The sequence below is a fragment of the Streptomyces sp. NPDC008086 genome, from assembly GCF_042957325.1.
Lineage (GTDB): Bacteria > Actinomycetota > Actinomycetes > Streptomycetales > Streptomycetaceae > Streptomyces.
In genome coordinates, this window is sequence record NZ_JBIBIA010000008.1 from 455,467 (window position 1) to 552,379 (window position 96,913).

The 96,913-nt window shown below is 71.6% G+C and carries 96 protein-coding genes, 2 pseudogenes and 1 riboswitch (1 of these 99 cut by a window edge); of the genes and pseudogenes, 49 read left to right on the forward strand and 49 right to left on the reverse strand.

Going from position 1 to position 96,913, the window contains the following annotated elements; translation table 11 throughout:
* The 5 genes from ACFZBP_RS29490 to ACFZBP_RS29510 form a co-directional block, all read right to left on the reverse strand.
* Window positions 1-167, reverse strand: the start of a protein-coding gene (locus ACFZBP_RS29490) for a response regulator (RefSeq protein ID WP_391417469.1). The gene continues 499 nt to the left of window position 1, outside the view; 167 of the gene's 666 nt are visible here — the first part of the coding sequence; it begins with the start codon at window positions 165-167; its stop codon lies off the left edge, out of view.
* On the reverse strand, window positions 164-1,474 hold the full coding sequence (locus tag ACFZBP_RS29495; RefSeq protein WP_391417471.1) for a histidine kinase: 1,311 nt from the start codon (window positions 1,472-1,474) through the stop codon (window positions 164-166). Before ACFZBP_RS29495 ends, ACFZBP_RS29490 begins: the two co-directional genes overlap by 4 nt.
* A complete protein-coding gene (locus tag ACFZBP_RS29500; RefSeq protein WP_391417473.1) occupies window positions 1,471-2,463 on the reverse strand; it encodes a hypothetical protein in 993 nt (330 codons plus the stop codon). Before ACFZBP_RS29500 ends, ACFZBP_RS29495 begins: the two co-directional genes overlap by 4 nt.
* Window positions 2,464-2,544: 81 nt before the next feature.
* Window positions 2,545-3,015 carry a GNAT family N-acetyltransferase gene (locus ACFZBP_RS29505; RefSeq protein ID WP_391417475.1) on the reverse strand — a complete coding sequence of 157 codons (471 nt, stop codon included), beginning with the start codon at window positions 3,013-3,015 and terminating at the stop codon, window positions 2,545-2,547.
* 19 nt (window positions 3,016-3,034) lie between these two features.
* Window positions 3,035-3,808 carry an IclR family transcriptional regulator gene (locus ACFZBP_RS29510; protein WP_383445403.1) on the reverse strand — a complete coding sequence of 258 codons (774 nt, stop codon included), beginning with the start codon at window positions 3,806-3,808 and terminating at the stop codon, window positions 3,035-3,037.
* Window positions 3,809-3,938: 130 nt separating this feature from the next.
* On the opposite strand from ACFZBP_RS29510, the gene ACFZBP_RS29515 reads away from it, so the two are divergent.
* Together ACFZBP_RS29515 and ACFZBP_RS29520 are read left to right on the forward strand one after the other, a co-directional pair.
* Complete coding sequence (locus ACFZBP_RS29515) at window positions 3,939-5,468, forward strand: aldehyde dehydrogenase family protein (protein WP_391417477.1); 1,530 nt, start codon at window positions 3,939-3,941, stop codon at window positions 5,466-5,468.
* Between the two features lie 47 nt (window positions 5,469-5,515).
* Entirely contained in the window at window positions 5,516-6,124 is a 609-nt protein-coding gene (locus tag ACFZBP_RS29520; RefSeq protein WP_383445411.1) for a DUF1349 domain-containing protein, read from the forward strand.
* Here ACFZBP_RS29520 and ACFZBP_RS29525 read toward each other — a convergent pair.
* Window positions 6,084-7,472, reverse strand: coding sequence for an MFS transporter (locus ACFZBP_RS29525; protein ID WP_391417480.1), 1,389 nt, complete (start codon window positions 7,470-7,472; stop codon window positions 6,084-6,086). The genes ACFZBP_RS29520 and ACFZBP_RS29525 overlap by 41 nt on opposite strands.
* A gap of 71 nt (window positions 7,473-7,543) precedes the next feature.
* On the opposite strand from ACFZBP_RS29525, the gene ACFZBP_RS29530 reads away from it, so the two are divergent.
* The 4 genes from ACFZBP_RS29530 to ACFZBP_RS29545 all read left to right on the forward strand — a co-directional run bounded on the left by ACFZBP_RS29530 (window position 7,544) and on the right by ACFZBP_RS29545 (window position 10,992).
* Complete coding sequence (locus ACFZBP_RS29530) at window positions 7,544-8,539, forward strand: helix-turn-helix domain-containing protein (protein WP_391417482.1); 996 nt, start codon at window positions 7,544-7,546, stop codon at window positions 8,537-8,539.
* Between the two features lie 11 nt (window positions 8,540-8,550).
* Entirely contained in the window at window positions 8,551-9,042 is a 492-nt protein-coding gene (locus ACFZBP_RS29535; protein WP_383445734.1) for a GNAT family N-acetyltransferase, read from the forward strand.
* 73 nt (window positions 9,043-9,115) lie between these two features.
* Window positions 9,116-9,832, forward strand: coding sequence for a DsbA family protein (locus ACFZBP_RS29540; protein WP_391417484.1), 717 nt, complete (start codon window positions 9,116-9,118; stop codon window positions 9,830-9,832).
* A 107-nt stretch (window positions 9,833-9,939) separates the two neighbouring features.
* Window positions 9,940-10,992 carry an aminotransferase class V-fold PLP-dependent enzyme gene (locus ACFZBP_RS29545; protein ID WP_391417486.1) on the forward strand — a complete coding sequence of 351 codons (1,053 nt, stop codon included), beginning with the start codon at window positions 9,940-9,942 and terminating at the stop codon, window positions 10,990-10,992.
* Window positions 10,993-11,222: 230 nt separating this feature from the next.
* Here the strand turns inward: ACFZBP_RS29545 and thpD are convergent, their stop codons facing one another.
* The 6 genes and pseudogenes from thpD to ACFZBP_RS29575 form a co-directional block, all read right to left on the reverse strand.
* Window positions 11,223-12,101, reverse strand: a complete 879-nt coding sequence (gene thpD, locus ACFZBP_RS29550; RefSeq protein WP_383445429.1) for an ectoine hydroxylase — start codon at window positions 12,099-12,101, stop codon at window positions 11,223-11,225.
* A 15-nt stretch (window positions 12,102-12,116) separates the two neighbouring features.
* On the reverse strand, window positions 12,117-12,521 hold the full coding sequence (locus ACFZBP_RS29555) for an ectoine synthase (protein WP_383445432.1): 405 nt from the start codon (window positions 12,519-12,521) through the stop codon (window positions 12,117-12,119).
* Window positions 12,522-12,549: 28 nt separating this feature from the next.
* Window positions 12,550-13,821: a diaminobutyrate--2-oxoglutarate transaminase gene (gene ectB / locus ACFZBP_RS29560; protein ID WP_383445435.1), complete on the reverse strand. Its 1,272-nt coding sequence runs from the start codon at window positions 13,819-13,821 to the stop codon at window positions 12,550-12,552.
* 52 nt (window positions 13,822-13,873) lie between these two features.
* The gene (gene ectA, locus ACFZBP_RS29565) at window positions 13,874-14,380 is read right to left on the reverse strand and encodes a diaminobutyrate acetyltransferase (RefSeq protein ID WP_383445438.1); all 507 of its coding nucleotides are present in this window, start codon (window positions 14,378-14,380) and stop codon (window positions 13,874-13,876) included.
* A gap of 306 nt (window positions 14,381-14,686) precedes the next feature.
* Window positions 14,687-15,214: a DUF664 domain-containing protein gene (locus ACFZBP_RS29570; RefSeq protein ID WP_391417489.1), complete on the reverse strand. Its 528-nt coding sequence runs from the start codon at window positions 15,212-15,214 to the stop codon at window positions 14,687-14,689.
* 239 nt (window positions 15,215-15,453) lie between these two features.
* A pseudogene (locus ACFZBP_RS29575) lies at window positions 15,454-16,568 on the reverse strand (pyridoxal-phosphate-dependent aminotransferase family protein).
* A 182-nt stretch (window positions 16,569-16,750) separates the two neighbouring features.
* On the opposite strand from ACFZBP_RS29575, the gene ACFZBP_RS29580 reads away from it, so the two are divergent.
* From ACFZBP_RS29580 to ACFZBP_RS29625, 10 genes are all read left to right on the forward strand, one after another.
* A complete protein-coding gene (locus ACFZBP_RS29580; protein ID WP_391417491.1) occupies window positions 16,751-17,602 on the forward strand; it encodes a transporter substrate-binding domain-containing protein in 852 nt (283 codons plus the stop codon).
* On the forward strand, window positions 17,599-18,432 hold the full coding sequence (locus ACFZBP_RS29585; protein ID WP_383445450.1) for an amino acid ABC transporter permease: 834 nt from the start codon (window positions 17,599-17,601) through the stop codon (window positions 18,430-18,432). Before ACFZBP_RS29580 ends, ACFZBP_RS29585 begins: the two co-directional genes overlap by 4 nt.
* Window positions 18,429-19,223 (forward strand): amino acid ABC transporter ATP-binding protein, encoded by a 795-nt coding sequence (locus tag ACFZBP_RS29590; protein ID WP_383445453.1) that lies wholly within the window; start codon window positions 18,429-18,431, stop codon window positions 19,221-19,223. Before ACFZBP_RS29585 ends, ACFZBP_RS29590 begins: the two co-directional genes overlap by 4 nt.
* A 63-nt stretch (window positions 19,224-19,286) precedes the next feature.
* Window positions 19,287-20,378 carry an amidohydrolase family protein gene (locus ACFZBP_RS29595; protein ID WP_391417494.1) on the forward strand — a complete coding sequence of 364 codons (1,092 nt, stop codon included), beginning with the start codon at window positions 19,287-19,289 and terminating at the stop codon, window positions 20,376-20,378.
* Between the two features lie 267 nt (window positions 20,379-20,645).
* A complete protein-coding gene (locus ACFZBP_RS29600; RefSeq protein ID WP_391417496.1) occupies window positions 20,646-21,578 on the forward strand; it encodes an SCO1860 family LAETG-anchored protein in 933 nt (310 codons plus the stop codon).
* Between the two features lie 162 nt (window positions 21,579-21,740).
* On the forward strand, window positions 21,741-22,595 hold the full coding sequence (locus tag ACFZBP_RS29605; protein WP_383445462.1) for an ABC transporter permease: 855 nt from the start codon (window positions 21,741-21,743) through the stop codon (window positions 22,593-22,595).
* A gap of 35 nt (window positions 22,596-22,630) precedes the next feature.
* Complete coding sequence (locus tag ACFZBP_RS29610) at window positions 22,631-23,491, forward strand: ABC transporter permease subunit (RefSeq protein ID WP_391417618.1); 861 nt, start codon at window positions 22,631-22,633, stop codon at window positions 23,489-23,491.
* A 39-nt stretch (window positions 23,492-23,530) separates the two neighbouring features.
* A complete protein-coding gene (locus tag ACFZBP_RS29615; RefSeq protein ID WP_391417498.1) occupies window positions 23,531-25,180 on the forward strand; it encodes a sugar ABC transporter substrate-binding protein in 1,650 nt (549 codons plus the stop codon).
* 32 nt (window positions 25,181-25,212) lie between these two features.
* Window positions 25,213-26,280, forward strand: coding sequence for a substrate-binding domain-containing protein (locus ACFZBP_RS29620; protein ID WP_391417500.1), 1,068 nt, complete (start codon window positions 25,213-25,215; stop codon window positions 26,278-26,280).
* A gap of 118 nt (window positions 26,281-26,398) precedes the next feature.
* The gene (locus tag ACFZBP_RS29625) at window positions 26,399-28,324 is read left to right on the forward strand and encodes a DUF2264 domain-containing protein (protein ID WP_391417502.1); all 1,926 of its coding nucleotides are present in this window, start codon (window positions 26,399-26,401) and stop codon (window positions 28,322-28,324) included.
* Here the strand turns inward: ACFZBP_RS29625 and cobC are convergent.
* The 11 genes from cobC to ACFZBP_RS29680 all read right to left on the reverse strand — a co-directional run bounded on the left by cobC (window position 28,272) and on the right by ACFZBP_RS29680 (window position 40,085).
* Window positions 28,272-29,333: an Rv2231c family pyridoxal phosphate-dependent protein CobC gene (gene cobC / locus ACFZBP_RS29630; RefSeq protein WP_391417504.1), complete on the reverse strand. Its 1,062-nt coding sequence runs from the start codon at window positions 29,331-29,333 to the stop codon at window positions 28,272-28,274. The two genes, ACFZBP_RS29625 and cobC, sit on opposite strands and share 53 nt — an antisense overlap.
* Entirely contained in the window at window positions 29,323-30,195 is an 873-nt protein-coding gene (locus ACFZBP_RS29635) for a CbiX/SirB N-terminal domain-containing protein (RefSeq protein ID WP_391417506.1), read from the reverse strand. Before ACFZBP_RS29635 ends, cobC begins: the two co-directional genes overlap by 11 nt.
* Complete coding sequence (locus ACFZBP_RS29640; protein WP_391417508.1) at window positions 30,192-30,653, reverse strand: cobalamin biosynthesis protein; 462 nt, start codon at window positions 30,651-30,653, stop codon at window positions 30,192-30,194. The genes ACFZBP_RS29635 and ACFZBP_RS29640 overlap by 4 nt, the downstream gene beginning before the upstream one ends.
* Window positions 30,650-32,167, reverse strand: coding sequence for a cobyrinate a,c-diamide synthase (locus tag ACFZBP_RS29645; protein ID WP_391417510.1), 1,518 nt, complete (start codon window positions 32,165-32,167; stop codon window positions 30,650-30,652). Before ACFZBP_RS29645 ends, ACFZBP_RS29640 begins: the two co-directional genes overlap by 4 nt.
* Window positions 32,167-32,766: a cob(I)yrinic acid a,c-diamide adenosyltransferase gene (gene cobO, locus ACFZBP_RS29650; RefSeq protein WP_383445483.1), complete on the reverse strand. Its 600-nt coding sequence runs from the start codon at window positions 32,764-32,766 to the stop codon at window positions 32,167-32,169. Before cobO ends, ACFZBP_RS29645 begins: the two co-directional genes overlap by 1 nt.
* Entirely contained in the window at window positions 32,766-34,832 is a 2,067-nt protein-coding gene (locus ACFZBP_RS29655; protein WP_391417512.1) for a putative cobaltochelatase, read from the reverse strand. The genes cobO and ACFZBP_RS29655 overlap by 1 nt, the downstream gene beginning before the upstream one ends.
* Window positions 34,829-36,364: a cobyric acid synthase gene (locus ACFZBP_RS29660; protein ID WP_383445489.1), complete on the reverse strand. Its 1,536-nt coding sequence runs from the start codon at window positions 36,362-36,364 to the stop codon at window positions 34,829-34,831. The genes ACFZBP_RS29655 and ACFZBP_RS29660 overlap by 4 nt, the downstream gene beginning before the upstream one ends.
* Window positions 36,361-37,302 (reverse strand): cobalamin biosynthesis protein, encoded by a 942-nt coding sequence (locus tag ACFZBP_RS29665; protein WP_391417515.1) that lies wholly within the window; start codon window positions 37,300-37,302, stop codon window positions 36,361-36,363. Before ACFZBP_RS29665 ends, ACFZBP_RS29660 begins: the two co-directional genes overlap by 4 nt.
* A gap of 100 nt (window positions 37,303-37,402) precedes the next feature.
* Window positions 37,403-37,545, reverse strand: a riboswitch (cobalamin riboswitch).
* Between the two features lie 109 nt (window positions 37,546-37,654).
* A complete protein-coding gene (locus ACFZBP_RS29670; protein ID WP_030051597.1) occupies window positions 37,655-37,876 on the reverse strand; it encodes a hypothetical protein in 222 nt (73 codons plus the stop codon).
* A gap of 43 nt (window positions 37,877-37,919) precedes the next feature.
* Window positions 37,920-39,158, reverse strand: a complete 1,239-nt coding sequence (locus ACFZBP_RS29675) for an anion permease (RefSeq protein WP_383445495.1) — start codon at window positions 39,156-39,158, stop codon at window positions 37,920-37,922.
* Window positions 39,159-39,335: 177 nt separating this feature from the next.
* Entirely contained in the window at window positions 39,336-40,085 is a 750-nt protein-coding gene (locus ACFZBP_RS29680; RefSeq protein ID WP_391417518.1) for a GH25 family lysozyme, read from the reverse strand.
* Window positions 40,086-40,292: 207 nt separating this feature from the next.
* Between ACFZBP_RS29680 and ACFZBP_RS29685 the strand changes: the two genes are divergently transcribed.
* From ACFZBP_RS29685 to ACFZBP_RS29695, 3 genes are all read left to right on the forward strand, one after another.
* Window positions 40,293-41,003, forward strand: a complete 711-nt coding sequence (locus tag ACFZBP_RS29685; RefSeq protein WP_391417520.1) for a class II aldolase/adducin family protein — start codon at window positions 40,293-40,295, stop codon at window positions 41,001-41,003.
* A 289-nt stretch (window positions 41,004-41,292) separates the two neighbouring features.
* Window positions 41,293-42,420: an alpha/beta hydrolase gene (locus tag ACFZBP_RS29690; RefSeq protein ID WP_383445504.1), complete on the forward strand. Its 1,128-nt coding sequence runs from the start codon at window positions 41,293-41,295 to the stop codon at window positions 42,418-42,420.
* A gap of 193 nt (window positions 42,421-42,613) precedes the next feature.
* Window positions 42,614-44,026 (forward strand): hypothetical protein, encoded by a 1,413-nt coding sequence (locus ACFZBP_RS29695; protein ID WP_391417522.1) that lies wholly within the window; start codon window positions 42,614-42,616, stop codon window positions 44,024-44,026.
* 33 nt (window positions 44,027-44,059) lie between these two features.
* On the opposite strand, the gene ACFZBP_RS29700 is transcribed toward ACFZBP_RS29695, so the two are convergent.
* The gene (locus tag ACFZBP_RS29700) at window positions 44,060-44,476 is read right to left on the reverse strand and encodes a VOC family protein (protein ID WP_383445510.1); all 417 of its coding nucleotides are present in this window, start codon (window positions 44,474-44,476) and stop codon (window positions 44,060-44,062) included.
* A 198-nt stretch (window positions 44,477-44,674) separates the two neighbouring features.
* On the opposite strand from ACFZBP_RS29700, the gene ACFZBP_RS29705 reads away from it, so the two are divergent.
* The 4 genes from ACFZBP_RS29705 (at window position 44,675) to ACFZBP_RS29720 (ending at window position 48,579) form a co-directional block, all read left to right on the forward strand.
* Complete coding sequence (locus ACFZBP_RS29705; protein ID WP_391417525.1) at window positions 44,675-45,400, forward strand: hypothetical protein; 726 nt, start codon at window positions 44,675-44,677, stop codon at window positions 45,398-45,400.
* A gap of 91 nt (window positions 45,401-45,491) precedes the next feature.
* Window positions 45,492-47,090, forward strand: coding sequence for an ATP-binding cassette domain-containing protein (locus ACFZBP_RS29710; RefSeq protein WP_391417527.1), 1,599 nt, complete (start codon window positions 45,492-45,494; stop codon window positions 47,088-47,090).
* A 335-nt stretch (window positions 47,091-47,425) separates the two neighbouring features.
* Window positions 47,426-47,644: a helix-turn-helix domain-containing protein gene (locus ACFZBP_RS29715; protein WP_019758351.1), complete on the forward strand. Its 219-nt coding sequence runs from the start codon at window positions 47,426-47,428 to the stop codon at window positions 47,642-47,644.
* A 131-nt stretch (window positions 47,645-47,775) separates the two neighbouring features.
* Window positions 47,776-48,579 carry an enoyl-CoA hydratase-related protein gene (locus tag ACFZBP_RS29720; RefSeq protein ID WP_391417529.1) on the forward strand — a complete coding sequence of 268 codons (804 nt, stop codon included), beginning with the start codon at window positions 47,776-47,778 and terminating at the stop codon, window positions 48,577-48,579.
* Between the two features lie 11 nt (window positions 48,580-48,590).
* Here the strand turns inward: ACFZBP_RS29720 and ACFZBP_RS29725 are convergent, their stop codons facing one another.
* Window positions 48,591-49,313, reverse strand: a complete 723-nt coding sequence (locus ACFZBP_RS29725; RefSeq protein WP_391417531.1) for a nucleopolyhedrovirus P10 family protein — start codon at window positions 49,311-49,313, stop codon at window positions 48,591-48,593.
* 87 nt (window positions 49,314-49,400) lie between these two features.
* Here ACFZBP_RS29725 and ACFZBP_RS29730 point away from each other — a divergent pair, with 87 nt between their 5' ends.
* The 5 genes from ACFZBP_RS29730 to amaP all read left to right on the forward strand — a co-directional run bounded on the left by ACFZBP_RS29730 (window position 49,401) and on the right by amaP (window position 51,794).
* Entirely contained in the window at window positions 49,401-49,880 is a 480-nt protein-coding gene (locus ACFZBP_RS29730) for an Asp23/Gls24 family envelope stress response protein (RefSeq protein WP_383445524.1), read from the forward strand.
* 66 nt (window positions 49,881-49,946) lie between these two features.
* On the forward strand, window positions 49,947-50,132 hold the full coding sequence (locus ACFZBP_RS29735; protein ID WP_062719301.1) for a hypothetical protein: 186 nt from the start codon (window positions 49,947-49,949) through the stop codon (window positions 50,130-50,132).
* A complete protein-coding gene (locus ACFZBP_RS29740) occupies window positions 50,129-50,533 on the forward strand; it encodes an Asp23/Gls24 family envelope stress response protein (RefSeq protein ID WP_383445527.1) in 405 nt (134 codons plus the stop codon). The genes ACFZBP_RS29735 and ACFZBP_RS29740 overlap by 4 nt, the downstream gene beginning before the upstream one ends.
* The gene (locus ACFZBP_RS29745; RefSeq protein WP_383445530.1) at window positions 50,530-51,210 is read left to right on the forward strand and encodes a DUF6286 domain-containing protein; all 681 of its coding nucleotides are present in this window, start codon (window positions 50,530-50,532) and stop codon (window positions 51,208-51,210) included. The genes ACFZBP_RS29740 and ACFZBP_RS29745 overlap by 4 nt, the downstream gene beginning before the upstream one ends.
* Entirely contained in the window at window positions 51,207-51,794 is a 588-nt protein-coding gene (gene amaP / locus ACFZBP_RS29750) for an alkaline shock response membrane anchor protein AmaP (RefSeq protein ID WP_391417535.1), read from the forward strand. The genes ACFZBP_RS29745 and amaP overlap by 4 nt, the downstream gene beginning before the upstream one ends.
* Before the next feature lie 8 nt (window positions 51,795-51,802).
* On the opposite strand, the gene ACFZBP_RS29755 is transcribed toward amaP, so the two are convergent.
* From ACFZBP_RS29755 to ACFZBP_RS29775, 5 genes are all read right to left on the reverse strand, one after another.
* Window positions 51,803-52,558 (reverse strand): SDR family oxidoreductase, encoded by a 756-nt coding sequence (locus ACFZBP_RS29755; RefSeq protein WP_391417537.1) that lies wholly within the window; start codon window positions 52,556-52,558, stop codon window positions 51,803-51,805.
* Window positions 52,559-52,563: 5 nt separating this feature from the next.
* Window positions 52,564-54,351, reverse strand: coding sequence for a glycoside hydrolase family 15 protein (locus ACFZBP_RS29760; RefSeq protein ID WP_391417539.1), 1,788 nt, complete (start codon window positions 54,349-54,351; stop codon window positions 52,564-52,566).
* A 69-nt stretch (window positions 54,352-54,420) separates the two neighbouring features.
* On the reverse strand, window positions 54,421-55,215 hold the full coding sequence (locus tag ACFZBP_RS29765; RefSeq protein ID WP_391417541.1) for an SURF1 family cytochrome oxidase biogenesis protein: 795 nt from the start codon (window positions 55,213-55,215) through the stop codon (window positions 54,421-54,423).
* A 58-nt stretch (window positions 55,216-55,273) separates the two neighbouring features.
* The gene (locus ACFZBP_RS29770) at window positions 55,274-55,507 is read right to left on the reverse strand and encodes a hypothetical protein (RefSeq protein ID WP_062719308.1); all 234 of its coding nucleotides are present in this window, start codon (window positions 55,505-55,507) and stop codon (window positions 55,274-55,276) included.
* 79 nt (window positions 55,508-55,586) lie between these two features.
* Window positions 55,587-56,612 carry a DEDDh family exonuclease gene (locus ACFZBP_RS29775; RefSeq protein ID WP_391417543.1) on the reverse strand — a complete coding sequence of 342 codons (1,026 nt, stop codon included), beginning with the start codon at window positions 56,610-56,612 and terminating at the stop codon, window positions 55,587-55,589.
* A 195-nt stretch (window positions 56,613-56,807) separates the two neighbouring features.
* Between ACFZBP_RS29775 and ACFZBP_RS29780 the strand changes: the two genes are divergently transcribed.
* Both ACFZBP_RS29780 and ACFZBP_RS29785 read left to right on the forward strand, forming a co-directional pair.
* Window positions 56,808-57,518 (forward strand): VIT1/CCC1 transporter family protein, encoded by a 711-nt coding sequence (locus ACFZBP_RS29780; protein WP_391417545.1) that lies wholly within the window; start codon window positions 56,808-56,810, stop codon window positions 57,516-57,518.
* 144 nt (window positions 57,519-57,662) lie between these two features.
* The gene (locus ACFZBP_RS29785) at window positions 57,663-58,706 is read left to right on the forward strand and encodes a zinc-binding dehydrogenase (protein WP_391417547.1); all 1,044 of its coding nucleotides are present in this window, start codon (window positions 57,663-57,665) and stop codon (window positions 58,704-58,706) included.
* A gap of 58 nt (window positions 58,707-58,764) precedes the next feature.
* On the opposite strand, the gene ACFZBP_RS29790 is transcribed toward ACFZBP_RS29785, so the two are convergent.
* The 3 genes from ACFZBP_RS29790 to ACFZBP_RS29800 form a co-directional block, all read right to left on the reverse strand.
* A complete protein-coding gene (locus ACFZBP_RS29790; RefSeq protein ID WP_391417549.1) occupies window positions 58,765-59,772 on the reverse strand; it encodes a CopD family protein in 1,008 nt (335 codons plus the stop codon).
* Between the two features lie 100 nt (window positions 59,773-59,872).
* On the reverse strand, window positions 59,873-61,303 hold the full coding sequence (locus ACFZBP_RS29795; RefSeq protein WP_391417551.1) for a CoA transferase: 1,431 nt from the start codon (window positions 61,301-61,303) through the stop codon (window positions 59,873-59,875).
* Between the two features lie 35 nt (window positions 61,304-61,338).
* Entirely contained in the window at window positions 61,339-62,874 is a 1,536-nt protein-coding gene (locus tag ACFZBP_RS29800; RefSeq protein WP_391417553.1) for a S8 family serine peptidase, read from the reverse strand.
* 373 nt (window positions 62,875-63,247) lie between these two features.
* Between ACFZBP_RS29800 and ACFZBP_RS29805 the strand changes: the two genes are divergently transcribed.
* The 3 genes from ACFZBP_RS29805 to moaA all read left to right on the forward strand — a co-directional run bounded on the left by ACFZBP_RS29805 (window position 63,248) and on the right by moaA (window position 66,366).
* On the forward strand, window positions 63,248-63,604 hold the full coding sequence (locus ACFZBP_RS29805; protein WP_383445564.1) for a DUF485 domain-containing protein: 357 nt from the start codon (window positions 63,248-63,250) through the stop codon (window positions 63,602-63,604).
* Entirely contained in the window at window positions 63,601-65,229 is a 1,629-nt protein-coding gene (locus ACFZBP_RS29810; RefSeq protein WP_383445567.1) for a cation acetate symporter, read from the forward strand. Before ACFZBP_RS29805 ends, ACFZBP_RS29810 begins: the two co-directional genes overlap by 4 nt.
* Before the next feature lie 147 nt (window positions 65,230-65,376).
* Window positions 65,377-66,366, forward strand: a complete 990-nt coding sequence (gene moaA / locus ACFZBP_RS29815) for a GTP 3',8-cyclase MoaA (protein ID WP_391417555.1) — start codon at window positions 65,377-65,379, stop codon at window positions 66,364-66,366.
* On the opposite strand, the gene ACFZBP_RS29820 is transcribed toward moaA, so the two are convergent.
* Window positions 66,349-66,588, reverse strand: a complete 240-nt coding sequence (locus ACFZBP_RS29820) for a hypothetical protein (RefSeq protein WP_391417557.1) — start codon at window positions 66,586-66,588, stop codon at window positions 66,349-66,351. The two genes, moaA and ACFZBP_RS29820, sit on opposite strands and share 18 nt — an antisense overlap.
* Before the next feature lie 214 nt (window positions 66,589-66,802).
* Window positions 66,803-67,201: a DUF3099 domain-containing protein gene (locus tag ACFZBP_RS29825; RefSeq protein WP_391417559.1), complete on the reverse strand. Its 399-nt coding sequence runs from the start codon at window positions 67,199-67,201 to the stop codon at window positions 66,803-66,805.
* Between the two features lie 245 nt (window positions 67,202-67,446).
* Between ACFZBP_RS29825 and ACFZBP_RS29830 the strand changes: the two genes are divergently transcribed.
* A complete protein-coding gene (locus tag ACFZBP_RS29830; RefSeq protein ID WP_383445579.1) occupies window positions 67,447-67,728 on the forward strand; it encodes a GlsB/YeaQ/YmgE family stress response membrane protein in 282 nt (93 codons plus the stop codon).
* Between the two features lie 142 nt (window positions 67,729-67,870).
* Here the strand turns inward: ACFZBP_RS29830 and tyrS are convergent, their stop codons facing one another.
* From tyrS to ACFZBP_RS29845, 3 genes are all read right to left on the reverse strand, one after another.
* Window positions 67,871-69,139: a tyrosine--tRNA ligase gene (gene tyrS / locus ACFZBP_RS29835; RefSeq protein ID WP_383445582.1), complete on the reverse strand. Its 1,269-nt coding sequence runs from the start codon at window positions 69,137-69,139 to the stop codon at window positions 67,871-67,873.
* A 66-nt stretch (window positions 69,140-69,205) separates the two neighbouring features.
* Entirely contained in the window at window positions 69,206-70,600 is a 1,395-nt protein-coding gene (locus ACFZBP_RS29840) for a metallopeptidase TldD-related protein (protein WP_391417562.1), read from the reverse strand.
* The gene (locus ACFZBP_RS29845) at window positions 70,597-72,120 is read right to left on the reverse strand and encodes a TldD/PmbA family protein (RefSeq protein WP_383445588.1); all 1,524 of its coding nucleotides are present in this window, start codon (window positions 72,118-72,120) and stop codon (window positions 70,597-70,599) included. Before ACFZBP_RS29845 ends, ACFZBP_RS29840 begins: the two co-directional genes overlap by 4 nt.
* Window positions 72,121-72,360: 240 nt before the next feature.
* Between ACFZBP_RS29845 and fabG the strand changes: the two genes are divergently transcribed.
* The 3 genes from fabG to ACFZBP_RS29860 all read left to right on the forward strand — a co-directional run bounded on the left by fabG (window position 72,361) and on the right by ACFZBP_RS29860 (window position 74,355).
* Window positions 72,361-73,065, forward strand: coding sequence for a 3-oxoacyl-[acyl-carrier-protein] reductase (gene fabG, locus ACFZBP_RS29850; RefSeq protein WP_062725711.1), 705 nt, complete (start codon window positions 72,361-72,363; stop codon window positions 73,063-73,065).
* Between the two features lie 5 nt (window positions 73,066-73,070).
* Window positions 73,071-73,841, forward strand: coding sequence for an enoyl-ACP reductase FabI (gene fabI / locus ACFZBP_RS29855; protein ID WP_391417565.1), 771 nt, complete (start codon window positions 73,071-73,073; stop codon window positions 73,839-73,841).
* A gap of 163 nt (window positions 73,842-74,004) precedes the next feature.
* Entirely contained in the window at window positions 74,005-74,355 is a 351-nt protein-coding gene (locus ACFZBP_RS29860) for a hypothetical protein (protein ID WP_391417567.1), read from the forward strand.
* On the opposite strand, the gene ACFZBP_RS29865 is transcribed toward ACFZBP_RS29860, so the two are convergent.
* Window positions 74,333-75,025: an FCD domain-containing protein gene (locus ACFZBP_RS29865; RefSeq protein ID WP_391417569.1), complete on the reverse strand. Its 693-nt coding sequence runs from the start codon at window positions 75,023-75,025 to the stop codon at window positions 74,333-74,335. The genes ACFZBP_RS29860 and ACFZBP_RS29865 overlap by 23 nt on opposite strands.
* Before the next feature lie 70 nt (window positions 75,026-75,095).
* Between ACFZBP_RS29865 and ACFZBP_RS29870 the strand changes: the two genes are divergently transcribed.
* The 4 genes from ACFZBP_RS29870 (at window position 75,096) to ACFZBP_RS29885 (ending at window position 77,623) form a co-directional block, all read left to right on the forward strand.
* Complete coding sequence (locus tag ACFZBP_RS29870) at window positions 75,096-76,451, forward strand: CynX/NimT family MFS transporter (RefSeq protein WP_391417571.1); 1,356 nt, start codon at window positions 75,096-75,098, stop codon at window positions 76,449-76,451.
* Window positions 76,452-76,500: 49 nt separating this feature from the next.
* Window positions 76,501-76,617: an SGM_5486 family transporter-associated protein gene (locus tag ACFZBP_RS29875; RefSeq protein WP_107083970.1), complete on the forward strand. Its 117-nt coding sequence runs from the start codon at window positions 76,501-76,503 to the stop codon at window positions 76,615-76,617.
* A 215-nt stretch (window positions 76,618-76,832) separates the two neighbouring features.
* Complete coding sequence (locus ACFZBP_RS29880; protein ID WP_383445603.1) at window positions 76,833-77,039, forward strand: hypothetical protein; 207 nt, start codon at window positions 76,833-76,835, stop codon at window positions 77,037-77,039.
* Window positions 77,040-77,104: 65 nt separating this feature from the next.
* On the forward strand, window positions 77,105-77,623 hold the full coding sequence (locus tag ACFZBP_RS29885; protein ID WP_383445606.1) for a SixA phosphatase family protein: 519 nt from the start codon (window positions 77,105-77,107) through the stop codon (window positions 77,621-77,623).
* Between the two features lie 121 nt (window positions 77,624-77,744).
* Here the strand turns inward: ACFZBP_RS29885 and serB are convergent, their stop codons facing one another.
* Together serB and ACFZBP_RS29895 are read right to left on the reverse strand one after the other, a co-directional pair.
* Window positions 77,745-78,953, reverse strand: coding sequence for a phosphoserine phosphatase SerB (gene serB, locus ACFZBP_RS29890; protein ID WP_391417575.1), 1,209 nt, complete (start codon window positions 78,951-78,953; stop codon window positions 77,745-77,747).
* A 250-nt stretch (window positions 78,954-79,203) separates the two neighbouring features.
* Window positions 79,204-81,153: a streptophobe family protein gene (locus ACFZBP_RS29895; protein WP_391417577.1), complete on the reverse strand. Its 1,950-nt coding sequence runs from the start codon at window positions 81,151-81,153 to the stop codon at window positions 79,204-79,206.
* 242 nt (window positions 81,154-81,395) lie between these two features.
* Here ACFZBP_RS29895 and ACFZBP_RS29900 point away from each other — a divergent pair, with 242 nt between their 5' ends.
* A complete protein-coding gene (locus ACFZBP_RS29900) occupies window positions 81,396-83,963 on the forward strand; it encodes an FHA domain-containing protein (protein WP_391417578.1) in 2,568 nt (855 codons plus the stop codon).
* Window positions 83,964-84,052: 89 nt separating this feature from the next.
* Here the strand turns inward: ACFZBP_RS29900 and ACFZBP_RS29905 are convergent, their stop codons facing one another.
* The 4 genes and pseudogenes from ACFZBP_RS29905 to ACFZBP_RS29920 all read right to left on the reverse strand — a co-directional run bounded on the left by ACFZBP_RS29905 (window position 84,053) and on the right by ACFZBP_RS29920 (window position 87,438).
* On the reverse strand, window positions 84,053-84,829 hold the full coding sequence (locus ACFZBP_RS29905) for a transglycosylase SLT domain-containing protein (RefSeq protein ID WP_391417580.1): 777 nt from the start codon (window positions 84,827-84,829) through the stop codon (window positions 84,053-84,055).
* Window positions 84,830-85,129: 300 nt separating this feature from the next.
* Complete coding sequence (locus ACFZBP_RS29910) at window positions 85,130-86,185, reverse strand: S-adenosylmethionine:tRNA ribosyltransferase-isomerase (protein WP_391417620.1); 1,056 nt, start codon at window positions 86,183-86,185, stop codon at window positions 85,130-85,132.
* Window positions 86,186-86,515: 330 nt separating this feature from the next.
* Window positions 86,516-86,743 (reverse strand): annotated as a pseudogene (locus tag ACFZBP_RS29915) (S-adenosylmethionine:tRNA ribosyltransferase-isomerase); the annotation flags it as partial.
* The gene (locus ACFZBP_RS29920; RefSeq protein WP_391417583.1) at window positions 86,740-87,438 is read right to left on the reverse strand and encodes an SDR family NAD(P)-dependent oxidoreductase; all 699 of its coding nucleotides are present in this window, start codon (window positions 87,436-87,438) and stop codon (window positions 86,740-86,742) included. The pseudogene ACFZBP_RS29915 and the gene ACFZBP_RS29920, both read right to left, overlap by 4 nt.
* A 240-nt stretch (window positions 87,439-87,678) precedes the next feature.
* On the opposite strand from ACFZBP_RS29920, the gene ACFZBP_RS29925 reads away from it, so the two are divergent.
* The 3 genes from ACFZBP_RS29925 to chpE all read left to right on the forward strand — a co-directional run bounded on the left by ACFZBP_RS29925 (window position 87,679) and on the right by chpE (window position 89,872).
* The gene (locus ACFZBP_RS29925; RefSeq protein WP_383445623.1) at window positions 87,679-88,824 is read left to right on the forward strand and encodes a GAF domain-containing sensor histidine kinase; all 1,146 of its coding nucleotides are present in this window, start codon (window positions 87,679-87,681) and stop codon (window positions 88,822-88,824) included.
* A complete protein-coding gene (locus tag ACFZBP_RS29930) occupies window positions 88,817-89,458 on the forward strand; it encodes a response regulator transcription factor (protein ID WP_030053710.1) in 642 nt (213 codons plus the stop codon). Before ACFZBP_RS29925 ends, ACFZBP_RS29930 begins: the two co-directional genes overlap by 8 nt.
* A 168-nt stretch (window positions 89,459-89,626) precedes the next feature.
* Complete coding sequence (gene chpE, locus ACFZBP_RS29935; protein WP_062725682.1) at window positions 89,627-89,872, forward strand: chaplin ChpE; 246 nt, start codon at window positions 89,627-89,629, stop codon at window positions 89,870-89,872.
* A gap of 400 nt (window positions 89,873-90,272) precedes the next feature.
* On the opposite strand, the gene ACFZBP_RS29940 is transcribed toward chpE, so the two are convergent.
* Window positions 90,273-91,115: a hypothetical protein gene (locus tag ACFZBP_RS29940; RefSeq protein WP_383445628.1), complete on the reverse strand. Its 843-nt coding sequence runs from the start codon at window positions 91,113-91,115 to the stop codon at window positions 90,273-90,275.
* A 146-nt stretch (window positions 91,116-91,261) separates the two neighbouring features.
* On the opposite strand from ACFZBP_RS29940, the gene ACFZBP_RS29945 reads away from it, so the two are divergent.
* From ACFZBP_RS29945 to ACFZBP_RS29955, 3 genes are all read left to right on the forward strand, one after another.
* The gene (locus ACFZBP_RS29945) at window positions 91,262-92,059 is read left to right on the forward strand and encodes an ABC transporter ATP-binding protein (protein ID WP_030053712.1); all 798 of its coding nucleotides are present in this window, start codon (window positions 91,262-91,264) and stop codon (window positions 92,057-92,059) included.
* A 60-nt stretch (window positions 92,060-92,119) separates the two neighbouring features.
* Window positions 92,120-92,551, forward strand: coding sequence for an NfeD family protein (locus ACFZBP_RS29950; protein ID WP_383445631.1), 432 nt, complete (start codon window positions 92,120-92,122; stop codon window positions 92,549-92,551).
* Between the two features lie 133 nt (window positions 92,552-92,684).
* Window positions 92,685-93,626, forward strand: coding sequence for an SPFH domain-containing protein (locus ACFZBP_RS29955; RefSeq protein WP_383445634.1), 942 nt, complete (start codon window positions 92,685-92,687; stop codon window positions 93,624-93,626).
* A 138-nt stretch (window positions 93,627-93,764) separates the two neighbouring features.
* On the opposite strand, the gene ACFZBP_RS29960 is transcribed toward ACFZBP_RS29955, so the two are convergent.
* The 3 genes from ACFZBP_RS29960 to ACFZBP_RS29970 all read right to left on the reverse strand — a co-directional run bounded on the left by ACFZBP_RS29960 (window position 93,765) and on the right by ACFZBP_RS29970 (window position 95,782).
* Window positions 93,765-94,271 (reverse strand): HNH endonuclease, encoded by a 507-nt coding sequence (locus tag ACFZBP_RS29960; protein WP_234768147.1) that lies wholly within the window; start codon window positions 94,269-94,271, stop codon window positions 93,765-93,767.
* A 145-nt stretch (window positions 94,272-94,416) separates the two neighbouring features.
* A complete protein-coding gene (locus tag ACFZBP_RS29965) occupies window positions 94,417-94,956 on the reverse strand; it encodes a YbhB/YbcL family Raf kinase inhibitor-like protein (RefSeq protein WP_383445638.1) in 540 nt (179 codons plus the stop codon).
* Window positions 94,957-94,999: 43 nt separating this feature from the next.
* A complete protein-coding gene (locus tag ACFZBP_RS29970) occupies window positions 95,000-95,782 on the reverse strand; it encodes a sporulation protein (RefSeq protein ID WP_383445641.1) in 783 nt (260 codons plus the stop codon).
* Window positions 95,783-95,921: 139 nt separating this feature from the next.
* Here ACFZBP_RS29970 and ACFZBP_RS29975 point away from each other — a divergent pair, with 139 nt between their 5' ends.
* Window positions 95,922-96,572 carry a DNA-3-methyladenine glycosylase gene (locus ACFZBP_RS29975; RefSeq protein WP_383445644.1) on the forward strand — a complete coding sequence of 217 codons (651 nt, stop codon included), beginning with the start codon at window positions 95,922-95,924 and terminating at the stop codon, window positions 96,570-96,572.
* Window positions 96,573-96,913 lie beyond the last annotated feature (341 nt).

Genomic DNA, 96,913 nt, shown 5'->3' on the forward strand with positions numbered 1-96,913 from the left:
ACCACGTCGGGCCGCAGCTCCCGCACCACGGACACCGCCTCGGCCCCGGAGGCCGCCTCGCCGACCACCTCCAGGTCGGGCTCGACGGAGAGGATGGCGCGCAGGGCGGTGCGCACCATGCGCTCGTCGTCGGCGAGGACGACGCGGACGGGCGGACGGGCGGTCATGCGGGTCCCTTCATGGGCAGTCGTACCTTCAGCCGCCACGTCCCCTCGGCGGCACCGGCCTGCGCGGTCCCGCCCAGCAGCCGCGCCCGGTCGGCGATGCCACGCAGACCGTGCCCGCCGCCGGGGCGGCAGGCGGAGGCGTCGGCCAGGGCGGCGGTCAGCGGGTTCTCGACGCTGATCTCCAGGTGTTCGTCGGCGACCCGGATCCGCAGGGCCACGCCCGTCCGCTCACCGGCGTGCTTGAGGACGTTGCTCAGCCCCTCCTGCACGATCCGGTAGGCCTCGCGGGACAGCACGGGCGGCAGCGCCCCGGGGTCGGCGTCGAGGCTCGCGGTGACCCGCAGCCCGGCCGCGCGGGTGCGGCGCAGCAGGCCGGTGAGGTCGGCGGCGAGGGTGGGCGCGGGCGCCGTACCGGGAGAGTCGCCGTCCCGCAACACGCCCAGAACGGCGTCGAGTTCACCGACGGTGCGCCGGGTCGTGTCCTCGATCGCGGCGAGGGCCTCGCGGACGAACTCCGGGTCGCTGTCGAGGACCCGGCGGGCCGCGCTCGCCTGGAGCGTCACCGCGCTCAGGGCATGGCCCACGGAGTCGTGCAGCTCGCGCGCGAGCCGGTTGCGTACCGCGAGGTCGGCGGCGCGCGCCTCGGCCGCCGCCAGCCGGTCCTCGGGCGTGGGGCCGAGCAGGGCGGGCGCCCAGCGGGCGAGCAGCTCCCCGGCGACGGCCGCGCAGCCGGCCAGCGCGAGCAGCGTCGCCACACCCGCGACCGGCGCACACGCCAACACCCAGGGCCGGTCCAGGAATGCGGGCAGCTCGACGGCCTCGGCGCCGCCCGCCCAGACGATCAGCGGCAGCGCGGTGAGGAAGCCCGCGAACGGCGGCACCGCCAGCGACATCCCCGAGATGACCCCGCCGAACCCCAGATGCAGCGTGAACCAGGCCGCCGCCCGCCCCTTCGCCGCCCGCGTCCGGGCCGGGCCGTACGCCAGCAGCCCCGCCTCCACCCCGCACAGCGACCGCGCCGCACCCGCCTCCAGGGACCGGGTCAGCGGGAACAGCGCGGCGGTGAGCGCGGCGAGCGGCAACCCCACGGCGAACGACAGCAGTTGCAGGGGCAGGTCGTTGAAGACGTACCGGGAGTCGGTGGCGGGGCCCACGACGAGCTGGCCGACGAAGACGTACGGCATGGCGAGCGCGCCGCCCAGGATCAGATGGATCCAGCGCCGACGCGCCCGCCGTCCGAACAGGAACCGGCCGAACCCGCTGAGCCGGCTGAATCCGCCGGCGCTGAATCCGCTGAACTCGCTCACGCCGTACGACGATTCCGGCTCGCGTCGCGCTCCGCGAGGAAGTGCACGCCGAGACAGGCGACGAGGATGCCGACGATCATCTGGCCAGCGTAGGTGAGGTTCAGCAGCGGTGCCGGGCCGTCGGCGACGTCGGTGAGCGGGGCCAGCGACAGCCAGGCCGCCCAGCACACCGTGGCGGCCGAGCCGACCCAGACGAGACCGAGCGGCACCAGGACGGGCAGCGGGCGGCCGCGCCGGAACGCCAGGAGGACGCCGCCGGCGACGGCCATGGCGAGGAACACGACGGACAGCGCCTCCATGACGTAGAAGCCGCTGTTACGGCCGGTGACATGACGCTCGTCGAGTCCCACCGTGCCGCCGCACGCCCACAGGAGGTGGGTCAGCAGCGGCGGAAGCGCGCAGCCCGCCGCCGCGACGGCGACGGCACGCTGGGCCGCCCCGATCAGGCCGACCGGGAGTTCCCAGACCCGCCCCGCCCACAACCGGCCCCAGCGGTCCCGGGCGTACAGCACGAACAGGGCGCCCAGGGTGAGCCCCTGCACGATGAACCCGGTGTAGACGACCCCGAACACCCAGGCGTCGAGGAAGGGTTCGGCGCCGGCGGACGCCGGGGTTCCGCCGAGCAGGTCGACGAGGAGCTGGAGCGGGAACCCGGCCATGATCGGCGCGAGCAGCCCGGTGGCCACCCATGCGGGGAGGCCGAGCAGCCACGCGGGCGCCCGCAACCCCCACGGCCGGGTCAGCACCAGCGCGAGCACGATCACCGCGCCGTCCAGGAGGACGGTGACACCATTGGCGACGGCCATGCTCGCGCGGTGCTCCAGCAGCCGGCTGCCCCGCGGGATCCCGAGCTGACTCCCGGCGATCCACGCGATCTTGAGGGCGAGGTACGGCACACAGGAGACGATCGCGACGGCGCGCAGCAGCCGACGGGGCCGGTCGGCGCCGACGGTCAGGGTCTCCTGCGGGGGAGCGAGTGTGTGCGTCATGCCTCCACGCTCCCGCGCGACGGCCTCGGGGCACCTCCTGCCCGACGGTGATCCGACTCCGCCGTACGGGGGAGAAGGGGCTCAGCCCCGCAACGCCAGGACCAGCTCGTCGATCTCCTCGCCCCGCGCGTTGGCGAACCCCGTCGCCTGCGCGGTCACCCGGATCCCGCACTTGTGCAGCACCCGCAGCGAGCCCTCGTTGTCCGCCGCCGCACGCGCGTACAGCGGGCGTTCGGGCACCTCGGTGAGCAGCCCGCGCAGGGCGGCCGTCGCGATGCCGCGTCCCCAGTACGCGCGGTCGACCCAGTACGTCACCTCGCGCTCGCCCGGCTCCCCGTACACCGCCGCACTGCCCACCACGTCACCGTCGACCAGGATCGTGCGCAGGACGTCCGCCGAGGACCGGATCCGTTTCCAGTGCTCGTCGAAGGCGTCCCGGTCGGCCGGGTCCTTGGGGGTGAAGGCCGCCATGCGCAGGGCCTCCGGGTCGTTCATCTGCCGGTAGAAGACCGGCAGATCGCTGTCGTGCACCTCACGGAGTTCCACATCCATGAGGACAGAGCCTAGGCAGTCAGAGCCTGCGCGTGGCCAGCGTCAGTCGGTCGCGTGCGTCGAACAGGGCGTCCTTCACCATCTGCTCGTGCGCGGGCGTCAGCCGGGCCACCGGCACCGAGCAGCTGATCGCGTCGCGGGCCGGGGTGCGGTACGGGATCGCGACGCCGAAGCAGCGCAGGCCGAGGGTGTTCTCCTCGCGGTCCACGGCGAAGCCCTGGTCGCGGATCTGGTGGAGCTCCTCGATGAGCTTCTCGCGGTCGGTGATCGTGTTCTCGGTCAGCGCGGGCAGCGTCTCCGGGAGCAGCTTGCGGACCTGTTCGTCCGAGTAGGTGCTCAGCAGCGCCTTGCCGAGGGAGGTGGAGTGCGCCGGGAGGCGGCGGCCGACCCGGGTGAAGGGGCGCAGGTAGTGCTGGGACTGGCGGGTGGCCAGGTAGACGACGTTGGTGCCGTCGAGACGGGCCAGGTGGATCGTCTCGGTGGTGTCGTCCGAGAGGCGGTCCAGGGTCGGGCGGGCCGCGGCGACCACCTCGTCGCCGTCGATGTAGGACGTGCCGACCAGCAGCGCCCGGACGCCGATGCCGTACCGCGTGCCCGTCGCGTCCGTCTCCACCCAGCCCAGCTCCACGAGCGTGCGGAGCAGCATGTAGAGACTGGACTTCGGGTATCCGACGGCCTCCTGGACCGACGCGAGGGAGTGCATGCCGGGGCGTCCGGCGAAGTATTCCAGCAGTTCAACCGTCCGTACCGCGGACTTGACCTGCGCCCCGCCGCCCGTCTCGCCAGCCGACATCGCCCTTGACCCCTTCGTTCGACGGGAAATAGTCTCCGAAGCATATTCATCATCAGAGACAGCGTTCAGTATATCGAACGAGCCTGGTGGATGACCCCGTACTGCGGCAATACATGTGGAGGGACCCGCGGTGGCAGCAGCACCAGTCTGGAGTGTCGACCCCCGAACCGGGAAGCAGCGTGAACAGGTTGCGGTGGAGGCCACAGCCCAGGAGGTGGACGCCGCCGTCCGCGCCGCGCACGAGGCGCGCGGCGCCCTCGCCGACCGCACGGTCCGCGCCGCCTTCCTGCGCACCGCCGCCGACCGGCTCCAGGCGGCCAAGGACCAGCTCGTCGAGGCCGCCGACGCCGAGACCGCGCTCGGCCCGGTCCGCCTCACCGGCGAACTCGCCCGCACCTGCTTCCAGCTGCGGGCCTTCGCCGACATCGTCGACGAGGGCGCCTTCCTCGACGTCGTGATCAACCACCCCGACGACACCGCGACCCCGCCGATCCCGGACCTGCGCCGCTACAAGGTGTCCCTCGGCGTCGTCGCCGTCTACTCGGCGTCCAACTTCCCCTTCGCCTTCTCTGTCGCCGGCGGCGACACGGCGAGCGCGCTCGGCGCGGGCTGCCCGGTCGTCGTCAAGGCCCACCCCGACCACCCGGCGCTGTCCGAGCTGGTCGCGGCCGTCCTGCGCCGCGCCGCCGCCGAGCACGGCATCCCCGAGGGCGTCATCGGTCTCGTGCACGGCTTCGAGGCCGGCATCGAGCTGATCAGGCACCCGCTGGTCGCCGCGGCCGGCTTCACCGGTTCGATCCGGGGCGGCCGCGCCCTCTTCGACGCGGCGGCCGCGCGGCCCGTGCCGATCCCGTTCCACGGAGAGCTGGGCTCCCTGAACCCGGTCGTGATCACCGAGGCGGCCGCCGCCGAGCGCGCCGAGGCGATCGGCGCCGGGCTGGCGGGCTCGATGACGCTGGGCGTCGGCCAGTTCTGCGTGAAGCCCGGCCTGGTGCTGGTGCCGTCCGGCGCGGCGGGTGACGGCCTGGTCAAGTCGCTCACGGACGCCGTCAGCGACACCGACTCCGGTGTCCTCCTCGACCACCGCATGCGGGACAACTTCATCGCCGGGGTCGCCGAGCGCGCCGAGCTCCCCGAGGTGGAGACCCCGGTGACGCCGGGCGCGGGCGGCGAGCACACCGTCAGCGCCGGCTTCCTGACGGTCGCCGCCGAGAAGCTGACCAGCGAGGGCGCGTACGACCTGCTGCTGGAGGAGTGCTTCGGCCCGGTGACCGTCGTGGTCCGCTACGACGACGACGCGCAGGCCCAGGCCGTGCTGTCCCGGCTGCCCGGCAACCTCACGGCGACGGTTCATCTGTCGGCCGAGGAGGCGGCCGGTGAGGGACGTGGCGCGCAGATCCTCGCGGAGCTGACGCCGCTCGCCGGTCGTGTGCTGGTGAACGGGTGGCCGACGGGCGTTGCCGTCGCGGCGGCCCAGCACCACGGGGGGCCGTACCCGGCGACGACCTCGACGTCCACGTCGGTGGGCGGTACGGCGATCGAGCGGTGGATGCGGCCGGTGGCGTACCAGGGTGCCCCTGAGGCGCTGCTGCCGCCGGAGCTGCGGGATGAGAATCCGCTGGGGCTGCCGCGCCGGTTCAACGGTCAGCTCGAACGCTGAACGAATTAAGGGCCCCATGGCGGAGGGGAAACTGAAAGACTCAGGGGATGGACGTGGAACTTCCTGAACTGCCCTTTCCCCTCCGCACCTACGGTCCCGACGGTCACTGGGCCTACGAGGACGGCATCCTCTCCGGATGGGCCGGTCCCCGGCAGGACCGGTTCGTGCCGCCCACCGGGGAGGGGCTCGACCCGGCCTCGGACGCGCCGCGGCTGCTCGGGGCGCCCGAGGGCGACTTCCAGCTGATCGCGCGGGTCACCGTGGGGTTCGCCGCGGCCTTCGACGCCGGGGTGCTCTACGTCCACGTCGGGGAACGGGCCTGGGCGAAGCTCTGTCTGGAGTACTCCCCGGACGTGCCCACCGTCTGCACGGTGGTCACCCGGGGGCACTCCGACGACGCCAACTCCTTCACGGTGGAGGGGAGTTCGGTCTGGCTGCGGGTGAGCCGGACCGGGCGGGCCTTCGCCTTCCACGCCTCCCGTGACGGCGAGCGCTGGACCTTCGTCCGGCTGTTCACGCTGGGGGAGGAGAAGGAGACCGAGGCCGCCCTGGTCGGTTTCATGACGCAGTCGCCGATGGGGGAGGGGTGCGTCGTGACGTACGACCACCTGGAGTTCAGGCCCGACTGGCCGAAGGACCTGCGAGACGGAAGCTGAGCAGCCCGGTCACCGCGAGCAGCGCCGCGCTGACCACCAGGCTCAGCCGCATCCCCGTCACGAAACCGTCGGAGACCAGCGCCCCGAAGACGGCGATCCCCAGCGCCCCGGCCATCTGCCGCGCCGCGTTGAGCACACCGGCCGCCAGCCCCGCCCGCTCGGCGGGCACGGCCTCCAGCATCGCCGCCGTCAGCGGTGGCACCGTCAGCGCGCAGCCCAGGGCCATGGGGACGAGGAGCAGGGCCACCACGGCCGGCGGCGTGTCGGCGTCGACGTACAGCATCGCGAGCAGTCCCGCCACGGCCAGGCCCTGCCCCAGCAGCATCGGCAGCCGGGCGCCGTGGCGCCCCGCGAGCTTGCCCGCCACCACGTTGGTCACCGCGATCAGGCCCGTCATCGGCAGGAACATCAGGCCGGCCTGCAGCGCGGAACGACCCTGTACCTGCTGGAAGAAGAGCGAGAAGACGAAGACCATGCTGTAGAAGGCCACGCTGACAGCCGCGCCCGCCGCCACCGTCACCGCGACGGTCCGGTCACGGAAGAGGCCGAGCGGGACGACCGGATGCGGGTGACGTGCCTCGATCCGCAGGAACGCGGCCGCCGCCACCACGGCCACCGCCAGTGCCGCCCAGCCCGCCGTGCCGCCCTCGATCACCGCGAACGTCAGCGCGGTGAGCGCTATGACCGCCGTTACCTGGCCGGGCAGGTCCAGCGGCGCCGGACGGCGTTCCGAGCGCGGGGCCCGCAGGAGCAGCACGAGGATCAGGGCGCCGACGGGAAGGTTGACGAAGAAGATCCCGCGCCAGTCCCACGCCGTGGTCAGCGCACCGCCCGCCACCGGCCCCAGCGCCACCGCCACCGAACCGCCCGCCGCCCACACGGCCACCGCCCGCGCCCGCCGCGCCGGATCGGCGTACGCCTGCCGCACCAGCGACAGCGAGGCCGGCAGGACGACGGCCGCCGCCACGCCCTGCACCACCCGCGCGCCGACCAGCGTCGGCAGGTTCGGCGCCAGACCGCAGGCCGCCGAGGCCAGCGTGAACACGGCGGTACCGAGCCCGAACGCCCGGCTCGCGCCCACCCGGTCCGAGAACGCGCCGGTCGACAGCATCAGCGCGGCGAACGCCAAGGTGTAGGCGTCCACCACCCACTGGAGCCCGGACATCCCGCCCCCGAGCGAGGAACCCATCGCCGGCAGGGCCACGTTCACGATCGACGCGTCGAGGCAGACCAGCGCGAAGCCGAGGAGGCCGGCGGTGAGGGTGACGGCGGCGGAGGACCGCCTGGGCTCCAACTCGCGGTGTGCCACGGCGAGTTCGTCGCCCTTCAGGGTCTGGTTCGTTGACATGCCCTCCATGCTGCGGGTCCGGGCCGACGTACAGTAGTGGCCGGAATGCCATGCACCCGGAGGTTCTGGCCATGTCGCAGTCGCGCGCCCCGCACCGCATCGCCGTCGTCGCCCCGTCACCCGTGTCGATGTTCAACCTCGCCATCCCGGAGATGCTGTTCGGCAAGGTCGAGGTGGACGGACGGCCCGGCTACGAGGTGGTCATCTGCGCCGCCGAGCCGGGCCCGGTGCCCACCAGCGGCGGACTCGACCTGTACGTACGCCATGGACTCGACGCCGTGCGCGGGGCGGACACGGTGCTCGTCGCCGGGACCGGGGAACCCTACGAACCGGAGGCCAGGATCGTGACCGCCGTCCGTGAGGCGGCCGCCGACGGCAAGCGGATCGCGTCCCTGTGCACCGGCGCCTTCCAGCTCGCCGAGGCGGGCCTGCTGCACGGGCGCAGGGCCACGACGTACTGGGCGCACGCCGACGAGCTGCGCCGCCGCTACCCGCACGTCCAGCTCTGCGGGGACGTGCTGTACGTCCAGGACGGGCCGTACGTCACCTCCTCCGGCTACGCCGCCGGCATCGACCTGTGCCTGCACGTCATCCGCACCGACTACGGCGCGGCCGTCGCCAACGAGGTCGCCCGGCGTGCCCTCGTCGCGCCCGTACGGCCCGGCGGCCAGACCCAGTTCACCCAGACCCCGCTGCCGCCCGAGCGCGGCGAGGCCTGCGCCGACACCCGGGGCTGGGCCATGCGCAACCTCGACAAGCCGCTCACCCTCACCGACCTGGCCCGGCACGCCGGCGTCAGTGTCCGCACCCTCACCCGCCGCTTCCACGCCGAGAGCGGGGTGAGCCCGCTGCAGTGGCTGCTCCACCAGCGCATCGAGCGCGCCAAGGAGCTGCTGGAGACCACCACCCTGCCCATGGACCAGGTGGCCCACGCCAGCGGCCTCGGCACGGCCGACTCGCTGCGGGGGCACCTGGTCCGGCGTACGGGACTGACGCCCAGCGCCTACCGGGCGCAGTTCAGCCGGCTCGGAACCGGCGCCGCGGCGGTCACGTCCTCCGTTGCGTGATCAGTGACCGGATGACCGCCGCGCACCGCGTGATTCGCACCGCCGTGCCCGCCGAGGCCGAGGACGTCGTCGCGCTGCACGCCCGCGCCCGGGCGACGTACTACCCCGACGGGATCCCGCAGGACGGCACCGACTGGCTCGCCTCCTGGCGGAGCGCCATCGAGCGGCCGGACGGGCATGTCCTGTGCGTCGTCGAGAAAGGACGGATCATCGGGCTGGCCTCCTTCCGCACCCCGCAGGACGCCCCCGCCCACACGGTCAAGCTGTTCCAGTTCCACGTCGACCCCGACCACTGGCGCACCGGCGTCGGCGCTGCCCTGCACGCGGCCTGCGTCGAGGAGTGGCGGGCCGACGGCAAGCGGACGGCCGTGCTGGACGTGCATGTCGGCAACCGGCGCGCCCAGGCCTTCTACGCCCGCCAGGGCTGGGTCCCGGATCCGGAGAACCCGCCCGCCGAGGACGACCACCATCTCTTTCTGCGCTACCGCGTCACCGGGGAATGAAGTCGACTGATTGAAGGTTCACGCATCAAGCGGAGGGAGTCTCCGAACCGAACGACTGGAGAGAGCCACAGACATGCGCGTGGAGATCTGGAGCGACATCGCCTGCCCCTGGTGCTACGTGGGCAAGGCCCGCTTCGAGAAGGCGCTCGACGCCTTCCCGCACCGCGCCCAGGTCGAGGTGGTGCACCGCTCGTTCGAACTGGACCCCGGACGCGCCAAGGGTGACATCCAGCCCGTGATCACCATGCTCACCAGGAAGTACGGCATGAGCGAGGCGCAGGCGCAGGCCGGCGAGGACAACCTCGGGGCGCAGGCCGCCGCGGAGGGGCTCGACTACCGCACCCACGGCCGCGACCACGGCAACACCTTCGACATGCACCGGCTGCTCCACCTCGCCAAGGAGCGGGGCAGGCAGGACGCGCTGATCCAGGCCTTCTACCGGGCGAACTTCGCCGAGGAGCGGTCCGTCTTCGCCGAGGGCGACGAGCGGCTCGTCGAGCTGGCCGTCGCCGCCGGGCTCGACGCCGACGACGTCCGAGGGGTCCTCGCCGACCCGGACGCCTACGCCGACGACGTCCGCGCCGACGAGCGCGAGGCCGCCGAGCTCGGCGCGGGCGGTGTGCCGTTCTTCGTCCTCGACCGCAGGTTCGGCGTCTCCGGCGCCCAGCCCGCCGAGGTCTTCACCCAGGCGCTCACGCAGGCGTGGGGCGACCGGTCGCCGCTCCAGCTCATCGACGAGGGCGACGCGGACGCCTGCGGCCCCGACGGCTGCGCGGTGCCACAGCACTGAGCCGCCGGGCGAACCCGCAGGTCACGGGGGATCTATAAGCGTTGCTTAGCGAAACCACGTAAGGAATCGCAATGGACCAACAGGTGCTCAGGGCCCAGAGTGGAGCCATGGAGACCTTCGAGAGCCTGGTCCGTGCCGAGTTCGCCCCGAAGAACGTCTATCTCAACACCGCGAGCAACGGCCTGCTGCCGGCCCGCACCGTCACCGCCCTGGACCGGGCGGTGCGGATGCGTGCCGAGGGCACGCCGCTCGGGCCCCTGTACGAGGACGTGGAGGGCGTGCGCGCCTCCTTCGCCCGGCTGGCCGGCGTGCCCGTCGCACGGGTCGCGACCGGTGCCTCGGTCGCCGAGTACGGCGGGCTGATCGCCGCCTCGCTGCCCGCGGGCGCCGAAGTCCTCACCGCGGAGGCCGACTTCGCCTCCCTCGTGAACCCCTTCCACATGCGCGACGACCTCAAGGTCCGCGCCGTCCCGCTGGAGCGCCTCGCCGAGTCCGTCCGCCCGGACACCGCCCTCGTCGCGGTCAGCGCCGCCCAGTCCGCCGACGGCAGGATCGCCGACCTGGCCGCGGTGCGCGCGGCGGCCGATGCGCACGGGGCCCGCACCTACATCGACGCCTCCCAGTCGGCCGGCTGGCTGCCGCTGGACGCCGGCGAGCACGACTTCGTCGCCGCCGTCGGCTTCAAGTGGCTGCTCGGCCCGCACGGCGCGGCGTTCTGCGTCGTCCCAGAGGACTTCGGCGGGCTGACCCCGCTGCTCGCCGGCTGGGTCGCCGGGGAACTCCCCTGGGACAGCTGCTACGGCCCCGTCCAGGACCTCGCCCACTCCGCGCGGTGCTTCGACATCAGCCCCAGCCTCTTCAGCTACGCCGGGCTGCGCGCCTCCCTGGAGCTCATCGAGGAACTCGGTGTCCCCGCCATCCAGGCCCACGACCTCGGCCTCGCCGACCGCTTCCGCGCGGGACTCGCGACCCTCGGCCACGAACCGGTGCCCGCGCCCGGCTCGGCGATCGTCTCCGTGCCCGGACTGGGCCGACGCCAGCCCGAGTTGAGCGCGGCCGGCATCGAGGTCTCCAACCGCGCGGGCAACCTGCGCGCGGCCTTCCACCTCTACAACACGGCCGCCGACGTCGACCGCCTGCTGGACGTCCTGTCCTCCTGAGGAACCACTGGTGGGCCGACGCAGCCGCTGAAGGGGCGCGGGGAACGGCGCGACCAGCCACAACGCGGCGGCACTCGCCACACAACCCGCGCCCCCCGAGCTGTCGGGCGGCCTGGGCGCGCAGCCGCCGAAGGGGCGCGGGGAACGGCGCGACCAGCCACAACTCAGCGGCACCCGCCACACAACCCGCGCCCCCCGAGCCCCAAGGCGCCCGGCCCAGCGGCGCGGCGTCACCTCACCGGCGTGAAGTCCCTCGCGCCGATGAACTCCGGCCGGCGTACCGGAGCCGCGAAGGGCTCCACGGCCGCGTTCTCCACGCTGTTGAACACGATGAACACGTTGCTGCGCGGGAACGGCGTGATGTTGTCGCCCGAGCCGTGCATGCAGTTGCAGTCGAACCACGTCGCCGAACCGGCCTTGCCCGTGAACAGCTTGATGCCGTACTCGGAGGCCATCTTGGTCAGCGCCTCGTCCGAGGGCGTGCCCGCGTCCTGCATCTGCAGGGACTTCTTGTAGTTGTCCTTCGGCGTGGCCCCCGCGCACCCGAGGAAGGTGCGGTGCGAACCGGGCATGATCATCAGCCCGCCGTTGGTGTCGTAGTTCTCGGTCAGCGCGATCGAGACGGACACCGTCCGCATGTTGGGCAGCCCGTCCTCGGCGTGCCAGGTCTCGAAGTCCGAGTGCCAGTAGAAGCCGCTCGCCCCGAAGCCCGGCTTGACGTTGATCCGCGACTGGTGGACGTACACGTCCGAGCCGAGGATCTGCCGTGCCCGGCCGACGACCCGCTCGTCGCGCACCAGGTTTGCGAACACCTCGCTGATCTTGTGCACTTCGAAGACGGAGCGGATCTCCTTGGACTGCGGCTCGATGATCGACCGCTCGTCCATCCGGATCGCCGGGTCGGTGACCAGCCGCTCCAACTCCTGCGCGTAGACCGCGACCTCGTCCTCGGTGATGAGCTGGTCGATGGCGAGGAAGCCGTCGCGCTCGAAGGACTGCAGGTCACCGGTGGCGATCGGGCCCGGCGTGTCGGGGGAGCCCCACACGACGGGGTCCTGGCGCGGGGTCGACACCTCGGTGGCGCCGCGGCTGGGGTACAGGTCAGTCATCGTCGTCACGATGTCTCACACCTCCTCGGGCTCGGTGAGCAGCGGGTACACGCCGTTCTCGTCGTGGTCCTCCCGGCCGGTCACGGGTGGGTTGAAGACACAGAGGCAGCGGAAGTCCTCCTTCACCCGCAGCGTGTGCCTCTCGTGGCCGTCCAGGAGGTACATGGTTCCGGGCGTGATCAGGTGTGTCCGCCCGGTCTCGTGGTCGGTCAGCTCGGCCTCGCCCTCGACGCAGACGACGGCCTCGATGTGGTTCGCGTACCACATCGACGTCTCCGTACCCGCGTACAGGATCGTCTCGTGGAGCGAGAAGCCGACCCGCTCCTTGGCGAGGACGATGCGTTTGCTCTCCCAGGTGCCCGACGCCGACTTCACATGGCGGTCGGTTCCTTCGATGTCCTTGAACGAACGGACGATCACGGTGCTGCGATGCCTCCTAGGTGGTGTTTCAGATGGTTTCCCGGACGGCGCGGGCGAGGACGCTGAGTCCCTCGTCCAGCTCTTCCGGGGTGATCGTGAGCGCCGGAAGCAGCTTCACGACCTCGCTCTCGGGGCCCGACGTCTCGATGAGCAGCCCGAGTTCGAAGGCTCGGTGCGCGACACGTCCCGCGCGCTCCTTGTCGTGGAACTCCAGGCCCCACACGAGCCCGCGCCCGCGGTACTCCTTGATGTCGGCGAGGTTCTCCTCGGTGATGGAGATCAGCGCCTGCTCGACCTGCTCACCGCGCTTGCGGGTCTGCTTCTCCATCGCGGACCCGTCCGCCCAGTACGCCTCCAGGGCCGCGGTGGCGGTGACGAAGGCGGGGTTGTTGCCGCGGAAGGTGCCGTTGTGCTCGCCCGGCTCCCAGATGTCCAGCTCGGGCTTGAACAGGCACAGGGACATGGGCAGTCCGTAGCCGCTGATCGACTTCGACACGGTGACGATGTCGGGGGTGATGCCCGCCTCCTCGAACGAGAAGAAGGCACCGGTACGCCCGCAGCCCATCTGGATGTCGTCGACGATGAGCAGCATGTCCTGCCGCTCGCACAGCGCGGCGAGTGCCTGCAGCCACTCCCGGCGGGCGACGTTGATGCCGCCCTCGCCCTGCACGGTCTCGACGATCACGGCGGCGGGCTTGTTCAGCCCGGACCCCTGGTCCTCGAGCAGCCGCTCGAACCACAGGAAGTCCTCGACCGTGCCGTCGAAGTAGTTGTCGAACGGCATCGGCGTCCCGTGCACCAGCGGAATCCCCGCCCCGGCCCGCTTGAAGGCGTTGCCGGTGACGGCGAGGGAGCCCAGGGACATGCCGTGGAAGGCGTTGGTGAAGGACACGATGGCCTCGCGCCCCTTGACCTTCCGGGCCAGCTTCAGCGCCGACTCGACGGCGTTGGTCCCGGTCGGGCCCGGGAACATGACCTTGTACGGCAGGTCACGCGGCCGCAGCACCAGGTCCTGGAAGGTCTGCAGGAAGGCCCGCTTGGCGCTGGTGGACATGTCGAGCCCGTGCGTGACGCCGTCACGCTCCAGGTAGTCGATCAGCGCCCGTTTCAGGACGGGGTTGTTGTGTCCGTAGTTCAGCGAGCCGGCACCGGCGAAGAAGTCCAGGTACTCGTGGCCGTCCTCGTCGTACATCCGGCTGCCCCGGGCACGGTCGAAGACGGTGGGCCAGCCGCGGCAGTAGCTGCGCACCTCGGACTCCAGGGTCTCGAAGACGCTGAGGTCGGGCTGGGTGATGGTCACGACGAATCGCTCCTCGTTGCGTGGGGGGAGTCGGGGAAGTCAGTGGGGGAGGTCACAGGGAGAGGGGACCGATGCGGTACAGGACCTCGGGGTCGTGCGGCCCGTCGGGGAACAGGCCGGTGGAGAACAGCACCTCGCGCTCCAGAGCGGCACCGTGCCGCTCGGCGAAGGCGCCGAACAGGCGCTCGGAGGCGATGTTGCCGGGTGTGATGGTGGTCTCGACGTTCGTGACGCCGTACTCGCCGCCGACGCGTGCGACGAGCCCGTCGAGCAGCGCGGCGGCGATGCCGCGGCCGCGGTAGGCGTCGTCCACGGCCACCTGCCAGACGAGCAGGGTGCGCGGTCGCTCCGGCCGTACGTATCCGGTGACGAAGCCGACCGGCTCCCCGCGCTCGTCGCGGGCGACGGCCGACGTGCCCGCGAAGTCGCGGCACCACAGCAGATAGCTGTACGACGAGTTGAGGTCGAGGGCCTTGGAGTCTCGGGCAATACGCCACAGCGCGGCCCCGTCGGCCACCGCCGGACGGTCGATTTGCAGGTCTGCTTGTGCGGCAGTCATGCGAATTGAATTTACCGAGGGAAAAACGAAATTGCATGGCCGTGTGGGGTTACGTATGAGCGCTGGGTGTGTTATCACGCGGGCGTGAGGGTGGCCGACCAGCCGGGGTGATATGCCTGGTTCTGTCCCTTAAATCCATCCCAAAGCGGACACGGTGTGGAACGCGTCACAGCCATGTAACTCTCACGAGACCTGCCCGAATTGAGCCGGATGGCGTTCGCGAAATCTTTGCGTTTAGGGCTGGGGAAAGCGGGCAGAAGAAGATGGGAAGCTGCCCGGAAAAGAATTCCAGGAATTGCGTTGAATTTAGGCTCCGGTTACACCGTCGATGCGTTCTCGCAGAATATCGGCGTGGCCGTTGTGCCGCGCGTACTCCTCGATCATGTGAATGAGCACCCACCGCAGACTGACCTCGACCCCCGCCATCGGCCCGTCCCCGATCCGCCCGACGCTGTCCAGGTCCCGCGCCCCACACGCCTCGCGCCCCCGCGCGATCTCCTTCCGCCACGCCTCCAGCGCCTCGCCGATCCCGCGTCCGGCGTCGAGGGCGTACCCGCTCTCGTTCTCCTCGCCGTACACCGGCGGTACGTCGACTCCACCCACCACCCGCTGGAACCAGTTCCGCTCACACTCCGCGAGGTGCTGCACCAGGCCGAGCAGCGTCAGCCCCGAGGGCTCGGCGGAGGCCAGCCGCACCTGGGCGTCGTCCAGTCCCGCACACTTCAGCTCCAGCGTGGCGCGGTGAAAGTCCAGCCAGCTCTCCAGCATGGGGCGCTCGTCGCCGGTCAGGAGGGGGATGGGGCGGCCGTCGGGGAGGTTCATCGGGGCGGTCATGAGTGGAGCGTGGCACGGCGGTGTGACGCAGCCGGCACGTTCAGCGCCCAGCGAACCGCCCCTTCGCCCCCGCCGCCAGGGGCTCCGCCCCAGACCCCGCTCCTCAAACGCCGGACGGGGCTGAGTTCTTCAGCCCGTCCGGCGTTTGAGGACGAGGCCCGAAGGGCCGATCAGGGGGTCTGGGGGCGCAGCCCCCAGGGATGGGACGGGTAGGGGCGGCGGGGGCGAGGGAAGTCGGGTCAGTGCCAGGGGGCGTCGGCTGCCCGCAGGGCCCCCTCCACGTCCACGGTCACACCCTCCTCCGCCAGCGCAGCGCCCAGCGCCGCGAGGCACCCCCGCACCACACCCACCCCCGCATCCGCCCCGTAGTGATTGACCCGGATCATCTCCTTGGCCAACGCCCCACCCCCGGCGACCAGCGGCAACCCCGGATCACCCGCCACCGCCCGAGCCGCCACCTCCGACGCCACGACCCCCTCCGGCACCCTCAACGTCGTAGCGACCGGAGCAGCCTCCCGCACATCGCGCAATACGGCTCCAACCCCCCACCCAGAGCCACCGCCCCGGTCCGAGTGGACGCCGCGGCGGCCCGATGCCGGCCCATCACCGCCTCCAGCCCGTCCGCCTCGATCCGCTCCACGCAAGCCTCCAGCGCCAGCATCTCCAGCTGTGCCGGCGCGTGCAGCAGCGCCTTCCGGCCCCCGTCGACCCACCGCTCCTTCCAGTCCAGCAGCGACAGATACGACCGCCGCGGCGCCCGCGGATTGGACGCCATCCGCGCCCACGCCCGCTCGCTCACGGACACCGCCGACACCCCGGCCGGCCCACCCATCGCCTTCTGCGCCCCGATGACACACAGGTCCACACCCCACGCGTCCACCAGCACCGGCTCGGCCCCGATCGACGCCACCGCGTCCAGGTAGAACAGCGCCCCGTGCGCCCGCACGACCTCACCGATCTCCGCGACGGGATTGGTGTTGCCGGTCGCCGCCTCCGCGTGCACCAGGGACACGAAGTCGATCTCCGGGTGCTCGGCGAAGGCCTCCCGGACCTGGTCCGCGGTGACCGCCGTGTGGAAGGGCACCGGCAGATCGATCACGGTCGCCCCACAGTCGCGCAGCCAGTCACCGAAGGTCTGCCCGTAGGGGCCGGTGATGACGTTCAACGCGACCGTGCCGGGCCCGGCCGTCCCCCGGATCGCCCCTTCGAGCGGCAGCAGCGCCTCGCCCTGCATGATCACGACGTCCTGCTCGGTACCGAGCAGCCGCGCCACCCGGTCCTCGATGGCGGCGAATCGGGCGGCGCTCAGCGGGGCCAGGTCCAGGAAGGGATGGGTCGAGGCGGGGTGGGTCACGGCGGGCTCTCTTCGCTCTCTTCGCTCCGGGGATCGACGTGACGAGCGTAACCGCGCACCCCAACGCCCCTTCCCACACTCGACTTCTTAGGTCGAACGGCCCCTTAACCATCGGTTTGGTTTGGGGATCTCAAACCTCTCCTTATAATCGGAACTCATAGTTCCCTGACAGGAGGCCCCCCGTGAAGACGACCCTCGGGCGCCGGACCCGCGTTCTGGCCGCCACCACCGCGACGGCCGGGCTGGTGCTCGTGGCCGGCTGCTCCTCCGACGGCGACGGCGGCAGCGGTACGAAGACGGCGGCCGGCGGTGTCGAAGTCGTCAAGGCGGGCCAGCTCACCACCTGCACCCACCTGCCGTACCCGCCCTTCCAGTCGGAGATCGACGGCAAGGTGCAGGGCTTCGACGTCTCGCTGATCGACCTGGTCGCGGACGACCTCGGCGTGAAGCAGGCGATCGTCGACCAGCCCTTCGAGAACTTCAAGACCGGCGGCTCCCTCAACGCCGGCCAGTGCGACCTCGCCGCCGCCGGCATGACCATCACCGAGGAGCGCAAGAAGAACGTCGACTTCTCGGACCCGTACTTCGAGGCCACCCAGGCCGTCCTCGTCGACAAGAAGAGCGGCATCTCGTCCTTCGCCGACCTCAAGGGCAAGAAGGTCGGCGCCCAGGCCCAGACCACCGGCGAGGACTACGCCAAGAGCAAGGGCCTGGACCCGGTCTCCTTCGAGTCCTCCGACGCCGTGATCAACGGCCTGCGCACCGGCCAGGTCCAGGCCGTCGTCATCGACTACCCGGTCGTCCAGGGCTGGCTGAAGGACAAGGCCAACGCGGCCGCCTTCGAGGTCGCCGAGCAGATCAACACCGGTGAGCAGTACGGCTTCACGGTGAAGAAGGGCAACACCAAGCTCCGCGAGGCCATCAACAAGGCGATCAAGGACGCGAAGGCCGACGGCACGTACAAGAAGCTGTACGAGCAGTGGATCGGCCCGTACGACGAGTCGGCGGCGTCGGCGTCTCCGTCCGCCTCATGACGGGCACGGACGTACGACTCCAGCCGAGGAAAAAGGGCCTGACCCGGCGTCAGAAGCGCAGCCTGTCCCGCGGCGTCCAGTACGTCGTCTTCGTCGCGGCCGTGATCGCCTTCGCGGTCGCGGCCGACTGGGACCGGCTCGCGAACCAGTTCGCGCAAGGGGACATCGCCCGGCAGATGTTCCCGGACGTCATCACACTGGCGCTCAAGAACACCGTGCTGTACACCGTGTCCGGCTTCGTCGTCGGACTGGTCCTCGGCATGGTGATCGCGCTGATGCGGCTGTCGTCCGTCGGGCCGTACCGCTGGCTCGCGGGCGTCTACATCGAGATCTTCCGCGGTCTGCCCGCCCTGCTGATCTTCATCTTCATCGGGGTCGCCGTACCGCTGGCCTTCCCCGGCACGGAGATCCCGGGCGGCACGTACGGCAAGGTCGCGCTCGCGCTCGGCCTCGTCGCCGCCGCCTACATGGCGGAGACGATCCGCGCGGGCATCCAGGCGGTGCCCAAGGGGCAGATGGAGGCGGCGCGCTCGCTCGGCTTCTCGCCCGCCCGCGCCATGGTCTCGATCATCATCCCGCAGGCGTTCCGGATCATCCTCCCGCCGCTCACCAACGAACTCGTCCTGCTCTTCAAGGACTCCTCGCTGGTGCTGTTCCTCGGTGTCACGCTGGAGGAGCGCGAGCTGTCCAAGTTCGGCCGCGACCTGGCCAGCCAGACCGCCAACTCCACGCCGATCCTGGTCGCCGGCCTGTGCTACCTGCTGGTGACCATCCCGCTCGGCTTCGTCGTGCGCCGCATGGAGGCGAAGGCCCAGGAGGCCGTGAAGTGACCGACAAGACCCTCGGCCCCCGACCCGAGATCGACGTCCGGGGCCTGCACAAGTCCTTCGGCGACAACGAGGTGCTGCGCGGCATCGACCTGCAGATCAGGCAGGGCGAGGTCGTCTGTGTGATCGGCCCGTCCGGCTCGGGCAAGTCGACGCTGCTGCGGTGCGTGAACCTGCTCGAGGAGCCCAGCAAGGGCCAGGTCTTCGTCGGCGGCGCCGAGCTCACCGACCCGGACGTCGACATCGACGCCGTACGCCGCCGTATCGGCATGGTCTTCCAGCAGTTCAACCTGTTCCCGCACCTCACGGTGACCGAGAACCTGACCCTCCCGCAGCGCCGGGTCCTCAAGCGGGACAAGGCCGCCGCCGCGAAGGTCGCCGCCGAGAACCTGGAGCGCGTCGGCCTCTCGGAGAAGGCGTCGGCCTACCCCGCCTCCCTCTCCGGGGGCCAGCAGCAGCGCGTCGCCATCGCCCGCGCCCTCGCCATGGGCCCCGCGGTGATGCTCTTCGACGAGCCGACCTCGGCGCTGGACCCCGAGCTGGTGGGGGACGTCCTGGCCGTCATGCGCATGCTCGCCAACGAGGGCATGACCATGATGGTCGTCACCCACGAGATGACCTTCGCACGCGAGGTCGCCGACCGCGTCGTCTTCATGGACGGCGGAGTGATCGTCGAGGACGGCACCCCCGACCAGGTCATCGGCAACCCGACCCACGACCGGACTCGCCACTTCCTGTCACGGTTGCTGGACCCCGCGATGGCTGAGGTCGAGGAGGAGGGCAACGCCACCTAGGGGCGCGGGGACCTGCGCGACCAGCCACGACGGACCCGCAGGCGAAGAACTATGGTGCGTGGCATGAGCGATCTGGCGGTGCTGCACGTAAGAGGGCGGGTCCTCGTCGGCCCCGATGACGTCCGCGACGAACTGTGGGTCATGGACGGACGGATCACCTACGACCGTCCGGTCCACGCCCGCGACACCCGCACTGTGGAAGGCTGGGCCCTCCCCGGCCTCGTCGACGCCCACTGCCACGTCGGCCTCGGCCCGCACGGCCCCGTCGACGACGACGTGGCGGAGAAGCAGGCGCTCACCGACCGCGAGGCCGGCACCCTGCTGATCCGCGACGCCGGCTCGCCCTCCGACACGCGCTGGGTCGACGACCGCGAGGACCTGCCGAAGATCATCAGGGCCGGCCGGCACATCGCCCGCACCCGCCGCTACATCCGCGGCTACGCCCACGAGATCGAACCGGAGGACCTGGTCGCCTACGTCGCCCAGGAGGCCCGCCGCGGCGACGGCTGGGTCAAGCTGGTCGGGGACTGGATCGACCGCGACCTCGGGGACCTCGCACCGACCTGGCCGCGGGACGCGGTCGAGGCGGGCATCGCTCAGGCCCATCGGCTGGGCGCCCGGGTCACCGCGCACTGCTTCTCCGAGGACTCCCTCCAGGACCTGGTCGAGGCGGGCATCGACTGCATCGAGCACGCCACCGGCCTGACCGAGGACCTGATCCCCCTCTTCGCCGAGCGCGGTGTGGCCATCGTGCCCACCCTCGTGAACATCGCGACCTTCCCGAAGCTGGCCGACGGCGGCCAGTCCAGGTTCCCCCGCTGGTCGGCCCATATGCGCCGGCTCCACGAACGCCGCTACGACACCGTCCGCTCCGCCTACGACGCCGGCATCCCGGTCTTCGTCGGCACCGACGCGGGCGGCACCCTGCCGCACGGCCTGGTGGCCGCCGAGGTGGCGGAACTGGTCACCGCCGGCATCCCCGCGGTCGAGGCCCTCGCGGCGACGACCTGGTCGGCCCGGAGCTGGCTCGGCCGCCCCGGCCTGGAGGAGGGCGCCGCGGCCGACCTCGTGGTGTACGAGTCCGACCCGCGAGCGGACGTACGGGTGCTGGCGGCGCCCCGGCGGGTGGTGCTGAACGGGCAGGTCGTCGGCTGACCCCACGGGACGCGACGACGCGACGGAGCGTGACGGAACCCGACGGTGGGGCAGTCGCGCACGCCGTCCCGCGCTCCGGGGCGTCGACCGGCGTATTCGCAAAGATGCCGGTGCGACGGCGAAAGCATGGAACACCCGTGCCGCAGGATTCGAAAAGGTTCACGGAAACCCCACGTAGGAGTGAAGTCCTGGCGGATTGCTGACTGTTCACTCTCGGTACGCGATTCTTGCCAGGTCCCGAGCAAGTCTCCTCTGGGGGTCCCCACCTTGAACGGCAAGAACTTCCGCCTGCCCGCACGCCGTCTCGCCACCGTCGCGACGGCCACCGCCCTGGCCGCCGGCCCCGCGGCCCTGGGCGCCGCGGGCACCGCGCACGCGACCGGTGACGAGGGTCGCGCGAGCGCCGTCGTGCTCCGCACCGGACTCGACGTCTCCCTGCTCAACAAGACCGTGAACGTCCCGCTCGCGGTCTCCCTCAACGAGGTGCAGGCGCCGCAGAGCGCCGAGAAGGCCACGCTGACCGCCGAGTTGAACGGTGTCGACGGCGGCCGGCCCTTCAGTGTGCTGAACGCCGAGGTCGCCCAGTCGAAGGCCACCGTCGAGGACGGCAGGGCCGAGGGGTACACCCGCCTCGCCCACGCCAAGGTCCACGTCCCCGGACTGCCGCTGCTCTCGCTCATCGAGGTCGGCCAGGTCACCTCCAAGGCGACCTGCGAGGCCGGCAAGACGCCCACCGCCACCTCCGACCTGCTCGGCGACGTCACCGTCCTGGGCAAGAAGGTCACCCTGACCGCCGGCGGCACCACCAACGTCAAGGTGCCCGGCGTGGGCGACGTGCGCCTCGACTACTCCAAGACGGAGCAGACCTCGCGTACGGCGGCCGCCACCGCCCTCGAACTCAAGGTGTCCGTCAACCCGTTGAAGCTGAACGTGGCCGACGTCCAGGGCACCTTGACCCTGGCCAGGGCGACCTGCGAGACCCCTGCCGAGCCCGCGCAGCAGGAGGACCCGAGCGCCGAGCCCGGCACCGACCCGGGCGCCGGTTCGGCCGGTGACGTGAAGCCCCAGGGCGAGTCCGGCGACGAGGGCCTCGCGGAGACCGGCGGCAACCCGATGACGCCGTACATCGCGGGCGGTGCGGTCGCCCTGCTCCTCGCGGGCGGGGGCGCGGTGGCCCTGGCGCGGCGCGGCAGGAGCTGACCCGCAAGGCGGCCGTCCCGCGGCAACCCTGGTCAACAGCCCTTCCTGTCAGGGCTGTTGACTGGCGTCTGAAAACGTTTTAACTTCCCCTCACCCCAACTCCGAGATACGAGGGGTTCAGTGGAGCGTAAACGGTTTCAATCCCGCGCCCTCCTCCTGCTCATGCTCCCCGGCCTCGCCTACTTCCTGCTGTTCCACTACGGCGCCCTGGTCGGCAACGTCATCGCCTTCAAGGAGTACGTGCCCTTCGACGGGCTCTGGGGCAGCCCCTGGGTGGGCCTCGGCAACTTCCAGCGGATGTTCGAGGACGGCGCGTTCTGGGACTCCGTCCTCAATACGGTGTGGATCGCCGTCCTCCAGCTCGCCTTCTACTTCCCGGTGCCGCTCGCCCTCGCCCTGCTCCTGCACAGCCTCACCTGGAGCACGGTCCGCCGCTTCGTGCAGTCGGTGGCGTATCTGCCGCACTTCATCTCGTGGGTGATCGTCGTCGCCCTCTTCCAGCAGGTCCTCGGCGACACCGGGCTGCTCAACTCCTCGCTGGACGGCATGGGCCTGCACACCGTCGACATCATCGGCGACCCCGACGCCTTCAAGCCGCTCGTGGTCGCCCAGGTCATCTGGAAGGACGCCGGCTGGGGCACGATCATCTTCCTCGCCGCCCTCGCACAGGTCGACGAGCAGCAGTACGAGGCCGCCGCGATCGACGGCGCCGGGCCCTGGCGCCGCTTCTGGCACGTCACCCTGCCCGCCATCCGCCCGGTGATCGTGCTGCTGCTGATCATGCGGCTCGGCGACATCCTCTCCGTCGGCTTCGAGCAGATGCTCCTCCAGCGCGACGCGGTCGGCCCCGAGGCCGCCGAGATCATCGACACCTTCGTCTACTACCAGGGCATCGTCGGCGGCGACTACGGATTCGCCGCCGCCGCGGGTCTGTTCAAGGGTGTCATCGGCGCGCTCCTCGTCTACGCCGCCAACAAGGTCGCCCACCGCCTCGGCGAACAGGGGGTCTACAAGTGAGCGCCGGAACCCGCACCCCCGCCCGGCCGGGCTGGATGGAGAAGCCGAGGCCCGTCACCCAGGGCGCGAAAGCCGTGGCCCTCGTCGCCGTCGTGCTCCTGGTCTGCGTACCGTTCCTCGTCATCGTCTCGACGTCGCTCGCCTCCACCGACGAGGTCGTGGCGAACGGCGGCTGGGTGTTGTGGCCGACCGAACCCAGCCTGGACGCCTACCGCGACATCCTCGACGGCGGCATCGTCACCCACGCCCTCGGCGTCAGCGCCGGCGTCACGCTCGTCGGCACCCTGCTCAGCCTCGCCTGCACCGTCACCCTCGCCTACGCCCTCTCCCGCCCCGGCGTCCTCGGCGGCCGGCCCGTCCTGCTCCTGGTCCTGTTCACCTTCCTCTTCCCGCCCGGCATGATCCCGAGCTTCCTGCTGGTCAAGGAGCTGGGCCTGCTGGACAACTACGCCTCGCTGGTGCTGCCGGTCCTCGTCAACGTCTTCAACCTCGTCGTCCTGCGCGGCTTCTTCCAGGGCATCCCCGAGGAGCTGTACGAGGCGGCGCGGCTGGACGGGGCGGGGGACTGGCGGGTGCTCGTCTCCGTCGTACTGCCGCTGTCCAAGGCCGCGTTGGCCGTCGTGGGACTCTTCTACGCGGTGGCCTACTGGAACTCCTGGTTCTACGCCTCGCTCTACCTGGAGAGCGACCACTGGCCCCTCCAGCAGGTCCTGCGCACCTACGTCGTCGCGGGCTCCGGACTCACCGACGCCACCACCGGCGAGGGCACCGTCACCGCGCCGCAGACCGTGCAGATGGCGGTCCTGGTGATCGCCACCGTCCCGATCCTGCTCGCCTACCCGTTCCTGCAGAAGTACTTCACCAAGGGCGTGCTCACCGGCGCCATCAAGAGCTGACGCAGCATCAACACATGTACGCAGAGAGGTGATTCGCCCATGCCCGGCCTGTCCCGTCGTACCGTACTGCGTTCCGTCGCCGCCGGCGGCGCCGTGGCCGCCGCCCCCGGTCTGCTGACCGCCTGCTCCACCGGCTCCGGTGACAGCGACGTCTCCAACGCGGGCAAGGACCTCGCGCCCTGGCCGACGTACCGGCCCGCCACCGGTCCCAGGCCCGACCTCGCCGCCACCGACGCCGGAGTGCAGGCCGGCTACACCTCCTACCCCGCCGACCTCGTCAAGTCCGTCGCCCGCACCCCCGGTGACGGCTCCACCGTCAAGGTCATGTCGGTCTCCTTCGGCACCCCGCCCAAGCCGGCCCCCGCCAACCGGTTCTGGGCCGCTGTCGAGAAGGCCCTCGGGGTGAGGATCGAGTACACGATCGTCTCCCAGGCCGACTACCAGAAGAAGATGGCGACGGTGATGGCGGCCGACGCCGACACTCTGCCTGACATCATCAACCTGTTCTCCGGCTTCGTCCTGCCCCGCGAGGCCGAGTTCGTACAGCGGCGCGCCGAGGACCTCACCCCCTACCTCTCCGGCGAGGCGATCACCGACTACCCCAACCTCGCCGGCATCCCCACCCACGCCTGGCGCGACATGGGCCGTATCGGCGGCCGCCTCTACGGCATCCCGCTGGAACGCCCGCTGCCCGGCTCGACCCTCTGGCTCAACCAGGGCATGTTCGCCGACGCGGGCATGAAGGAGGGCTGGACCTCCGACGACTTCGCCGCCGTGGCCAAGCGGGCCACCAGCGGCCGTACGTACGCGCTGGGCGCCGCCAACGGCTCCCTGTTCGGCAACGCCGTCCACTCCGCCGCCCACAACGCGCCCCAGAACTGGGCCGTCACCAAGGACGGCACCTTCCTGCCGGCCTGCGCCGACGAACGGTACAAGGCGTCCATCGCCTTCCAGGCCCGGCTGCGCAAGGACGGCTGCTACCACCCCGACGCCACGTCCGTCTCCCAGATCGACCTGACCACCCTCTACTACAACGGCACCGTCGGCTCCATGCAGGACGGCTTCGGCGCCTACCTGCCCAAGTACCGCGAGGCACCCGACGGGATGACCCCGGCCGCGGCGCTCCCGTACAGCGTCGGCGGCGAGCCGGGCGGCGTCGTCGCGGCCCGCCGCTCCTTCGGGTACACCGTGCTGAAGAAGGCGAAGAGGGAACGGATCGAACTGCTCCTGCGCGTCCTCGACCACCTCGCCGCCCCCTTCGGCAGCCAGGAGTGGGAACTCGTCCACTACGGCGTCGAGGGCACCCACTTCACCCGCGGCAAGGACGGCTCACCCGAGCCCACGAAGCTCGGCGAGACCGAGAACAACACCAACCTGCCGCTGAAGTACCTCGCCGAGGGCCCCCAGGTGCTGTTCGTGCCCGGCATGCCGGACGCCGTACGGGCCCTGCACGCCTGGCAGCGGAAGGTCGTCCCGCACGCCGTCCGCGACGCCTCCTTCGGCCTGCAGTCCCGCACCAGGAACTCCCAGGGCACCACCCTCAAGGCCCTCCTCGACGACACCGTCACCGGGATCGTCGCGGGACGGCTGCCGCTGACGGAGTGGGACGCGGCGGTGAAGACCTGGCGGTCGCGGGGCGGCGACAGAATGGCCGAGGAGTTCGCGAAGGACCACGCGGCGGGCGCGTGAGCGGCGGGCCGACGGAACAGGAGGCGCGGGGGATGGGGAACACCATCGGGGACACGGGGCCCAGGCGGAGGGTGACGATCCGCGAGGTCGCCGAACGGGCGGGCGTGTCCGTGGCCACGGCGTCGCGCGCGCTCAGCGGCAACCATCCCGTGCCCACCTCCACCCGGACCCGCGTGCTGCGGGCCGCACGCGACCTCGACTACGTCGCCAACGCCCACGCCCGTGCCCTGGTGGGCGGCGGCCGGAAGATGGCCGCCGTCGTCGTCCGCCAGGTCACCAGCCCCTTCTACGCCCAGGTCGCCGAGGGCGTCGAGGCCGAGGCCGCCGACCGGGGCTGGCTCTGCGTGGTCGGCGCGACCGGCGGGGACCCGCAGCGCGAGATGGAGTTCGTGCAGCTGATGCGGGAGGAGGGGGCGCGGCTGGTGATCCTGGTCGGCGGGGTCGTCGAGGACGACGCGTACCGCTCGCGCGTGGCCCACTACGCGCAGGCGCTGGACGCGTCGGGGGCGCGGCTGGTGCTGTGCGGCCGGCCCGCGCCGGATCCCGACATCCCCGCGCTGGTCGTCGAGTTCGACAACGAGGCCGGTGCGCGGGCGGTCACCGGGCATCTGCTGTCGGCCGGTCACCGACGGATCGTCTTCCTCGGCGGGCTGCCCGGCAACACGGCCCTGGACGCCCGTGTCGCCGGTTACCGTGCCGCGCTCGCCGAACACGGGGTGCCTGCGGCGGCCGGGCGGGTCGTCGACTGCGGGCTCGGTCGGGCGGCGGGACTGCGGGCCATGGCTGAACTTCTCAAGGGGACGCGGGAGTTCACCGCCGTGGTCGCCGGGGACGACATGGTCGCCGCGGGGGCGCTGCGTGCGATCGCCGACGCCGGTCTGCGGGTGCCTGAGGACGTCTCGGTCGTCGGGTACAACGACATTCCGCTGGCCGAGGACTTCAATCCGCCGCTGACGACTGTGCGTACGCCGGCCGAGGAGCTCGGGCGGGCTGCGGTGCGGATCGCTCTGCGTGACCCTGAGCATGCCGGGGGGAATCATCACCTGCTCGGTACGCACATCGTTGTGCGCCGGAGCGTCGCTTCGCCTCGGGTGCCGTAGGCGGCTGCGGGTGGTTTGTGGCTGGTCGCGCCCACACGGCGGAGCCGCATATCGATACAGCCCCGCGCCCCTACAGGGGCGCTTTCGCTGCCCCGACTCATGGAGGACCGAACCTCGTATGACCGTGCCGCGCGTCTCACACCTCGGCGCCCCGACGAACCTTCCCGAACTGCCGCCGACCGACCCGGTCCTCTCGCCCCTCACCGGCTGGACCCGCGCCCACTGGGAGGCGCTCGCCGACCGGCTCCTCGCCGGGCTGCTGCCCTACGCCACACCAGGATTCGCCCAGTACCGGCTACCCGGGCCGCCCAGCCATTCCGGCCCCTGGTCCGACGGGCTGGAAGGCTTCGCGCGCTCCTTCCTGCTCGCCGCGTTCCGCATCGCGGGCTCGGGCGGGCGGGTCGGTCCGGCCCTCGTCGAGCGGTACGCCGCCGGACTGGACGCCGGTACGGATCCGCACCACGCCGAGCACTGGCCGCCGATCACCGACCGGGCCCAGCCGATGGTGGAGGCCGCCTCGATCGCGCTCGCGTTGCACGAGTCCCGTGCGTGGCTGTGGGACCACCTGGACGACGGCGTACGGGAGCGGGTGTGCGGCTGGCTGGGTGGGTTCGTCGGGGCGGACGTCAACGACTCCAACTGGCGGCTGTTCCAGGTGATCACCGAGGAGTTCCTCGCCTCGGTGGGCGCGCCGCACAGCCGGGCCGAGATCGACGCGGGGCTGGCGCGGCTGGACGGCTGGTACCGGGGCGGGGGCTGGTACACCGACGGCGACGGGCGGAAGTTCGACTACTACAACGCCTGGGCGCTTCACCTGTATCCGGTGCTGTGGGCCCGGATCGCGGGGCCGCGCGCGGCCCCGGCCACCGTGACGCGGCACCGGGCGCGGCTGCGCGAGTTCCTCGCGGTCCACCAGCACTTCTTCGGCTCGGACGGTGCCCCCGTCCACCAGGGCCGCTCCCTCACCTACCGTTTCGCGGCCGCCGCCCCGCTGTGGGCGGGCGCCCTCGCCGACGCCACCCCGCTGCCGCCGGGCCGCACCCGCCGCCTCGCCTCCGGCACGCTGAAGCACTTCGCCGAGCGGGGCGTGCCCGACGAACGGGGCCTGCTCAGCCTCGGCTGGTACCGGCCCTTCCTCCCCGTCACCCAGCGCTACTCGGGCCCCGCCTCCCCGTACTGGGCGAGCAAGGCCTTCCTGGGGCTGCTCCTGCCCGCCGACCACCCGGTCTGGACGGCACCGGAGGAACCGGCCCCCGTCGACACCCGGGACGTCGGTCTGGCCCTGCCCGCCCCCGGCTGGCTGCTGCACTCCACCACGGCCGACGGCATCGTACGGCTGGTCAACCACGGCAGCGACCGCCTCCCGCCCCCACCGGCCACGGACGACGACAGCCCCCACTACGCCCGCCTCGCCTACTCCAGCGCGACCGCCCCCGAGACACCGGGCGCCGACAACCACCTCGCGCTCCTGGCCCCCGACGGCACCCCCTCCCGACGCGGGCGCATCCACCCCCTGGGCGCCGAAGCCGGGCGAGCCGGGTCCCGTGCGCAGGGCGGGCGGGTCGAAACCGTCAGCCTGGTGCGCGGCGCCTGGGAAGTCCGGGTGCACCGACTCGACGTACCGCCCGACACGGCCGTGCGGGAGGGCGGTTGGGCGGTGGCCGACGACGCGGCGGCTCCGGACGTACACACCGGCCCCGGCCGGGCGGTCGCCCGCCGCGCGGACGGACTGACCAGCGCGCTCGTCGGCCTCCACGGCTGGGACGGCGCCGAGACGTCGGTCGTACGGGCCACCGGTACGAACGCGGTGGGCCACCACTCGGCGACCCCCGTCCTCCAACTCGCCCGACCCCGCCCGCTGTTGGTCACCCTCGTCGTGCTCAGCGCCGACCCGCGGACCCCGCTCACGGGAGCGAGCGCGACCGTCACCGCCGACGGGACCGTGGAGGTCCGCTTCCCGGACGGCGGCGTGGCGCGCGTGCCGGCCGGGCTCAGCGCCGGGCCAGGGCCATCGCCTGGTCCAGCGCCCGCAGGAACCGGCTGACCGTCCCCCGGTCCCGCACCGCCAGCCGCAGCCACTCCTCGCCAAGACCGGGGAAGGTGTCCCCGCGCCGCACCGCGAACCCGAGGTCGCGCAGTTGGTGCCGTACGCCGGCCGCCCCCGGCAGCCGTACGAGGACGAAGGGACCCTCGGCGGGCCCGACGACCCGGAGCCCGAGCGAGGCGAACTCGCCGAGACCGGCGACGAGATGGGCCCGGTCGGCGGCGATGCGGTGCGCCGCGTGGGCCGCCTCCGCCAGGGCAGGGGGTGCCACGCAGGCCTCGGCGGCGGCGAGCGCGGGCGTGGAGACGGGCCACAGGGGCTGGGCGCGCTCCAGTTCGGCGATGGTCTCCGGCGCGGCGAGGACATAGCCGATCCGCAGCCCGGCCAGCCCCCACGTCTTGGTCAGGCTGCGCAGCACCACCAGACCCGGCACGTCCGTCCGCCCCGCCAGCGCCTCGCGCTCACCCGGCACCGCGTCCATGAACGCCTCGTCCACCACCAACGTCCGCCCGGGACGGGCGAGTTCGGCGAGGGCGGCGGCCGGGTGCAGCACGGAGGTGGGGTTGGTGGGATTGCCGATGACGACCAGGTCGGCGTCCTCGGGAACGGCCGCCGGGTCGAGACGGAAGCCGTCCTCCGCCCGCAGCAGCACGCGTTCGACGCTGTGCCCCGCGTCCCGCAGCGCCGCCTCCGGCTCCGTGAACTGCGGGTGCACCACGACCGGCCGCAGCACCTTCAGCGCCCGCGCCAGCAGCACGAACGCCTCAGCCGCCCCCGCCGTCAACAGCACACGTTCCACCGGCAGCCCGTGCCGAGCCGCGACCGCCGCCCGTGCCGCCCGCCCGTCCGGGTAGGCGGCGAGCGAGCCCAGCGAGCCCGCGATCCGCTCCCGCAGCCAAACGGGCGGCGTGTCCGCGCGGACGTTCACGGCGAGGTCGACGAGCGCCGAACCGTCGTCACGGACCTCGGCGTCGCCGTGATGCCGGAGGTCATGCGGTTCAGAGTGCATAAGAGTGCGCTTCCTGCTGTCCATGCCCAGGTACGTGTCCGTGTGCGGACCCGTGACGTCCGTCGGGTCCGTGCGGGCGATGGCCGTCGTGGCCGCTCCGGACCGCCTCCGCATACCGCTCCATCACCAGATCCAGCAGCTCCGGCACCGGACCGAGGACGCCCGCCGACCGCACCTCGACCTCCGGGTGCGCCGCCGCCCAGCCCTCGGTCTGATCGCGCACCCGGTCCGGCAGGACGCCGGGGAACAGGAAGTACGGCAGCACGACGATCCGCCGCGCGCCCAGCTTCACGCACCGGTCGAGGCCGCTCGGCACGTCCGGCGCCGCCAGTGACACGAACGCCGTCCCCACGCCCCCGAGCCCGCGCCCCTCCCACAACAGCCGCGCCGCCCGGTGCACCTCGGCGTTGGCCTCCGGGTCGGTCGAGCCCCGCCCGACCAGCAGCACGGTCACCTCGGCACGGTCCCCGGGCCTGCGCCCCGCGCTGCCGAGCGCCTCGTCCAGCCGCCGCTCCAGCACGGACAGCAGCGCGGGATGCGGGCCCAGCGGGCGGCCGTAGGCGTACGAGATCCCGGGGTGCCGCTCCTTCTCGTGGGCCAGCGCGGCCGGCAGGTCATCCTTGGCGTGCCCGGCGGACACCAGCATCAGCGGCACGGCGGCGAACCGGCGCACCCCCCGCCCGACCAGCTCCGCGACGGCCTCCCCCAGCGGCGGCGAGGACAGCGCGAGGAAGCCGCCCGAGACGGGCAGCTCGGGATGGCGGCGTCCCAACTCCCGTACGAACTCGCGGAACGCCTCGGCCCCGGCTTCGTCCCGGGTGCCGTGACCGGCGATGAGCAGCGCGGGCGGCGGAGTGGTCACGATGACTCCTCGGAGGGGGGAACAGTGCGGGCGGCACGGCCATCATGGCGCCCGTCCGGCCCGGGACGCCGTACGACGGCACAGGTCGCCCTCGCCGGCCGTCCGTCGGTGCGCCGCGACTTCCGCTTCGGTACGAGGAGTTCCCCGCCGCGCGCGAGGGCGGCGGCCTCGGCGACCGAGCGGGTGCCGGTCGCGGCGAGGGACGCGTCGGAGGGGTGGGGGACGTCGACGGCGGCCAGCTCGTCGGCGGAGTAGGTGACGAGGGGGACGCCGAGCCGGGCGGCGGCCCGGACGATGCCGGGTTCGCCGGCCTTGGCGTCGAGGGTGGCGAGTTCGGTGAGGGACGCGGGGGAGAGGCCGGCGTCGCCGAGGGCGCCGTCGATCAGAGCGAGGATCTCCGTGACAGGGACGCCCTTCGAGCCACCGACGCCCACCACGAGGTCCCAGGCCGTTCTCACGGGGCGACCCCGTCCGCGCCACGGCACCGCTCCACGAACCGCTGGGCCACCCCCGGCTCGGCCGCCCAGTGCGTGTGCAGATAGCTCGCGTGCACCCCGCCCCGCACGAACCCCTCGACCCGCTTGTGCGGCAGCCGCATCCCCCACGCGGGCAGCTCCCCCGCCCCGGGCTCCACGACCGTCCGATGGAACTCGTGCCCCCGCATCCGCGTCCCGGCCACCGCCAGCACACTGTCGCTCACGGCCACCGCGTCCCGATAACCGAGTGTCAGCCGCTCCGACATCCGAGCACCGGCATCGAGGACCCCGCACATCGGCTGCCCGTCGAGCTCCCGGCACAGATACAGCAGCCCCGCACACTCGGCGGCGACCGGAGCCCCGCTCAGCGCGAACTCCCCGACGGCCTTCCGCAACGGCTCGTTGGCCGACAACTCAGCCGCGTACACCTCCGGAAACCCACCCCCGATCACCAACCCCCGCGTCCCCTCCGGCAGCTCCTCGTCCCGCAACGGATCAAACGGAACGACAACGGCCCCGGCGGCGGTGAGCAACTCGGTGTGCTCGGCGTAGGAAAAGGTGAAGGCAGGCCCCCCGGCAACGGCGACCACGGGCTCTCGCAGCCCGTCCGGCGTTCGAGGACGAGCCGCACCACCCAGCCCGTCCGGCGTTTGAGGACGAGGCCCGAAGGGCCGATCAGGGGGGTCTGGGGGCGCAGCCCCCAGGGATGGGACGGGTAGGGGCGGCGGGGGCGAGGAAGCGAGCACCTCAGCCGCATCCCACCCCGCACATGACAACGCCCCCGCACCACGCGCCAGCGAAACCAACGCCTCCAGATCACACCCGTCCCGCACCTGCGCGGCCATGGCAGCCACCGCATCCACCGCAGCCCCCCGCCGCTCCGCGACCGGCACCAACCCCAGATGCCGCGAAGGCGTATCCACCTGAGCCGTCCGCCGCAACACCCCCAGCACCGGCACCCCGGCCGACTCCAACCCCTCCCGCAACAACTCCTCGTGCCGGTCGGACGCGACCTTGTTCAGGATCACCCCCCCGACCCGCACCTCCGGCTCCCACGACACGAACCCGTGCACCAGCGCCGCCACCGACCGGGACTGCGACGACGCGTCCACGACCAGCACCACCGGCGCCCGCAGCAGCTTCGCCACATGCGCGGTCGACGCCAGCTCCCCCTGCCCGGCGGCCCCGTCGAACATCCCCATGACCCCCTCGACGACCGCGATGTCGCAGCCGCGCGCCCCGTGCAGGAACAACGGCCCGACCAGCTCGGGCCCGCACAGGTACGCGTCGAGGTTCCGCCCCACCCGCCCCGTGGCGAGCGCGTGGTACCCCGGGTCGATGTAGTCCGGCCCCACCTTGTGCGGGGACACGGCGAGCCCCCGCGCGGCGAGCGCGGCCATCAGCCCCGTGGCGACGGTGGTCTTCCCGCTGCCGGACGACGGCGCGGCGATGACGAGCCGTGGGACGGAAGCCGACGAGGACGAGGACGAGGACATCACCACTCGATACCCCGCTGCCCCTTCTGCCCGGCGTCCATGGGGTGCTTGACCTTGGACATGTCGGTCACGAGGTCGGCGAATTCCACGAGCTTCTCCGGCGCGTTCCGCCCGGTGATGACGACATGCTGGGTTCCCGGCCGGTCACGCAGCACGTCGATCACCTCGTCGACGTCCACCCACCCCCAGTGCAGTGGATAGGCGAACTCGTCGAGGACGTACAGCTTGTACGACTCGGCGGCCAGGTCCCGCTTGACCTGCTCCCAGCCCTCCCGGGCCTTCTCCTCGTTGTCCATCTGGTCGTCGCGCTGCACCCACGACCAGCCCTCGCCCATCTTGTGCCAGTCGACGGTGCCGCCCTCGCCGCTGGCGCCCAGCACCCGCAGCGCGTTCTCCTCGCCGACCTTCCACTTCGCCGACTTGACGAACTGGAACACCCCGATCGGCCACCCCTGGTTCCAGGCGCGCAGCGCCATCCCGAAGGCGGCGGTGGACTTGCCCTTGCCCACCCCGGTGTGCACCATCACCAGCGGCCGGTTACGGCGCTGACGCGTCGTCAGCCCATCGTCCGGCACCACACTCGGCTGCCCCTGCGGCATTACGCGGCCCTCCTCTTCGACCCACCCTGCGATCCACCCTGAACATCCCTGACGAGCCCGGCGATCGAGTCCGCCCGCAACTCGTCCAGCGTCACCGCCGTACCGCCCAGCTCACCCGCCAACTGCCCGGCGAGCCCCAGCCGCACGTACCCCGTCTCGCAGTCCACGACCACGGACGCGATCCCCTCGGCGGCGAACAGCCGCGCGGCCCGCCCGGCCAGCGCGACCGGCTCCGGGCCGCCGGTGGCACGCCCGTCGGTCACCACGACGACCAGCGCCCGCCGAGCCGGGTCCCGCAGCCGCTCCACCCGGAGCACCTCGTGCGCCTTGAGCAGCCCGGCCGCGAGCGGCGTACGCCCCCCGGTCGGCAGCGACTCCAGCCGGGCCGCGGCCGCGTCCACCGACGAGGTCGGCGGCAGGGCCACGTCGGCACTCGTCCCCCGGAACGTCACCAGCCCCACCTTGTCCCGCCGCTGGTAGGCGTCCAGCAGGAGCGAGAGCACGGCTCCCTTGACCGCGGACATCCGCTGCCGCGCCGCCATCGACCCCGAGGCGTCGACCACGAACAGCACGAGGTTCCCCTCGCGCCCCTCCCGGGTCGCCTGCCGCAGATCGTCGCGCCGTACGACCAGTCCCGGCCCCGACCGTCCCCGCGTCCGCTGGTGCGGGGCGGCCGCGTGCACGGTGGCCGCCAGGTGCAGCTTGGTCAGCGCCCCCCTGGGGCGCCGCGCACCGGTCGTCCGCCCGTGCTCGGTCCGCGCCCGCGAACGCCGCCCCGCCGCGCCCTCGCCGAGACCGGGCACGCTGAGCACCTTGGTCCGGAAGGGCTCCGAGGCCCGCACGGGCTGCTGCTCCCCGGCACCAGGGGCCTGCGGCTGCCCGCCCTCCCCGGCCTCGGGCGGCGCGTCCACGTCACCGCTGCGCGGTCCCGGCGGCCCGTCAGGTCCGTCAGGCCCCTCCGGTCCGGAAGGCGGCTGCCCGCCGCCCCCGCCGGGCCCGTCCGGATCGGGGTCCTCGTCGCCCTCGTCCTCGTTCCGGCTCTCGTTCTCGTCGTCGCCGGCGAACTCCTGAAGCGTCTCGTCGAGCTTGTCCTCGTCGAGTCCCGGAGCGTCGAAGGGATTGCGCCGCCTGCGGTGCGGCAGCGCGAGCAGCGCCGCCTGCCGGACGTCCTCGGCGAGCACATCGGTACGCCCGGCCCACGCGGCCAGCGCGGTCGCCGTACGCGCCATCACGATGTCGGCCCGCATCCCGTCCACCTCGAACGCGGCACAGGTCGCCGCGATCTGCCGCAGCGCCCCGTCACCGAGCCGCACCGAGGGCAGCAACTCCCGTGCGGCGGCGATGCGCCCGCGTACCTCGGCCTCGTCGTCCGCCCAGCGCGCGGCGAAACCGGCCGGGTCGTCGTCGTAGGCGAGGCGCCGCCGTACGACCTCCACCCGCTGGTCGGGCTCCCGCGAGGCGGCGACCTCGACGGTCAGCCCGAACCGGTCGAGCAACTGCGGCCGCAGCTCGCCCTCTTCGGGGTTCATGGTGCCGACGAGCAGGAACTTCGAGGCGTGCCGTACGGAGACACCCTCGCGCTCGACGTACGAGGCGCCCATCGCGGCCGCGTCGAGGAGCAGGTCGACCAGGTGGTCGTGGAGGAGGTTGACCTCGTCGACGTACAGGATTCCGCGGTGCGCGTCCGCGAGCAGGCCGGGCTCGAAGGCCTTCACGCCCTCCGCCAGCGCCCGCTCGATGTCCAGGGCGCCCACCAGCCGGTCCTCGGAGGCGCCGACGGGCAGTTCGACCATACGGGCGGGCCGCTCGACGGCCGCTCCCGGCTCGTGCGGCCCGTCCGGGCACCCGGGGTCGGGCCGCCCGGGATCGCACGAGAATCGGCACCCGGCCACGACCGGGACCTCCGGCATCAGGGCCGAGAGCGCCCGTACGGCCGTCGACTTGGCGGTGCCCTTCTCGCCGCGCACCAGCACACCGCCGACCGCCGGTGACACGGCGTTCAGCAGCAGCGCCAGCCGCAGGTCGTCCTGGCCGACGACGGCCGTGAAGGGGAAGGGTGTGCTCATGCGGGCGCTCCCGGTGGAATGAAGGGCAGTCCTTGCGGCGCGCCCGACTCGATGAGCCGCCAGAGCGCGTCCGTGTCCGCGTGCTGTTCGATCAGGTCGCCGAGCCGGTCGAGCTGCTCCTCGCGCAGCGCGGCGAACGACGTGTCCGGCGCCGGCACGAAGCGTCGGCCCGCGGCGGCCGCCACCTCGTGCAGAAAGGCCCGCCGGAAACCGTCCGACTCCAGCGAGCCGTGCCAGTGCGTGCCCCAGGTCTGACCGACCCGGCACCCGTCCAGGCTGTGTCCTTTGTCATCAGAGATGAACACATCACCGCCGCCGACCTCGGCGATCCCGTGATGGATCTCGTACCCCTCGACCCGCTCCCCGAGGGCTTCGCCGACGGGCCGGGTGAGGGTCTTCTCCCGGGCGAACCGCACCCGCACGGGCAGGAGTCCCAGCCCGTCGACGTGCCCCGCGCGGCTCTCGACCTCGTCCTCGATGTGCTCGCCGAGCACCTGGAAGCCGCCGCAGATCCCGAGGATCGGCCGCCCCTCGGCGGCCCGTCGCACCAGGGCGTCCGCGAGCCCCCGCTCGCGCAGCCACTCCAGCGCGCGCACGGTTCCCCGGGTGCCGGGGAGCACCACCAGGTCCGCGTCGGCCAGCTCCTCCGGCCGGTCCACGAACCGCACGACGACACCCGGCTCGGCGGCGAGGGCGTCCACGTCGGTGAAGTTGGACATCAGCGGCACGGCGCAGACGGCGACCCGCAGCACGTCCTCGCCGACGGGCGGCGCGACGACCGACTCCCGGACCGTCCCGCGCAGCGAGACCCGCAGCCCGTCCTCCTCGTCGATGCCGAGGCCGTGCCGGAAGGGCAGGACGCCGTACGTGTGCCGGCCGGTGAGGCCGCGCAGCATGTCGAGCCCGGGTTCGAGCAGCGAGACGTCGCCCCGGAACTTGTTGACCAGGAACCCGGCGATCAGCGCCTGGTCCTCGGGGGAGAGCAGCGCCACCGTCCCGAAGAAGGAGGCGAAGACGCCCCCGCGGTCGATGTCGCCCACGACCAGCACGGGCAGCCGGGCGCTGCGGGCGACGCCCATGTTGACGATGTCGGTCCGCCGCAGATTGATCTCCGCCGGAGACCCCGCGCCCTCGCAGATCACCGCGTCATACGTGTCCCGCAGTTCGGCGAGGCAGTCGAGCACGGTCCCGAGCAGCGCCTGCTGCCGCCCGCCGTGGTACCCGCGCGCGCTCATCTCGCCCACCGGCTTGCCCAGCAGCACGACCTGGCTGCTCCGCTCGCCGCCGGGCTTGAGCAGCACGGGGTTCATCTGCGCGGTCGGCTCCACGCGGCACGCCTGCGCCTGCATGGCCTGCGCCCGCCCGATCTCGGCGCCCTCGCGCGTCACGAACGAGTTGAGGGACATGTTCTGCGCCTTGAACGGCGCGACCTTGACCCCCTGCCGCACCAGCCACCTGCAGATCCCCGCGGTGACGACGCTCTTGCCGGCGTCCGAGGTGGTGCCGGCGACGAGAAGTCCCCCGCCCGTCATGACGTACGTCCCTTCGCGATACGGCGCGCGGCGGCACAGACGCCGAGCGCCAGCCAGCCGACGCGCTTCGACAGCCGTACGGCCCGCTCGATGTCCTGGACGGCGACGGCGCGCCCCGCCCCGTTGAGCACCGGCCGGTGCTCGACCCGCCCGCCGTACGACAGCGTCCCGCCGAGGCGCACCCCGAGCGCCCCCGCGAACGAGGCCTCGACGGGCCCGGCGTTGGGGCTCGGGTGCTTGGCGGCATCGGCGCGCCAGGCACGCACCGCCCCGCGCGGATCGCCCCCGGCGACGGCGGCGAGTACGGCCGTCAGCCGCGCCCCCGGCCATCCGGCCACGTCGTCGAGCCGGGCCGAAGCCCAGCCGTACCGGCGGTACTTGGGCGACCTGTGGCCCACCATGGCGTCGAGCGTGTTCACGGCCCGGAACCCGAGCAGCCCCGGCACCCCGCCGACGGCCCCCCACACCAGCGCCCCCACCACCGCGTCGGAGGTGTTCTCGGCGACGGACTCCACGACGGCCCGCGCGATCCCGTCCGCGTCGAGCGCCTGCGGGTCCCGTCCACACAGATGCGGCAGCCGCGCCCGCGCGCCCTCGACGTCCCCGGCCTCCAGGGCCCGCCCGATCGTGCGGGCCTCCCGGGCGAGCGAAGTCCCGCCGACGACCGCCCAGGTGGCGGCGCCGGTCAGCGCGACGGAAGCGGTGGGGGAGCTACGGACGACACGGGCGGCGACGGCACCGAGCGCCACGGCGCCACCGGCGCACACGGCGCTGTGCACCGCACCCCGCGCGCGGTCGTCGCGCCACAACACTCTCTCCACGGCGCCCGCGGCACGTCCGAACGCGGCGACCGGATGCCCCCGGCGAGGGTCGCCGAGCAGCAGGTCACCGAGAAGTCCGGCGGCGGCGCCGTACGCGAAGACGCGATCGGCTCGCATCAGGGTCAGCCGACCGTGGGGTCAGACGACGGTCTGAAACTGCGTGTCGATCGGCAGGCGAGCATCGCGTTCTGTCCTCACTCAGGGTGTCCACGCCCTGGTTCGACGAGTCCGGCGGTGAGAGTTCCTGGCTCCCGGGGCTTTCTACCCCGGTGACAGTGGCGGGACCGCGCCGGATTCACACCGGCTTCCTCTCCTGCCGCCGTAGCTGGCCCCGGAAGTCCACCACGGGGTTGGAAGGGCCGTCAACTTGCCGTTGACCTGCGACGGGAGAGTGTGCGAAGGCCCACACACGCCTGAGGTGCGGGACGGTGATCCGTCCCGCACCTCGGGTGTTCGCGTCTGTCGTGGGTCAGGCCACGATCAGGTAGATCCCGTATCCCACGGCCGCCGCGCATGCCGCGAAGCACGCGTAGGCGCCCGTGACCGCGAGCGCGGCCGAGTCGCCCTGGGCCACCGCTCGTTCGCGGCGGGACAGACCCGAGATGCCGAGGGTGAACAGGCCCACGAGGGCCACGGTGACCACGAGGCTGACGCCGAAGACGGAGCCGAGAGCCGCCCAGTCGATCTTCATGCTTCTTCTTCCTTGAGTACCGGGAGGAGTAACCGGGTGGGGGTCAGACCGCGGCCTGCGAGGGCGACGGCGTCGGCTCGGAGGCCGGGGCCGGGATGGTGGCCGACAGGTCCTCGGCCGTCGTGCCCGCCGGGGGCGGGGTCACGGCGGCCATGGCCGTGGTCACCACGCCGGGCGGCTCCTCGGTCTCGTTGACGTTGGTGTGGTCGATGACCTCGCGGCGGGAGATCTTCCAGATCGCGGCGCTGGAGCCGATCAGGAAGACCGCGACGAGGGCCGTGCCCCAGGCGCCGAAGCCCGTCACGTACTCGGCGAGCGCGCCGACCAGGGCGGCGGCCGGCAGGGTCAGGCCCCAGGCGACGAACATCCGGGTGGCCGTCGACCAGCGGACCACGCCGCCCTTGCGGCCGAGGCCCGCGCCCATCACCGAACCGGAGACGGAGTGCGTGGTGGACAGGGAGAAGCCGAGGTGGGAGGAGGCCAGGATGACGGTGGCCGCGCTGGTCTGGGCGGCGAAGCCCTGCTGCGGCTGGAGGTCGGTCAGGCCCTTGCCCATGGTGCGGATGATGCGCCAGCCGCCCAGGTAGGTGCCGAGCGCGATGGCCAGACCCGCCGAGAGGATGACCCACATGGGCGGGTCGGAGTCGGGGGCGAGGGTGCCGCCGGCGACCAGGGCGAGGGTGATGATGCCCATCGTCTTCTGCGCGTCGTTGGTGCCGTGCGCGAGGGAGACCAGACCGGCGGAGGCGATCTGGCCGGCGCGGTATCCCTTCTTGCTGGCCTCGCCGTCGGCCTTCTTGCCGAGCGTGTAGGTCAGGCGGGTGGCGAGCAGCGCCGCGATGCCCGCGACCAGCGGGGCGGCGATGGCCGGGATCAGCACCTTGGTGACGAGCACGTCGCCGTGGACGGCGCCCATGCCGGCCGAGGCGATGGTGGCGCCGATCAGGCCGCCCATCAGGGCGTGCGAGGAACTGGAGGGCAGGCCCACCAGCCAGGTGAGCAGATTCCAGAGGATCGCGCCGACCAACGCCGCGAAGATGACCTCGGGACGGATGCCGCTCTCGTCGACGAGACCCTTGGAGATCGTGTTGGCGACCTCCACGGAGAGGAAGGCGCCTACAAGGTTCAGCACGGCGGACATGGCCACCGCGACCTTGGGCTTGAGCGCGCCGGTCGAGATGGTGGTGGCCATCGCGTTGGCGGTGTCGTGGAAACCGTTCGTGAAATCGAACGCGAGTGCGGTTACCACCACAATCGCGAGGATCAGCGAGAAGTTTTCCATTTACCCAGGCAATCGTTCGAGGTCATTGGCTGGACGAACGTAGGTAACCTGAGTGAACGGAAGATGAACTGAGGCGGGCCGCACGGTGTCCGTAAGAGGGGGTTGTTCGTCCGGAAGGGGAGGCCTCCCCTCCGCCCCCCTCCGGCGGTCACCGCACGGCCCGGGCGCCCCAAGGGTTCAGTAGCCCCGGGCGAACTTCCTGAGCTGGGCCATCGACCCGTTGAAGAGATTCTGGTCACCCGGCAGGCTGCCGCTGCCGTTGTCGTGCTGCCAGATGGTCCAGAACCGCCAACCGGCCGGCAGGCTCCCCGCCGTCGCGGAGTCGTAGCGGGCTATCCACAGTGCGTGGTTCGAGGCGAAGGCGCGGCTGGCGCCGGTGCAGGTGTTCCACCAGTGGGTGGTGGTGTAGATCACCGGACGCCGTCCGGTCAGTCGTTTCACCTCGTCGCTGAAGGACCGGATCCAGCCGACCATCGTCGCCTTGCCCAGCCCGTAGCACTTGTGCTTGCTGTACGGGTTGTACTCGATGTCGAGTGCGGGCGGCAGGGTCCAGCCGTCCGACCGCCAGCCGCCGCCGTTGCGCACGAAGTGTGCCGCCTGCGCCCTGCCCGACGACTTGTCCGGCAGCGCGAAGTGGTATGCGCCGCGGATCAGGCCCGCGTTGCGGGAGCCGTTGTACTGCTGGTTGAAGTACGGGTTGCGGTAGGTGTGGGACTCGGTCGCCTTGACGTAGGCGAACTGGGCGCCCTTCCCCTTCGCGCTCTGCCAGTTGACGTTCTTCTGGTGGGACGAGACGTCATGCCCCCTGGGCTTGCCGGCCGCCGCGGCCGGCATCTCGACCAGAGTGGTTCCGCCCAGGGTGAGCGCCACCACGGAGGCCGCCATCAGGCGGGAGCGATGACGGGACGGTTTGCGATCACGGGCCATATTTCCCCCCGGAATGGCTGCGTGCACGACAAATCCCCCAGAGATTACGGGAAGATCGTTGAATCCCGATCGATCTCAGGCCAAGCGGGAGGCGAGGCTGTTATGACCCGCTATGCCCCCTTCCGGACGTCGACCTTCCGCCCTAAAGTGCCCCGCCCCGACGGCGACTTGAGGTCAGGCCGCCGCCCGGCCTGGCAGGATCGCCACATGGCTGAGGAGCAGAGGGAGCAGCGGGGCGCACGGGAAGCGGGGGAGTCGTGGGGCAGAAGTGCCCGCCCCGAGGAGGTCGAGGCCTGGGAGGCCCTCGTGGCGACGGCTCGCCGGACCGTCTCCGACGGCCTGGTCGTCGGCACCTCCGGGAACGTCTCCGTGCGCGTCGGCGACACCGTGCTGGTCACACCGTCGGGAGTGCCCTACGACCGGCTGACCCCGGACGACGTGACCGGCGTCGACCTGACCGGCGAACGGGTCCTCGGCACCCTCCTGCCGACCAGCGAGCTGCCCATGCACCTCGCCGTCTACCGCGCCACCGACGCCGGCGCCGTCGTCCACACCCACGCGGTCCACGCCACCGCCGTCTCCACCCTCGTCCCCGAGCTCCCTCTGATCCACTACATGGCCGGCGCCCTCGGCGGCCCCGTCCGGGTTGCCCCGTATGCGACGTACGGCACGCCGGAGTTGGCCGAGAACATGCTCCGTGCCCTCACCGACCGCACCGCCTGCCTCCTCCAGAACCACGGCACGCTCACCTACGGCACCACCCTCGACCAGGCCTACGACCGCACGGCCCAACTCGAGTGGATGTCCCACCTCTGGCTCACGGCCTCCTCGGTACCCGGCCTGTCCCCGGCCCTGCTGTCGAAGGGGCAGGTGGCGGAGGCGGGGGAGCGGTTGCGGGGGTACGGGCAGCACGGCTAGGGCCTGGGTTCTGCAGCCCGTCCGACGTTTGAGGACGAGCCGCACCACCCAGCCCGTCCGGTGTTTGAGGACGAGTCGCACCACCCAGCCCGTCCGGTGTTTGAGGACGAGCCGCACCACCCAGCCCGTCCGGCGTTTGAGGACGAGGCCCGAAGGGCCGATGAGGGGGTCTGGGGGCCGCGGCCCCCAGGGATGGGACGGGTAGGGGCGGCGGGGGCGAGGAAAAGGCCGGTCACCCCAAGCCGCCCTCCCACTGGCCCCACCCCCCGTCCGCCAGGACACTGGACAGGTGCGCACAGTCAAAGCGACGGCCGCCGCCGTCACCGTGGCTCTCGCCGCCGGCGCCGCAACCGTCGCCGTCGGCCGATTCGCCAGCGGCGCCGCACTGACGGCCCCCGCCGGCCGCCCCCTGCCCACCGAACCCCGCCTCACCGTGCACGCCACGGCCGCAGGCCAGATCGCCCTCACCCGCGACCTCGCCTCCCTCCGCCCGGGCACCTACGGCCTCTCCGGCGACGCCTCCCACGCGGTCATCGGCCCCGTCCTCGCCACGGCGAAGCACTCCGCCGACACCGTCGTACGCCGTCTGGAACGCGTCACCCACGGCACCCTCGAACCCGGCGACAGCGTCTGGCTCACGCCGAACATCCACGTCGGCAACCCGAGCGCCGCCCTCGGCCTCGACCACGCCGACATCGACATCCCGGGCGAACTCGGCTCCCTGCCCGCCTGGTTCGTCCCCGGCGCCCGGGACACCTGGGTCATCGCGGTGCACGGCCTCGGCACCACCCGCGAACAGGCCATGAACCTCATGGAGTTCCTCGGCGCCCTCCACTTCCCGGTCCTCGCCCTCGCCTACCGCGGCGACCTCGGCGCACCCCGCCCCCCGGACGGCCTCGGCCACCTCGGCGAGACCGAGTGGCGCGACCTGGACGCGGCGATGCGCTACGCAGTGCGGTACGGCGCCCGGCAACTCGTCCTGCTCGGCTGGTCCACCGGCGCCACCATGGCGCTGCGCGCCGCCGCGCACTCGGGCCTGCGGGACCGGGTCTCGGGCCTGGTCCTGGACTCCCCGGTCCTCAGCTGGGAGACCACCCTGCGCGCCCTCGCCAGGGCCCGCCACACCCCGGGCGCGCTGCTGCCACTCGCGGTCCGCGCCGCACAGGGCCGCACCGGTCTGAGCGCCGACCACTTCACCGGCGACGGCACCCCCGAGCCGCTCACCGTGCCGACCCTGATCTTCCACGGCCCCGAGGACCGGGTGGCCCCCTGGAGCCTCTCCCGCCGCCTCGCCGACGCCCACCCCAACCTGGTGGCCCTCCGCACGGTCGAGGGCGCCCCGCACGCCGCCATGTGGAACGCCGACCCCGAGTCCTACGAGGAGTCCCTGCGCCGCTTCATGACACCGCTCATGTGACGCCGCCGGACCTGCCCCGGCCTGCTGCCGCCGACGTGCCCACAGCACCGGTGCCTCGGATTCCGTTTAACCCCGTACCACTGGCCTGTTCTGCGTCCCCCGCCGCGCGCCGGACCCCGTGCGTTGGCCATCCCCGTCGCCCCTCGTGACATTCCGTTTGGGTTTTCGGACCGTCAACCGGAAGACTGCACCCGTGACGTCCCGTATCCCGCGCGACTCCAGGCTTCGACTCGTCCGCCCGCGACCCCTGGCCGCCGCCCCCAGAGCCGTGAACCAGCGGCGCCCACGCCGCCCCGCACCCCGCCCCCCGGAGGGCACACCGGCCCGGTCCGAGCTGGCCAGAATGGCACGCTCGGGTCTGGCCGCCGCGGCCCGGGTCGCCCACTGGGCGGACGCCGCGCTGGGCCCCGGCCGGGACGGCGCGAGCCCCGACGGCAAGGGCACCCTCTCCGACGCGACCGCCGAACGCGCGGCCCGGGACCTCGGCCTGACCGTGGCTCAGGTCCGCGCCGACTGGGACACCGCCCGGCTCGCCGGCCTGGTCGAGGTGCACGGCGACAGCGCCCGCCCCGGCTGGCGGCTGCGCGCCTGGGACCGCGACGACAGCGCCGTGCTGCGCGGCTGGGTCGCCCTCTTCGACGCCTGGTCGCTCGCCCACCCGGAACCGGAGCAGCACGCCCACGGCGCCGTGTCCGACGTCGTCTCGGCCCTGCCCCAGGTGCTCTCCTTCCTCCAGCTGTCCGCCGGCCCCGTCCCCGTGGAGCAGCTCCTGGACCTGTTGGAGCAGCGGGTCACCGAACTGCGCACCGAACGCTGCGAGATCCCCTACGGATCGCAGCCCGAGCCGCTCCCCGACGCGCCGCCCGCCGACGCGGCCGAGGACACGCCCCTGGCCCCGCTCCTCGACTGGGCCCTGCACGCCCTCGCCTCCGTCGGAGCCCTCACCTACGGCGACGGACAGGCCACCCTGACCCCGCTCGGCAACTGGGCGGTCTGGGTCAAGCTGGAACAGATCTGCGTCGCCGCCCAGAGCCCCGCCGGGAACATCGAGCAGGCCGCCGAGGACATGCTCCGCGGCTGCGCCCAGCTCCGCCCGAACGCCGCCCGCGACGAGTACCGCGCCTGGCTCGCCGCCCGCCCCGTCGGCAGCGCCGTCACCGAACTCCTCGGCGCCGCCCGCGGCGACGACGCCCTGCTGCGCGGCCTCGCCTTCGAGGCGCTGCGCGTCGTCGGCGCCCCCGCCGAGCCCGACGTGCGCGCCGTCGCCGACGAGCCGACCCTGCGGCCGTACGCCCTGCTGTGGCTCGCCGAGCACGACGGCATCGACCCCGAGGACGCCCACGAGGTGCTCACCCGGGAAGAGGCCACCTGGCTGTGGGTCGACACCGCCGCCGCCGTCGCCGACCACGGCGAGGCCCCGATGCTCGTACGGCACCTGGAGTCCGCGGTGCAGCCGACGGTGCCGATGCTCCTGGACGAGGTGCGCGCCGTCGGGCACCCCCGCACCGTGCAGGTCCTGGTCGCGCTCGCCGCCGCGCACCCCGACCCCGCCCTCGCCAAGGCCGTACGCCGCGCCGCCTTCCAGGTACACACCGGGGGGAGCTGAGCGGGCCGGAGCCGGACCCCGGCGCTCGGCCCGCTATCTCGGGTCCAGGTCGGGGGTGTACGTGCCGAAGCTCCACACGTTGCCCTCGCGGTCCCGGGCCATGTAGTCCCGCGAGCCGTAGTCCTGGTCCGTCGGGGGCATCAGGATCTCCGCTCCCTGCTCCACGGCCCGCCGGTGGTGTGCGTCGACGTCCTCCACGACGACGTACACCCCGCTCGTCCCCGCGTCCTTCATCGCCTTGTCGAAGGTGCTGCCGGTGCCCTTGGAGCCGAGCATCACCACGCCGTTCCCCTGCGCCAGCTCGGCGTGGCCCACCGAGCCGTCCTCGCCCTCGTACACCACCAGCGTCGTGAACCCGAAGGCCTCCGTGAGCTGCTTGATCGCCGCCTTCGCGTCCGCGTAGAGCAGCGTGGGATACACGCTCGGACGCCCACCGCTCGTACCTGCCATGCCGATCACTCCCTTGTGACCCCAGTGCTCCCTCGCCGCCACCGGCCGGGACTCCCACCCGGTGCCCAGTCTCGCAGCGACCACTGACATCGGCCGGTCGTGCCGGGCCCCGGCAGCGGCCGAACGAGGGACGGACCCCCGCCCGTCCGACGTGTCGCCACGGGGTGCCCCGCCGACCGCCCCGGGCGTGGCTACGCTGTGGCGATCCGCTTCCGACTGCCGGCGCCCCTGCTCGCCCTCCTCGCCGTGATCCCACTCCTGACCGTCGCCCACCACGCCCGCCCCGCCCCCTACGGCGACCACCTCACGGTCTCGCGCACCGCCCCCGCGCGCGTGCCGCACGCCGCCCCGCGGCTCCGCACCGAAGGCGCCGCCGTCCGGGCCCACGACCCCCGCACCGGCGCCCTGCGCTGGCGCTACACCCGCGACGGCCGGCGCCCCCTCACCTCGCTGCACGCGCGCGGGGACGTCATCACGCTCTGGGACGACGGCCTGGTCACCGCCACCGACGGCCGTACCGTCCGCTGGCATCGCGCCCTGCCCGCCCCCGGCGACTGGCTGCCGGACCACGGCGGCACGGGCGTCCTGCGCCTCCTCGGCCACGGCATGCTGGCCGTCGTCACCCCGTACCGGATCGCCGCGTACCGGATCGCCGACGGTGACCTGCGCTGGGGGCTGCCCGCGAGCGACGGCTGCGCCTTCCAGCCCCGACGTGCCGTACATCACGCCAGGACGCTCGTCGTCGCCCAGCCCTGCCCCCACGCGGCCTGGACCGCGCAGCTCGTCGCCCTGGACGACCTGGGACGGATCGTCCCGCGCCGCAGACCGCTCGGCACCGAGCCGCGCGACGAGGACGGGCCGGGACGCGGAAGACCCCGTATCGAACACCCGAACCCAGAAAAAGTGCTTGCACAGCCCCGTTAGACTGACCCCATGGCCATTCTCCTCGCGCATTAGACGGCGGGAACGTCCTCAGCCGCCCATCCCGCCACCCACCCCGCCCTGGAGTCTGTCCGTGATCTCCGCCTCCGGTATCGAGCTGCGCGCCGGTGCGCGCGTCCTCATCGAGTCCGCGTCCTTCCGCGTCGCCAAGGGTGACCGCATCGGCCTCGTCGGCCGCAACGGCGCCGGCAAGACGACCCTCACCAAGTGCCTCGCCGGCGAAGGCATGCCCGCCGGCGGCACCATCACCCGCTCCGGCGAGGTCGGCTACCTCCCGCAGGACCCCCGCACCGGCGACCTCGACGTCCTCGCCCGTGACCGCGTGCTGTCCGCGCGCGGCCTGGACGTACTGATCCGCAAGATGCGCGAGAACGAACAGCGCATCGCCAACGGCCAGGGCGCCACCCGCGAGAAGGCCCTGAGGCAGTACGAGCGCCAGGAGACGGAGTTCCTCACCAAGGGCGGATACGCCGCCGAGGCCGAGGCCGCCACCATCGCCGCCGCGCTCAACCTGCCCGACCGGGTGCTCGGCCAGCCCCTGCACACGCTCTCCGGCGGTCAGCGCCGCCGTATCGAGCTCGCCCGCATCCTGTTCTCGGACGCCGACACCCTGCTCCTCGACGAGCCGACCAACCACCTCGACGCCGACTCGATCGTCTGGCTGCGCGACTACCTCAGGACCTACCGCGGCGGCTTCATCGTGATCTCCCACGACGAGGACCTGGTCGAGACGGTCGTCAACAAGGTGTTCTACCTGGACGCCAACCGCGCCCAGATCGACATCTACAACATGGGCTGGAAGCTCTACCAGCAGCAGCGCGAGGCCGACGAGAGGCGCCGCAAGCGCGAGCGGCAGAACGCCGAGAAGAAGGCGGCCGCGCTCAACGCCCAGGCCGACAAGATGCGCGCCAAGGCCACCAAGACGGTCGCCGCGCAGAACATGGCCCGCCGCGCCGAGCGCCTGCTGTCCGGCCTCGAGGAGGTCCGCCAGTCCGACAAGGTCGCCAGGCTGCGCTTCCCCGAGCCCGCGCCCTGCGGCAAGACCCCGCTGACCGCCGAGGGTCTGTCGAAGTCGTACGGCTCGCTGGAGATCTTCACCGACGTCGACCTGGCGATCGACAAGGGTTCCAGGGTCGTCATCCTCGGGCTCAACGGTGCCGGAAAGACGACCCTGCTCCGGCTCATCGCCGGCGTCGAGCAGCCGGACACGGGCGCCGTCATCCCCGGTCACGGGCTCAAGATCGGCTACTACGCCCAGGAGCACGAGACCCTGGACGCCGACCGCACCGTCCTGGAGAACATGCGGTCCGCGGCGCCCGACATGGACCTCGTCGAGGTCCGCAAGGTGCTCGGCTCGTTCCTGTTCTCCGGCGACGACGTCGACAAGCCCGCCGGTGTCCTCTCCGGCGGCGAGAAGACCCGCCTCGCCCTCGCCACCCTCGTGGTGTCCTCGGCGAACGTCCTGCTCCTCGACGAGCCCACCAACAACCTCGACCCGGCCAGCCGCGAGGAGATCCTCGGCGCGCTGCGCACCTACAAGGGCGCGGTCGTGCTCGTCACCCACGACGAGGGCGCCGTCGAGGCGCTCCAGCCGGAGCGGATCATTCTGCTGCCGGACGGCGTCGAGGACCTGTGGGGCGCGGATTACGCGGATCTCGTCGCCCTCGCTTGATCGAATGCGTGATCACCGGGCTATGGATCATTCGGCCCATCCGTGATCCATCATCTGTGTGAGATCTCCTCGTACCGAGGTGTGTGCTACATCGAATTCGCGGCCGAGTCCTTTATCGACAAGGGCTCGGCCGTCGTGCTGCTCTGACCTGGGGGTTCTTAAAAGAACCCGTTCGGCCGTACGGACAACTCCCGACGGAATCCCCTATTCCGCTTGTGGGGATGTGCTCCTGTCGTCAAAACCTTGTCTCACGGACCTTGCCGAATGGGTGGCCATGAAGGCCCGGAGGGGTGATCATGAGGAGACCAGAGCGCACTTCCCATGAGGAGGCACGGGTGGCCGAGACTCTGAAGAAGGGCAGCCGGGTAACCGGCGCCGCGCGCGACAAGCTCGCGGCAGACCTGAAGAAGAAGTACGACTCCGGTGCGAGCATCCGGGCGCTGGCCGAGGAAACCGGCCGCTCGTATGGCTTCGTTCACCGGATGCTCAGCGAGTCCGGCGTCACGCTTCGTGGGCGTGGCGGCGCGACACGAGGCAAGAAGGCCGCAGGCTGATCGCGGGCGGCCCATCGGCTTCGATGGTGACCACCCGGTCGGTCGGCTGATCGACCGGGTGGTTACTGTGCAGTCACTTAGGGGGTGCCCTCCGGGCATCCCATGATGACCGCACTCATCGGAGGCGCCCCATGGCTTCGCCCGACCAGGAACACGCACCCCTGCTCGACAAGAACGGCGTACGGCTCGTCGTCGACGGCGCTATCGCCACGGTGACGCTGACCAACCCGGCCAAGCGCAACGCACAGAGCCCCGCCATGTGGCGGACGCTCGCCGAGGCCGGGCGCGCCGTGCCGGGCAGCGTGCGGGTCGTCGTGCTGCGCGGCGAGGGCAAGTCCTTCTCCGCCGGCCTCGACCGGCAGATGTTCACGCCCGACGGGATCGAGGGCGAGCCCTCGTTCATCGAGCTGGCGCGCAGCAGCGACGGTGAACTCGACGCTGCCATCGCCGAGTTCCAGGAGGGCTTCACCTGGTGGCGGCGCAACGACGTCGTGTCCATCGCCGCCGTACAGGGTTATGCCATCGGTGCGGGATTCCAGCTCGCGCTCGCCTGTGACGTGCGCGTCGTCGCGGACGACGTGCAGTTCGCCATGCGCGAGACCAGCCTCGGGCTGGTGCCGGACCTGACGGGTACCCACCCGCTGGTCGGGCTGGTCGGATACGGCCGCGCGCTGGAGATCTGCGTCACGGGCCGCTTCGTGACGGCCGAGGAGGCCGTCAGCAGCGGACTGGCCAACCTCGCGGTGCCCGTCGACCAGCTCGACGACGCCGTGCGGGATCTGGCGGGCGCGATCGTGGCCGCGCCGCGGGACGCGGTGATCGAGACCAAGGCGCTGCTGCGCGGTGCTGTGGACCGCACCTACGACGAGCAGCGCGGTGCCGAGCGGGCCGCGCAGGCGCGTCGGCTGAGGGACCTGGCGGGCCTCGGCGAATAGCGCCGCGCCGATCAACCGACGGCCGTGACCAGTACGGCCACCGTCGGGTGATCCAACAGTGCCTCGTGCACCCTCGCACGGACCTGCCGGGCCACTTCCACGGCCCGGTGGTCCGCGCTCACCGCGAGCTCCACCCGCACATGCCGGCGCGGCAGGGCCGTCCCGTCCTGCCGTTCCTCGATGTGCACCGCCCGGCTCGCCCCGCCCAGGACGCCCGTCAGTCGGGTGACCCCCGGCACCGCCAGGGTCACGGCGGCGACGCGCTCCTCGTCGGGGTTCCCGGGCTCGGCGGCCCGCGTCGGCTCCGGCTGCCGGACGGCAGCGGGTCCGGCGTCCTCGTCGAGCAGTTCCGTCACCCGCAGGTCCACCTCGGTCACGGTCAGGCCCAGGCGTTCCGTGGCCGTGGCGGCCAGCAGCCCCCGCAGCCGGTCCGCCGTCACCGGCAGCGCCTCGGCCGCCGTCGTCGCCACGTCCGCCGTCACCCGCAGCGGGCCCGGCGGCAGCGCGCTCGGCGGCGGCGGTACGGCGGCCTCGTACGTCTCCTCCGGGTCGGCCAGGGCGATCCGGAGCGCGTCCAGCCGTACCCCGCGCATGCCCTCGGCCGCGCGCCGCAGCGCCGCCGCGGCCGCCCACTCGGAGATCCACGCGCCGTCGCGGGCGCCGCCCAGAGGCAGCAGTCTGCCGAGCCCCAACTGCTGCCGCACCGTCTGCGTCCACCGATCAGCTGTCGTCATTCCTCCAGCCTGCCCCATCCCTCGGGCGCGATCGCGCAAGCGTGCTTACGGTGGTCGAGGGACCGCAACCGAAAAGGACGAACGGCCATGACTGAGACGACGGACCAGAACCGGGGGACCGAGGCCGAGGCCGCCACCTCACGCAGGACCCAGGTCACCAAGCGCGGCGGGGGAGACCCGGGAGCCCGGGGCCGGACGACCATCGCGGACGGCGTCGTGGAGAAGATCGCCGGGATGGCCGCACGCGATGTGGACGGCGTGCACGCCATGGGCAGCGGAATCTCGCGGACCTTCGGGGCCGTACGCGACCGGGTGCCGGGCGGGACGACGAAGTCGGTGACGCGCGGGGTGAAGGCCGAGGTCGGCGAGGTACAGGCCGCGCTCGACCTGGAGATCGTCGTCGAGTACGGCGTCTCCATCGCCGACGTCGCCCGGGACGTACGCGAGAACGTGATCACCGCCGTGGAACGGATGACCGGTCTCGAAGTCGTCGAGGTCAACATCGCGGTGAGTGATGTGAAGCTGCCCGAGGAAGAGGAAGAGGAACCGGAGCGCCGGATCCAGTGACGCGCCGGCGGCCGGACGACGCGGTGGCCGGGAGTTACCAGGGAGCGATGAGCTGAGGAGCGCATCATGAGCATGGCCGTGGTCGGCATGATCGCCGGCATGGCACTGGGATTCGCCGGGTACTTCGGCGGATTCGGCGCCTTCCTGCTGGTGGCGGCCCTGGGTGCCGTCGGTTTCGTCACCGGGCGGTTCCTGGAGGGGGACTGGGAGCTCGGTGACTTCTTCCGGCAGCGTGACGAACGGCGGCGGTGACGTCGGTGAGCGGTGGGGCCACGGAACTCGGCAGAGCGCCGTACGCCGTCCCACCCGGTGAGCGCGGGGCGACCCGGATCGCCGACCGGGTCGTGGCGAAGATCGCCTCACAGGCCGCGCGCGAGGCGGTCGGCCGGCTGCCCGAGGACGCCGCCCGGCCGTACGCCGATGTCGTCGTCCGGCCGCAGGCCGGGGACGGCACGCCCGTCGACGCCGCCCGGGTCCGCGTCCATGTCGAACTGGACTACCCCTGCGACATCGGCTCCCGGTGCGCCACCGTGCGTCGGCATGTCGTGGAGCGGGTAGGCGCGTTGGTGGGCATGGAGGTGCCGGAGGTCGCCGTGCACGTGGAGCGGCTGCACCCGGCGCGCGGGCAGGGCGCGGCAGGGAGGACGCGATGAGCGAGTCCCAGGGTTCCGAAGGCACCACACAACGACTGCCGGTCATCGAGAAGGAGACCGGCCCCGACCCCCTCGACCAGTCGGCGTCCGCGGCCGCTTACGACCCCCCGCCCCTGGTCGACGACAAGGGCCGCGGCGACGGCCGCTTCTGGTCGGCCCGGCGTGTCCCGGCCGCGATCACGGCACTGGTGCTGGCGCTCGGTGCGGGCTTCTTCCTGTACGACATCGCCTCCGTGCGCGCCGACCGGCCGCCCATGTACTGGCGCCGGGAACTGGCCCGCCAACTCGCCGAGCGCCCCCTCGACGACATCTGGGTGCTCGTCGGCGCCGGCGTCGCCGCCGTGCTCGGCCTCTGGCTCCTCGTCCTGGCCGTCACTCCCGGCCTGCGCTCCGTCCTGCCGATGCGCCGCACCCACCCCGACGTACGCGCCGGCCTCCACCGCGACCTCGCCGCCCTGGTCCTGCGCGACCGGGCCGTCGAGGTCTCCGGCGTCCAGTCGGTACGGGTGCGGGTACGCCGCCGCCGCGCCGACGTCCGCGCCGTCTCGCACTTCCGCGAACTGGACGAGGTACGCGCCGACCTGGACGCCACGCTCGCCGACGCGATCAGGGGCCTGGGGCTGTCCCGCCCGCCCTCGCTGTCGGTGCGCGTGCGGCGGCTCGGACGGAAGGGGTGAGGGCCGTGCTCAGGGTGGTCAACCGGGTGCTGATCGGGCTCGTCGGCCTTGTGCTGCTCGTGATCGGCGGTTCCGTACTGGCCGTGGGGCTCGGTCTGGACCCGCCGTCCTGGTGGATCCACGACAGCCGGCACGACGTGCTGCTCAGCGACGCCGAGCGGACGCGCTGGCGGGACGACGGCTGGTGGTGGCCGACCGTGATCGCCGTGCTCGCCATCCTGGTCCTGCTCGCCCTGTGGTGGCTGACCTCGGTCCTGCGCCGGCACCGGCTCGCCGAGGTCCTCGTCGACACCGGCGACGGCGAGGGGGCGCTGCTGCGGGGCCGGGCCCTGGAAGGCGTCCTGGCGAGCGAGGCGGCGGGCCTGGAGGGCGTCCAGCGGGCCAAGGTCCACCTGACCGGCCGCCGCAGCGCCCCCGAGGCCCGGGCCCGCCTCCTGCTGCAACCGCACGTGGACCCGGGGGCCGCCCTGAACGACCTCACCGCACAGGCCCTGGCCCACGCCCGGAATTCGGCAGGCCTCGCGGCACTGCCGACGGAGGTCCGGCTGCGCGGTGTCAAACACCGTGCGGAGAGGGTGACTTGACGGCGCTCTCAGAATCCGTGTCGCATTCCGCCGTCCACCGGCACCATGATTCCCGTGAGATAGGAAGCCGCCGGGGACAACAGGAACGCGGCCGTACGTCCGAACTCCTCCGGAGTGCCATATCGGCGCAAGGGAATCCGCGCCTCGTTCGCCGCCCGCGTCGCCTCCGGATCGGCCGACATCCCGTCCAGCTCCCGTACCCGGTCCGTGTCGATGCGCGCCGGAAGCAGACCCACCACGCGAATGCCCCGCGGCCCCAGCTCGTCCGCGAGGGACTTCGCGAAACCGGCCAGCCCGGGCCGCAGTCCATTGGAGATGGTCAGCCCCGGAATCGGCTCGTGCACCGAACCCGACAGCACGAATCCGATGACCCCGCCGTCGTCGAGCTCGGCCGCCGCGGCCCGGGCCAGCCGGACCGCGCCCAGGAACACCGATTCGAACGCCGTCTGCCACTGTTCGTCGGAGTTGTCGGCGACGAACCCGGCGGGCGGCCCGCCCACGCTGATGAAGATGCCGTGGAAAGCGCCGAACCGTTCCCGCGCGGCGGCGACGAGCCGGGCGGGCGCCTCCGGGTCGGCGTTGTCGACGCCCACCCCGAACGCGTTCGGCCCCAGCTCGGCGGCGGCGTCGGCGGCCCGCTTCTCGTCCCTGCCGGTCAGCACGACCTTCGCCCCGTCGGCCGCGAGTTCACGCGCCGCCGCGTTGCCCAGGCCGCGGGTGGCTCCCGTGACGACGTACACCCGGTCCTTCAGTCCAAGATCCATGGCCCCTATCCTGCCCTGTCGTCCCCGAACAGGGCGAGGGCGGTGTTCACCAGGCCGATGTGACTGAAGGCCTGCGGGAAGTTGCCGAGCTGCCGGTCGGTGACCGGGTCGTACTCCTCGGACAGCAGGCCCACGTCGTTCGCCAGGCCCGTCAGCCGGTCGAACAGCTCCCGTGCCTCCTGCGTACGCCCCGTCATGTGCAGGGCTTCCGCGAGCCAGAACGAGCACGCCAGGAAGGTGCCCTCGTCGCCGGGCAGACCGTCGACGGTCGTCCCGTCGGTGCTGTAGCGCCGCAGGAACCCCTGATGGCTGAGCTCGGCGCGGATCGCGTCGATGGTGCCGACGACACGCGGATCGTCGGGCGGCAGGAAGCCCACACGCGGGATGAGCAGCAGCGCCGCGTCGAGTTCACGGGAGCCGTAGGACTGCGTGAAGGTGTTCCGCTCGGCGTCGTAGCCCTTCTCGCACACCTCGCGATGGACCTCGTCGCGCATCGCCCGCCAGCCTTCGAGGTCGCCCTCGAGGTGCGGGTTCTGCTCCAGGGTGCGCACGGCACGGTCGGCGGCCACCCACACCATCACCTTGGAGTGCACGAAGTGCCGGCGCCCGCCGCGCACCTCCCACAGCCCCTCGTCCGGCTGCCGCCACTGCGTCTCCAGCCACTCCATCAGGGAGGACTGGATCGCCCACATGTGCGGCTTGATGGGCAGGCCCGCCTGCCGGGCCAGGGCCAGCGTGTCCATGACCTCGCCGTAGACGTCCAACTGGAGCTGTGTCACGGCCTCGTTGCCGATGCGTACGGGAGCGGAGTCGGCGAAGCCGGACAGCCACGGCACCTCGAACTCGGGCAGCCGCCGCTCGCCCGCCAGGCCGTACATGATCTGGAGGTCGGCCGGGTCACCGGCGACCGCGCGCAGCAGCCAGTCCCGCCAGGCCTCCGCCTCCTCCCGGTAGCCCGCCGACAGTCCCACGTTCAGCAGGAGCGTGGAGTCGCGCAGCCAGCAGTAGCGGTAGTCCCAGTTGCGCACCCCGCCCAGTGCCTCGGGCAGGGAGGTGGTGGGGGCGGCGACGATGCCGCCGGTCGGCCGGTAGGTGAGGGCCTTGAGGGTGATCAGGGAACGGACCACGGCGTCCCGGTACGGGCCGTCGTAACGGCAGCACCCGGCCCAGTCCTGCCAGTCCCGGACGCTGCTGTGCAGCGCGTCGTACGCGTCGACGAGCGGCGGGCGCGGCTCGTGCGAGGGATGCCAGGTCAGGACGAAGGCGACCTTCTCGCCCTTTTCGACCGTGAACTCCGAGTGCGTACCGCAGTTCTCGCCCCAGGTGTGCACCTCGGGTTCGCTGCGCAGCCAGACCGAGTCCGGGCCGGCCACGGCCACCCGCTGTCCGTCGGACTCGCGCACCCAGGGCACGATCGAGCCGTAGTCGAAGCGGATCCGCAGGGTGCTGCGTACGGTGACCCGCCCGCCGAGGCCCTCGACGATGCGCACGAGGTCGGGGGCGCGGTCGCGTTGGGGCATCAGGTCGGTGACGCGGATCGCGCCCTCGTCGGTCTCCCACTCGGTGTCCAGCACCAGGGTGTCGGGGCGGTAGGCGCGGCGGGTGCAGGGGCCCCGCGCGTCCTTGGGGGCGATGCGCCAGTGGCCGTTGTCCTCGTCGCCGAGGAGTCTGGCGAAGCAGGCCCCCGAGTCGAAGCGGGGCAGGCACAGCCAGTCGACGGACCCGTCCCTGCCGATCAGGGCGGCCGTCTGCTCGTCGCCGATGAGGGCGTAGTCCTCGATGCGCGGGTGCACGCAAATGCGGGTTCCCCGAGGGCCGGTGGGCCAATCAGGGGCGGGACCGGGGGAGTGACGCGCGGAGGGCTACACGCCCGCCGGCTCGGCCTCCGCCTCCGTCGGCTTCGGCTGCGCCGCCGCCCGGTCACGGGCCTCGCGGCGGGCCAGGATCACCCACCCGAGGGGAACGCCCGCGGCGAACAGCCACCACTGGAGGGCGTACGCGTAGTTCAGCGGGGCGTTCTCCTCGCCGGGCTTCCCGATCAGCTCCGGTGTGTCGCCCTTCGGCTCCGGCGTGGTCTGCACGATGTAGCCGCCGAGCACGCGGGCGTCGAGGCGCCGCGCCTCCTGCTCGCTGTTGATCAGCATGACCTGGCGGTCGGGGAGGCCCTTGAGGTCCTTGATGCCGCTGGCCTCGGTCGTCTCGTCGGGCATCAGTCGCCCGGTGACGGTGATCCGGCCGCTCGGCGGCGCCGGGATCCTGGGGAACGCCGTCTGGCTGGGTCCGTCCGACGGGATCCAGCCGCGATTGACCAGCAGCACCTTGCCGTCCGCCAGGACGAAGGGGGTGAGGACGTGGAAGCCGACCTCTTCGTCGGAGTTGACGCGCCGCCTGACGACGACCTCGTGCCCGGTGTCGAAGCGGCCCACCGCGGTGACGGTGCGGTACCGCTCCTTGGTGGTGACGGTGTGGCCCGGGGCGGTCAGCTTCTCCACCGCCACCGGCTCCGCGCCCAGCGCGTCGGCGACCAACTGGTTGCGGGCGTGGCGCTCCTCGTAGCGGTGCATCTGCCAGATGCCCAGCCTGATCATCGTGGGGATGAGGAGCAGGGCGACCAGCGTGAGGATCACCCACTGCCGGGACAACAGGAAGCGGTACACCCCACGACCGTACAACTCGGTCGTGGGGTGCTTTCAGGCGGGTACGGGTCCGGGCAGGTCACACCTTGTCGACGATCCCCACCTTTCCCTCCGCGCGGGCGCAGTGGGCGCCGCAGAACCACTGGCCCTCGACCTCGACGCCCTGCCCGATGATCTGCACACGGCAGTGCTCGCAGACGGGTGCCATGCGGTGGATCGCGCAGGAGAAGCAGTCGAAGACGTGCACGGCGCCCTGCGCGTGCACCTCGAAGGTCATGCCGTAGTCGTTTCCACACACTTCACATGTCGCCATGCGCCACAGCGTGGGCCGTCGCCGCGGTCCGGGCGAGACGGCTCGGGGCGAGTCGCCCGGCAATCACCCGTCCGTACGGTCACTGCCGCGACGCCGGTTCCACGTCCCTGAGGAGTTGCCCGAACGCCGCCTCGTCGATCACCGGTGTCCCGTACTGGCGGGCCTTGACCACCTTCGACGTGCTCGCGTCCGGGTCGTTCGTGACGAGCAGGCTGGTCAGCCGGGACAGGCTCGTGGCCACGTGCAGCCCGGCCTCGATCGCGCGGTCCTCCAGCAGGTCGCGCTCGACCGACGTGTCCCCGGAGAAGGCGACCCGCATGCCCTGCTTGAGCCTTTTGCCCTCTTCGTAACGACCTGGGTTGGGATAGGGGCAAGCGGGCCGTTTGCGGGACGGGCGCCAACTGGTCGGACGGTAGCTGCCGTAGCCACCGCCATACCCGCCGCCGTGACCGCCACTTCCGCCCGCCTGCTGCCCGATCCGGGGCGTGGCCGTGTCCCGCCACTCCGTCAGCGGTCGGCACTCCTGGAGGGGCAGTCGCACGCTGCCCGCCGCCGCGGCCCGCAGGCTCGGCCGGAACGCCTCCGCCAGCACGCGCGCGTCGTCCAGCGCGTGGTGGGCGCGCTGCTGTACGACGCCGAAGTGGGCGGCCAGCGACTCCAGCTTGTGGTTGGGCAGCGGCAGCCCCAGCTCCTTGGACAGCGCGATGGTGCACAGCCGCTGCCGCACCGGGGCCTCGCGCTCCGCGCGCGCGTACTCCCGGGCGATCATCTGCCAGTCGAAGACGGCGTTGTGCGCGACGAGCACCCGCCCGTCGAGCCGGGCCGCGAACTCCTCGGCGATGTCCGGGAAGAGGGGAGCGCCCTCCAGCGCCTCGCTCGTCAGACCGTGGATCCAGACCGGGCCCGGGTCGCGCTCCGGATTGACCATCGTGTACCAGTGGTCCTCGACCTCGCCGCGCGCGTCCAGACGGTAGACGGCCGCGGAGATTATCCGGTCGTCCCGGGCCAGGCCGGTGGTCTCCACGTCAACGACCGCGTATCCCTCGGGATACGCGGTCGGCCACGCGGTGGGGGAGGGTGCTGCGATCGCACGGTCTTCGAGCATGGTCACTGAGGATACGGGCCGGGACCGACAGTCCGGGCCGTCAGGTGCCTTGCGCCGCCCGCCTGTTCGAGCGCCACGAACGCCCGCCCGTCAACCGGTCGCCGTACGCGCGGTGTTGCCGCACGCCGATGGCCCCGCGCCCGCCCAGGAGCGTCGATACCTCCCGGATGTCCCCCGTGGTGCGATGCTCCGCATGTGACCGAATCGACGCATGACGAGACCCACGGCGCCTCACTGGGCGGGCGGCTGAACTGGCTGCGGGCGGCCGTTCTCGGGGCGAACGACGGCATCGTGTCCACCGCGGGCCTCGTGGTCGGCGTGGCCGGCGCGACCGACGACCGCTCGGCCCTGCTCACGGCCGGCCTCGCCGGACTGCTCGCCGGGTCGATGTCGATGGCGGCGGGCGAGTACGTCTCGGTCTCCACGCAGCGCGACTCCGAGAAGGCCGCGCTGGCCCAGGAGAAGCGCGAGTTGCGGGAGCGGCCGGAGGCGGAACTGGACGAACTGACGGGACTGCTCGAACGACGCGGGCTGTCCGAGGGCGTGGCCCGGGAAGCGGCCGTCCAGCTGACGGAACGGGACGCGCTGAAGGCCCACGCGCGCGTGGAGCTCGGCATCGACCCCGACGACCTGACCAACCCCTGGCACGCGGCCTGGGCCAGCTTCCTGGCGTTCACGGCCGGCGCGCTGCTGCCGCTGCTGGCCATGGTGCTGCCCCCGGCGGACTGGCGTCTGACGGTCACCGTCGTCTCCGTCCTGACCGCCCTCGCCCTGACCGGCTGGAGCAGCGCCCGCCTCGGCGCCGCCGCCCCGCCCCGCGCGGTCCTGCGCAACACGGTGGGCGGGGCGCTGGCCATGGGGGTCACCTACGTGGCGGGGACGCTGCTGGACGCGGCGGGGGCTTAATGCCTGCTGGTGGCGGTCCGCCCTGGTCAGCGATGTGCCCGGCACCTCGGAGCGCGCCCGGTGCCCAGTGCGACGTACCGTGGGATGCGCGCTCGATCACCCCCTCGGGCGTACGCACGACACGAGACGAGAAGGATCCTCGCCATGCGCGCCACCACCATTCACGCCCCCTTCGACATGCGCGTGCAGGACGTGCCCGACCCCGTGGTGCGGGAGTCCACCGACGCCGTGGTGCGGGTGCTGCGCGCGTGTATCTGCGGCAGCGACCTGTGGGCGTACCGCGGGGAGGCGGCACGGCAGCCGGGGCAGCGGATCGGGCACGAGTTCCTGGGGGTCGTCGAGGAGACCGGCTCCGAGGTGACCGGTGTGCGGCGGGGCGACCTCGTCGTGGCGCCCTTCATGTGGTCCGACGGCGTCTGCGACTACTGCGTAGAGGGCCTCACCACCTCCTGCGAGCACGGCGGCTTCTGGGGCTCAGTGGGCTCCGACGGCGGCCAGGGCGAGGCCGTGCGCGTGCCGTTCGCCGACGGCACCCTCGTCCGGCTGCCCAAGGACGCCACCTCCGACGACCATCTGCTGTCCGCCCTGCTGACCCTGTCCGACGTCATGGGCACCGGCCACCACGCCGCCCTGGGCGCGGGAGCCCGCCCGGGCGCCACGGTCGCCGTCGTCGGCGACGGTGCCGTCGGGCTGTGCGCGGTGCTCGCCGCCAAGCGGCTCGGCGCCGAGCGGATCATCGCGCTGGGCCGCCACCAGGTCCGTACGGACATCGCGCGCCGCTTCGGCGCCACCGAGGTCGTCGCCGAGCGCGGGGACGCGGCCGTGGCGGCCGTACGCGAACTGACCCGCGGTCAGGGCGCCCACGCCGTCGTCGAGGCCGTCGGCACCGAACAGTCCATGCGGACGGCCGTCAACATCACCCGCGACGGCGGCGCCATCGGCTTCGTCGGAGTGCCGCACGGCAGCGGCACGGGCCTCGACCTCAGTGTCATGTTCGACGGGAACATCGCGCTGCGCGGCGGTGTCGCGCCCGTCCGCGCGTACATCCCCGAACTGCTGCCCGACGTCCTGGACGGCACGATCGACCCCTCACCCGTCTTCGACCTGACCGTCGGACTGGAGGACGTCCCGGCCGGCTACAAGGCGATGGACCAGCGCACCGCGCTCAAGGTCCTGGTCACCAACTGAGGCCGCGGAACAGGCCGACCGAGGACTCAATGCGCTCACCGACGAGGACCTGACGGGTTCACCAGCGGATCGGCACCGGCAGCGCCGTCAGCAGCCCCGACACCGCGACCACCGCTCCGAGGGCGACGACCTCCGCCCGGGCGGGAGCGCAGGCGGTCAGCGGGTCGGCCGCCCGGCGCAGCCGGAACCGGGCCCACAGGGCGAGCCCGGCCACGGCCACCATCAGCAGCACCTTGGCCAGCAGGGCCCGCCCGTACGCCGTCTCGGTGAGCTGCTGGAGGATCGTGTCCGAGGGCATCCGGCGCAGCGAACTCCACACGCCCGTCGCCGTGATGGCGGCGAGCAGTACGGCCGCCACGCGCGCGTAGAGGCCGAGCAGAGCCGCCCCGGTCTCCCTGACGCCCCATCCGCGCAGCGTCCGCAGGGCGTGCAGCAGCCCGCCGACCCAGAGCGTCGCGCAGGCCAGGTGCACGAACGTCAGACCTGAGCCCAGCAGCGGACTGTGCTCGGTCGTGGGGTGCGCGCGCAACGCCTCGGCGACCACGACCGCGGCCAGCGGCCAGAGCTGGGTCGTGGGCCGACGGGAGAGGGCGCACAGCCCGGCCACGGCGAAGGCGTTGACCTCCAGCAGCGCCAGCCTGCCGTCGCGCGACGCGTACAGGCCGCCGACGTCGAGGTCCCCGAGGCTGTGCGGCACGAGGTTGCCCGTGGAGACGACCGAGGCGAGACCCAGGGCGGCGACGAAACCGGCCCCGGCCGTGTACGGCGCCCAGCTGCGGGGCGCGACCGTCGGAGCGCCCGGCACGGACCGGGCCAGCCGGTTCACGAACCGCTCGCCCACCGGGACGCACAGCGCCGCGAACAGCACCGTACGCAGCAGCGCGATCCCCTCGGTGCCGGGCGCGGCGGCCTCCCCCGTGCCGTTCAGCGCGACCGACGGCCCGAGCAGCGGGATCAGCGCCGCCACCGCCACCAGGACGAGAACGGCGACGGCCCGGCCGGCGCCGGGGCGCGCTCCCGGTTCACTCCCGTCGGCTACACCAAGGGAGGGTCTTGTCAATGTCACCTCATGATCTTCACAAAACATTACAGACTCGGGCAAGCACCGGAAAACAAGTGGTGGTGCGGCATTCCGCACGGAGGTACGGCTGCCGGGTCCTCGAACCTCAGACCCACCGCGCCGGATCCGCGCCCCAGACCCCCGGAGGCCGCGCCCAGTCGACCGGACCGCCCGCGAACGACACCGGAGGCAGGGCGTACCGCAACCGCCCGAGCGCACTGCCCCGCTCGTTCAGCCAGGTGTCGGCCGCACTGTCGGCCTCGTACGCGCCGTCCACCAGGCCCTCCTCCGGGCCAGGCTCAATCCCGTTCATCAGCCACTCCGCCGTACGCGCCAGCGCCAGCCGTACGCACCGCCCCCGGCTTTCCTCCTGCTCCAGCTGCTCGGTCAGCGCCTGCAGCACGGCCGCCGCCAACAGATACCCCGTCCCGTGGTCGAGGGCCTGCGCGGGCAGGGCGCCGGGCGAGCTCATGGCGGCCGGCTCGTCGGCCGTGCCCCTCGTCCCTCCCGCGGACCCCTCGATCGCCGCGATTCCGGTGGCGACCTGCACGAGGCTGTCGAACCCGCGCCGCTCGCGCCACGGCCCGTACGCTCCCCAGGCCGACAACTCCGCCACGACCAGCCCCGGCCGTCGCTCGGCCAGTGCCCGCGCCGACAGCCCGTACCGGTCGAGGGCGCCCGGCCGGTACCCCGTGACGACGACGTCCGCCGCCGCGAGCAGCTCCTCGAAGGCGCGCCGGTCGGCCGCGAGGTCCAGCGTCGCCGAGCGCTTCCCGAAGCCCGTGTCGGTGTGCTGGTCGGCCAGTTCGGGCAGCTGCGGCGCGTCCACGCGCAGGACGTCCGCGCCGAGCAGCGCGAGCGTGCGGGTGGCGACCGGGCCCGCGATGACCCGCGTCAGGTCCAGTACGCGGACCCCGGCGGCGGGCAGCAGGGGAGTGCCGTCGAGCGACGGCAGCGCACGCGCGCGTACCGTGTCCACTCGCTCGTGCTCGACCAGCGGCCGCCGGGCCACCGTGGCCGCCTGCTCGTGCGCCGCCCACTCCGCGGGCGTCCGCAGGGCCACCGCCAGCCCGCCGGCCGCGTACACGGCCTCCTCCACCTCCAGCGAGGAACGCTCGGCGAGGGCCGCCCCGACGGCGTCGGGATCCTCCTCGGTCACGCCCAGCGCGGCCAGCAGACGGGCCCGGTGATGGGGGTAGTTGGCATGCGTCCGCACCCAGCCGTCCGCCGTCCGCCAGAAGCGCGACAGCGGCGCGAACGTCACGGGCGCGCGCCCGTCGACCAGCAGATGCCGTTCACTCACGAACGCCGTGGCGACCGCCCCGTCGTCCAGTGTCACCCCGGGCACCTCGGCGAGCCCGGCCCGCCGCGCCCCGAGCTCCGCGGCGGCCAGCGCGCACGCACCTACACAGGCACGCGCCAACTCCCGCACGGGAAGGCGCGCCTGAAGCGCGCCCTCCCGCACCACGGTCGTCACCCGGGAGAGCAGGGCGGGATCTCCGCCCACTGCGGACCAGGCGAAATTGATTCCAGTCATGACTGCACTATGCAGTATTGACTGAATCAATATATTCAGTCGACGGCATCCAGCGCGTCAACGACGCCGAACCCGTAGAACCCGTTGAACCTCTTGCCGCCTTCGCACACCGCGTCCTGCTTGCCGTCGCCGTCCTGGTCGTACGACTCCGGGCAGCCCGGGTTGTCCGCCTGGGCCTTCAGGAGGGCCTGCAGCATCGCCGGAGTCGCCTTCGGATACCGGGACTTGAGCAGCGCGGCGACGCCGGAGGCATGGGGCGCGGCCATCGACGTGCCCTGCAGCCAGCCGTACTCGCCGTTCGGCATGGTCGACAGGATGCGGCCGTTCTGCGACGGAGTGTCCGTCGGGGTCTGGAACTTCCGGTCACCGCCCGGTGCCGCGACGTCGACGACGCCGTAACCGTAGGACGAGTAGTACGACTTCTCGTCCTTGACCCCGGTCGCGCTCACCGTGACCACGCCCGGCAGTTGGGTCGGCACGTCGAAGCACGTGTGCGGGTTGATCGTGCGGGTCACCGGCGTGGAGTCGTCGGGACTGGTCTCGTCCACGATGGAGTCGGCGTCCATGTCGTGGCCGGAGTTCCCCGCCGAGGCCAGGTTGAGCGTGCCCTTCCTCTGGGCGTACAGCTGGGCCCTGTTGACCGCGTCGACGATGGCCTTCTGGTCGGGGTCGTCCATGCAGTTGTACAGCCACGGGTCAACGTAGTAGCTGTTGTTCGTGATCTCCACGCCGTGGTCGGCGGCGAACACGAAGGCGCAGACGACGCTCTCCGGGTAGAACAAACCGTTCTTGGGGTCGCTCACCTTGATGCCGGCGACCTTCACACCCGGTGCCACCCCGGCGACGCCGATGCCGTTGCGGGCCGCGGCTATCTCGCCCGCGACATGCGTGCCGTGGTAGTCCTCGATCGGGTTGTACGGACGCCAGGCGCCCGCGCTGGTGTCCGGGACACCGCCGGCGCAGTTCGCCGACTGGGCCGCGGAGAAGTTCGGGGCCAGGTCCGGATGGGTGTCGTCGATGCCGGTGTCGATGACGGCGACGGTGACCTTCGAACTCCCCGGGTTGATCTTGGCGGCCTTGTCGGCGCCGATCGCCCGCAGGTCCCACTGGTCGGCCTCGAGGGGCTCACTGTCGGCCGCCGTCCCGGACACTCGCGTGGTCTTCGTGGCCTGCTTCTTCGTCAGCAGTTGGACGGGTCCCTCGTCCGTGGTGCCGGCGGCGGTCAGGGGTGTCGTACGCGTCGCGCCCGCCGACTGCACCGCGCGCACCGTGCGCATGACCTTGGCGAAGTCGGCGTTCGCCGAGTGGGCGACGATCACGCCGATCTTGTCGTACGAGGTCAGGACGGTGCCGCCGGCCGCCGCGACCGCCTTCTTCACCGACTCGATCGTGCGATGGTCCGGTCGGGTGTTGACGACATACGCCAGGGCGCTCGCGTCCGCGGCCTGCGCGGACGGCTCCTCGAGCGGTGCGGCCGAGGCCGCCGCCGGCAGGAAGCCGAGCGAGGCGGTCAGCGACAGGGCGAGGGGTACGGCGAGGCCGAGTCGGCGTCTGGACCGCAGATGAGCCATGGGTTCTCCACATCATCCGGAACGGGAAACCCGCCCGAGGCAGGGATGGGCGGCCGGGCAGGTACATGACGATTCGTGCTGGAGCGAAGCTATCCGTGATCTTCCGGGCCAGCAATCACCGATCCGAGCGACTTCGGAAAGAAGCCCTCGCGGTTGAACCGGCCCTCGCGTGGCGCCGTGACCTTGGGAAGGAGGCGCGAGCAGGATCGAGCCCCCTGTCGGATCACGCGCCGTGGCCCTAACATCGCCACCCGGCTCAGGTGATCCACGTCACCATGAGGAACAGAGCCCCATGCCCGTACCCAACTCGTCCCCACCCCCCGACCCGTCCCCGTCCACCGTCGCAACAGCGCCCGCAACGCGAGGAGACTCCGTGGCTACCGACGCACCGCCCCCCTCGAAAGAGACACACAAACTCCCCACCACCGAGGAGTTCACCGAGGTGCAGCAGAGTGCGGAGTTCGGTGAACTGCGCCGCTCCTACCGCTCCTTCGCCTTCCCGCTGACCGTCGCCTTCATCGCCTGGTACCTGCTGTACGTCCTGCTCTCCAACTACGCGGGCGACTTCATGGGCACCAAGCTGTTCGGCAACATCAACATCGCGTTCGTCTTCGGTATCGCCCAGTTCGTCACCACGTTCCTCATCGCCTGGTGGTACTCGCGCCACGCCGGCGCGAAGCTCGACCCCAAGGCCGAGGCCATCAAGACCCGTATGGAGGGTGACGCATGAGCCCCGCGATGACCCAAGTGCAGCTCGCCGCGAACGAGGCCAGCGAGCACCGGCCGCTGATCATCACCCTGTTCGCCTGCTTCGTGGTCGCGACCCTGTTCATCACCGTCTGGGCCGGCCGCCAGACCAAGGACGCAGCCGACTTCTACGCGGGCGGCCGGTCCTTCAGCGCCTTCCAGAACGGCCTCGCCGTCTCCGGCGACTACATGTCCGCCGCGTCCTTCCTCGGCATCGCGGGCGCCATCGCCCTCTTCGGCTACGACGGCTTCCTGTACTCCATCGGCTTCCTGGTCGCCTGGCTGGTCGCCCTGCTCCTGGTGGCCGAGCCGCTGCGCAACTCCGGCCGCTACACGATGGGCGACGTCCTCGCGTACCGCATGCGCCAGCGCCCCGTGCGCACCGCCGCCGGCACCTCCACGATCGTCGTGTCGATCTTCTACCTGTTGGCCCAGATGGCTGGCGCGGGCGTCCTGGTCTCGCTGCTGCTCGGCATCACCTCCGACGCGGGCAAGATCCTCATCGTCGCCCTGGTCGGCGTCCTGATGATCGTGTACGTCTCCATCGGCGGCATGAAGGGCACGACCTGGGTCCAGATGGTCAAGGCAGTGCTCCTCATCGGCGGCACCATCCTGATCACCTTCCTGGTCCTGCTGAAGTTCAACTTCAACATCTCCGACCTGCTCGGCAAGGCCGCCGAGAACAGCGGCAAGGGCGCCGCCTTCCTGGAGCCCGGCCTCCAGTACGGTGCCACCGGCACCTCCAAGCTGGACTTCATCTCCCTCGGCATCGCCCTGGTCCTCGGCACCGCCGGTCTGCCGCACATCCTGATCCGCTTCTACACGGTGCCCAACGCCAAGGCCGCCCGTAAGTCCGTGAACTGGGCGATCGGCATCATCGGCGGCTTCTACCTGATGACCATCGCCCTCGGCTTCGGCGCCGCGGCGCTCATCTCGCAGGACGAGATCATCGCGTCCAACCCATCAGGCAACACGGCCGCTCCGCTGCTCGCCCTGCACCTGGGCGGCGTGGACTCGGCGTGGGGCGCGATCCTGCTCGCCACCATCTCGGCCGTCGCCTTCGCGACGATCCTCGCCGTGGTCGCCGGCCTGACCCTGGCCTCGTCGTCATCGTTCGCCCACGACATCTACGCGAACGTGATCAAGAAGGGCCAGGCCACCGAGAAGGAGGAGATCCGGGCCGCCCGCCTCGCCACCATCGGCATCGGCGCCGTCTCCATCCTCCTCGGCGCCCTGGCTCGCGACCTCAACGTCGCCGGCCTGGTCGCCCTGGCCTTCGCGGTCGCCGCCTCCGCCAACCTGCCGACGATCCTCTACAGCCTGTTCTGGAAGCGGTTCACCACCCAGGGCGCTTTGTGGTCGATCTACGGCGGTCTGATCGTCGCCGTCGGCCTGGTGCTGTTCTCGCCCGTCGTCTCCGGCGACCCCAAGGCGATGTTCCCCGACGTCGACTTCGCCTGGTTCCCGCTGAAGAACCCGGGCATCATCTCCATCCCGTTCGGCTTCCTCATGGGCTGGCTCGGCACGGTCCTGTCCAAGGAAGAGCCGGACGCCGGCAAGTACGCGGAGCTGGAGGTCCGGTCCCTGACCGGCACCGGCGCCCACTGAGCGGCACCCCTGAGCGGCCGCGTCGTAGATCCCTACGACGCGGCCGCGTCGTACGTCGTGGGATCGGGCCGGTGTCGCTGTCGGTGCGGTCACGTAGGCTCACAGGTGACGGAAGTTGAATCTGGTCGTGACGAGGGAGGGGGCCCAGTGCTCATCGACACCTACGGCCGTGTGGCCACCGACCTGAGGGTTTCGCTGACCGACCGCTGCAACCTGCGGTGCACCTACTGCATGCCCGAGGAGGGCCTGCAGTGGCTGGCCAAGCCCGACCTGCTCACGGACGACGAGATCGTCCGCCTGATCGACATCGCGGTGACCTCCCTCGGCATCGAAGAGGTCCGCTTCACCGGCGGCGAGCCCCTGCTGCGCCCCGGCCTGGTCGGCATCGTCGAGCGGGTCGGCGCCCTGGAGCCCCGCCCCCAGATGTCCCTGACGACGAACGGCATAGGACTCAAGCGCACCGCGTCCGCCCTGAAGGCGGCGGGCCTGGACCGGGTCAACGTCTCCCTGGACACGCTGCGCCCGGACGTCTTCAAGACCCTCACCCGCCGTGACCGCCACAAGGACGTCATCGAGGGCCTGCACGCCGCCCGCGAAGCCGGCCTGACCCCGGTCAAGGTCAACTCGGTCCTGATGCCGGGCCTGAACGACGACGAGGCCCCCGACCTGCTGGCCTGGGCGGTCGAGCACGACTACGAACTGCGCTTCATCGAGCAAATGCCCCTGGACGCCCAGCACGGCTGGAAGCGCGACGGCATGATCACCGCCGGGGACATCCTGACCTCCTTGCGCACCCGCTTCGAGCTGACCGCCGAGGGCGCGGAGAAGCGCGGCTCGGCCCCGGCGGAGCGCTGGCTGGTCGACGGCGGCCCGCATGTGGTGGGCGTGATCGCCTCCGTCACCCGCCCGTTCTGCTCGGCCTGCGACCGCACCCGCCTGACGGCCGACGGTCAGGTACGCACCTGCCTGTTCGCCACCGAGGAGACGGACCTGCGCGCGGCTCTGCGCTCGGGCGCCCCGGACGAGGAGATCGCCCGCATCTGGCGGCTGGCGATGTGGGGCAAGAAGGCGGGCGCGGGCCTGGACGACCCGTCGTTCGTCCAGCCGGACCGGCCGATGTCAGCCATCGGTGGTTGAGGAGCCCTCCCCGGAGTCCTCTTCCCACTCCTTCAACAGGACGACGTCCTTCAAAAACCCCCGCACTCCGAGGAACTGCGACAAATGCTCGCGATGCTCCTCACAAGCGAGCCACGTCTTGCGTCGCTCCGGCGTATGAATCTTCGGATTGTTCCACGCCAACACCCACACGGCGTCGGCACGGCACCCCTTGGCGGAGCAGATCGGCGTCTCGTCACTCACAGATTCGTCTCACAGATTCGCGCACAAAAAGGCGACGCCGAGCAGCCACGGGGGGAGCTGCCCGGCGTCGGTCCGTCGCTCCGACGGGGGATGCGGAGCGCCTACGAAGTATGTCACGGGTAACCCGCCGCCCGGCACCGGAACAACACTATTGATCTGAGCTTTTCCTGAGCTTGGCGCGGACTCGCCTTCCGGAAGGCACCGGTCCGCGAAGTCACACCCCGTCGCGGGGTTTGCTTTGTGCGCCCGGCGCGGAGTCACCCACGACATCTTCCGGGACGGATTCCGCGAAACCGTCATTCGTCCGTGACGGCGCGATCATCGGCCGCACATGCGCGGTCACGAACGTCGACGGCAGAGACGGCGCATTCTCCCGCCCCGCGTTCGCGATCACCACCGCGATATACGGCAGCACCGCACCGAGGACCAACGCCACGATCGCGACGTGCCGTTCGACGTTCCACAGCGTGGCCGCGAGAATCACCGACACCGTACGGACCGACATCGAGATGATGTACCGGCGCTGTCGCGCGCGCACATCATCGTGGAGACCCGCCCGGGCTCCGGTGATCCGGAACACCTCGGTGTTGCCGCTCGCATGCAGCTTCCGCATCACATTCCACCATCCGCCCGCATCGGACTCTCCCCCTGCCCGCACCCGTCCGCCCCCGGTCGGGGACCCTGGCCGGGACACCTTCCACGGTACGCCTCGCCTCCGCCGCCTACGAGACCGGGGCCCCTGCCACCTGGGGGAACGCCGTGAGCCGTAACGCGTACGGCCGCACCCGACATGCGACGTACCCCGCTCGGACCAACACTGGGCGTACTGCTCACCCCGAGCCGTGCGAGGAGGCAGCCATGGGCTGGTTGTGGGCGATCATCGTCGGATTCGTGCTGGGCCTGATCGCGAAGGCCCTCATCCCGGGCAAACAGCACAGCCCTCTCTGGCTGACCACCATCTTCGGCATGCTCGGCGCCATCGTCGGCAACGCCGTCGCCCGCGGATTCGGTGTCGACGAGACCAGGGGCATCGACTGGAGCCGGCACGTCTTCCAGATCGTCGCCGCGGTGATCATCGTGTACGCGGGGGACATGCTGTACATGTCGACGCTGGGCAGGCGGAAACAGCAACAACGGTGAGGCGGGCAACGCCGTGGGGGACGCGCCGCAAAGGGGCGCGGGGCTGCTTCAAATGTGTGGCTGGTCGCGTGGACGCGACCAGCCACAACCGCAGATCACCGCACCCCTGTGGCGCAATTCGAAACGGCGCCCCCGCGGAGCGCTACGCTCCCGTGACCTCCACGGCCGCCAGGTTCTTCTTCCCTCGCCGCAGCACCAGCCACCGCCCGTGCAGCAGGTCCTCCTTCGCGGGCACCGCGTCCTCGGCCGCGACCTTCACGTTGTTCACGTAGGCCCCGCCCTCCTTCACGGTCCGCCGCGCAGCCGACTTGCTGGCCACCAGCCCGACCTCGGCGAGGAGATCGACGACCGGGCCGAGCTGCCCGACCTGGATGTGCGGCACCTCGGACAGGGCCGCCGTCAGCGTCCGGTCGTCCAGCTCCGCCAGCTCGCCCTGCCCGAACAGAGCCTTCGACGCGGCGATCACGGCGGCCGTCTGGTCGGCCCCGTGCACCAGCGTCGTCAGCTCCTCGGCCAGCGCCCGCTGCGCGGCCCGAGCCTGCGGCCGCTCCTCCGTCTGCTTCTCCAGCTCCTCGAGCTCCGCGCGGGACCTGAAGGACAGGATCCGCATGTACGTCGAGATGTCCCGGTCGTCCGCGTTCAGCCAGAACTGGTAGAACGCGTACGGCGTCGTCATCTCCGCGTCGAGCCAGATGGCACCGCCCTCGGTCTTGCCGAACTTGGTGCCGTCCGCCTTGGTCATCAGCGGCGTCGCCAGCGCGTGCACATGGGCGTGCGGCTCCAGCCGGTGGATCAGGTCCAGACCCGCCGTGAGGTTGCCCCACTGGTCGCTGCCGCCCTGCTGGAGCGTGCAGCCGTGCCGCCGGTACAGCTCCAGGAAGTCCATGCCCTGGAGCAGCTGGTAGCTGAACTCCGTGTAGCTGATGCCCTCCTCGGACTGGAGCCGACGGGCCACCGAGTCCTTCGTGAGCATCTTGTTGACACGGAAGTGCTTGCCGATGTCGCGCAGGAACTCGATGGCCGACATGCCGGCCGTCCAGTCCAGGTTGTTCACCATCACCGCGGCGTTGTCGCCCTCGAAGGACAGGAACGGCTCGATCTGCGCGCGCAGGCGGTTCACCCAGTTCGCGACCGTCTCCGGGTCGTTCAGCGTGCGCTCCGCCGTCGGGCGCGGGTCGCCGATCTGGCCCGTGGCACCGCCCACCAGCGCCAGCGGGCGCAGGCCCGCCTGCTGGAGGCGGCGCATGGTCAGGACCTGGACCAGGTGGCCGACGTGCAGGCTCGCCGCGGTCGGGTCGAAACCGCAATAGAACGTGACGGGACCGTCCGCGAGAGCCTTGCGCAATGCGTCCTCGTCAGTGGACAGGGCGATCACGCCGCGCCACTTCAGCTCGTCGACGATGTCCGTCACGGTTCTCGTGTCTCCTCGATGATCTTCGGCCAGTCGGATGACAGCCGACTGCAAACGCCTACGAGGTTATACGCCCTGACTGACAGAGCTCATGTTGAAATCGGGGACGCGCAGCGCCGGCATCGCCGCCCTGGTGAACCAGTCGCTCCACTCCCGGGGCAGGGTCTTCTCCGTGCGCCCCGCCTCCGTCGCCCGCCCCAGCAGCCCCACCGGCGACTCGTTGAACCGGAAGTTGTTGACCTCGCCGGTCACCTCGCCGTTCTCGACGAGGTAGACACCGTCCCGGGTCAGGCCGGTGAGCAGCAGCGTCGCCGGGTCGACCTCGCGGATGTACCAGAGGCAGGTCAGCAGCAGCCCCCGCTCGGTGTTCGCGACCATCTCCGCCAGCGAGCGGTCCTCGCCGCCGTCCAGGATCAGGTTGTCGGCCCCGGGCGCGACCGGCAGACCGGTCAGGCCGGCACTGTGACGGGTGGTCGTGAGGTGCTTGAGCTCGCCGTCGCGCATCCACTCGGTGGCGGCGATCGGCAGCCCGTTGTCGAACACCGACTGGTCCCCGCCGGAGGAGTGCGCGATCACGAAGGGCGCGGACTCCAGACCCGGCTCGTTCGGGTCGCTGCGCAGGGTCAGCGGCAGTTCGCTCAGCTTCTCCCCGACGCGCGTCCTGCCGCCCGGCTTGGAGAACACCGTGCGGCCCTCGACCGCGTCCCGCCCCGACGCCGACCACATCTGGTAGATCAGCAGGTCCGCCACGGCGGTCGGCGGCAGCAGCGTCTCGTAGCGGCCCGCCGGCAGCTCCAGGCGCCGCTCGGCCCAGCCGAGGCGTACGGCCAGCTCCGCGTCTAGCGCCGTCGGGTCCACGTCCTTGAAGTCCCGTGTGGAGCGCCCCGCCCACGCCGAGCGGGTGCGGTCCGGGGACTTGGCGTTCAGCTCCAGCGTCCCGTTGGGCTGGTCGTGCCGCAGCCGCAGCCCCGTGGACGTGCCGACGTACGTCGACACCAGCTCGTGGTTGGCGAAGCCGTACAGCTCCCGACCGCCCGCACGCGCGCGGGCGAACGCCTCACCGAGCGCCGGGGCGAAGTCGGCGAACACGTTGGACGACGTCTCGGCCGGGGTGTCCGTGAAGTCCGGTGACGCCGGTGCGTCCGCCACCAGCGGCTGCGCGTCCTCGGCGGGCCCGGCAGCGCGCGCGGCGGCCTCGGCGGCCCGCACCAGCGGCTCCAGCTCGTCGGCGGTCACCGCGGACCGCGACACGACCCCGGAGGCCGTGCCCTCCTTGCCGTCGACGGTCGCGACGACGGTGAGCGTCCGCCCGCGCGTGACGCCGTTCGTGGTCAGCGCGTTCCCGGCCCAGCGCAGATTGGCGGTCGACTGCTCGTCGGCGATGACGACACACCCGTCCGCGCGGGACAGCTCCAGGGCCCGCTCGACGATCTCGTGCGGCTTGTTGGTGCGGGTGCTCATCGACCGGCCTCCTGCGTGGTGTTGAGGATGTTGACGCCCTTGAAGAGGGCCGAGGGGCAGCCGTGCGAGACCGCCGCGACCTGCCCCGGCTGGGCCTTGCCGCAGTTGAAGGCGCCGCCGAGCACATAGGTCTGGGGACCGCCGACGGCCGCCATCGACCCCCAGAAGTCCGTGGTCGTCGCCTGGTAGGCCACGTCCCGCAGCTGACCGGTGATCCGCCCGTTCTCGATCTTGAAGAACCGCTGTCCGGTGAACTGGAAGTTGTAGCGCTGCATGTCGATCGACCAGGACCGGTCGCCGACGACGTAGATCCCGCGGTCCACGCTCCCGATCAGGTCCTCGGTCGACATCCCGGCCGGATCCGGCTGCAACGAGACGTTGGCCATGCGCTGCACCGGCACATGGCCGGGGGAGTCGGCGAACGCGCACCCGTTGGAGCGCTCGAACCCGGTCAGCTTCGCGATCCGCCGGTCCAGCTGGTAGCCGACGAGCGTGCCGTCCTTGACCAGGTCCCAGGACTGGCCGGCGACGCCCTCGTCGTCGTAGCCGATGGTCGCGAGGCCGTGCTCGGCGGTGCGGTCACCGGTGACGTTCATCAGGTCGGAGCCGTACCGGAGCTTGCCGAGCTGGTCGAAGGTGGCGAAGGAGGTGCCGGCGTAGGCGGCCTCGTAGCCGAGGGCGCGGTCCAGTTCGGTGGCGTGCCCGATGGACTCGTGGATGGTCAGCCACAGGTTGGACGGGTCGACGACGAGGTCGTACGGCCCCGCCTGAACACTCGGCGCCCGCATCTTCTCGGCGAGCAGGGCGGGGATCTGCTCCAGCTCGCCCTCCCAGTCCCAGCCGGTCCCCGTCAGGTACTCCCAGCCGCGTCCGACCGGCGGCGCGATGGTGCGCATGGAGTCGAACTCGCCGCTGGACTCGTCGACCGACACGGCCGTCAGCTGCGGGTGCAGCCGGACGCGCTGCTGGGTGGTCACGGTCCCCGCGGTGTCGGCGTAGAACTTGTTCTCGTGGACCGTCAGCAGCGAGGCGTCCACGTGGTTGACGCCGTCCGCCGCCAGCAGCCGCGCGCTCCAGTCCGCGAGCAGCGCCGACTTCTCCTCGTCGGGCACGGAGAACGGATCGATCTCGTACGACGAGATCCAGGTCTTGTCGGCATGCACCGGCTCGTCGGCGAGCTCCACCCGCTCGTCCGACCCGGCCGCCTTGATCACCTGCGCCGACAGCTTCGCCATCGCCACCGCCTGCGAGGCCACCTTGGCCGCGGCGTCCAGCGTCAGGTCCACCCCGGACGCGAACCCCCAGGTCCCGCCGTGCACCACCCGCACCGCGTACCCGAGGTCGGTGGTGTCCGACGACCCGGCGAGCTTGGCGTCCCGCAGCCGCCAGGACGCGCTGCGCACCCGCTCGAACCGGAAGTCCGCGTGCTCGGCACCGAGCGCACGCGCGCGTGCCAGGGCGGCGTCGGCCAGGGCGCGTAGCGGAAGCGCCGTGAAGGCTTCGTCGATCGTATGAGGCACGGAGGTCTCCCTGCTGTCGTGGCCTGTCGGCACCGATCATGTCGCGCGGGCGGGGCCACGGACCACACGTTTCCGGCTGGAGCCGGCATCTTTCTGTAGGGACCCGACAGCGACACCGGTACGCCACTGTCGGTGCCCGAATGTCCCCGCACCGGACCGGCCCGATAGGTTTTCGGGGAAGCCGCCTGTCATCCAGCTGTTCGGGCGGATGTGTCAGACCCCTATCGAAAGGGTGATCCGTTGAGCCGCTCGGTTCTCGTCACCGGAGGCAACCGGGGCATCGGCCTCGCCATCGCCCGCGCTTTCGCCGACGCCGGCGACAAGGTCGCCATCACATACCGCTCGGGTGAGCCGCCGGCGGGCTTCCTTGCCGTCAAGTGCGACATCACCGACACCGAGCAGGTGGAGCAGGCCTACAAGGAGATCGAGGACGCGCACGGGCCCGTCGAGGTGCTCGTCGCCAACGCCGGCATCACCAAGGACCAGCTCCTGATGCGCATGTCCGAGGAGGACTTCACCTCGGTCATCGACACCAACCTCACCGGCACCTTCCGCGTCGTCAAGCGCGCCAACCGCGGCATGCTGCGCGCCAAGAAGGGCCGCGTGGTCCTCATCTCCTCGGTCGTCGGTCTGTACGGCGGTCCCGGCCAGGCCAACTACGCCGCCTCCAAGGCCGCCCTGGTCGGCTTCGCGCGCTCCCTCGCCCGTGAGCTGGGCTCGCGCAACCTCACCTTCAACGTCGTGGCGCCCGGCTTCGTCGACACCGACATGACCAAGGTGCTCACCGACGAGCAGCGCGCGAACATCGTGTCGCAGGTCCCGCTCGGCCGGTACGCGCAGCCCGAGGAGGTCGCCGCCGCCGTGCGCTTCCTCGCCTCGGACGACGCCTCGTACATCACTGGAGCCGTCATCCCCGTTGACGGCGGACTGGGAATGGGTCACTGATCACCATGAGCGGAATTCTCGAGGGCAAGCGCATCCTGATCACCGGTGTGCTGATGGAGTCCTCCATCGCCTTCCACACCGCCAAGCTGGCCCAGGAGCAGGGCGCGGAGATCATCCTCACCGCCTGGCCCCGGCCCACGCTGACCGAGCGCATCGCCAAGAAGCTGCCCAAGCCGGCCAAGGTCCTGGAGCTCGACGTCTCCAACGACGAGCACCTCGCCCGTCTGGAGAGCCAGGTCCGAGAGCACCTGGGCGACCGGCTCGACGGCATCGTGCACTCCATCGGCTTCGCGCCGCAGGACGCGCTCGGCGGGAACTTCCTGAACACGCCGTTCGAGTCCGTGGCCACCGCCATGCACGTCTCCGCCTTCTCCCTGAAGTCGCTGACCATGGCGCTGCTGCCGCTGATGACCGAGGGCGGCTCCGTCGTCGGCCTCACCTTCGACGCGCAGTTCGCCTGGCCGCAGTACGACTGGATGGGCCCCGCCAAGGCCGCGCTGGAGGCCACGAACCGCTACATGGCGCGTGACCTCGGCAAGCACGAGATCCGCTGCAACCTGATCTCGGCGGGTCCGATCGGCTCCATGGCCGCCAAGTCCATCCCCGGCTTCGCCGAGCTGGCGTCCGTCTGGGACAGCCGCTCCCCGCTGGAGTGGAAGCTGGAGGACCCGGAGCCGGCGGGCAAGGGCGTCGTCGCCCTGCTGTCGGACTGGTTCCCGAAGACCACCGGCGAGATCGTCCACGTGGACGGCGGCCTGCACGCCATCGGCGCCTGATCTCCCGTACGCCGTCCGACGCCCCGTTTCCCGCCCGTGCGCGGGGAGCGGGGCGTCACCCGTTCGGCCTATCCGGCCGGGCGGGCCGGGCCCACAACCGCGCACTCTGGAGTACGCGTTCACTTCGCGAGCCCCTCCCCACCACGGCCGAGGAGGTCCCCTTGTGCGCTTCTCCCGCCGCCTGGCCTCAACGACCGTCGCCGTCGCTCTCGTACTGCCCCTGTCGTACGACGCGATAGCCCACGCGCGCGTGCACACCGCGGAAGCGGAGCCCGACGACCCGTTCGGCGCCGCCTGCCGCATACGCGTCACCGGCTCCCAGGTGACCGCGTACTGCCACAACCCCTATCCGGAGACCGACAGCGTGAGCCTGCATGTCGAGTGCGCCCGCTGGTGGGACCTCGACAGCGACGGCTCCTCGGTGGACGCCGAGCCGGCGCAGACCGTACGGCTGACCGGGCGCTGCTGGAAAGAGGTCGCCTCGGTGTGGGTCAGCCACCGGCAGGAGAGCTGAAGCGCCCCGGACGGCACAGGAACGGATAGCTCGCCGCCTCCGCCGCGGCGGCCTCCGCGTCACCCGCGCGGATCGCGTCGACCAGCCGCGCGTGGTCCATGTGCGTCTCCGGCGTCAGCTCCTGGCCGACGTCCTCGCGCAGCCAGTCCCGCAGCACCTCGCCCAGGTCGGCGTACATCGCGGTCATCACGTCGTTGTGGGAGGCCGCCACCACCGCCAGATGGAAGGTGGCGTCGGCCGCCACGAACGCCTCCGCGTCACCCGACTCCCAGGCTTCCTCGCGCCGCACCAGCAGGGCGTCCAGCTGCTTGAGGTCCTTCTCCGAGCGTCGCTCGGCGGCCAGCTTCGCGGCGGCCGACTCCAGCGTGGAGCGCAGCTCCGCGATGTGCCGGGGGTCGGCGTCGGCGAAGCGGCGGTGCATGACGCCGGCCAGCTCGCTGGTGGCCACCACGTAGGTGCCGGAGCCCTGGCGGATGTCCAGCAGGCCGTTGTGAGCGAGCGCGCGGACGGCCTCGCGGACCGTGTTGCGGGCCACGCCGAGCTGCTCGACCAGCTCGGGCTCGGTCGGGATGCGGGCGCCGACCGGCCATTCGCCCGAGGTGATCTGGTTCCGCAACGCCGCGATGACCTGCTCGGACAGCGCCGAACGACGGGGGTGGCTCAAAGGCATGGCACACCTTCGCACGGGAGGACGGGCACTGGGCGACCCGGAGGTGGACAACCAATCATCCTATGATTCTATGATGGGCCTCATGGCACGCGAGGAACACCGGACGGCGACGTCCACGCGAATACGTACGGCCCAGACCCGCGGCGCCGAGGCTCCCACCTCCGCACGGCCCGCCACGCGCGCGTGGACGACGCGGCTCGTGGTGCTCGGCATCGTGCTGACCGCGTTGAACCTCCGCCCCGCCATCACCAGCCTCGGCGCCCTCCTAGAAGAGGTCCGCGACGGGCTCGGCATGAGCGGCAGCGTGGCCGGACTGCTCACCTCCGTGCCTCCGCTCTGCTTCGCCCTCTTCGGCGTCACGGCCCCCCGGCTCGCCCGCCGCTTCGGCCCCGGCGCCGTGGTCTGCGCCGGCATGGCCGCCATCACCGCCGGGCTGCTCCTGCGCCCGTACGTCGGCAGCACGGCCGGCTTCCTGGCCGCCAGCGCCCTCGCCCTCATGGGCATCGCGCTCAGCAACGTCCTGATGCCGGTCATCGTCAAGCGCTGGTTCCCCGACCGGGTCGGTTCCATGACCGGTCTGTACTCGATGGCCCTCGCCCTCGGCACGGCGTCCGCGGCGGCCGTCACGGTGCCCATGACCGAGGCGCTGGGCGGCAGTTGGCAGACCGGGCTCGCGGTGTGGGCGGGCCTCGCGGCGTTGGCCGTACTGCCGTGGATCCCCCTCGTGCGGGACCGCCACTCCGACGGGGAGCGGCGCCGGGACGGGGACCACGGCCGGGGCGGGGGAGCGGCGCCCGTCGTCTCCGCCCAGGAGAAGCACGCGCGCGTGCAGGCGCCCACGCTGCGGATCACCCGGAGCCGCACCGCCTGGGCCCTCGCCGTCTACTTCGGCCTCCAGGCCACCGGCGCCTACATCACCATGGGCTGGATGGCGCAGATCTTCCGCGACGCGGGCGTGCACGCCGGCACGGCGGGGCTGCTGCTCGCCGTCACCATGGTCATGGGCGTACCGCTGGCCTTCGTCATCCCGCGCCTCGCCACCCGACTGCCCCACCAGGGCCCGATCGTGCTCGCGCTGGGCGTCTGCGGCCTCGTGGGCTACGCCGGCCTGTACCTCGCGCCGGTCACCGGCTCCTGGGCCTGGGCCCTGCTGCTCGGCGTCTCCAACTGCTCGTTCCCGCTGGCCCTCACCATGGTCGGCATGCGGGCCAGGACCAGCGCGGGCGTGGCCCAGCTGTCGGGCTTCGCGCAGAGCACCGGCTACCTGATCTCCATCCCCGGGCCGCTGCTGGTGGGCGTGCTCTACCAGCACAGCGGCGGCTGGGGGCTGCCGATCGCCCTCATGGCCGGCCTGATGATCCCGCAGATGGCGGTGGGCGTCCTGGCGGGACGCGACCGCACCGTGGAGGACGAGGCGGCCCGCTGAGCGTCACCCCGGCGCACCCGCCGCGGACCGCGGGTGCGAGACTTGCCGCATGCCAGTGCTCGACCCGAACCCCCAGAACGGCCAGAAGAAGATGCTGCTCGTCTTCGGTGCCTTCTTCGCCATCTTCGTGATCATCGCCATCGTGGCGACGATCGCGGCGCCCTGAGACGGGGTGAACGACCCCCTGACGCGTGGCCCGTCGCCGCCCGCCCCCCGGCAGGATGGTCAAGCCTGTGGTGGGGCTAGCACCACCATCCCCTAGGGGGCGAGTGTCAGGGTCAACTGGGTGGATCACCGGATGGGTTGACGGCCGGGAAGTCCGTAGCTTCGAAGTGTGACCGCGAGAGGCGGACACGGACACTCGAAGACCACGGAGGCGACATGTCGGCCCGCACCCACACCCCGCCCCACCCGGCGTCCACGGGCCGTGCCGACATCCGGCTGCCCTGGTGGGCCCTCGCCCTGCCGACGCTAGCGTTCGTCACGCTCCTGACGCTGATCCTCAACCCCTCCGACGCGCACGCCGCGACCGCCGAGCCCGCGATCACGCAGCTCTTCGAGCACATACGGCAGTGGATCACGCGCTGAGCACCGCGGAAGCCGCCCGTCAACTCCCTGCGCCCCGTGGCGTGTTTCATGCGAAGCTGGATCTCATGAGCGTCGCAGAACCCCGCAGGATTGTCCTCTTCCGGCATGCGAAAGCCGACTGGCCACAGGTGAACGACCACGAGCGGCCGCTCGCCGACCGGGGCCGAAAGGACGCGGCAGAGGCCGGCCGCAGGCTGGTCGACACCGACGTCCCCTTCGATCTGGCCCTGTGCTCGACCGCGACCCGGACCAGGGAGACCTGGAAGCTCGCCGTCCACGAGTTCCCGCACCGGCCGAAAACCATCTACGAGGAGCGGGTCTACGAAGCCTCGCCCGGCGAGCTGATCGCCCTGCTCAACGAGACACCCGACGACGCGCAGAACGTCCTGCTGATCGGCCACAACCCGGGCGTGCAGGGCCTCGCCGAGATCCTCTCCGGCGCCACCGAGAGCGACGCACGCGAGCGTATGAGCCGCCGCGGCTTCCCGGCCGCCGCCTTCGCGGTCCTCTCCTTCAGCGGCAGCTGGAAGGCCCTGGAGCCCGGCGTGGCCACGCTGCTCGACTACTGGGCCCCCTCCGAGTGACCGACCCACGCGAAGGGGCCCGGCACCGTCACGGTGCCGGGCCCCTTCGCACGTAGGCCCTGGGATGCTGTCGGCCCACCTGCCGCACCTGCCGCACCTGCCGCACCTGCCGCGGCGGCCGTCAGACGTCGTCGTGACTGTCCGCCGTCTCGACCTCTTCGCGGGTGACGCCCAGCAGATACAGGACCGTGTCCAGGAACGGCACGTTCACCGCCGTGTGCGCCGCCTCCCGCACCACCGGCTTCGCGTTGAAGGCGACCCCCAGGCCGGCCGCGTTCAGCATGTCCAGGTCGTTGGCCCCGTCACCGATCGCCACCGTCTGGGCCAGCGGAACCCCTGCCTCGGCCGCGAACCGGCGCAGCAGCCGCGCTTTGCCCGCCCGGTCCACGATCTCGCCGGTGACCCGGCCGGTCAGCTTGCCGTCGACGATCTCCAGCGTGTTCGCCTGCGCGAAGTCGAGCCCGAGCCGCTCCTGGAGGTCATCGGTGACCTGCGTGAATCCACCGGACACGACACCCACTTGATACCCGAGGCGCTTCAACGTGCGGATCAGTGTGCGCGCGCCCGGCGTCAGCCGCACCTCGCTGCGCACCTTCTCCACCACCGAGGCGTCCAGTCCCTCCAGCAGTGCCACGCGCGCGTGCAGCGACTGCTCGAAGTCCAGCTCCCCGCGCATCGCGGCCGCCGTCACCTCGGCCACCTGGTCCTCACAGCCGGCGTGCGCCGCGAAGAGCTCGATCACCTCGTCCTGGATGAGGGTGGAGTCCACGTCCATGACGACCAGACGCTGGGCGCGCCGGTGCAGCCCGGCGGCGACGACCGCGATGTCGACACCCAGTGCCGCCGCGTCGGTGACCAGGGCGGTGCGCAGCGGCTCGGTCTCCACCCCGGACACCGCGAACTCCACCGCCGTCACGGGGTACTTGGCGAGGCGGAAGATACGGTCGATGTTGGCGCCGGACTTCGTGATCCTGGCGGCGATGGCGGCTGTGGCCTCCGCGGTCAGGGGGTGCCCGAGCACCGTCACCAGGGAGCGTCCGAGGCCGCGCGGCCGGTTGTCGCCCAGGCCGGAGATGATCTCCGCCTGCATCTTCATCGACTCGGCCCAGCTGTGGACGGTCGCCCGGAGGTCCCCCTCCATCCCGGCCGGAGGCTGCGTCACGAGAGCGCACAGCGTGATGCGGCCACGGGTGACGACCTGCTCGATGTCGACCACGTCGACCGAGTAGGCGGCCAGCGTGTCGAAGAGTCCGGCCGTGATGCCCGGCCTGTCCTTCCCGAAGATCTTGACGAGAAGGGTGGGGATGTCGGAGGTCTGCGAAGCGCTCATGGTGCTTCCACCGTATCCGGCACCCCGTGCCCGCCGCCCCTGAGGTCCGTCTGGCGGACACGGAACAGTGGGTGTCGGTCGGGTGGCGTGAGCCTTACGGCACGGCCACGACTGCCTCGGTGACGTTGAGGCGGCCCAGGCGGCCCAGGCGGCCCAGGGGGCCCAGGGGGCCCAGGGGGCCCAGGGGGCCCAGGGGGCCCGGCCACCCCAGACGCACTTGTGAGTGACACCCAGGAGCGCCGCTGGTGGATCAGGAACGCCCCTTCGGATTCCTCGGCGGCGGGGGAGTCGGCGGAGGCGGGGGTGGAGGTGGAGGGGGCGGGGATGGAGGCGGAGGCCCGTCGTCCGCTCCGGGCGACGGCCGTTTCCCACGTCCCCGTCCCCGAGGAGGCCGCGGCGACCTTGGAAGCGGCCCGATCGGCCGGACGACCGTGGGCGCACCGTACATGTCGTCGCCACCGTCACGCGCGGGCACGTCCTCGGGCGACCGCGCACCCTGCGCCGGGGCCGCTCCGGGCAGCCCCGCACCCTCCGCCGGGACAGCCCCCGGCGGCCGCGCGTCCTCCGGTTCGCGCAACTGGTCCGGCACACGCAGATACGGGTTCGTCGCCGGGTTCGGAGGCCGGTACGGGGCGCCGGGATCGTACGGCCCGGACCGCCCGGCATAGGGCGAACCCCCGGCACCCTCGGCCGTAGGCCCAGCAGGACCCGTAGACCCCGTGGCCCCCACACCAACCCCCGGGGCCACCCCCGGGTCCACCCTCAGCCCCACCCCCACTCCCACAGCCAACGGTGCCGCCCGCCGCCCCGCAGCCCCACTCACCCGGGCCAGCAGCGCCCCCACGGCCCCCGCCCCCGCGCCCCACGCCGCCCCGAGAACCAGCGCCATACCGAGGTTCCCCCGCAGCTCCACCCCGGCGCCGAACGCGTCGAAGCCCAGCACCGAGAGCGAGGCGTCCACGGACAACGCCGTCAGCCACACCAGCAACGGCAGCGTCAACGCCGTGGCGACCCCGAGCCGCAGCGCGCAGCGCCCGGCGAAACGGAGGGTCCCCGGATCCCGTGCACTCCCGGGATCCCCCGGGCCCCCCACCGGTGTCCGCACCGCCGTCAGCACCCCCGCGAGCAGCATCATCACCGCAGCCGCTACCCCCAGCAGCCACACCCGCCCGTCCAGCTCGGCCAGCCTGCCCAGCGTCACGGACTGGTCGGCGCCGCTGTCGAGCAGGTCGTCCAGGGGATCCGGCAGCAGAGCCGTCAGCGGCCCCGTCGCCCTGCCGTCGAACGGCACGAACAGGCCGAGCGGGATGCCGAGCCACACGCCGTTCGGGGCGCCGAGGAGGGCGGCGCCCGCGATCCGCCTGGGGTGGGCATCGCCGATCGCCGCGTACGCCGCCGCCGCGAGACCGGCCGCGACCGCCACCAGCACCACCGTGACGAGGGCGGACGCGGCGGGCCGTACGACACGGTGGACGGCCTCCCAGCCGCGCGGCAGCGGCGTGCGGCGCGAGGCCAGCAGGGCGATCAGCAGGATGCCGGCGCACCAGCCGAGGCCGCCGAGCAGCGTCGGCGCTGTGTCCACGGTGAAACCGACCGCCGCCTTCGCGTCGACGAGGTCGCCGATCTGGTCGGGCAGCAGCCCGCCGATGTCCCCGACGTCACCCACTCCGGGGATCTCGATCCCGCCCCCGCCGCCGCCCCCGCCTGGCAGGTCGTCGAGCCCCAACGAGCTCCCGTCGATCGTGATGACGTCGTGGCCCGCCCAGGCCAGTCCCCCCAGCATCGCCACGAACAGCGCGACCACCGCGCCCCCGCGCGCGAGAAGTTCGGACGGCGCGATCACAACTCCCGCGCCCCGCAGGGACCGTAGGAAGAACCACGACAGGAGGACCGCGCCGACCAGGCTGACGCCCAGTGGCGTGATCTCGACGGCGGTCGCCGCCTCCGCGCCCGTCAGCCCGAAAGCGGACACATCGCCGGACGGCGTGACAGAACCACCCGCCCCAAGGGCCACCACCGCCGCGGTCATGGGTCCGAGAGAGGCCGAGCTGTCGGCCTCCAGTAAGTGCAGTCCGAGTGCCGCCGTGCCCGCCATCCCGATCAACGCCCAGCTCACGCAGGCGATCGCGGACAACAGGATGTCCCCCCACGGCAACCGCGTGCCGTGCCCCGTGGTCTCGACGTTCGTGGACGCGCTCATGGCAGACCCCCCGATCCGCGGCGCGGCGACTGTTCGCCGCGCATGTCCCCCTCGCGTGGATTACCACTCTCCGGACTGATTTCAACCCCGTCAACGGAACCAGTCGAAGCGCGTAGGCGTGCTCCTCACAAGGCCCGACTTTCGGTCAGGGGGCGGAGCCTGAAATAGTTCCCGACGATGTTCGACATCCCTAGACTCCCTGTGTTGGGGGTAACTCGGGGGACTACTCAGTGGGGCATGGAGTGCCGGAACTCGTACTGGAATTGAATGGACGGACCTGGACGCTCGACGCGTCCAGGCCCTACACCCTCGGACGCGATCCGCAGGGTGACATCGTGCTCGATGACGCCAGGGTGTCCTGGCGGCACGCCACGATCAGCTGGAGCGGCCGCAGTTGGGTCATCGAGGACCACGGCAGCACCAACGGCACGTTCGTGCAGGGCCAGCGGATCCACCACCTGGAGATCGGCCCCGGCTCGGCCGTGCACCTGGGCAACGCGACCGACGGACCGCGCCTGAACCTCTCCGGCACCGCGGCCTCCGTCGCCTCGCCGCAGGCCCAGCCGCAGCAGCAGCCGTACGCCGCACAGGGCGCGAACCCCGGCTGGGCGCCACAGGCCCCCGCCCAGCAGGCACCGCCCCAGCAGATCCCGCAGCAGCAGGCCCCGCCGCAGCAGGCCGGCTGGCAGCAGCAGGCGACGCCGCAGCACCAGCCGCAGTCCGCGGCGAAGGTGCCGCACCAGCAGGGCCCCGGCGGTGGCGCGGGGGCGCCGCCGGTCTACGGCGACCGCAGCCCGACCACGTTCCACCAGTTCTCCGTCGGCCGCGTCATGCGCATCGGCCGTGCCCTGGAGAACGAACTGGTCGTCTCCGATCTCCAGGTCTCCCGGCACCACGCCGAGTTCCACTCGACGCCCGACGGCCGCATGGAGATCCGCGACCTCGGTTCCCACAACGGCACCTACGTCAACGGCCAGCCGATCGCCAAGGGCGGCTCGCAGCTGCTGGGCCCGGCGGACATCGTCGGTGTCGGTCACTCGACGTTCCGGATCGTCGGCGACCGGCTCGAGGAGTTCGTCGACACCGGTGAGGTCTCCTTCTCGGCCCGCCACCTGACCGTCACGGTCGACGGCGGCAAGCAGATCCTCAAGGACGTCTCCTTCGGCGTCCCGGAGAAGTCGCTCATCGCGGTCATCGGCCCGTCCGGCTCGGGCAAGTCGACCCTGCTCAAGGCACTCACCGGCTACCGCCCCGCCAACCAGGGCGACGTCCTCTACGACAACCGGAACCTGTACAAGCAGTTCGCCGAGCTCCGCCAGCGCATCGGTCTGGTCCCGCAGGACGACATCCTGCACAAGGAGCTGACCGTCAAGAAGGCCCTCAAGTACGCGGCCAAGCTCCGCTTCCCGGCCGACACCACGGCCCGCGAGCGCGAGCAGCGCATCGACGAGGTGCTGCGCGAACTCAAACTGGACATCCACAAGGAGAAGAAGGTCACCTCCCTCTCCGGCGGCCAGCGCAAGCGCGTCTCGGTGGCCCTGGAGCTCCTCACCAAGCCGTCGCTGATCTTCCTGGACGAGCCCACCTCGGGCCTCGACCCGGGCATGGACCGCGACGTCATGCAGCTGCTGCGCGGCCTCGCCGACGACGGCCGCACGGTCCTCGTCGTCACGCACTCCGTGGCCGAGCTGGCGATCTGCGACAAGCTCCTCGTCATGGCGCCGGGCGGTGCGGTCGCCTACTTCGGCCCGCCCGAGGAGGCCCTGAACTTCTTCGGCTACGACACCTGGGCCGACGTCTTCTCCGCCTTCGAGAACTACCGCGACTACGACTGGGCGGGACGCTGGAAGGGCTCGCAGCACTACCAGATGTACGCCGCGGACATCGACGCGATCGCGCCGCAGTCCGTACAGATGCCGCCCATGCAGGCGATGAAGCCGCCGAAGCCGCAGGGCTGGCTGTCCCAGTTCGGCACGCTGGTACGCCGCTATGTCTCGGTGATCGCCTCCGACAAGGGCTTCCTGGCCCTGTCGATCATCCTGCCGCTCGTCCTCGGCTCGGTGAGCCTGCTCATCGACTCCGGCAAGGACCTCCTGGTCAACACGGAGATCAACCCGAACACCGGCAAGCCCGTCGCCAACGGCACGGCCCTCACCGTCCTGCTGATCCTCGCGGTGGGCGCCTGCTTCGCCGGCGCCGCCAACTCCGTCCGTGAGCTGATCAAGGAACGGGTCATCTACGAGCGGGAGCGCGCGACCGGCCTGTCCCGGTCCGCGTACCTGATGTCCAAGGTGTTCGTGCTCGGCCTCATCACCGTGCTGCAGGGCCTGATGGTCGGCGTCATCGGCTTCTCCAGCCGCACCATCCCGGACCAGGGCCTGGTCCTCGGCAGCCAGATCCTGCTGGAGCTGTGCATTCCGATCATGGCGCTGGGCTTCACCGCGATGATGTTCGGCCTGATCATCTCGGCCCTGGTGAAGACCGCCGAGAAGACCATGCCGCTGCTGGTCATGTTCGCGATCGTCCAGGTCGTCTTCACCGGCTGCCTGTTCCCGCTGGCCGGCTCCATCGGCGTCAACGAGCTCTCGTACCTGATGCCGTCGCGCTGGGCGGTCGCCGCCGCGGGTGCCACGCTCGACTTCAACCAGATCAGCCCGCCCGCCAAGGGCGACAGCAACGACCCGCTGTGGGAGCACACGGTCGGTGCCTGGTCCATGGACATGATCGCCCTGATCGTCCTCGGTGTGATCTGCGGCTTCTTCGTGGCCCGCTTCCTGCGCCGCCACGAGCCCGAGGTCATGCGCAAGTAGTCGCGTCCCGTACGACGCCCGAAGGGCGGCACCCCGTCAGGAGGGTGCCGCCCTTCGGCGTACGGATCGCAAGGCCCGCGCTACCTCGCTCAGTACGCGCTGTTCACGTTGTCGATCGAGCCGTACCGGTCGGCCGCGTAGTTGGCGGCGGCGGTCAGGTTGGCGACCGGGTCGTACTGGCTGAAGGCCGTGCCCGGGACGTGGTAGGCGTCGAAGGTCGGCTTGATGACCTGCAGCAGACCGATCGACGGCACGCCGTTCTGGGCGTTGATGTCCCAGTTGTTGATCGCGTTCGGGTTGCCCGAGGACTCCCGCATGATGTTGCGGTGGAGGCCGTCGTAGGTGCCCGGGATCTTGTGCTTCTTCATGATGTCCAGGGCCTCGCGGATCCAGCCGTCGAGGTTGTTGGCGTAGGTCTTCGCGGCGACCGGCTTGACCTGGACGCGCTTGGCGGACCGGCTCGCGGCCTCCTTCGCCTTGCGCTCCGCCTCGGCCTTCTTCTTGGCGGCGGCAGCGGCGGCGGCCTTCTTCTTCGCGGCGGCGTCCGCGGCCTTCTTCTTGGCGGCGGCCTCGGCGGCCGCCTTCTTCTTGGCCGCGGCCTCCTGCTCGGCCTTCTTGGCCGCGATGTCCTCGGCCTTCACACTGGCGGAAGCGAGCTGGTCGGTGACGCTGCCCTTGACGTCCTTGATCTGCTCATTGCTGTACGCGACCTTGCCGGTGGGGGCTTCGGCCGTCGTCGTCTGGGCGTTGCCCGGTACGGCGGACAGCGCCAGAGCGGCGGCACCGAGCGTGCCGACACCGGCAATCGCGATCTTGTGCCGGTTGGTCAGCGTACGACTGAGTCGGTTCTTGGCGTTCTTGAGCATGGCAGTGGGACCTCTTCGAAATAGCGCGGAGGTCGCTCGCTGTCCGTCGGGGGACACGGGTGCTTCCTGCACAAACGCCGCGGTGAGAACCCGCGGCGCTGAGCGACGAGAGCAATTCTTAGCGGCCGCAAAATTGCGTGGCAAAGGTGTGACGTACGATCCCCGGTAGTGGACGCACGAAGGGCAAATCGGGACAGACAGGACCGTCTGTGCCGCTCAAAAGGGACGTCACTACCTACTACGGACTTTCGTACGTGACCTGCGCCCTATGCGCGGGCTCACATCGGTCGCGTAACAGTCTCACTGGCAGTTGCTGGCGCAATGCTCTGCGTGAGGGTCCTCCCCCGGGAGGACGAGATGCACGTCGCCGAACTCGTGCCACAGGTAGAGCCCGTGCAGCGCCGCCTCGTAACCGCGGTCGATCGCGGCCCGCCCGGCGACCGCCTCCAGCATCAGCAGATGCGAGGCCTCCGGCTCGTGCAGCCCGGTCAGCAGCCCGTCCACCGCGCGCACCCCGCGCTCCGGCGTGACGACGAGGTCCGTCCACCCCGCACGCGCGCGTACGACCCCGTCGGCGCCCACCGCCGACTCCACCGCCCGCACGGCCGTCGTCCCGACCGCCACCACCCGGCCACCCCCGGCCCGCACCGCGTTGATCAGCCGCGCCGAGCTCTCCGTCACCGCGAACCGCTCCGGATACGGCGGCTCATGCGCCTCCGCCGACGCCACCCCGGTGTGCAACGTCACCGGCGCGAACTGCACCCCCCGACTCACCAGCTCCGTCACCATCTCCACCGTGAAGGGCCGCGCCGCACTGGGCATCTCCGCACTCCCCGCCCCATCGCCCGACGGCAGCGCGAACACGGTCTGATACACGGAGAGCGGCTGGTCCCGCTCGGTATAGGAGTACCGAATCGGCCGCCCGTACTCCCGCATCAACCGGAGAATCCCCGTGCCGTCGTCTGCCACGGCTGGGGTTTCGTCGGTTCGCGCGCCCCGTGCTTCGGGGGTGTCCGTGACCGGGGCTGCGGCGCGGGCTCCCCGGGGGCCTGCGCCCCCTGGCCCGTCGCCGCCTGCGGCCCGCGAGCGCCCGGGACCGGCTCCCTCTCGTCCCTCCATCTGCGTGGCTCGGCCTCTCTCGAAGCCTGCTTCCCCGGCCGCGTCGGTAGCCGCGACCCGGCTTCCCTCGGAGCGGACCCTTTGAATCCCCTCCGAACCAGCTCCCTGCCGCCCCCCGGGACCTGCTCCGCCCACCCCCTCAGCTCCCGCGCGAGCCCCACCCTTTCCCTCGGAACGGACCCTTTGAATCCCCTCCGGACCAGCTCCCTGCCGCCCGCCGGGGCCTGCTCCGCCCACCCCCTCAGCTCCCGCGCGAGCCCCACCCTGTCCCGCGTCCTGCGCGCCACCTTGTCCCGCGTCCTGCGCGCCACTCGCCCCCGGGCCCCGCACGCCCCCCGCTCCCGCGCCCCACGCCCGACCATCACTCCAGGCCCTCGCCCACCAAAGCCGCCCGCTCCCCGAGCTCAGGGGCTCCTCCAGCAGCAGCCCGACCCCGCCCGGCAGCCGCACCTCAGTCCCCGCGGCCCCGCCCGCACGCGCGCGCGTGGTGCCCCGCCCGTCGGGATCCCGCAGCTCGACCGCCCACCGCCCGTCGTCCCCGCGCGTGGAGAAGTGCACGACCACGCGCGCTTGCCCGACCCACCCGTCCACGGCGGCGGCCAGCGTCTGCGACGTGTTGACCACCAGCAGATCCCCGGCCCGCAACAGCCGCGGCAGCTCCCGGAACGCGTGGTGCGACACCTCGGTGCCCCGCGACACCAGCAGCCGTACGGCGTCCCGGCCCAGCCCCGGCCCCCGCTGCTCGGCGGGAACCCGAGCCGACAGCTCCTCCGGCACCCGCACCGCGAGCGTCACCGCCGCCCCTCCAGCAGAGCCGGCGCCTCATAGCGGCCGCTCGCCGGACGCTGGTCCAGCAGCCGCAGGAACGCCGGCACCACACCGGACGGCGCCGGCCGCGGATCGTCGTCGTCCGGTACGGCCGCCGCATACAGGTCCGTGGCCATGTCCCCGGGATCCACCGCCCACACCCGCAGCCCCGGCTCCTCCTCGCCGAGCACCGCCGCGAGATGGTCCAGGGCGGCCTTCGACGCCCCGTACCCGCCCCACGTCTCGTACGCCTCGGCCGCCGCGTCCGAGCTGACCGTGATCACCGCGCCCGCCTCGGACGCCCGCAACAGCGGCAGCGCCTCCTGTACCAGGGCCAGCGCGGCCACCACGTTCACCTCCAGCGCCCGCCGCAGCCCCTCCAGGGGCAGGACGTCCAGCCGTACGAGCGGCTCGGCGCCCAACGCGCTGGCGTTGCTCACCAGCAGGTCGGCACCGCCCAGCCGCCAGGCCGCCGTCACCAGCTCGGACCGGTGCCCGGCGTCCGTTACGTCCCCCGGAACGGCCGTCACGCGCGTGCCGTACGCACGAAGCCCGGCCGCCGCCTCCTGGAGGGCCTCCGCCGTCCTGGCGTCGAGCACCAGATCCCAGCCCCGCGCGGCCAGCGCCTCGGCAAGCGCCCGGCCCAGCCCCTTGGACGCCCCTGTGATGATCGCTACCGGCATGACAACCGTCCCCTCGTCTCCGGCCGCCCGAGCGGCGGTGCCCTCAACCTAGGAACGGGCCCGCCCGCCCCGCCTCGGACGCCGGCCGCAAAGCCGTGGGGCCCTTGGTCCTACGCCGCCCACCGGGGGCCTTTCGCCCTACGCCGCCGAACCTGCGACCGCAGGCCTAGGTCCCGCGGCGCAGCCGGTCGCCGCCACAGGTCCGATCCGGCTGTCACACCCCGCCGGTACCGTGAGGGCATGAGTCAAGGCCCCAGGTCCGGCCTCGCCGCGGTGAGCTCCGCGCTGCTGGCCATGAGCAGGCACCTCGAGGTGCGCGACGTCCTCAAGACGATCGTCGCCTCGGCCCGCGAGCTGCTCGACGCGCAGTACGCGGCGCTCGGCGTCCCGGACGACCACGGCGGCTTCGCCCAGTTCGTGGTCGACGGAGTCAGCGACGACCAGTGGAAGGCCATCGGCCCGCTCCCGCGCCAGCACGGCATCCTCGCGGCGATGCTCCAGGAGGCCAAGGTCGAGCGCCTCGCAGACGTCCGCAAGGACCCCCGCTTCGAGGGCTGGCCGTCGGCCCACCCCGACATGTCCGACTTCCTCGGCCTGCCGATCCGCGACGGCGACGAGGTCATCGGCGCCCTGTTCCTGGCCAACAAGACCTGCCCCAAGCCGGAGGGCAGCTGCGGCTTCACGGCAGAGGACGAGGAACTCCTCTCCATCCTCGCCCAGCACGCCGCCATCGCCCTCACCAACGCCCGCCTCTACGAACGCAGCCGCGAACTGACCATCGCCGAGGAACGCTCGAGGCTGGCCCACGAACTGCACGACGCGGTCAGCCAGAAGCTGTTCTCCCTGCGCCTGACGGCCCAGGCGGCCGCCGCCCTGATCGACCGCGACCCGGCCCGCGCCAAGGGCGAACTGCACCAGGTGGCCGCGCTCGCCGCCGAAGCCGCCGACGAACTGCGCGCCGCGGTCGTCGAGTTGCGCCCAGCGGCCCTCGACGAGGACGGCCTCGTAGCCACCCTGCGCACCCAGATCCACGTCCTCGACCGCGCCCACACCGCGCGCGTCACCTTCGCCGGCCGCGGCGTCAAGGCCCTGCCCGCCGCCCAGGAGGAGGCCGTACTGCGCGTCGCCCAGGAGGCCCTGCACAACGCCCTGCGGCACTCCGGGGCCGAGCACGTCGAGGTGACCCTGGACCGGCGCGGCAGCGGAGCGGTCCTCCGGGTCACGGACGACGGCAGCGGCTTCGACCCGAAGGCGATACGCCGAGCCGGACGCCACCTGGGCCTGGTCTCCATGCGGGACCGGTCGAGCGGGGTCGGCGGCACGCTCGCCGTGGAATCGGCGCCCGGCAAGGGCACCACGATCGAGATGGAGGTCCCCGGTGGGTGACGCAATCAAGGTGCTGCTCGTCGACGACCACCAGGTCGTCCGCCGGGGCCTGCGCACCTTCCTCGAAGTGCAGGACGACATCGAGGTCGTGGGCGAGGCAGCCGACGGCGCCGAGGGAGTGGCCCGCGCCGAGGAACTCAAGCCGGACGTCGTGCTGATGGACGTCAAGATGCCGGGCATGGATGGCGTCGACGCCCTGCGCAAGCTCCGCGAACTCGACAACCCCGCGCGCGTGCTGATCGTCACCAGCTTCACCGAACAGCGCACGGTGATCCCGGCCCTGCGCGCGGGCGCCGCCGGCTACGTCTACAAGGATGTGGACCCCGACGCCCTCGCCGGAGCCATCCGCTCCGTCCACGCCGGCCACATCCTGCTCCAACCCGAGGTCGCCGGCGCCCTGTTGTCCCAGGAGGAGGCCAACTCCGGGCAGGGCAGGGCCGGCTCCCTGACGGAGCGCGAACGCGAGGTGCTCGGCCTGATCGCGGACGGCCGCTCGAACCGCGAGATAGCCCGAGCCCTGGTCCTGTCCGAGAAGACCGTCAAGACCCACGTCTCGAACATCCTGATGAAACTCGACCTCGCGGACCGCACCCAGGCCGCCCTGTGGGCCGTACGCCATGGCGTGACCGGCTGAAACGCTCTCCGCAGGGCATGACGGACGGCAATACGGAGGGTTCCACTCCGGACTGAGATTCATACCGTCGTGGGAATGTCCCCCGGATGGCGCATCCTTCGTGGATCTCCGCCGTTCTTCAGTGCGTGCTGCGGCGACTGCCGCGGCAATCGCAAGGAGGGCTTGAAAGTGAAGAACCTGAAGAAGGCCGTGGCTGTGACGATGGTGGCGGGTGGCCTCATGGCCGCCGGTGCCGGAATGGCCTCCGCCACCGACGGCGCCCACGCCGACGGCAAGGCCGTGGGATCCCCGGGCGTCGCCTCGGGCAACCTCGTCCAGGCCCCGATCCACATCCCGGCCAACGTCTCGGGCAACACCGTGAACGTCGTGGGCATCCTGAACCCGGCCTTCGACAACCTGGCCGTCAACCGCTGACGCCACCCCGAAGCAAGCAGTGACCTCCGGCCTCCCGGCCCACCCCGGGAGGCCGGTCTGTATTCCAGCCCTTGCGCGGATCAGGCCTGTTCGGCGTTCGCGCTGGTCTCTCTGGACGGCGGCTCCGGCCGTTTCGGTGTCGGGGACCGCACGAGGGAGGCCGCATCAGACCGACCCCGTGCCCTCCGACCGTTTCGGCGTCGTGGATGAGCCCGTCTCCATCCCCAGCCCCACCCACCCGCCAGCGCCTTCGCCGCAGGAGGCAGCCCCCATCGGCGCCGCCCCACACCTCCAGCCCGTCCGGCGTTCGAGGACGAGGCCGTTCAGGCCGATACGGGGGCCTGGGGGCTCAGCCCCCGGGACACGGTCACACCAACGCCGGTCACCAACGGCCCGCGCCTCACCGCACCCCCCGCTCCCGCTCCTCCACAACGGAGTTGTACGCCGCGACGAGCGCCCGCCGAGCCACCCGCTCCACCGGCCGCAACGCCTCCGCCCGAGCCCCCATCTCAGCGGAACTCACCGCACCCCCGTGCCCGTTCTCATGAGCCAGCGAGACCAACAACCCCACCCGCTGTGCCAGCTCCAGCACCCGCACCGCCCGCGGCGGATACCCCGGCGCCAACACCTCCCTCCCGCCCGTCGCCCGACCACCGCCCCTCAACGAGGCGCTGCGCGCCGCCCCTCCCCGTTGCTCGACCCGCGCCCGATACGCATCGATCGCCGCCTCGGCCACCGGCCCCGACCCGGCGACGTCCAGCCGTGACAACACCTCCGTCGCGTCCCGCAGGGCCTCCGCGAGCTCCCGCTCGGCCTCACCCAGCGACGGCACATCCGCAGGCGGCGCCTCCCGCACGGGCAGCACATGCCAGACGACCTCGACATGCACATCACCGTCGGGCCCGGCCTCGTACACCTCCGGCACCAACCCGAACGCGGCGCCGTGGCAGACCACCGCCTCCTCGGCGTCCATCGCCCGCGCGTTGAACTCAGGCGGCCCGCTCAGCCCCAGCGGATGCCCCGGCACCGGCAGAGCGACCCGCAGCCCGTTCACCCCGAGCGTCCGCAGCCGGCCCAACGCCAGCGTGAGACCGACGGGCGCCGACTCACCCGGCAGCCCCTCCACCCGGTGCACGGCATCGTCCCCGACGATCTCCAGCACAGCGTCGTCCGGCGAGACAAGTCCGGCCAAAAGGGCATTTCCCCAAGCGGCAAGGTGTCCTGAACGTGGTTCCGAGAGCATGCCCCCACCCTAAGGACCGGACCGATGGAATGAAGCGCCCGACCGGTGGCGTAGATTTCCTAGAGGGCTGCGCCCACCGGCGCACGCGACCACCGAGACGCCGAGACGCCGAGACCGGTCACACTGCAAGGGGAGACAACGCGCTCATGAGCGATGTTCTGGAGCTTCAGGACGTATCCGTGGTCCGTGAGGGCCGGGCTCTGGTGGACCAGGTCTCCTGGTCGGTCAAGGAGGGCGAGCGCTGGGTCATCCTCGGCCCGAACGGAGCCGGCAAGACCACCCTCCTGAACCTCGCCTCCAGCTACCTCTACCCGACCACGGGCACCGCCACCATCCTCGGCGAGACCCTCGGCAAGCCCGGCACCGACGTCTTCGAGCTGCGTCCGCGCATCGGCATGGCCGGCATCGCCATGACCGAGAAGCTGCCCAAGCGCCAGACCGTCCTCCAGACCGTGCTGACCGCCGCGTACGGCATGACCGCCACCTGGAACGAGGACTACGAGGAGATCGACGAACAGCGCGCCCGCGCCTTCCTCGACCGCCTCGGCATGAGCGACTACCTCGACCGGAGGTTCGGCACCCTCTCAGAGGGCGAGCGCAAGCGCACCCTGATCTCCCGCGCCCTCATGGCCGACCCCGAGCTGCTCCTCCTCGACGAGCCCGCCGCCGGCCTCGACCTCGGCGGCCGCGAAGACCTGGTCCGCCGCCTCGGCCGCCTCGCCCGCGATCCGATCGCCCCCTCGATGCTCATGGTCACCCACCACGTCGAGGAGATCCCCCCGGGCTTCACCCACGTCCTGATGATCCGCCAGGGCAAGGTCCTCGCCGCCGGCCCGATGGAGCTCGAACTCACCTCCCGCAACCTCTCCCTCTGCTTCGGCCTCCCCCTGGTCGTCGAGCAGGTCGGCGACCGCTGGACCGCCCAGGGCCTCCCGCTCTCCTGACCTCCTCTCGAACGATCGGCGCCCTGTCCGCGACAGGGCCCTCGGTCCTACCATGACCATGTGGAAATCGACGCGTGGGTTTGGTGGTTGATAGGCGCGGCAGCGCTCGGCATCGGGCTCGTGATCACCGCGATGCCCGAACTCGGCATGCTGGCGGTCGGCGCCGTCGCCGCCGCCCTGGTGGCCGGCGTCTTCGGCGGTGACGCCGTGGTCCAGGTCGTGTCCTTCGTCGTCGTCTCGACCGCACTCATCGCCGTCGTCCGGCCCATCGCGAACAGACACCGTGCACAACGGCCCCAACTCGCCACCGGCATCGACGCGTTGAAGGGCAAACAGGCCGTCGTCCTGGAGCGCGTCGACGCGTCCGGCGGCCGGATCAAGCTCGCCGGAGAAGTCTGGTCCGCACGCTCCCTCGACACCGACCGCACCTTCGAACCAGGCCAGGAGGTGGATGTCGTGGACATCGAGGGGGCCACGGCGATCGTCATGTGACCTCGCACGACGTAAGTGGCGCGAACGCGCCACGGGCCACGCGACGGTCTGTCAGACTCGACCAGCAAGATCTTCAACAACCATAAGATCTGCCGAAGTTGCCGCAGCGGAGAAGGGGTACGGGGAAACGACGATGGAACCGGTCATCATCGTATTGATCATTCTGGTGGTGTTGGTCTTCATCGCCCTGATCAAGACGATCCAGGTCATCCCACAGGCGAGCGCGGCCATCGTCGAACGCTTCGGCCGCTACACGCGGACGCTCAACGCGGGCCTCAACATCGTGGTCCCGTTCATCGACACCATCCGCAACCGCATCGACCTGCGCGAACAGGTCGTGCCGTTCCCGCCGCAGCCGGTGATCACCCAGGACAACCTGGTCGTGAACATCGACACGGTCATCTACTACCAGGTGACCGACGCCCGCGCCGCCACCTACGAGGTCGCCAGCTACATCCAGGCGATCGAGCAGCTCACGGTCACCACGCTCCGCAACATCATCGGCGGCATGGACCTGGAGCGCACCCTGACCTCCCGCGAGGAGATCAACGCGGCTCTGCGCGGCGTCCTCGACGAGGCCACCGGCAAGTGGGGCATCCGCGTCAACCGCGTCGAGCTCAAGGCGATCGAGCCCCCCACCTCCATCCAGGACTCGATGGAGAAGCAGATGCGCGCCGACCGTGACAAGCGCGCCGCGATCCTCACCGCCGAAGGTACGCGCCAGGCCGCCATCCTCACCGCCGAAGGTGAGAAGCAGTCCCAGATCCTGCGCGCCGAAGGTGAGGCCAAGGCCGCCGCCCTGCGCGCGGAAGGCGAGGCCCAGGCCGTCCGCACGGTCTTCGAGGCCATCCACGCCGGCGACCCCGACCAGAAGCTCCTCTCCTACCAGTACCTCCAGATGCTCCCGAAGATCGCCGAAGGCGACGCCAACAAGCTCTGGATCGTCCCCAGCGAAATCGGCGACGCCCTCAAGGGCCTGTCCGGCGCCATGGGCAACCTGGGCGGCCTCGGCGGCGGCTCAGGAGCCAACGGCGGCACAGGTACGGAACGCCGAGAGAAGCCGTCCATCGACTGACCCGCTTCCGCGGTACGACAAAGGGGCCCGCCTTCTCAGGAAGGCGGGCCCCGAACACCTTCAGGGGCGAGGGGAACTGCGCGACCAGCCACAAACCACCCGCAGCCAAAGAACAACCTCAGGACTCACGGCGATTGGTCAGGCAGCGTCCCGAGCAAGCCAATCCGGCAGCGCCTGGAGGTCGTCGGCCCCCAGCGCCAACAACATCGCATCGGCCGGCGTCGGCTCGAACGGCTCCCGAAGCAACGGCATCCCCGCCTGCTCAGGCGTCCGGTCAGCCTTCCGATGATTGTCCTCCGCACACGAGGCGACCGTATTCAGCCACGTGTCCTGACCACCCCGGGACCGCGGCACCACGTGGTCCACGGTCGTGGCCCGACGCCCGCAGTACGCGCACCGGTGCCGGTCCCGCACCAGTACACCCCGCCTCGACCACGGCGCTTGTCTTCGGAACGGCACCCGTACGTACCTGCACAGCCTGATCACCCGAGGCGCGGGTATGTCCACCGCGGCTCCACGCATACGCAGTTCGGGGTGCGCCTGCTCGACGACTGCCTTGTCCTGAAGCACCAGAACGATGGCTCGATTCAACGTCACCGTCGACAGCGGCTCGAAGCTCGCGTTCAGTACCAGCGTGTCCCGCATCGCAGCCCACCTCCCGTGCGCACCTGCCCACCCCCTGGCGGGCTGGGATCAACTCTGGCCGGGCACGCCGAGATGGACAACGAAATAAAAAATGCCCGCCTCTGATCACTTCCATGACCAGGGGCGGGCAAACGTTCCATGAACGTCAGGCTTCGGCAGGCACCTCGTATTCGGCGATCACGTGCGCGCGAGCGATGGCGTGGAACCGCAGGTTGAACCCGACGACAGCCGGGCTGGCGTCCGAGTCCGGACCGAGCTTCTCCTGATCCACGGCGTACACCGTGAACACATAGCGGTGCGGCCCGTCACCCGGGGGCGGCGCGGCACCACCGAAGTCCTTGGACCCGTAGTCGTTCCGCGCTTGTACGGCACCCTCCGGCAGCCCCTCGAACTTGCCGCTGCCCGCACCCACCGGCAACTCGGTCACCGAGGCCGGGATGTCGAACACGACCCAGTGCCAGAACCCGCTGCCCGTTGGGGCGTCAGGGTCGTAGCAGGTCACGGCGAAGCTCTTGGTCTCGGCCGGGAAACCCTCCCAGCGCAGCTGCGGCGAGGTGTTGCCGGCCGCGTAGACCTGAGCGTCCTTGAGGGTCCCGCCGGACTCGACGTCCTCACTCGTGACCGTGAAGGACGGCACGGGCGGATGGAAGTCGTGGGGCAGCGGCCGCCTCTTGAGCTCGGTCACTTCGATACCTCCTGACGAAACAGTGGAATCAGCTGTTCCGAGCCTAGAACCAGTTGCGCTTGCTGCCGACCTCGGACAGCCACTGGTTGAGGTAAGCCGCCCAGTCGGTCCCCTGGAAGTCGGTCAGCCCCACCTGGAACGACCGGAAGGTGTCGCTGCCCTCACTGAACAGCCCCGGCTTCTTGTCCATCTCCAGGACGACGTCCATCGTGTGCGCGTCCGCGACGAAGCTCAACTCGACCTGGTTGATACCGCGGTACTGCTGCGGCGGGAAGAACTCGATCTCCTGGTAGAAGGGCAGCTTCTGCCGCGTACCCCGGATGTGACCGCGCTCCATGTCCGCGCTCTTGAAGCGGAAGCCCAGCTGGATGAAGGCGTCGAGGATCGCCTTCTGCGCGGGCAGAGGGTGCACGTTGATCGGGTCCAGGTCCGTGGAGTCCACGGCCCGCGCGATCGACAGCTCCGTCGTCACACCGATGTTCATGCCCCGCAGCGCCTGGCCGTCGATCGTCGTGACCGGCGTCTCCCACGGGATCTCCAGCCCGAACGGCACCGCGTGCACGGCCCCGGCCTGCAGCTCGAAGGCGCCACCCAGCGACATCTTCGTGAACTCGATGTCCTGCTTGTACTCCGAGTCCTGGCCCTCGACCTCGACACGCGCCTGAAGGCCCACCGACAGGCCCTCGATGTTCTGGTTCACGGACCCGCCCTGAATCCGCACCTCACCCTGGACGACACCGCCCGGAACGACGTTGATCTCCGTCAGCACCGTTTCGACCGAAGCCCCGCCGGCCCCCAGGCTCGCGAGCAGCTTCTTGAACGCCATGACTCTCCTCTTTTCAGAGTGGATCCTTGATCCCTACAAACGCGATCCGGCCGTGGCCGGTTCCGCGTCCCACCCTGGCAAGACGCACGCCCCCTGACCACCCCGTCGCGACCACCCGTCTGCACTACCCTCGGACGGCATGATCGCGACCCCCGACCGTACGCCCTTGCCCCGGGACTTCTTCGACCGACCCGTCCTGGAAGTCGCCCCCGACCTCCTCGGCCGCATCCTCGTACGCACCACCCCGGACGGTCCGATCGCTCTGCGCCTCACCGAGGTCGAGGCCTACGACGGCCCCAACGACCCCGGCTCCCACGCCTATCGCGGCCGCACACCCCGCAACGACGTGATGTTCGGTCCCCCTGGACACGTCTACGTCTACTTCACCTACGGCATGTGGCACTGCATGAACCTGGTGTGCGGCCCCGACGGGCAGGCATGCGCGGTCCTGCTGCGCGCCGGCGAGATCGTCGAGGGCGCCGAGCTCGCCCGCACCCGGCGACTCTCGGCCCGCAACGACAAGGAACTGGCCAAAGGCCCGGCTCGCCTGGCCACCGCCCTGGGCGTGGACCGAGCCTTGGACGGCACGGACGCGTGCGCCACCGGCGAAACCCCGCTGAGGATCCTGACCGGCACCCCGACCCCCTCCGACCAGGTACGCAACGGCCCACGCACCGGCGTGGCGGGGGACGGCGGAAACGGCGACATCCACCCCTGGCGCTACTGGATCGCCAACGACCCCACGGTGAGCCCCTACCGGGCCCACGTCCCGAGGCGCCGCCGAAGTTGACTCGTCTAGGCGAGGCGCGTAACGTGGCCCGAGCCGCTGAACCGGGTACTGCGAAGTCAGCAGCCGGAGCGGCCAACCCACTACCAACGAAACACCCTCGACGGGGTCGTTTTTGGCATGCCTGCATGCCTGAATTCGAGCCCACAGAGCCCGATTATGAATCGGGCGGGGGAATCGGCTAACGTAGTGAATGTCGAAAGGCCGACAGGCGAAAGCCCAGAGCCCAACGACAACCCCCCGACAGGGAATCGGATCGGAAAAGGATCTGATAGAGTCGGAAACGCAAGACCGAAGGGAAGCGCCCGGAGGAAAGCCCGAGAGGGTGAGTACAAAGGAAGCGT

Excerpts from the sequence above, each read along its gene's own strand:
- ACFZBP_RS29500 (WP_391417473.1), bottom strand. The coding sequence starts at position 2,463 with ATGACGCACACACTCGCTCCCCCGCAGGAGACCCTGACCGTCGGCGCC.
- ACFZBP_RS29505 (WP_391417475.1), bottom strand. The coding sequence starts at position 3,015 with ATGGATGTGGAACTCCGTGAGGTGCACGACAGCGATCTGCCGGTCTTC.
- ACFZBP_RS29510 (WP_383445403.1), bottom strand. The coding sequence starts at position 3,808 with ATGTCGGCTGGCGAGACGGGCGGCGGGGCGCAGGTCAAGTCCGCGGTA.
- ACFZBP_RS29520 (WP_383445411.1), top strand. The coding sequence starts at position 5,516 with ATGGACGTGGAACTTCCTGAACTGCCCTTTCCCCTCCGCACCTACGGT.
- ACFZBP_RS29525 (WP_391417480.1), bottom strand. The coding sequence starts at position 7,472 with ATGTCAACGAACCAGACCCTGAAGGGCGACGAACTCGCCGTGGCACAC.
- ACFZBP_RS29530 (WP_391417482.1), top strand. The coding sequence starts at position 7,544 with ATGTCGCAGTCGCGCGCCCCGCACCGCATCGCCGTCGTCGCCCCGTCA.
- ACFZBP_RS29535 (WP_383445734.1), top strand. The coding sequence starts at position 8,551 with ATGACCGCCGCGCACCGCGTGATTCGCACCGCCGTGCCCGCCGAGGCC.
- ACFZBP_RS29540 (WP_391417484.1), top strand. The coding sequence starts at position 9,116 with ATGCGCGTGGAGATCTGGAGCGACATCGCCTGCCCCTGGTGCTACGTG.
- ACFZBP_RS29545 (WP_391417486.1), top strand. The coding sequence starts at position 9,940 with ATGGAGACCTTCGAGAGCCTGGTCCGTGCCGAGTTCGCCCCGAAGAAC.
- thpD (WP_383445429.1), bottom strand. The coding sequence starts at position 12,101 with ATGACTGACCTGTACCCCAGCCGCGGCGCCACCGAGGTGTCGACCCCG.
- ectA (WP_383445438.1), bottom strand. The coding sequence starts at position 14,380 with ATGACTGCCGCACAAGCAGACCTGCAAATCGACCGTCCGGCGGTGGCC.
- ACFZBP_RS29570 (WP_391417489.1), bottom strand. The coding sequence starts at position 15,214 with ATGACCGCCCCGATGAACCTCCCCGACGGCCGCCCCATCCCCCTCCTG.
- ACFZBP_RS29585 (WP_383445450.1), top strand. The coding sequence starts at position 17,599 with ATGACGGGCACGGACGTACGACTCCAGCCGAGGAAAAAGGGCCTGACC.
- ACFZBP_RS29595 (WP_391417494.1), top strand. The coding sequence starts at position 19,287 with ATGAGCGATCTGGCGGTGCTGCACGTAAGAGGGCGGGTCCTCGTCGGC.
- ACFZBP_RS29605 (WP_383445462.1), top strand. The coding sequence starts at position 21,741 with ATGCTCCCCGGCCTCGCCTACTTCCTGCTGTTCCACTACGGCGCCCTG.
- ACFZBP_RS29610 (WP_391417618.1), top strand. The coding sequence starts at position 22,631 with ATGGAGAAGCCGAGGCCCGTCACCCAGGGCGCGAAAGCCGTGGCCCTC.
- ACFZBP_RS29615 (WP_391417498.1), top strand. The coding sequence starts at position 23,531 with ATGCCCGGCCTGTCCCGTCGTACCGTACTGCGTTCCGTCGCCGCCGGC.
- ACFZBP_RS29620 (WP_391417500.1), top strand. The coding sequence starts at position 25,213 with ATGGGGAACACCATCGGGGACACGGGGCCCAGGCGGAGGGTGACGATC.
- ACFZBP_RS29625 (WP_391417502.1), top strand. The coding sequence starts at position 26,399 with ATGACCGTGCCGCGCGTCTCACACCTCGGCGCCCCGACGAACCTTCCC.
- cobC (WP_391417504.1), bottom strand. The coding sequence starts at position 29,333 with ATGCACTCTGAACCGCATGACCTCCGGCATCACGGCGACGCCGAGGTC.
- ACFZBP_RS29645 (WP_391417510.1), bottom strand. The coding sequence starts at position 32,167 with ATGTCCTCGTCCTCGTCCTCGTCGGCTTCCGTCCCACGGCTCGTCATC.
- cobO (WP_383445483.1), bottom strand. The coding sequence starts at position 32,766 with ATGCCGCAGGGGCAGCCGAGTGTGGTGCCGGACGATGGGCTGACGACG.
- ACFZBP_RS29655 (WP_391417512.1), bottom strand. The coding sequence starts at position 34,832 with ATGAGCACACCCTTCCCCTTCACGGCCGTCGTCGGCCAGGACGACCTG.
- ACFZBP_RS29660 (WP_383445489.1), bottom strand. The coding sequence starts at position 36,364 with ATGACGGGCGGGGGACTTCTCGTCGCCGGCACCACCTCGGACGCCGGC.
- ACFZBP_RS29665 (WP_391417515.1), bottom strand. The coding sequence starts at position 37,302 with ATGCGAGCCGATCGCGTCTTCGCGTACGGCGCCGCCGCCGGACTTCTC.
- ACFZBP_RS29670 (WP_030051597.1), bottom strand. The coding sequence starts at position 37,876 with ATGAAGATCGACTGGGCGGCTCTCGGCTCCGTCTTCGGCGTCAGCCTC.
- ACFZBP_RS29675 (WP_383445495.1), bottom strand. The coding sequence starts at position 39,158 with ATGGAAAACTTCTCGCTGATCCTCGCGATTGTGGTGGTAACCGCACTC.
- ACFZBP_RS29680 (WP_391417518.1), bottom strand. The coding sequence starts at position 40,085 with ATGGCCCGTGATCGCAAACCGTCCCGTCATCGCTCCCGCCTGATGGCG.
- ACFZBP_RS29685 (WP_391417520.1), top strand. The coding sequence starts at position 40,293 with ATGGCTGAGGAGCAGAGGGAGCAGCGGGGCGCACGGGAAGCGGGGGAG.
- ACFZBP_RS29700 (WP_383445510.1), bottom strand. The coding sequence starts at position 44,476 with ATGGCAGGTACGAGCGGTGGGCGTCCGAGCGTGTATCCCACGCTGCTC.
- ACFZBP_RS29720 (WP_391417529.1), top strand. The coding sequence starts at position 47,776 with ATGGCTTCGCCCGACCAGGAACACGCACCCCTGCTCGACAAGAACGGC.
- ACFZBP_RS29725 (WP_391417531.1), bottom strand. The coding sequence starts at position 49,313 with ATGACGACAGCTGATCGGTGGACGCAGACGGTGCGGCAGCAGTTGGGG.
- ACFZBP_RS29730 (WP_383445524.1), top strand. The coding sequence starts at position 49,401 with ATGACTGAGACGACGGACCAGAACCGGGGGACCGAGGCCGAGGCCGCC.
- ACFZBP_RS29735 (WP_062719301.1), top strand. The coding sequence starts at position 49,947 with ATGAGCATGGCCGTGGTCGGCATGATCGCCGGCATGGCACTGGGATTC.
- ACFZBP_RS29745 (WP_383445530.1), top strand. The coding sequence starts at position 50,530 with ATGAGCGAGTCCCAGGGTTCCGAAGGCACCACACAACGACTGCCGGTC.
- ACFZBP_RS29755 (WP_391417537.1), bottom strand. The coding sequence starts at position 52,558 with ATGGATCTTGGACTGAAGGACCGGGTGTACGTCGTCACGGGAGCCACC.
- ACFZBP_RS29770 (WP_062719308.1), bottom strand. The coding sequence starts at position 55,507 with ATGGCGACATGTGAAGTGTGTGGAAACGACTACGGCATGACCTTCGAG.
- ACFZBP_RS29775 (WP_391417543.1), bottom strand. The coding sequence starts at position 56,612 with ATGCTCGAAGACCGTGCGATCGCAGCACCCTCCCCCACCGCGTGGCCG.
- ACFZBP_RS29785 (WP_391417547.1), top strand. The coding sequence starts at position 57,663 with ATGCGCGCCACCACCATTCACGCCCCCTTCGACATGCGCGTGCAGGAC.
- ACFZBP_RS29795 (WP_391417551.1), bottom strand. The coding sequence starts at position 61,303 with ATGACTGGAATCAATTTCGCCTGGTCCGCAGTGGGCGGAGATCCCGCC.
- ACFZBP_RS29800 (WP_391417553.1), bottom strand. The coding sequence starts at position 62,874 with ATGGCTCATCTGCGGTCCAGACGCCGACTCGGCCTCGCCGTACCCCTC.
- ACFZBP_RS29810 (WP_383445567.1), top strand. The coding sequence starts at position 63,601 with ATGAGCCCCGCGATGACCCAAGTGCAGCTCGCCGCGAACGAGGCCAGC.
- ACFZBP_RS29825 (WP_391417559.1), bottom strand. The coding sequence starts at position 67,201 with ATGCGGAAGCTGCATGCGAGCGGCAACACCGAGGTGTTCCGGATCACC.
- ACFZBP_RS29830 (WP_383445579.1), top strand. The coding sequence starts at position 67,447 with ATGGGCTGGTTGTGGGCGATCATCGTCGGATTCGTGCTGGGCCTGATC.
- ACFZBP_RS29840 (WP_391417562.1), bottom strand. The coding sequence starts at position 70,600 with ATGAGCACCCGCACCAACAAGCCGCACGAGATCGTCGAGCGGGCCCTG.
- fabI (WP_391417565.1), top strand. The coding sequence starts at position 73,071 with ATGAGCGGAATTCTCGAGGGCAAGCGCATCCTGATCACCGGTGTGCTG.
- ACFZBP_RS29865 (WP_391417569.1), bottom strand. The coding sequence starts at position 75,025 with ATGCCTTTGAGCCACCCCCGTCGTTCGGCGCTGTCCGAGCAGGTCATC.
- ACFZBP_RS29870 (WP_391417571.1), top strand. The coding sequence starts at position 75,096 with ATGATGGGCCTCATGGCACGCGAGGAACACCGGACGGCGACGTCCACG.
- ACFZBP_RS29875 (WP_107083970.1), top strand. The coding sequence starts at position 76,501 with ATGCCAGTGCTCGACCCGAACCCCCAGAACGGCCAGAAGAAGATGCTG.
- ACFZBP_RS29880 (WP_383445603.1), top strand. The coding sequence starts at position 76,833 with ATGTCGGCCCGCACCCACACCCCGCCCCACCCGGCGTCCACGGGCCGT.
- ACFZBP_RS29885 (WP_383445606.1), top strand. The coding sequence starts at position 77,105 with ATGAGCGTCGCAGAACCCCGCAGGATTGTCCTCTTCCGGCATGCGAAA.
- serB (WP_391417575.1), bottom strand. The coding sequence starts at position 78,953 with ATGAGCGCTTCGCAGACCTCCGACATCCCCACCCTTCTCGTCAAGATC.
- ACFZBP_RS29895 (WP_391417577.1), bottom strand. The coding sequence starts at position 81,153 with ATGAGCGCGTCCACGAACGTCGAGACCACGGGGCACGGCACGCGGTTG.
- ACFZBP_RS29905 (WP_391417580.1), bottom strand. The coding sequence starts at position 84,829 with ATGCTCAAGAACGCCAAGAACCGACTCAGTCGTACGCTGACCAACCGG.
- ACFZBP_RS29920 (WP_391417583.1), bottom strand. The coding sequence starts at position 87,438 with ATGCCGGTAGCGATCATCACAGGGGCGTCCAAGGGGCTGGGCCGGGCG.
- ACFZBP_RS29925 (WP_383445623.1), top strand. The coding sequence starts at position 87,679 with ATGAGTCAAGGCCCCAGGTCCGGCCTCGCCGCGGTGAGCTCCGCGCTG.
- ACFZBP_RS29940 (WP_383445628.1), bottom strand. The coding sequence starts at position 91,115 with ATGCTCTCGGAACCACGTTCAGGACACCTTGCCGCTTGGGGAAATGCC.
- ACFZBP_RS29945 (WP_030053712.1), top strand. The coding sequence starts at position 91,262 with ATGAGCGATGTTCTGGAGCTTCAGGACGTATCCGTGGTCCGTGAGGGC.
- ACFZBP_RS29955 (WP_383445634.1), top strand. The coding sequence starts at position 92,685 with ATGGAACCGGTCATCATCGTATTGATCATTCTGGTGGTGTTGGTCTTC.
- ACFZBP_RS29960 (WP_234768147.1), bottom strand. The coding sequence starts at position 94,271 with ATGCGGGACACGCTGGTACTGAACGCGAGCTTCGAGCCGCTGTCGACG.
- ACFZBP_RS29970 (WP_383445641.1), bottom strand. The coding sequence starts at position 95,782 with ATGGCGTTCAAGAAGCTGCTCGCGAGCCTGGGGGCCGGCGGGGCTTCG.
- ACFZBP_RS29975 (WP_383445644.1), top strand. The coding sequence starts at position 95,922 with ATGATCGCGACCCCCGACCGTACGCCCTTGCCCCGGGACTTCTTCGAC.